This window comes from Caulobacter sp. KR2-114, assembly GCF_049446115.1.
GTDB lineage: Bacteria > Pseudomonadota > Alphaproteobacteria > Caulobacterales > Caulobacteraceae > Acaudatibacter.
The window spans coordinates 227,032-338,638 of the sequence record NZ_JBMSEC010000004.1 but is presented as its reverse complement, the minus strand read 5'-3'; the positions used below and the strand labels follow the sequence as shown (position 1 = coordinate 338,638).

The window sequence follows — 111,607 nt, the reverse complement described above, 5'->3', positions numbered from 1 at the left end:
TCAGCGCCGCGGCGGTCAGGGCCTGCTCGCCGCCGCTCATCAGGCTCATGATCGCCAGCCGCTTGCCGGGCGGGCAGGCGTAGATCTCCAGCCCGGCCTCCAGCGGGTCGTCGGATTCCACCAGCCGCAGCTCGGCCTGGCCGCCCTCGAACAGGGTGGTGAACAGGGTGCGGAAGTGGCCGTCGATCACCTCGAAGGCGGCCAGCAGGCGCTCGCGCCCCTCGGCGTTCAACTCGTCGATCCCCTGGCGCAGGCGGGCCAGGGCGCCGGTCAGGTCGCTGCGCTCGGTGCGCATGGTCTGCAGCCGGGCGCCCAGCTCGTTCGCCTCGTCCTCGGCGCGCAGATTCACCGGGCCGATCTGGTCGCGCTCGCGTTCAAGGCCCTGCAGGTGGGTCTCGATACCGCCGGCCTCGGCCGGGACGGCGATGGCCTCCTCGGCCAGCTTGCGGCCCAGCTCCTCGGGCAGCAGCTGCGTCGCCTCGGTCAGGGCGGCGGCGTATTCGGCCAGCCGCTCGCGGGCCGCCTCGAGCCTGGCCGCCAGGGTGGCGCGGGCCTCGCGGGTGTCGGCCGCGCGGGCGTCGGCGGCGCGGGAGGCGCGGTCCGCCTCGGCGCGGGCGGTCTCGGCCGCCGCCAGGGCGTCCGCGGACTTCGCCCGGCGGGCCTCGGCCACCGACAGCTCGTCCATCAGCTTGCCGCGGCGGGCCTCCACCGTGGCCGGGGCGTCGCGCGCGGCCAGCAGCGCCGCGTCGGCCTTGGTCCGGTCCTTTTCCAGGGCGGCCTGCCGGCGCTGCGCGGCCTCGGCGCGGCCGGCCCAGTCGACGCGGTCACGGCCCAGCACCTCGCGACGACGCGTGCGGGCGTCGGTCTCGCGCACTTCCAGGTCGACCGCGGCGCGGGCCTGCGCGGCCAGCTCGCGCGCCTCGCGCGAGGCCTCGCGCGCGCCGGCGAGCTGTCCAGCCAGGGTCTCGTCGCGCACCACCTGCGCCGCGGCGGCCTCCGCGGCGGTGACGGCTGCGTGGGCCTCGGCCTCCTCCTCGGCGAAGCGGGCGATGGTCTCGTCCAGCGACTGGGCGCGGGCGTCGCGGCGGGCGCCCTCGCGCTGCAGCCGGTCGACCGCCTCGCGCAGGCCGGTGACCTTGAATTCGGCGGCCTTGGGCCCGCCCCGCAGGGCCTTCACCTGGTCTTCCGCCGCGGTGAAGCGGGCCATGGCGGCGGCGTGGGCGTCCTTGGCTGCGGCGGCCTCGGGCTTCAGCCGCTCGATCTCGGCCTCGATCTCGGCCAGCCGGGTCTTCTGTTCCAGCCGCACCTGGGCGGGCTTGGGCGCCTCGGCGCGGGCGGTGAAGCCGTCCCAGCGCCACAGGTCGCCTTCCCGCGACACCAGGCGCGCGCCGGGCGGCAGCTGCGCCTGCAGGCGCTCGCCATCCTCGCGGCTTACCAGGGCGGTGAAGGCCAGCCGCGCCGCCAGCTCCGGCGGCGCCGCGACCAGCGGGGCCAGCGGTTCGGCCCCCTTTGGCCAGGCCGGCGCGGCCGCCTCGCCGCCGCCCCAGTAGGCCGGGGCGCGCCTGTCCAGCGCCGCGTCGACGTCGTCGCCCAGCGCCGCGGCCAGGGCCGCCTCGTAGCCGCGCTTCGGGGTGATCCCGTCCAGCGCCGGGCGATAGGGAGTCTTGCCCTTGGGCTGGGTCAGCTGCGCCAGGCCGCGCGCCTCGGTCAGCAGCCGGCCCAGGCGGTCCTCGGCGGCGCGCGAGGCCAGCCGCGCCTCGCCCTCCGCGGCGTGCACGGCGCTGCGCTCGGCCTCGGCGGTCTCCAGGGCCTCCCGGGCGGCGGCGAGCTCGGCCTCCGCGGCGCCCAGGTCGATGTTCGCCTGGGCCAGGCGCGGGTCGCCGGCCGGGCCCAGGGCCTCGCGTTCCGACTTCGCCTGGGCCAGGGCGCGGACCGTGCGCGCCAGGCGCAACTGCGCCTCCTCCAGCCGGCCCTGCGCGGCGCGGCCCTCGGCCTCGGCGGCGGCGGCCCTGGCGGCCAGGGCCTCGACCTCCGCCTCGGTCCGGGCGCGGGCCTGTTCGGCGGCCTGGGCGGCGGCCTGCAGTTCAGGCAGCCGCGAGGGGGCGGCGGCGATCTCGGTCTCGACCTCGGCGATCTCGACGTCCAGCCGGGCCAGGGCGCGGCCCGCGTCCTCGACGATCTGCGCCTCGCGCGCGGTGTCGGCGCCGATCCGCGCCAGGTCGGCGGTCAGCCGCTCCACCTCGGCGGAGGCGCTTTCCAGCTCGCGGTCCAGCCGATCCTTCTCGATCGCCAGGCGGTGCAGGATCGCCGCGGCGGTGGTCTCTTCCTCGCGCAGCGGCCGAATCGCGGCCTCGGCGGCCAGGGCGGCGGCCGTGGCGGCGGCGGCCTCGCGGGCCGCGGTCTCGGCCAGGCCTGCCGCGTCGGCGCCTTCGGCCTGAACCTTCTGCAGCGCGGCGCGCGCCTCGCTCCAGCGGGCGAACAGCATCGCGCTCTGCAGGGCGCGGATCTCGGCCGACAGGCGCTTGTACTTGTCGGCCTGGCGAGCCTCGCGGCGCAGCCGACCGAGGCTGGTCTCCAGCTCGCGGCCGATGTCGTCCAGGCGGGCCAGGTTGGTCTCCGCCGCCCGCACGCGCAGCTCGGCCTCATGCCGGCGGGTGTGCAGGCCCGAGACGCCGGCCGCCTCCTCCAGGATCCGCCGCCGGTTCTGCGGCTTGGCGGCGATCAGCTCGGAGATCTGCCCCTGGCGCACCAGGGCCGGGGAATTGGCCCCCGTCGAGGCGTCGGCGAACAGCAGCTGCACGTCGCGGGCGCGCACCTCGCGGCCGTTCACGCGATAGGTCGAGCCGGCGCCGCGGTCGATGCGGCGCACCACCTCCAGCACCGGATGATCGTTGAACTCCGCCGGCGCGCGGCGGTCGGCGTTGTCGATGGTCAGGGTGACCTCGGCATGGTTGCGCGAGGGGCGGTTGCCGGAGCCGGCGAAGATCACGTCGTCCATGCCGTCGGCGCGCATCGCCTTGGCGGAATTGGCGCCCATCACCCAGCGCAGGCTTTCCAGCAGGTTCGACTTGCCGCAGCCGTTCGGTCCCACGATACCCGTCAGGCCGGGCTCGATGCGGAAATCCGTGGGGTCGACGAAGGACTTGAACCCCGAAAGGCGCAGCTTCTGGAAGTGCACGGCTGGGTGTGGGGCCTCCTATTTGCGGCGTGACGCCTGGGCGATCGCCTGGCCGAGCGCGGCGAGCGTGGTCTCGCCCTCGATGTGCTTGCCGTTGACCACGAAGGTGGGCGTGGAGTTGACCCCGTCTTCCTCGGCCTGTTTCGCCCGCGCCTGCAGCGCCTTGATCTGGCCGTCGTCGTGCAGGCAGGCGTTGAACTGGTCCTCGGTGAGGCCGGCGTCCTTGGCGATCTTCACCAGCGGCGCGTAGGCGTCGCCGGACTGCATGATCTGCGCCTGGGCGCGGTAGACCCCGTCGACGACCTGGAAGTAGCGGCTCGGCCCCGCGCACCGCGCCAGCAGGAAGCCGGCCCCGGCCAGGGTCGGGTTGCCGGTGATCATCTCGCGATAGACGAACCGCACCTTGCCGGTGTCGACATAGGTCTTCTTGAACTGCGGCCAGACCTCGACGCCCCAGGCCGCGCAGTGCGGACAGCCGACGGAGGCGTATTCCACCACCGTGACCCTCGCCTTGGGATTGCCGAGGCTCATGTCGTCGCGCGCGGGCGCCGGCGACGGCGCCGCGATGGCTGCGCCGGGCAGGGGCGCGGCCAAGGTCGCGGTCAGCGCCGCGGCCGCCAGGGCCAGGGCGAAGGCGCGGCGGATCATTGCGCGGGGGCCGGGCTCGCCGCGCCGGCGGCGGACGAGGACGGACCGGCGGCGCCCGTGGGAATCGGCTTGCCCTGTTCGGCGGCGGTGACGGCGGCGTCCAGGTCGGCGATGCTCATCTCGCCGTCATGCAGCGTGCCGTTGATGATGAAGCTGGGGGTGCCGGTGATGTGGTCGCGCTGCATGTTGGCGTCGACCCGGGTCTGCATGGCGGTCAGCGCCTTCTCGTCGGTGACGCAGGTGTTGAACTGCTGCTCGGTGAGGCCGGCGGACTTGGCGATGGTCAGCAGGGTGTCGCGCGGCTGCTGCACCAGCTCGGGGTTGGGCATGGCGGCGAACGCGGCGTCGACCACCTGGAAGTATTTGTCCTTGCCGGCGCAGCGGGCCATCAGGAAGCCTGCCGCCGAGATGTTCGACGCCCCGGTCAGCGCCTCGCGCAGCACATAGTGCACCCGGCCGGTGTCGATGAACTTGGTCTTGAACTGCGGGAACACCTCGTTGTTCCACGTGGCGCAGTGCGGGCAGCCCAGCGAGGCGTACTCGATGATCGTCACCTTGGCGTTGGCCGGGCCCAGGCTCATGTCGTCGCTGGTGACCGCGCTGGTCGTGCTCTTCTGGCAGGCCGCCAGCGACAGGCTGAGCGCCAGGCCGGCGAGGAAGGTGGCGATGACGCGCATACGGAGGGTTCCCTTTCAGGGCTCGGAGACGAAGTAGAGCGCGATTCCCCGAAACCTCGAAAGTCCGGGCCGCGCGGGGTTCGGGGCTTAGTGACGCAACTGTGGCGGCGCTTTCAAGACCTGCGCGTTTCCCGCCGCAGCACCTCGCGCCCCAGCCGTGTAAGGGCCGCTTTCAGAGGGCCGTCCGGCAGCTCGGCCAGATCCCGATGCAGGTCGCGCTCCTTCGCCGCGTCCAGCGGCGGCAAGGCCTTGCGGCGCAAGGCAGCGGCGTTCGGCGCCTCGGCCCGAACGTGGCCGCGCAGGGGGCCCTGGATGATGCGCAGCTTGCCCACCGCGCCGGCGCCCAGGAACAGGTTCACCCGGGACATGATGTCCTGCGCCTGATGCTGGATCAGGGCGGCGCTGGGCCCCTCCACCCGCACCTCCAGCGTCGCCGGCCCGCCGGTGCGCGGCTTGACCAGCTTGCTGGGCTCCGTGCGGCGAGCCACCGCCTGGCCGACGATCTCGCTCCAGCGCGCCTTCAGCCCGTCGGCGCCCTGGCCGAACTTCTTGTCCAGCTCGCGGATCAGCGGCGCCAGGCTGCGGCCGGCCTGCGGCGGGGGGCGCGGCAGCGGCCGCGAGCGCTTGCGGCCCAGGATCTGGGCGGCTTCCTCGGTTGTGGGCAGCGGCCGGCGCATGAGGCCTATATAGAACCCCCGATGAGCGCCGTCGCCCCGCCAGATTCGTCCCTGCGCCAGCGCCTGCTGGCCTGGTACGACGCCCAGGCCCGCGACCTGCCCTGGCGGGTGCGCCCGGCCGAGCGGGCGGCCGGGCAGCGGGCCGACCCCTATCGGGTGTGGCTGTCCGAGGTGATGCTGCAGCAGACCACGGTGCCGCACGCCACGCCCTATTTCCTGGCCTTCACCCGGCGCTGGCCGACGGTGAGCGACCTCGCCGCCGAGGCCGACGGCGAGGTGATGGCCGCCTGGGCCGGGCTTGGCTACTACGCCCGCGCCCGCAACCTGCTGGCCTGCGCCCGGGCGGTGGCCGCCGATCATGGCGGCGTCTTTCCGGACACAGAGGACGGCCTGCGCGCCCTGCCCGGGGTCGGCGCCTATACCGCCGCGGCCGTGGCGGCGATCGCCTTCGACCGGCCGGCCAACGTGGTCGACGGCAACATCGAACGGGTGATGGCCCGCCTTTTCGCCGTCGAGACGCCACTGCCGGACGCCAAGCCCGAGCTGAAGGCGCTGGCGGAGCGCTTCGTCACCGGCGAGCGTCCCGGCGACTGGGCCCAGGCGCTGATGGACCTGGGCGCCACCGTCTGCCGGCCCAAGGCGCCGCTGTGCGAGCGCTGCCCGATCGCCGAGGGCTGCGCCGCCCGTCGCGTCGGCGATCCGCAGACCTATCCGCGCCGGGCGCGCAAGGCCGACCGCCCGCGCCGGCGCGGCCTCGCCTATGTGATCTGGCGTGGCGACCAGGTGGCGCTGGTGCGCCGCCCGCCGAAGGGTCTGCTGGGCGGCATGCTGGCCCTGCCCACCAGCGCGTGGGCGCCGACCGCCCCGGCCGCGGAACCGGGCGCCGAAATGGGAGAATGGCGCGACCTGGGCGAGGTCGAGCACGTGTTCACCCACTTCGCCCTGACCCTGGGGGTGCTGGAATCGCAGACCGCGCCGGCGCCCGACGGCGTGATCTGGCTGACAGGGGCAGAGGCCGAAGCGGCCATGCCCTCGGTGTTCGCCAAGGCGTTGCGCCTCAGCCTGAAGGGCCAGGCGCGGCTGCTGTGACCTCTTCCCTCCCCAAGAGGGGAGGGACAGATCGCGCAGCGATCAGGGTGGGGAGGTGAGGGGCCGCGCGCCCAAGCCCATGAGTCCGTTGACCTGGCAGGCGTTCCCCACCCTGGCGGCTGCGCCGCCTGTCCCTCCCCAAGAGGGGAGGGCGGAACTCAGGCCGCCTTTTCGGCTCGCACCCGGGCGCGCAGCACATCGATCGGGGCCAGCCCCTTGTCGGTGCGGATGTGCCAGTAGGTCCAGCCGTTGCACGCCGGTTGCGACTGCACCAGGGCGCCGACCTTGTGGATCGAGCCGGTCATGTCGCCGACCACCAGGCTGCCGTCGGCGCGCACCTTGGCCGACAGCTTGCCCTTGGGACAGTAGACCGTGTCGCCGGGGTTGAGCAGGCCGGCCTCGACGATCTGTCCGAACGGCACGCGCGGCTCGGACTTCTTCGAACCGGTGACCTCCAGGTCCGACAGGTTCACCGGCACGACCTTGGCGATGCGGGTCTCGGCCAGGGCGGCGTAGCGCGGCTCGCGCTCGATGCCGATGTACTTGCGGCCCAGCCGCTTGGCCACCGCCCCGGTGGTGCCCGAGCCGAAGAACGGATCCAGGATCAGGTCGCCCGGGCGGCTGCTGGCCAGCATCAGCCGGGTGAGCAGGGCCTCGGGCTTCTGGGTCGGATGGCCCTTGGCGCCGGTCTCGTCCTTGATCCGCTCCTCGCCGGTGGCCAGGGGGAAGGTCCAGTCCGAGCGCATCTGCACGTCGTCGTTGGCCATCTTCATGGCGTCGTAGTTGAAGGTATAGCGCCGCGCGCCGCGGCCCTTGGCCGCCCAGATCAGGGTCTCGTGCGCATTGGTGAAGCGCGTGCCCTTGAAGTTCGGCATCGGGTTCGACTTGCGCCAGACCACGTCGTTCAGGATCCAGAACCCCAGGTCCTGCACGGCGCAGCCCACGCGGAAGATGTTGTGGTAGCTGCCGATCACCCACAGCGCGCCGTCGTCCTTCAGCACCCGGCGGCATTCGCCCAGCCAGGCGCGGGTGAAGCGGTCGTACTCCTCGAACGAGGCGAAGCGGTCCCAGTCGTCGTCCACCGCGTCGACCTTGGAGTTGTCGGGCCGCAGCAGGTCGCCGCCGAGCTGCAGGTTGTACGGCGGATCGGCGAACACCAGATCCACGGAGCGGTCAGGCATCGCCTTGAGCGTCTCGATGCAATCGCCGACGATGATGCTGTTGGGCCGAAGGTCCATGTGCGCCTCTGGAAGATGACTCCGCAGAGTCGCCCCGGCGTGGTGAAGGCGGCGTTGCGAAACGTGGTGAACGGGGGGTTAAGCGCGGCCATGCGGCTCGAGGCGGATCTGGCGGCGGTGTTCGAGCCCTGGCTGGCGCTCTGGGGGCTGGAGCCCGACGGCGCGCCGATCGTCACCCCGTCGTCGAAGCTGCTGCCCGTGCGCCGCGGGCGCGAGGCGGCGATGCTGAAGGCGGCCATGCATGCCGAGGAAATCGCCGGCCACGCCCTGATGGGCTGGTGGGCCGGGCGCGGCGCGGCGCGCCTGCTGGCGGCGCAGGCGGACGCCGTGCTGCTGGAGCGGGTGGTCGGCGAGCGGTCGCTGGCGACGATGGCGCAGGCCGGCGAGGATCTCGCCGCGATGACGGTGCTGTGCGATGCCGCCGCCGCCCTGCACGCCCCCCGCGCGGCGGCGCTCCCGCCGACGCTGGTTCCGCTCGCCCGCTGGTTCCGGGCGCTGGCGCCCTCGGCGGACAAGCGCGGCGGCGTGCTGGGCAAGGCCTTCGCCATATCGCAAGGCCTGCTGGCGGATCAGCACGAGGTCGGTCCGCTGCACGGGGACATCCACCACGGCAACATTCTCGATGGCGGCGCGCGCGGCTGGCTGGCGATCGATCCCAAGGGGCTGCTCGGCGACCGCGGCTACGACTACGCCAACATGATCTGCAATCCGGGGCCGGAACCGTCGCAGGACCCGGCCCGGATCGCCGCGCGCGTCGACCTGGTCGCGGACCGCTCCGGCCTCGGCCGCGAACGCCTGCTGCGCTGGCTGCTGGCCTACTGCGGCCTCTCGGCGGCCTGGACCCTGGACGGCGACTGGCAGGGCGATGCCCGCCCGGCGTTGCGGATCGCGGAAATGGCGGCGGGGTGGCTGGGGGCGTGAGATGATCTGCTGCGGCCGGCTGCCCTCTCCACCACCGGGCTACGCCCGGCGGTCCCCCTCCCCCGTTTCACGGGGGCGGAGACGAGGCGTCGAGGCCGTCTCTCCTCCCCTGCGCAGCGAAGCGTAGCGGGGGAGGGGGACCGTCCGGCGGAGCCGGAGGGTGGAGGGGGCAAGGCCTGGCAGCGGGTCTGCGGGCCTATCCCAGCCACTCCACCCACGCCCCGTGCGGGTGCGCATGCCCCAACAGGCGGTCCTCGCCGCCGGGCCAGAGGGTGAGGCGCAGGTCCATCAGGGCGAGGTTGCCGGGCTGGGCTTCCATGCGTAGCCAGGCGAAGGGGGCGTCGGCGGTCGCCCGCTCGCCCAGGCGCTGAATGGCCGCTGTGAGGGCCGCCTGGTCCTCGGGCGGCATGTAGACCCAGAACACCGAGTGGAACAGCACGGTGGCCGCCCCCGCCTCGGGAGCGGCGCGGCGCTCGACCCAGGTCAGGGCGTTCGCGGCCTCGACGGCGAGATCCGCCGCCCGCACCGCCTCGATGGCCGCCTCGACGCGCGCCAGGCGCTCCAGCTGGTCGGGCCAGATGTAGGCCTGCAGCCGCCGGCGGGCGATCGGGTCGCGCACGTCCACCGGCGCGCGGTCGCAGGCGCCGCGCTCCACGACCCGCGCCCTGGTCGACAGCGGCGGGGCGGGGCCGCGCCAGTCGGTGTCCAGCCGCACGGCGGCGGACGCGTCGCCCCAGCGGCCGACCGCGCCGCCGAAGTCGTAGTGGTATTGGTCCCAGAGGCTGTTGAGCCCGGCGCTGGCGGCGATCTCGAAGCAACGCAGCGGCAGGCCGGTCTCCGCGGCGACAGTGAGGAATCCGGGCAGCAGGGCGGCCGAGCGCCGGGTCTCGTTGGTCTGCGGCTCGTGGCTCATGAAGGCGGCGAGGCGCGCCTGCTGGCCGGCCATCAGGGCCAGGGCCTCGCGCCAGGCCGCGCCCGCATCGCCGGCGGCGCCAGGCGTGGGATAGTGCGCCGCCAGGCCCGGCGCCGCGCCGCTCAGGGCCAGGTCGTGCAGCGCGCCCAGCAGCCGCAGCGGGACGGCGTCGGCCATCTGCGCGCGGGCGTCGCGTCCCGTCCAGGGCGCGAACAGGGGCGCGGTGGGGCCGCCGGCGGCCAGGTCCTCTGCGGCCAGGCGCAGGATCTCCGCGGAGAAGGCCGAGCCCAGCGCCTGGCAGGCGCCGGACTGGAAGCGCAGGGCGGTCACGGCGGGATCTTCAGGTGCGGTGTCGTCGCTCATGACGGCGACATCAGCGCGGGCAGGGCCGGCCGGCAATCTTGATTGCGACGGTCAAGTCGCGGCTATTCCGCCGCGATCACCTGCACGTCGGCGCCCGCCGCCATCAGCGCCCGCAGCGGCGCCCAGGTGGCGCGGTGGGCGGGGCAGGGGCCCAGCGCCTTCAGCGCCTGCTGGTGCGCCGGCACGCCATAACCCTTGTGCTCGGCGAAGCCATAGCCGGGGTGCGCCGCGTCCAGCTCGACCATCGCCCGGTCGCGCGCGGTCTTGGCCAGGATCGAGGCGGCGGCGATCGAGGCGCTGGTGGCGTCCCCGCCGATTACGGTGCGCACCGGGCAGGGCAGGTCGAAGGCATAGTTGCCGTCGACCAGGGCGAAGGCCGGCAGGGTGCTCAGCGCCTCGACCGCCCGGCGCATGGCCAAGCCGGTGGCCCGAAGGATGTTGAGCTCGGCGATCTCCTCGACGCTGGCGAAGGCCACCGCCCACGCCAGGGCGCGATGCTTGATCTCCGGTTCCAGGGCGTCGCGCTGGCGCGCGGTGAGCTTCTTGGAATCGTCCAGACCCGCGATCCGCGCCCGCGGCCTGAGGATCACCGCGGCGGCGCTGACCGGGCCGGCCCACGGGCCGCGGCCGGCTTCGTCGACTCCGCAGACCGGGGCGGGGCAATCCTTCTCCAGGCGCATGTGAGGCATCAGGCGCCCGCCCCGAGGCCATTGTGTGGTGGATGATCGTGGGCCAGGCCGGCGACCTCGGCGTGACGGAAACAGGTGGTCACGTGGTCGTTGACCATGCCGACCGCCTGCATGAAGGCGTAGACGATCACCGGGCCGCAGAACTTGAAGCCCCTGGCCTTCAGCGCCTTGGCCATGTCGACGGCGACGGGGGTCTGGGCCGGCACCTGGCCGACGTGGTCCCAGGCGTTCTGGATCGGCTTGCCGCCGGTGAAGTCCCACAGGAAGGCGGTGAAATCCTCGCCCCGCTCGCGCATGTCGAGAAAGATCCGCGCCCCGGCGATGGCCGCGTCGATCTTGGCGCCGGAGCGGATGATGCCGGCGTCGGCCAGCAGCCGGGCGCGGTCCGCCTCGCCGAACCGGGCCACCACCTCGGGGTCGAAGTCGGCGAAGGCGGCGCGGAACGCCTCGCGCTTCCTCAGGATGGTGATCCACGACAGGCCGGCCTGGAATCCGTCCAGCACCAGCTTTTCCCACAGCGCGCGCGGGTCGTACTCCGGCACGCCCCATTCCTCGTCGTGATAGGCGACGTACACCGGGTCCTTGGGATTGGCCCAGGAACAGCGGTGGCCCTCGGCCTCGTAGAATCGCACGCCCATGCCGACCTCCCGACACGGCAAGGCCTAAAGCCGAACGGCGGCCGGGTGAAGGGCGACGTGTCAGCAATCCACGGCAAATCGCGCGCGGCGCCGCGCTTCGAATTGCCGCATCCGCCGCGCGCGCCGCATTAACCGCCACACGTCAAGGTCGTGGTCCTGCAACGCGACCATGCCGGCCGCCACTCGACCCTCGGAAGCCATGGCCAGTTTCGCCTGCCTCAGAGTCCTGACCCCATCGGCGCTGAGCCACCGCGCCGACCTGCCGGGGCTGGTGAACAAGTTCGCCGCCGCCTTCCTGGAGCGCCGCTGGGCGTTTCCCAGGCGCTTCGAGCTGCTGGGTCCTTGCACCTTCCTGCTGATCGAGCCGCGCGGCGGGCCGCTCGACCACGACCAGCTGCGCGACATGGCCATCGACCTGCAGCTGCGGCTGTTCGGCGCCGAAGGCGACGGCGAGGTGACGCTGGTGGCCTTCGAGGGCGTGGCCGCCGAGGTCGCCCGCTTCGCCGCCCTGTCGGCCGAGGAGCTCGACGGCATCCTGGAGGGCGCCGCGTACCGGCCGCCGTTCGTGGGGCGGCTGTCGCGCATCACGGCGGACGAGGTGGTCGGCGTGCCGATGGTCGACGCCGAGGAGGACGCCTCGCCGCCGCCGCCGCGGCGGCGCGCGACGTCGGCGGTCGAGCCGACCTTCTTCGGAGTCTACTTCACGCCCCGCCGCCAGTTCGTGGGCAGCGCGGTGATGGCGCGGGACGACTGCTTCAACATCCAGGAAGGGGCGTGCCCCACCGACGACCAGTCGGCGCGGGACTTCGACGTGCGGGCTGTGACCGCGGTGCGCCGCGCCCTGGAGATGCTGCCTGGCCGGGCCGGCCTGCTGTTCACGCCGATCTGCTACGCGGCGCTGATTCACCGGGCGGAGCGGGGGCGCCGCGCCGAGATCCTCGACGCCCTGCCCGAGGACCGGCGTCAGCAGCTGGCGGCCGTGGTCTACGACACCCCGCGCCAGCCGTCCTACAGCGCCATGCCCGTGCTGCGCGACTTCCTGCGGCAGTACTTCAGCAACATCGACCTGCAGGTCTGCGACCCGGACTTTTCCGTCGAAAGCCTGCCGATGGGCGCGGTGAACAGCGTCACCTTCGTGCTGCCGGACACCGACACGGCGACGCGGGTCGCCGCGATCCGCCGCTTCAGCCGCCGGCGCGACGCCTTCAAGGCCCGGCGTGTCTGGCCGGCGATCACCAATGTGCGCACCCACGCCGAGCTGGAGTTCTGCTGCGCCTCCGGCGTGCCGTTCGTCACCGGGCGGGCGGTCAGCGCCCCCCTGGAGCGGCCGCCCAGCCTGCCGAACCTGGCGCTCGAGGCCCTCCCGCTACGAGCGGCCTGACGTTTCAGGTCGCTAGCGCCGGCGCCTGGGCGCCAGGTACAGCTGGTCGGCGGTGCGGATGGGGTCGATGTCGCCCAGGTCGCGCGCCAGGTCGGCCCGGTCCGCCGGATCGGCGCAGACGAAGGCGTATTCCGAGGCCCCGACGGTGCCGGGGATCACCTGGGCCACGGGACCGGGCAGGTCGAGGTTCGACTTCAGCTGGCCGTCGCCCCGGTACTGCACCGTCTTCAGCGCCTGGAAGCGGTCTTCCCCGCAATAGAAGGCGGCCCAGGTCAGCACGGTCTTGATCTTGTGCTTGCCCGTGCCCTTGCCCTCCAGCACCCGGGTGGTCCACGCCAGCCGGGCGCCGTCGTCGGCCTCGGCGATGCGCGAGACGTCGACGAAGTCGAAGGTCGACTGGCCCGCGCCCAGGAACCAGTAGTCGGCCCGGGCCAGGGCCGCGGTCGGCGCGAGCGCCAGGCCGGCCGCCAGGGCCGCGCCGCCAAGTGTCGCCAGTCGCCTCATCCGATCCCCGTCGCCGGCCCGCTGATTCGCTGGAGTCTCGCGCCGCGATCCTTGCCAAAGCGTGGCCAGGCGTCGTCGGCCGGCCCCGTCACAGCAGCTTGCGGTAGACCAGGAAGCCCGACAGGTCGGCCACCTGGTCGTACAGCCGGCGTGCGGTGGCGTTATTTTCGCGCGTCTGCCAGTAAACCCGCGGACTGCCCGCCGCCCTGGCCTCGGCGTAGACCGCCTCGATCAGCGCCCGCCCGACCCCGCCGCCGCGCGCCTCGGCGCTGGTGAACAGGTCGTGCAGGTAGCAGACCGGCGAGATCGAGGTGGTGGCGCGGTGGTAGAGGTAGTGGACCAGGCCGACCAGCCGCCCGTCCCGCTCGGCGACCAGGGCGTGCATCGGCTCATAGGCGTCGAAGAACCGGCTCCAGGTCGCCGCCGTCACCGCCGGATCCAGCGCCGTCGGACCGACCCGCTCGTAGAAGGCGTTGTAGCCGTCCCACAGCGGCAGCCACTGGGCGTGATCGTCGCGGCGAAGCGGGCGGACCAGGACCGGGCTCATCCCGGGTCGGCCGGGGCCAGCGCGGCCTGCAGCCAGCCGGGGAAATCCACCCGCGCGGGGCGGCCGTCGGCCAGGGTCAGGTCGCCCTGAAGCCGGTCAAGGCGCACCGAGGCCATGGCCCGGCCGTCGACCCCGGACAGCACCTCGCCGGCGCGCAGGGTCCCGTTCAGCAGTTCCGACCCCGGTTCGGGCGCGGGGCCTTCGAAGGTCACCGGCGCCATGCGGCTCTTGACCGTGCCCCGCCGCTTCATGCGCGAGGTGGTCTCCTGGCCGACGAAGCAGCCCTTGCGGAAATCGATGCCGCCCAGCAGGTCGAAGTTGGCTTCCACGGGATAGGTCTGCTCCACGCCCCAGTCCGCCGGACCCGGGGCGCCGCAGGCCAGCACGTGGGCGGCGTAGTCGGCCGCGTCGGCGGGCGCGGCGTCCACCGGCGGCTCCAGGCCGTAGCCGCGCCAGCCCAGCCCCGGCAGGCGAGGGTCCACGGCCCAGCCCTCCGGCGCGGCCGCCGCCCCCCACAGCGCGCGCACCGGCATCTCCGCGGCCTCGATCGTCACCTTGGCGCGCAGGCGGTACATCGTCAGCCGCCGGATCAGCGTCTCCCGCACCGCCGCGGCGCAGTCCACCAGGCAGTCGTCGCCGCAGCCGACCAGGAACAGGTCGTACAGCAGCCGGCCCTGTGGGGTCAGCAGGGCGCTGAAGCGGGCCTCGCCGTCCTTCAGCGTCTCCACGTCCTGGGTCACCAGGCCCTGCAGGAAGGAGCGCCAGTCCGGCCCGCCGAGGATGATCAGCGCGCGGTCGTCGAGGGTGGCGGCGGAAGCTTGTGTGGACATGCCGGCAATGTGGCCGTCAGCGCCCCTGGGCGCCAGGGGTCATCCGCCTATAGAATCAGCGGCCATGGCGCCTCGCCCCTTCCTGATTCTCTTCGTCACCGGCAGCCGCATCGGCGACGCCGTGCTGTCCTCGGGTCTGGTGAGGACGCTGGTCGACGAGATCCCCGGCGCGCGCTTCACCGTGGTCGGCAGCGCCCTGACCGTCCCGCTGTTCGCCGACACGCCCGGCCTCGACCGGCTGATCGTGATGGACAAGGAAAAGCGCTCCGGCCACTGGTTCGGCCTGTGGCGGCAGGTGCGCGGCAAGCGCTGGGGCCTGGTGGTCGACCTGCGGGGCTCGGCGATCGCCGCCGCCCTGCGGCCCAAGCGCCGGGCGGTGCACCGCAAGAGCGCCACGCCGGCGCACAAGGTGATCGAGGCGGCCCGGCTGCTGAAGCTGGAGGCCGATCCGCCGGCGCCCTTCCTGTTCACCAGTCCGGAGACCGAGGCGCGGGCGGCGGCGATCACCGCCGGCCCCGGGCCGATCCTGGCCATGGCCCCGGCGGCCAACTGGGTGGGCAAGACCTGGCCGGTGGAGCGCTTCGCCCAGGTGGCCCGTCGCCTGATCGGCCCGGGCGGGCCGATGGCCGGCGGCCGGCTGATGGTGGTGGGCGGCCCCGGCGACACCGCCGCGTGCGACCCGCTGCGCGCCTCCGTGGGCAAGGACCGCTGCATCGACCTGGTCGGCCGCGAGAGCCTGACGGTGGTCTACGCCGCGCTGAAGCGGGCGCGCCTGTTCATCGGCAACGACTCCGGCCTGATGCACATGGCCGCCGCAGCCGGAACGCCGACCCTCGGCCTGTTCGGCCCTTCCGACGAGGACCTCTACGCCCCCTGGGGCCCCAAGGCGCGGGCGCTGCGCGGCACCCGGACGTTCGAGGAGATCAAGGCCCTCGACCCGACGCTCAGCCAGGCGATCACCCACATGATGGACCTGTCGGCCGACAGCGTGTACGGCGCCGCCGTCGCCCTGCTGGACGACACCGAGCCTGAGATCGAGGTCGCGACCGCGATCGAGATCCAGAGCGACACGGAGGCCGACGAAAGCCTCCCCGAGTGAGAGAGGCTTCAAGGCAGTGCCCCAGACCTTCGACCTGATCGTGCGCGGCGGCGAGGTGGTCAACCACGCCGGCCGCGGGATGGCCGACATCGGCGTGATCGGCGGCAAGTTCGCCGCCATCGGCGACCTGTCGCAGGCCTCGTCCGGCGAGGTGTTCGACGCCACCGGCCTGACCATCATGCCGGGCGTGATCGACAGCCAGGTGCACTTCCGCGAGCCGGGTCTGGAGTGGAAGGAAGACCTGGAGACCGGCGCCCGCTGCGCCGTGCTGGGCGGGGTCACCGCCGTGTTCGAGATGCCGAACACCGAGCCCACCACCACCGACCCCGACGCCCTGGCCGACAAGCTGGCCCGGGCGCGCGGGCGGATGCATTGCGACCATGCCTTCTACGTCGGCGGCACGCACGACAACGCCCGCTTCCTGGGCGAGCTGGAGCGGCTGCCGGGCTGCTGCGGCATCAAGGTGTTCATGGGCGCCTCCACCGGCACCCTGCTGGTGCCCGACGACGAGGGCGTCGGCGAGATCCTCAAGCACATCAACCGCCGCGCCGCCTTCCACTCCGAGGACGAGTACCGCTTGGCCGAGCGCCGGCCGCTGGCGCGCACCGGCGACTGGACCAGCCACCCGGAGGTGCGCGACGCCACCTCGGCGATCATGTCCACCCGGCGGCTGGTGCGGCTGGCCAAGGGGCTGGGCAAGCGCATCCACGTGCTGCACGTGACCACGGCGGAAGAGATCGCCTACCTTGCCGACCACAAGGACGTGGCCAGCGTCGAGGTCACCCCGCAGCACCTGACCCTCACCGCGCCGGAGGCTTACGAGCGGCTGAAGGGCTACGCCCAGATGAACCCGCCGATCCGCGAGGCCTCGCACCAGGCGGCCCTGTGGCGGGGGATCGAGATGGGCGTCGCCGACGTGCTCGGCTCCGACCACGCGCCGCACACCAAGGAGGAAAAGGCCCGCCCCTATCCGGCCTCGCCGTCGGGCATGCCGGGGGTGCAGACCCTGCTGCCGATCATGCTGACCCACGTCGCCGCCGGCCGCCTGACCCTGGAACGCCTGGTGGACATGACCAGCCACGGCCCGCAGCGGATCTTCGGCCTGGCCGACAAGGGCCGCATCGCCGAAGGCAACGACGCCGACCTGACCATCGTCGATCTCAAGGCCCGCCGCACCCTGCGCCACGAGGACATGGCCACCCGCTCCGGCTGGACCCCGTTCGACGGCATGGACGTCACCGGCTGGCCCAAGGCCACCATCATCCGCGGCAAGGTGGTGATGCGCGACGACGAGATCGTCCTGCCCCACGCCGGCGAGCCCGTGCGGTTTCTGGAGACGCTGGGGAGCTAGGGGGCGCGCCAACCCTCCTCTGTCATCCCGGAATTCGCGCAGCGAATATCCGGGACCGCGGCAGGAGGCGGCGCCCGCTACGGCCGTACACCGGCAGCGCTTCCGGCGGTCCCGGATAAGCCGCTGGCGCGGCTTTCCGGGATGACAGTCAGAAAAGAGGGGGCGCTACAAAGAGGGGGCGCTACGCCCGCCCCCTCACTGGTACGGCGTCGCCACCCCGCGGCGCACCAGGTTGAACGTCGAATCCGCCAGGCCCTGCAGGATGAACTGCACCGCCATGGCGCAGAGGATCAGGCCCAGCACGCGGATCACGATCACCATGCCGATGCGGCCGAGCACCCGGGTGATCCAGCCGGTGGACCAGAAGGCCACCAGCACGCTGGCGGCGATGGCGGCGATGGCGACCAGGCCGAAGGCGATCCCCTCCCAGCCATAGGCCTTCGCCTCGCCGGCATAGATCACCGCGGTGGAGATCGCGCCCGGGCCGATCAGCAGCGGCATGGCGAAGGGCACGATCATGCCCTCGAAGCGCTTGCGGGCGTAGGCGCGGGTCGACAGCTGCTCCACCTCGTCGCCGGCCTCGGTCATGGTCTCGGCGGTGTCGCCGCGCGCCATGTCCAGCCCCATCAGCAGCAGCAGGATGCCGCCGGCGATGCGGAACGCCGGCAGGGAGATGCCGAAGAACTGCAGCAGCGCCAGGCCGGTCAGGTAGAAGAAGCTCATGAACACCAGGGCGAACAGGGCGATGTAGGCCGCCGTCAGCCGCCGGCCCGCCGGGGGCGCGCCATGGGTCGCCGCCGCGAACAGCGGCACGTTGCCGACCGGATCGATCAGGGCGAACAGGGCGACGAAGAAATTGACCGCGAATTCGGCTGGGTTCATTCTGTCGGCTTAACCGAAATCGCCAAGCTTCGCACTCGGGGAGCCACCATGTCCGCCGCCCTGCGCCCGACCCTGCCTGCCGAAGACACCGGATTGAGCGACGCGGGGGGCGTCGCCGATCCGCGCCTGATCATTCCGCTCGACCTGCCTACCCGCGCCGAGGCCGAGGAGATCGTCGAGGCGCTGGGCGACGCGGTCAGCTTCTACAAGATCGGCCTGCAGCTCTTCGCCACCGACGGCATGGCCATGGCCCGCGACCTGCGCGCCCGGGGCCGCAGCCTGTTCCTGGACTGGAAGCTGCACGACATCGGCACGACGGTGGAAAAGGCCGCGGCCGCCATCGTCGCCACCGGCGCCTGCGACCTGCTGACCGTGCACGCCCACCCCCAGGTGCTGAAGGCGGCGGTGAAGGGCCGCGGCGGTGACCGCCAGGCGAAGATCCTCGGCGTCACCGTGCTCACCAGCCTGACCGGCCAGGACCTGGCCGAGATGGGCTACGGCATGGGGGTGGAAGCCCTGGTCGAGCGCCGCATCCGCCAGGTGCAGGACGCCGGCGCCGACGGCGTGGTGGCCAGCCCGCACGAGGCGGCCCTGGCGCGGCGCATCGGCGGGCCGGACTTCCTGGTGGTGACCCCGGGCGTGCGCCCCGACTGGGCCGACAAGAACGATCAGGCGCGCGCCGCGACGCCGGCCGAGGCCCTGGCCGCCGGCGCCAGCCACATCGTCTGCGGCCGGCCGATCACCGCCGCCGCTGACCCGCGCGCCGCCGCCCTGCGCGTGGTGGCGGAGATGCGCGGCTAGCGACTGGTCGCGCGCCGGCGCTGCGACTATTCAGGGCTATGCGCCGCTTTCACCTGCCCGCCCTGCTGTCCGCCGCCCTCGTCGCCGCTGCGGCGCCCGCCCCCGCAGCGCCTTCGCGCGACAGCTTCGACATCGTGGTTCTCGGCGCGCGCGGCGGGATCGAGGACGGCAACCTCACCAGCTTTCTGATCCGGCCGCGGGGCGACGACGGGTTCCTGGCCTGCGACGCCGGGACCTTGACGGCGGGCATCGAGGCGGCCGACCGGCGCGGCGCCTTCGCCGATGTGAAGCCGCCGCCCGGCGCGGCCACCACCCGCGTCGGCTACATCTTGACCGAGCGGGTGAAGGGCTATCTGATCAGCCACGCCCACCTGGACCATGTCGCTGGCCTGATCGTCGCCTCGCCCGAGGACTCGAAGAAGCCGATCTACGCCCTGGCCTCGACCCACGCGAAGATCGCCGGCTCGTACTTCAACCATGACGCCTGGGCCAATTTCGCCGACACGGGCGCCGAGCCGCGCCTGGGCAAGTACCACTTCGTCGACCTGGTTCCGGGCGAGGCCACGCCGGCGACGGGCACGGCGATGAGCGTCACCGCCCTCCCGCTGGCCCACGGGCCGGTGGAATCGACCGCCTTCCTGCTGCGGTCGAAAGATGCGTCGATGCTGTGCTTCGGCGACACCGGCGCCGACCGGACGGAGCACGCCCAGCGGCTGCACGCGGTCTGGTCGGCGGTGGCCGACGACGTGCGCCATCACACGCTGAAGGCCATCGTCATCGAGGCCTCGTTCCCCAACAGTCAGCCGGAGACGGCGCTCTTCGGCCACATGACGCCGAAGCTGCTGCTGGAGGAACTGCACGACCTGGCCGACCAGGCCGGCGGGCCGCAGGCGCTGCGCGGCCTTCCGGTGGTGGTCAGCCACATCAAGTACAGCTTCAAGGCCGGGGAACGGCCTCAGGCGGTGATCCGCCGCGAGCTGGAGGCCGGCAACGACCTCGGCGTGCGCTTCATCATCCCCGAACAGGGCGACCGCTACCGGTTCTGAGGCGCGGGCTCAGTGCCCGCAGCCGCAGCCGCCCTTGTGGCCGCCGCCGCCGTGGTGACCGCCGCCGCCGTGGCCATGGAAGCCGCCGCGGAAGCGGATCGAGACGCTGGCGCTGGCGTGCGCCGAGGCATGGGCGAAGGCGTGGGCGCCGGCCGAGCCGCCGACGAACGCGTAGCCGCCCCCGCCGCCACCGCCGTCATAGTCGGGGAAGCCGCCAACGCCGCCGCCGTCACCCAGGAAGAAGCTGTTGTCGACCGCCACCTCCCCCACGCCGGGGCACAGCGGCGCAGGCCGCCAGCCGGCCGGGACGCGGTCGTCCAGCCGCCGGCACGGCGGCGGGGCGAACCGGGCGCCCTCCTCGCGGTAGGACCAGCCGCCGCCATGGACCTCGCTGTGGGCGTAGCCGTAGCTGTGCGCGCTGCGATAGGCGCGGGCGTTGCCCTCGTCGCGCGCGTCGCTGTAGCCGTAGTGACCGCCGGAGGCCCCGTAGCCGCCGGACCGCGTGTAGCCGGAGTGATCGAATCCTTCGGCCTCGTGCGCCCCCATGCCGTGGGCGCGGGCCCAGGCGCCGCTGAGGTCGTAGCTCTGCTCGCTGTAGCCGCCCGAGCGCTCGTAGCTGGAGCCGTAGCGGACGCTCGAGGACGACGAGCCATAGCCGCCGGACTGGCCGTAGGCCTGCTGCCCATAGCCCTGTTGCCCATAGCCCTGTTGGCCGTAGCCGCCCTGATAGCCGTCGTCGTCACGATACGAACGCTGATCGTCCTGACGGCCGTAGTCCTGGTCGCTGTACCCCTGGCCACGGTATCCCTGGTCGCCGTAGCGATCCTGATAGCCGCCGCCCTGGGAACTTCCCCCCTGATAGGCGGCGCCGTGCGCCGACCAGCCGCCCTGGGCGCCGTAGCGCGCGCCGACGCTGCAGTCGCAGGCGAGGGCGGTGGTGGAGGCGGCGAGGGCGACGCCGGCGATCAGCAGCTTGGCGAGAGACATCAGGGCGGACTCCGGTACGCTTTCGGCGCGACCCTAGTCCCGGCAAGCCTTCGCCGCGACCCGGCGCCCCTGTCGGGCGAACAGCGTTCCCGCGCCGGCGGGCATTTTAACCCTAGAAGTCGACCGCGACGCCCTTGCGCTCCCAGTCGCCGTAGCGCGTGGGCTCAGGCCCGGCGGGCCCGCCTTCCTCCTCGGGTCGCGGCGCCGCGCCCGCGGCCTCGGCCTCCGCCCGCCGTTGCGCGGCCTCTTCCAGCGCCCGGCGCGCGGCCGGGGACAGCGGCTTGCCGGGGGCGGCCCCGGGGGGCAGGGGATCATCGCTCATGCGCCTGAATTTAGGCGCGCCCGGCGGCGTGCGCCAGCCGGCGCCCTTGCCCTCGTCGTTGGAAGCGGGCAGGGGACAGCCGTGACCAGACCCCCCGCCAAGCCCCCCGGCTCCCGCCGGCCCGGCCGCCCCGCCGGCAGCCGCGTGCTGCCGACCACCGCCTTCCGCGCCGGCGCGCCCAACGCCGCCGTGTCCGGGCCCTCGAAGGCCCCTGCCAAGCGCCCCGCCGGCAAGACCTTCGACCCGGCCAAGCCTGGCCAGAAGGCGCCCGGTTCGAAGGCGTCCGGTCCGAGGACGGGGGGCGGCCCCAGAGCGGACGGTCCCAGAGCGGACGGTCCCAGGATGGACACACCGAAGACCGGGGGCGTGAAGACGGGAGGATTCAGCAAACCCGGCAGGCCCACGGGCAGCGCTCGCCCGGCCGGGGCGCACGGCTCCGGGCCCCGCAAGCCCGGCGCCAAGCCCGGTCCCGCCCGCCCGCCGCGACCCGCGCCCGCGCCCGAGGCGCCGCTCGACGCCGCCCTGGCCGCCCGCGCGGCGGCCGTGGACATCCTCGACGCCGCCCTGGCCCGCCGCGGCGGGCTCGACGAAGCGCTGAACGCCGGCCCCGCCGGCAAGCTCTCGACCCTCGACCGCGCCTTCGCCCGCGCCCTGGTGATGGCGACCCTGCGCCACCTGGGGCCGATCGACCGGGCGCTGGACAGCCGCCTGACCAAGGACCCCGCCGGCAAGGTGCGCAACCTGCTGCGCCTGGGCGCGGCGCAGGCCTTCTGGCTCGACACCCCGGACTTCGCGGCGGTGGACACCACCGTCTCCCTGGCGCCCGCGCCGATGCGGGGCCTGGTCAATGCCGTGCTGCGCGGCCTGCTGCGCGACGGACCGCCGGCCGAAGACGCCGACAGCCTGGTGGCGCCGTGGCTGCTGGCCCGCTGGCGCGCCGCCTTCGGCGAGGCCGGGGCCGCCGCCATCGCCGGCATGGTGACCCAGGAGCCGGCCACCGACCTGACCCCGCGCGGCGCGCCGGATCCGGCGCTGGTGGAGGCGCTGGAGGCCCGTCCGCTGCCCGGCGGCTCGCTGCGCACCGAAAAGCGCGGCGACCTGGCCCTTTGGCCGGGATTCACCGAAGGCGCCTGGTGGGTGCAGGACGCCGCCGCGGCGATCCCCGCGCGGCTGCTGCACGTGCGCGCCGGCCAGACCGCCGTCGACCTCTGCGCCGCGCCGGGCGGAAAGACCTTCCAGCTGGCCGCCGCCGGCGCCGCCGTCACCGCCCTGGACCGCTCGGACGGACGCCTGCGCCGGGTGCGCGACGGCCTCGCGCGCACCGGTCTGGAGGCCGAGGTGCTGCAGGCCGACGCCGCGGCCTGGAACGACCCGCGCACCTTCGACGCCGTGCTGCTGGATGCGCCCTGCTCGGCCACCGGCACCTTCCGCCGGCAGCCCGACGTGCTGTGGAACGCCCGGCCCACCGACATCGGCCGCCTCGCCGCTAGCCAGTCCAAGCTGCTGGACGCCGCCGCCGCCCATACCGCGGCCGGCGGGCGGCTGGTCTACAGCGTCTGCTCCCTGGAGCCGGAGGAGGGCGAGGCCCAGGTGGAGGCCTTCCTCGCGCGCCATGCGGACTTCGCCTTGGAGCCGATCGCCGCCGGCGAGGGCGGGGCGCCGGACGCCAGCGTCAGGCCCGACGGGACCCTGCGCATCCTGCCCCAGCACATGGACGGCGGCCTGGACGGCTTCTTCGTCGCCCGGTTCCGGCGGGCTTGATCACAGGCAGCCGCTTGCCCCCCTCACCCTCCCAAGCTCGCCGCTGACGCGCCGACCTCGGGCCCCTCCCTCTCCCTCTGGGAGAGGTGGTTTTTCCCTGTGTCCGCCGCACCTTAGCTCACCTCTCCCGGAGGGAGAGGGAGGGGCCCGCGTGGCTTGCGTGAGCAAGCCGCGTGGGAAGGTGAGGGGTTCAGGCCTCGCCGCGCCAGGTCCCCTTACCCCTCCGTCTTCATCCGCCCCGCCAGGTACAGCGCCAGCATGATCGCGGCGAACGGGATCAGCGCCAGGGCGTCCGACCACGGCCCGTTGAAGAACGGGTTGGAGGCGGTCATCACGTCGTTGATCCGCTGGTCCAGCTTTTCCATGCCGCCGGAGATGAAGGCGATGCCGATGCCGGCGATGGCGCCGCCGGCGATGTAGCCCGAGGCCATCAGCACGCCGGGGCTCTTGTCGGTTTCGGCGATCAGCTCTTCCTCGGAGAGGTTCAGGTGCGCGGTGCGGCCGGCGATGTGCCGGTCGACCGCCCAGCGCACCAGCCCGCCGACCAGCACCGGCATCGACGACGAGATCGGCAGGTAGACGCCCACGGCGAAGGCCAGCGATCCGATGCCCATCAGCTCCAGCACCAGGGCGATCATCGCGCCCAGGATCACCAGCGTCCACGGCAGCTGCTGATTGAGGATGCCCTTGATGATGTAGCTCATCAGGGTCGCCTTGGGGGCGCTGTACTTGGTGACCTTTGTGCCGTCCGGCCGGACCTTGTGCGTGCCGTTGATGCCCGGATCGACCAGCCACACCGGCGTCCCCTGGTCGTTGACCAGGTAGCGTCCGGGCGCGCCGCCGACATCGTCGGTCTTGTTGAACACGTGATAGACGCGGCCATCGCTCACCGCCTGGGGTCCGGTGATCTTTTCCGGCTTGAGGCCGGCGAGGGCGGTGGCGGGGACGGTCCAGGCGGCCGGCACGGTCTCGGACTGGCCGGGCGCGGCGGCCACGGCCTTGGGGCCGACCGGCACATAGACGGTGGCCGCGTCGTTGAGCTTCAGCAGGATCGGGCCCAGCAGCAGCGCCGCGGCGGCCGCGCCGGCGATGATGGCGATCTGCTGCGAGCGGGGCGTGGCCCCCAGCAGGAAGCCGGTCTTCAGGTCCTGCGAGGTGGTGCCGCCGTTGGAGGCGGCGATGCAGACGATGCCCCCCACCGACAGCGCGGTGACGTAGTAGCTCGGCCCGGTCCAGCCCAGCGCCAGGAAGATCAGGCAGGTCAGCAGCAGGGTGGCCACCGTCATGCCGCTGATGGGGTTTGACGACGAGCCGATCTGGCCGGTCAGGCGCGACGAGACGGTGACGAACAGGAAGCCGAACACCACGATCAGCAGGGCGCCGACCAGGTTCATGTGCAGGGTGTTGACCAGCATGATCGCCACCAGCAGCACGACCACCCCGCCGACCACGAAGCTGTTGGGCAGGTCGCGGTCGGTGCGGGCGACCGACGCGGCGGCGGCGGCCTCGCGGCGGCTGCGCAGGTCGGACATGCCGCCGACGATGCCGCGCCAGATCATCGGCAGCGAGCGCACCAGGCTGATGATGCCGCCCGTCGCCACCGCTCCGGCGCCGATATAGAGCACATAGGCGCCGCGGATCTCGTCGGGGCCCATCTGGGCGATCGGCGTGGTCCCGGGCGGGATGATCAGCCCGCCGGCCGAGCCGAAGAACTTGATCGCCGGGATCAGCACCATGTAGGCCAGCACCCCGCCGGCGGCCATGGTGCAGGCGATCTTCGGGCCGATGATGTAGCCGACGCCGAGCAGCTCCGGCGAGATCTCCGCCGACACCGACGAGGCGGCGAGGGGCGCGCCGAAGATCTTCTCCGGCGTGTCCTTCCACAGCCGCAGGGCGTCCATCGCCAGCTTGTAGACCACGCCGATGCCGAAGCCGGTGAAGATGGTGCTGGCGCCCGACGCGGCGGCCGAGCGGTCGGCGGCGTCCTCGGGCAGCTCAATGCCCATGGCGCGCTCTTCCGGCGTCGCCCCGGCCTTCAGCACCTCGGCGCAGGCCGTGCCTTCCGGATACTTCAGCACCCCGTGCTGCTGCACGATCAGCGCCCGGCGCAGCGGGATCATCATCAGGATGCCCAGCAGGCCGCCCAGCACGGCGACGACGATCACCCGGGTGATCTCCAGGTCGAAGCCCAGGATCATGATCGCCGGCATGGTCACGCCCAGGCCGAAGGCGATGGACTCGCCCGCCGATCCGGCCGTCTGCACGATGTTGTTTTCCAGCACCGTCGCGCCGCCGAGGCCAAGGCGCCCGAGGATGCGGAACAGGGTCAGCGAGATCACCGCCACCGGGATCGAGGCGCTGACCGTCAGGCCGACCTTCAGGACCAGATAGAGCGACGAGGCCCCGAACACGACGCCCAGCAGCACCCCGACGATCAGCGGGACGGGGGTCAGCTCGCGCAACGCCGCCGTCGCCGGGATCATCGGCCTGTGCGCCCGCGGGCCCGTCTCCACCGCCGTCCGTTCCACTACCGCCACCGCATGCCCCCAAGGGACGCCAGCTTGGGCTGGCTCAAGCCGCGCAAGGTGCTGGGGATTTCACGGCGGCGCAAGGATGTCTGACGCTGCCGGCGGCCTTGCGCGCTCGCCAACCCTTCCCACTGTCATCCCGGAATCCGCGCAGCGGATATCCGGGACCGCGGCAAGCGCCGATGCTCGCTACCGCTGTCCAACTATGGCGTTTCCGGCGGTCCCGGATCTTCGCTTCGCTCGTCCGGGATGACAGGTGATTGGGGTTCCTTCCCCAGCTAACCGAAGCTGTCTTCCAGCGTGGCCAGGCGGGCGGCCTGGTCCTCGGCGATCAGGGGCTCGATGACGTCGTCCAGCGCCTCGCCCTCGACCACCTTGGGCAGGTTGTAGAGGGTCAGGTTGATGCGGTGGTCGGTGACCCGGGCCTGGGGGTAGTTGTAGGTGCGGATGCGTTCCGAGCGGTCGCCGGAGCCGACCTGGCTCTTGCGGGCGTCGGCGCGGGCGCTGTCCAGCGCCTCGCGCTTCTGTTCGTACAGCTTGGCCTTCAGCACCTTCATCGCCCGGGCCCGGTTCTGGTGCTGGCTCTTCTCCGAGCTGGTCACCACGATGCCGGTGGGCAGGTGGGTGATGCGCACGGCGGAGTCAGTCTTGTTGACGTGCTGGCCGCCCGCGCCCGACGAGCGATAGGTGTCGATGCGGATGTCCTCGTCGCGCACCTCGATCTCGACGTCCTCGACCTCGGGCAGCACGGCCACCGTCGCGGCGGAGGTGTGGATGCGGCCCTGCGTCTCGGTGGCCGGCACCCGCTGCACCCGGTGCACGCCGCTCTCGAACTTCAGCCGGCCGAACACCCCCTCGCCGGTGATCGAGGCGATGATCTCCTTGAAGCCGCCGGCCTCGCCCTCGGAGACGCTCTCCACCTCGACCTTCCAGCCGCGGGTCTGCGCATAGCGACTGTACATGCGGAACAGGTCGCCGGCGAACAGGGCCGCCTCGTCGCCGCCGGTGCCGGCGCGCACTTCCAGGATCGCCGAGGCGTTCTCGTCGGCGTCGCGCGGGGCCAGCAGCAGGGCCACGGCGCGCTCCAGCTCCGGCAGCCTCTCGTCGAGGGCGGCGATCTCCTCGCGGGCCATGCCGGACATCTCCGGATCGTCGCCGGCGGCCATCTCCTCCAGGTCGGCGCGTTCGGCGCGCGCCTTTTCCAGCGCGGTGACCGCGTCCGCCACCGGGCGGATCTCGGCGTGCTCCTTTGAGAGGCGCACGATCTCGCCGCCATCGCTGGCGGCGGCCATCCGCGCCTCGACCTCACGGAAGCGGTCGAGCACCTGATCGAGCCGGGCCTGGGGCAGTCGCACGGAAACACGTCCTCGGGTGAAAGAGCGGCGTCTTTAGCGCCAAGCCGGCGCCACGTCACCTCAAGCGACGGATCGTCGCGGCACGGGGGTTGCTTCGGACTGCTGCGAACACCCGTGGCTGCTGGGGGCCGTCGGGTTCAAGGGAGTTACCTTACAGGTCATGCTGAAGGCGCAAACAGTTCATCCGAAAGAGCTTTCGGCGTCCGACGCCGACCGCTGGAGACAGATCGCGGGCGCCCATCCGGCGTTCGCCAACCCGCTGTTCAGTCCCGAATTCGCACAGGCGGTCGGCGCCGTGCGGGACGACGCGCGGGTGTCGATCTTCGAGCGGGACGGCCAGACGCTGGGATTCCTGGCGCACCACCGCCGTCCCGGCGCCCTGGCGCGGCCGATCGGCGCCCCGCTGGCCGACTACCACGGCCTGGTCTCGGTGGCCGACGCCGGCGTGCGCGCCCCCTGGCTGCTGGCGGCGGCAGGGCTGGCGGCCTACCGCTTCACCGGCCTGGTCGATCCGTTCGGCGTGTTCCAGGCCGACGTCGCCGCGCGCCACGAGTCGCATGTGGTCGCCCTGCCGGACGCCGACGCCGACCGCTACCTGGAGACGGTGCGCGCCGCCTCGGCCAAGAAGTTCAAGAACTGGCGGCGGCTGGACCACAAGCTCGGCCGCGACCTGGGCGAGCTGCGGCTGGAGGGGCCCGACACCTCCCGCGCGGCGTTCGACACCCTGGTGGCCTGGAAACGCGAGCAACTGCGCCGCAGCGGCATCCACGACTTCCTCAGCCCGCCCTGGGTCAGCCGGCTGTTCGACGGCTTCTTCGAGGCCCGCGAGGGCGCGTTCCAGGGCCTGATGCTGAACCTCTACGCGGGCGACCGGCTGGTGGCCGGCCAGTTCGGCGTGCGGCTGGGCGACGTCTACCATCCGTGGCTGGCGTCGGCCGACCCGGAGCTGAACGCCTATTCCCCCGGCCAGCTGTTCCTGTGGCGCGCCATCGCCGCCATGCCGGACCTCGGCCTCAGCCAGTTCGACCTGGGTCCGGGTCACGACCATTACAAGCGGCCCTACGCCCTGACCCAGCTGGAGCTGGGCGAGGGTCTGGCCGCCGCCGCCTCGTCGGCTGGGCGCGCGGCCCGCGGCCGGGAGCAGGCCTGGGCCGCCGCCGGCGCGCACGGCGCGGGCCTGGCGGGAAAACTGCGTCGCCGGCTCGACATCATCGCCACCGTTGAGCTCAGCATAACCGGTCGTGCGCTAGGCTTCGCCCAGGCCATCACCGACCAGACCCGCCGCCGGGGCCTGGCGACCCAGGAGTAGCCATGCTCAGCCTGATCGTCCCGACCCAGCGCCGGCCGCAGGGCCTGGCCGTCGCCGTACGCTCCCTGTTCGCGCAACAGGGCGTCGACTTCGGCGCGATGGAGCTCGTCGTGGTCGACAACGATCAGGTCGCCTCGGCCCAGGGCCTGGTGGCGGAGCTGGCCGCCCAGGCGCCCTTCCCGGTGACCTATGTGCACGAGCCGCGCCCCGGCGTGGCCAACGCGCGCAACGCCGCCATGGCCGCCGCCCGCGGCGACTTCATCGCCTTCCTCGACGATGACGAGGAGGCCCCGGCCGGCTGGCTCGCCGCCCTGCTGGCCGCCCAGGCGAAGTACGACGCCGACGCCGTGTTCGGCCCGGTCCGCGCCCGCGCGCCGGCTGACGTCACGCGCCACCGCGCCTATCTCGAAAGGTTCTTCTCCCGCGAGGGACCGGCCAACGAAGGCCTGATCGACCACTATTACGGCTGCGGCGACAGCCTGGTGCGCCGCGCGGCGATGCCGGACCCGGTCGCGCCGTTCTCGGCGATCCGCAACCATATCGGCGGTGAGGACGACCTGCTGTTCGGCCAGATGAAGGCCGCCGGCCGCCGCTTCGCCTGGGCGCCCGAGGCCTGGGTGTGGGAAGACCCGGTCCCGGCGCGGCTGACCCTGGGCTACGCCATTCCCCGCGCCTTTGCCTATGGCCAGGGCCCATCCAGCGCCGCGGCCATGGCCTCGCCGCCCGACCGGCTGGGCGTCGCCCGCTGGATGCTGATCGGCATCGGCCAGGCGGTGGTCTATGGCGCCGTCGCGGCGGTGAAGTGGGCGATCGGCGCGGACGACCGCGCCCAGGCGCTGGACCGCGCCGCCCGTGGCCTCGGCAAGACCCTGTGGTGGGGGCCGTTCAAGATCCACTTCTACGGCCGCACGGCGCCTGCGCCGGCCGCGAGCCCCGCGACGTCGAGCAAGGCGCTGATGGCATGAGCGTGATCACCGACTGGACGGCCGAAAAGGCCCGCGCCTTCACCCGCGAGAACCTGAGCTTCCAGCACGGCCTGCACGAGCGGCCGATGTTCACCGACGAGGGCCTCGCCGACGCGCTGGACCGCTATCCGCGCCACGCCCTGGGCGTGTTCACCATGGGCCAGGATCCGGTGGCCTGGGACACCTGGCGGCGCGGCATGGCCGGCGATCTCTCCGGCGCGCAGCTGCTGGAGGCGGCCAAGGCCGGCCGCATCTGGCTGAACCTGCGGGCCGCCAACCAGCATCTGCCGGACTATGCCGCCCTGTCGGACGAGGTGTTCGCCGACAAGGCGGCCCACGCCCCGCAGGTGAAGACCTTCAAGCGCGACCTGGGCCTGCTGATCTCGTCGGCCGACGCCCAGGTGTTCTACCATCTCGACGTGGCCCTGGTGTCGCTCTGGCAGATCCGCGGCCACAAGCGGGTGTGGGTGTATCCCGTGGCCGAGCCTTACGTCTCCGACGAGACCCTGGAGAAGATCGTGCTGCGCGAGACCGCCGAGCAGTTCGGCTATCGCCCCGAATGGGACGCCGGCGCCGAGGTGCACGACCTGACCCCCGGCCGCATGGTCACCTGGCGTCAGAACGCCCCCCACCGCATCGAGAACGGGCCGATGCTGAACGTCTCGCTGTCGATCGAATTCATGACCCCGGCGGCGCTGCTGCGCGCCAACGTGATCTACGCCAACGGCGTGCTGCGGCGGCGGCTCGGCGCGCGCCCGCGGGTGCACGCCGGCTTCACCCCGCCGGCCCTGGCCAAGCTGGCCGTCGCCCGCGCCGCCAAGGCGCTGAACCTGCAAAAGCCCAATCCCAAGGTGCTGCCGCCGACCTTCCGCCTGGACGCCGAACGGCCCGGGACGCTGCTGCCGGCGTAGGCGAGGCGGGGGGGTTCTGCTCGTCTGCGCCCTGCTCCGGCCTCCTCCATGCTCTCGACCGTCACCCTCGGGCGTAAGTCCCGAGGGTCTATGAACGCGTGAGAGCGAATGGCGCGCTTCGAAGGGCGCGCCACGATGGAACCTTGCCGCTGTGCGACGCTCCGCTGCCGCTCGCGTGGGCCCCTCACGTGTTCATGGATCCCCGGGACTTGCGCCCGGGGATGACGGTGGAGGGGAGTGAGCTTGGGGCCTGGCGCACCAGCCCGCCATCCCCGCCCCGCAACTTCCCCCGTTGGCTGACGCAACGTCGCCCCCGATATTCAGCGCGATGATCGCGGAGCGCGCTGTCGCGCGCCCGAACTCGGAGGATTTTCAATGGGCGAAGCCTATATCGTCGCCGCCACCCGCACGGCCGGCGGCCGCAAGGGCGGCAAGCTGTCCGGCTGGCATCCGGCGGATCTCGCCGGCCAGGTGCTGAACAACCTGCTGGACCGCTCGGGCGCGGACCCGGCCCTGGTGGAAGACGTCATCATGGGCTGCGTGATGCAGGTCGGCGAACAGGCGACCAATGTCGCCCGCGGCGCCATCCTGGCCTCGCGCATGCCGGAAAGCGTGCCCGGCACCAGCGTCGACCGCCAGTGCGGCTCCTCGCAGCAGGCCCTGCAGTTCGCCGCCCAGGCGGTGATGAGCGGCACCATGGACGTGGTGATCGCGGCCGGCGTGGAAAGCATGAGCCGCGTGCCGATGGGCCTGTCGGTGGCCCTGCCGGCGCAGAACGGCTTCGGCAACCCGATGAGCCCGGCGCAGCAGAAGCGCTACCCCAACATCCAGTTCTCCCAGTTCATGGGCGCCGAGATGATGGCCGAGAAGTACGGCCTGACCAAGGACCAGCTGGACGAGTTCGGCTACAACAGCCACCAGCGGGCCATCGCCGCCACCCAGGGCGGCGCGTTCAACGACGAGATCTGCGCGATCACCGTCAAGGACGCCGAGGGCAACGAAAGCCTGCACACGGTGGACGAGGGCATCCGCTTCGACGCCAAGCTGGACGCCATCAAGGGCGTGAAGCTGCTGCGTGAGAACGGTCGCCTCACCGCCGCCACGTCCAGCCAGATCTGCGATGGCGCCTCGGGCGTGATGGTGGTCTCGGCCAAGGGCCTGAAGGACCTGGGCGTCGAGCCGATCGCCCGCATCCACAACCTGACCCTGGTCGGCGGCGACCCGGTGATCATGCTGGAAGCCCCGATCCCCGGCACCAAGCGCGCCCTGGAACGGGCCGGCATGAAGATCGACGACATCGACCTGTACGAAGTCAACGAAGCCTTCGCCTCCGTGCCGGTGGCCTGGCTGCAGGAGATCGGCGCCGATCCGGAAAAGCTGAATGTCAACGGCGGCGCCATCGCGCTCGGCCACCCGCTGGGCGCCTCGGGCACCAAGCTGATGACCACCCTGCTGGGCGCCCTGAAGGCCAAGAACAAGCGCTACGGCCTGCAGACCATGTGCGAAGGCGGCGGCCTGGCCAACGTGACCATCGTCGAGCGCCTCTAGGCCTGTTCGACATCGTGACTACGCGAGGGGGCGTCCGGGAGACCGGGCGCTCCTTTTGCTTTGCAGGCCGGTTGCTTTGCGGGTCGGTGTGGCGCCGCTGCGCTTGTCGCCGGCGCGCACGTTTCACATACTGCCGGTATTCCAGACCCCGGAGGGCGAAATGAAAAGCTTCATGTCCGAGCCGCCCGTCGTTTCCACCCAGGACATGAAGCTGAATGTCTACGCCCTATCCGGAGGCGCCCGTCGATCGCGCGCCAGGACCGTCTGAAGCCAACCTTTCCCTCAAAGCCACATCTGAGGCCGCCGCCGCGCCCCGCCTGAGCGGGCCGCGCCTGGCGCGATTGCTCTCGTACTACCGGCCGCACCTGGCGTTGCTGGCGGCCGACCTTGCCTGCGCCATCCTGGTCTCGGCCACGGCCCTGGCGCTGCCGCTGTGCGCCAACGTCGTCGTGCGACGGCTTTCGGCGGGCCATGCGACGCCGGCGCTGATGGCCGACATCTATGGGGTCGGCGCGCTGATGCTGGGCCTGCTGGCGGTGCAGGCCCTGGCCAACATCTTCGTCGACTACCAGGGCCACATGATGGGGGCGAGGATGGAGGCCGCCCTTCGCCAGGACCTGTTCGAGCACTACCAGAAGCTCAGCTTCGGCTTCCACGACCAGCAGCGGGTCGGCCAGCTGATGAGCCGCCTGACCGGCGACCTGTTCAACATCTCCGAGCTCTATCACCACGGGCCGGAGGATCTGGCCATCGCGGTGCTGAAGTTCGCCGGCGCGGTGAGCCTGATGCTCTGGCTGGATGCGCCTCTGACCGTGCTGATCCTCGCTGCCGTGCCGTTCGCCGGCGCCTATGCCCTGTTCTTCTCCGGACGGATGCATGCGGCCCTGCGCCAGGCCAAGGCGCGGATCGGGGCGATCAACGAGCGGGTCGAGGACGCCCTTCTCGGCATCCGCGTGGTCAAGGCCTTCGCCAACGAGGCGCTGGAGAACCGCCGCTTCGCCGACGAGAACGGCCGCTTCCTCGACACCCGCCGGCACGGCTACCGCAGCGAGGCGTACTTCTCCGTGGGCCTCGCCACCTTCGCCCAGCTGATCACGGTGACGGTGGTGGTGATCGGCGCGGCGCACATCACCCATGCGGCGCTGAGCGTTGCGGACCTGGTCACCTACCTGCTGTGCGTCGCCATCCTGGTCGACCCGATCGGCCGGGTGGTGAACATCGCCCGCCTGTCGCAGGAAGGCCTGACCGGATTCCATCGCTTCATGGAGGTGATGGAGCTGACGCCGGACATCGGCGACCTGCCCGGCGCCCGGCCGCTGCGGGACGTGAAGGGGGCGATCGCGTTCCGCGACGTCTCGTTCGCCTACCAGCCGGGCGGCCGCCGCGTGCTGGACCGGTTCAGCCTGGAGGTGGCGGCCGGGGAGTTCGTCGCCCTGATCGGCTATTCCGGGGTCGGCAAGACCACCCTGTGCTCCCTGGTCCCGCGGTTCTACGAGGCGACCTCGGGCCAGGTGCTGATCGACGGCCAGGACGTGCGGGGCGTGACCCTGGCGTCGCTGCGCCAGGCCATCGGGCTGGTGCAGCAGGACGTCTACCTGTTCGCCGGCACGGTGGCCGAGAACCTGCGCTACGGCCGGCCGGACGCCAGCCTCGACGACATCGTGCGGGCGGCGAAACACGCCCACGCGCACGACTTCATCATGGGCCTGCCGGACGGCTACGACACCGACATCGGCCAGCGCGGGGTGAAGCTGTCGGGCGGCCAGAAGCAGCGGCTGACCATCGCCCGGGTGTTCCTCAAGGACCCGCCGATCCTGATCTTCGACGAGGCCACCAGCGCCCTCGACAACGACAGCGAGCGGGCGGTGCAGGCGGCGCTGCACACCCTCGCGCGGGGCCGCACCACCCTGGTGATCGCCCACCGCCTGTCCACCGTGCGCCACGCCGACCGCATCGTCGTGCTCACCGACCAGGGTGTGGCCGAGCAAGGGACCCACGAGGCGCTGCTGGCGGCGGGCGGGGCCTACGCCGCGCTCTACGCCAGCCGGGCGAGCTTCTAGCGACGGCCTTGCGCCCCCACCACCGTCGCGCTGGTAGCGCGCCGGTCCCCCTCCCCCGCTCGTTGGCGGGGGAGGAGTGAAGCGGCGCCGCCTCTTCTCCTCCCATGCGTAGCGTAGCGAAGCGGGGGAGGGGGACCATTCGGCTAGCAGCCGAATGGTGGAGGGGGCGCACGGCCACCTGCTCGAGCGCTGATGTTCACCGCGCCAGCCGCCCCACCGTCTTGTCCAGCCAGGCCAGCAGGTCGCGCACCACCTCCGCGCGGTTGGTCTCGTTCAGCATCTCGTGGCGGCCGCCGGGGTAGACCTTCAGGTCCACCTTCAGGCCGGCGGCGCGGTAGGCCTCGACCAGCGGCGTCAGGCCGGCGAGCTTCTGGTTGATCGGGTCCTCGTCGCCGACGAAGACGTAGATCGGCAGGCCGGGCTTGATCCTGGCCAGGGCCTTAGGGCCCATGTCGCGTTCGCGCAGGGCCATGAAGCTGGCCATGGACTCCGGCTTGAAGCGGATGCCGCAGAACGGGTCGGCGATATACTTGTCGACCTCGGCCTCGTCGCGCGACAGCCAGTCGTATTCGGTGCGCGGGTTGGCGTAGCCGCTGTTGGGGCCGCCGGCGGGACGCGGCCCCGGCCCGGTGGTGCCCGACAGCACCAGGGCGTCGATCAGGTTCGAATGGTCCAGGATGTAGGCCTGGGAGAACATCGCCCCCATCGAGTGGCCCATCAGGATCAGCGGCAGCTCCGGGTTCTCGGCCCGGGCCCTGCGGCTCAAGACCGCCATGTCGTCCACCGCCGCCGGCGCTCCGCCGGGGCCGAAATCGCCCAGGCTGGTCATCCCGGAGGTGAGGCCATGACCGCGATGGTCGGCGGTGTAGATCACATAGCCGGCGTCGACGATCGGCTGCAGCGGCTCCTTGTAGCGGCCGGCGTGCTCCCCGGCGCCGTGCGCCAGTTGCAGCACCGCCTTGGGTTGGGCCTCGCCCCGCCAGACGAACCCCGCCAGCCCCGCCCCATCGGCGCCTTCGTAGCGGAAACGGGTCTCGGTGATGGCCATGGGTGTTCCTCCTGCAATTTTCTGGTTTGGTACGGGTCTCTGGCGGCGACGTCGAGCGTGGGCGGCGCGGCGAGGTCGTGATTGATGCTGGCGCCGTGATATGGCACCATCTGCCGTATGAGCGAGCTCCGAAAGATCACCGCCTTCGTGCCGGCCGAACTGCTGGCGGCCGCCCAGGCGTACACGGGCGAGGGCGTTACCGAGACCTTGCGTCAGGCCCTGGAAAAACTGGCGCACCAGGGCTTCTACCGGCGCATGCTGGAGGCGCGGGGCAAGATCACATTCGACGACTTCGACCTGGAAGACCTTCGTCGGGACCGGGAATTCGACGAACACGGCAACGTCATTGATCGCGGCTGACACCAGCAGCATGGTCGCCTTTCTCTCTGGCGATGTCGGCGACGACGTCGTGCGTATTGATCGCGCCATATCGGACGGAGAATTGTGGTTGCCGCCTCCCGTCGTCAGCGAGCTGCTGTCGAAGCCGGATGCGTCACAGATCGAGCCGCTATTGGCCGGTGTGCCGCTCCTCGATATCAGCCCCGGCTTCTGGGAACGCGCCGGCCGATCTCGACGCGCCGTCCGGATCGAGGGATTGAAGGCGGCGTTGGCCGACAGCCTGATCGCCCAATGCTGCATCGATGCAGACGTCCCCCTGATCACCCGCGATCGCGACTATCGGCACTTCCAGCGCTGGTGTGGATTGAAACTGGCGCTATAGGCAGCCGCCATGCCCTTCACCGCCACCATCCTGACCATGTTCCCCGAGGCCTTTCCCGGGCCGCTGGGCGTCTCGCTGATCGGGACGGCCTGGCGGGAGAAGGACCTGTGGCGATTGGAAACACTGGACATTCGGGGGTTTTCCAAGGATAAGCGCGGCTTCCTCGACGACACCCCTGCCGGGGGTGGCCCGGGGCAGGTATTGCGGGCGGACGTGATCGCCTCTGCGCTGGACAGCGTGGACGTGGCGGGGCGGCCGCTTTTGTACATGAGCGCCCGGGGTCGCCCCCTGACCCAGGCGCGGGTCCGCGAGTGGTCCAAGGCCCCTGGTCTTGTGGTGCTGTGCGGCCGGTTCGAGGGGGTGGACCAGCGGGTGCTCGACGCCCGCGGGTTCGAGGAAATCTCCGTCGGGGACGCTGTCCTCGCCGGGGGCGAGGCGGCCGCCATGGTGGCCGTCGAGGCGTGCGTACGGCTTGTGCCCGGTGTGTTGGGCGAGGCCGGGAGCTTGAGTGAAGAGAGTTTCGAGGACGGTCTCCTCGAGCATCCGCAGTTCACAAGGCCGCGGACGTTCGAAGGCCGGGAAATCCCCGAGGTGCTGCTGTCGGGCCACCACGCTGAGGTGGCCAAATGGCGCAAGGCCCAGAGGGAGATCGCTACGCGGGAACGGCGTCCGGACCTCTGGGCGGCGCATCTCGCCAATCAACAGGCAAAGGGCGATTAAAGCCCAGTACGGAAAAGGAATTTTGAGATGGCTGCCAACATCATCGCCGAGCTCGAGAAGGAAGAGGCCCAGCGTCTCCTCGCCGGCAAGAAGATCCCGTCGTTCCAGCCGGGCGACACCGTCCGCGTGAACGTGCGCATCAAGGAAGGCGAACGCGAGCGCGTGCAGGCCTACGAAGGCGTCTGTATCGGCCGCTCCGGCGCGGGCCTGATGGAGAACTTCACCGTCCGCAAGATCAGCTTCGGCGAAGGCGTCGAGCGGGTGTTCCCGGTAATGAGCCCGATGATCGAGAGCATCGAAGTGCGCCGCCGCGGCGCCGTGCGCCGGGCCAAGCTGTACTACCTGCGCGACCGTCGCGGTAAGTCGGCCCGCATCGCCGAACGCGCCGCCGGCGCCGGCGATCGCATCGACGCCGAAACCGAAGAATAGTCCGCGGCCGGGCGCCTTTCCTTACGGGCCAGCGCGCCCGAGGGAGAGGCCCCATGAGCGACACCCCCGACTTCCAAGTCATCGACCTGGCCGGTCGCCGCGTTCTGCTGGCGGCCGGCCTTGACGTTAGCGCGCCGGGCGCGCCGGTCGCCAGCGAACGGGACGCGACCGATCTGGTGGGCGAGGCGCTGGGCGCCGGGGCCGACACGATCGCCGTCCCCGTCGGGCGGCTGTCCCCCGCCTTCTTCGACCTGAAGACCGGCCTCGCCGGCGCGATCCTGCAGAAGACCACCAACTATCGCCTGGGCTTCGCCGTGGTCGGCGAGATCCCCGCCGATGCGCTGCGCAGCGAGGCGCTGCGCGCCTTCATCGCCGAGTCCAATCGCCGCGGCGTGGTGCTGTTCGTCGCCGATCTGGCCGAGCTGGAAGCGCGGCTGGGCGCGGCTGGATAAACAGGCGCCGTTAACCTTTCATTAACCATAAGGGTTAGGAACTGCGTTCCCGGCCTGTTCCGGACAACCCCTTGTGGCGCAACGCATCGCGGCCGGTGCGGCGGAACGGCGCAGCGCGCAACGTTCACCTTTCTTGCCGAAATCCTAACCGATTCTCCGTCTCACGCCGGCGGCTGGCTGGTGGCGGCGTAGGCGGTCAGGCCCTCGACCAGATGGTCGAACATCAGCCGCATGCGCCGGCTGGCCTTCAGGTCCTCGTGCATCACCACCCACATCTCCATGGAAAAACGCGTGCCCTTCAGCACGTGGACGAGGTTGGGATCGCGCGCGGCCAGGCCGAACATGCAGCCGCCGATGCCGAACCCGGCCCGCACCGCCGACAGCTGCGCCAGGTCGCTGTCCGAGCGGAAGGCGAAGAACTGCCGGGCGGGGGGCAGGCCCAGCGAAGCCACCGACTTGGGGATCGACGCATCACGGTCGAAGCCGACGGCGACCTGGCCGGGATCGTCCATGGCCTGGGGCTCGCCGTGCCGCTGCAGGTAGCGGCGGTGGGCGAACAGCCCCACCCAAACCAGGCCGATGCGCCGGGCCAGCAGCGCCTCCTGGGTGGGCCGCGCCATGCGCACGGCGATGTCGGCCTCGCGCCGCAGCAGGTCCTCGTTGCGGTTGGACAGGGCGAGCTCGATCGAGACCTGCGGGTGCGCCTCGTGGAAGTCGGTGAGGATCGGCGGCAGCACCTCGGCGCCCATGATCTCGCTGGCCGTCACCCGCACCGTCCCCGCCGCCGCCTCGGCCGCGCCGGACGCTGTGCGCACCAGCGCCTCGGCGGCGGCGGCCATCGCCTGGGCGTGAGGGCGCAGGGCCAGCGCCGCCTCGGTGGGCATCAGGCCGCCGGGCGAGCGGGTGAACAGGGCGTCGCCGCCCAGCGCCAGCTCCAGAGCCTCGATGTGCCGGCCGACGGTGGGCTGGGCGATGCCCAGGGCGCGCGCGGCCGCCGACAGGCTGCCTTCCTCCATCACGGCCAGGAAGGTGCGGTACAGCGACCAGTCGGGCGCGGCGCCAGTCATGCAGAATTGTATATCGACGGCACGGCTTTCGACAATTCCGAATAGCGGGCGGGTGGCGCAGGGTCTGGCCATCCACTGGAGCTCTTCCGATGCCCGACACCCTCCCCACCCCCGCCGCCAGGACCGCCCTGATCATCGGCGCCACCGGCAACTTCGGCGGCCACGTCCTGGCCGCCCTGGTCAAGCGCGGCTGGACCGTCCGCGCCCTGGCGCGCGACCCGGTCGCCGCCGCCCGCAAGGCCGGCCAGCGCATGCCGGTCGACTGGATCGCCGGCGACGCCATGACCGGCGCCGACGTGCTGGCTGCGGCCAGGGGCTGCGACGTCATCGTCCACGCCGCCAACCCTCCCGGCTACAAGAACTGGCGCGGGCTGGCCGTGCCGATGCTGGCCAACACCATCGCCGCCGCCAAGGCGGTGGGCGCGCGCATCGTGTTCCCCGGCAACGTCTACAACTTCGCCCCCGACGCCGGCGAGGCGATCGCCGAGGACGCGCCGCAGCGGCCGGTCACGCGCAAGGGCGCGATCCGCGTGGAGATGGAGGCGTCCCTGCGCGCCGCCACCCAGGCGGGGGCCCGGGTGCTGATCGTCCGCGCCGGCGACTTCTTCGGCCCCGCCTCGCCCAACGGGATCCACAGCTGGCTGTTCAGCCGGCGCAAGGGCCGGGTGACGGCGGTGCAGGCCCCCGGGCCTGCGGACGTCGCCCACGCCTTCGCCTACCTGCCGGACCTGGCCGAGACGACCGCCCGGTTGCTGGAGCGCGAGGTCGACCTGGCGCCGTTCGAGGTGTTCCACGCCCGCGGCCATGTGCTGGGCGGCGCCCAGGGCCTGGCGGAGTCCGTGCGCCGGGTCACCGGCCAGCCGCGCCTGCCGATCACCGCCTTCCCCTACCCGTTGATCTATGCGCTGGCGCCATTCGTCGAGCTGTTCCGCGAGCTGATCGAGATGCGCTACCTGTGGCGCAAGCCCATCGCCCTCTCCAACGCCAAGCTGGTCGCCTTCCTGGGCGAGGAGCCGCACACCCCGCTCGACGCGGCCGTGCGCGCGACCCTGTCGGACATGGGCTGCCTGGACGAGGCGGCGCCCGTGGCGGGGGCCCGGCCAGTGATGGCCTGAGCGAGGGCGCTCCGCTGGAGCCCCCTTCCCCCGCTTCGCGGGTACTTCCCCCAAAGGGGGAAGAGAGTTGGGCCCGGCTTCCGTTCTCTTCCCCCTCTGGGGGAAGCACCGCCGGAGGCGGGGATGGGGGCTCCAGCTTGGCGCCGCTAGGGCGCCAGCCCCTCGAACTGCGGCAGGCCGTCGTCCAGTTTCAGCCATCCGAGCTTGTGCGTCACGAACATGTGGCAGTCGGGGCTCAAGGCGTTGGGATCGTCGAAGGCCCCCAGTCCCACCGAGATGCGGCCGGCGCTTGGGCGGTGGGCGAACAGGCGGGTTCCGCAGGCGGGGCAGAACACCCGCCAGAGGGCCTCGGACGAGGCGAAGCGCGCGGTCTCGCCGGTGACCGCCACGGCGTCCTCGACGTACAGCGCCCGGGCGAAGAACGGCTGGCCGGTGGCCCTCTGGCACAGGCGGCAGTGGCAGACGCGCACGTTGATGGGCGCGCCCCGCGCGCTGAAGCGCACCGCGCCGCACAGGCAGCCGCCCTCGCGAACCGCTTCGGAATCGGCCTGCGCCGTCGCCACGCCCATCGCGCACCCACCGATTTGTGCGCCGGAAAACTGGACGGCGCCGGATGGGTCCCTTACATCGCCGGCCATGTCCGGCAAGACCCTCTACGACAAGATCTGGGACGCCCACGTGGTCGACGTCGACCCGAACGGCGAGACCATCCTCTATATCGACCTGCACCTGATCCACGAGGTGACCACGCCGCAGGCCTTCGCGGGGCTTCGCGCTGCGCATCGTCCGGTGCGCCGGCCGGACCGCACCCTGGCCGTGGCCGACCACAACGTGCCGACCGAGGGCCAGGCCAAGGGCGTCGGCGCCGTGGCCGACGAGGAGGCGCGGCTGCAACTGCAGACCCTGGAGCGCAATGTCAGGGACAACGGCATCCAGTTCTTTCCGATGGGCGATCCGCGCAACGGCATCGTCCACGTGGTGGGCCCGGAACAGGGCCGCACGCAGCCGGGCATGACGGTGGTCTGCGGCGACAGCCACACCTCGACCCACGGCGCCTTCGGGGCCCTGGCCCAGGGCATCGGCACGTCCGAGGTCGAGCATGTGCTGGCCACCCAGACCCTGCGCCAGCTGAAGTCGAAGAACATGCGGGTGACCTTCACCGGCAAGCCGGTCCCCGGCGTCGGGGCCAAGGACTTCGCCCTGGCGATGATCGGCGAGATCGGCACCTCCGGCGGCACCGGCTACGTCATCGAATACGCCGGCGAGGCGATCGCGGCGCTGTCGATGGAAGAGCGCATGACGCTCTGCAACATGACCATCGAGGGCGGCGCCCGGGCCGGCCTGGTGGCGCCGGACGAGACCACCTTCGCCTATGTCATGGGCCGCCCCGCCGCGCCCAAGGGCGGCGCCTGGGAGATGGCCCTGGCCTCTTGGAAGAGCTTCTTCTCGGACCCGGACGCCAGGTTCGATCGTGAGATCGCCATCGACGTGTCGAAGATCGTTCCCACCGTCACCTGGGGCACCAGTCCGGAAGACGTGGTGGCGATCGACGGGCGCGTGCCCGATCCGGCGCAGTTCGAGGCCCACCGCGCCGCCCAGATCCAGCGGGCGCTGGACTATATGGGTCTGACGCCCGGCCAGCCGATCGCCGAGGCGCGGGTCGACCGGGTGTTCATCGGCTCGTGCACCAACAGCCGCATTGAGGACCTGCGCGCCGCCGCCGCCATCGCCCGCACCGCCCTCGAGCGGGGCCAGAAGGTGGCCGCGCACGTCAGCGCCATGGTGGTGCCGGGCTCCGGCCTGGTGAAGGAACAGGCCGAGGCCGAAGGGCTGGACGTCGTGTTCCGCGACGCCGGCTTCGACTGGCGCGAACCGGGCTGTTCGATGTGCCTGGGGATGAACCCTGACCGCCTGGCCCCGGGCGAGCGCTGCGCCTCCACCTCGAACCGCAACTTCGAGGGCCGCCAGGGTCGCGGCGGGCGCACCCATCTGATGAGCCCGGCCATGGCCGCCGCCGCCGCCTTCGCCGGCCATATCGCCGACGTGCGCGACTACCTCTAGGCGGCTGTTCGCCAGGACGGGGAGCCTGGCCGGCGAAACCGCTGGAGCGACGCGGCCTCAGTGGGTATGCCGGGTCTCCTGAGGGGAGATCCGTATGCGGTGGTTTCAGGCGCTGCTGCCACGCGAAGAGCGCTTCTTCGATCACTTCGTCGAGCACGCCCAGCTGCTGGTGAAGGGCGCGCAGGCGCTGCGCGACGTGCTGGCCGGCGGCGATGGGGTCGCCAAGGCCTGCGCCGAGGTGATGCGCTACGAGGACGCCGCGGACGACGTCACCCGCAAGGTGCTGCTGGCGATCCGGCGGACCCTGATCACCCCGTTCGACCGCAGCGACATCCGCGACCTGACCACGTCGCTCGACGACGCCATCGACCAGATGCAGAAGACCGCCAAGTCGATCATCCTGTTCGGCGTCACCGACTTCGCGCCGGAGATGCGCGAGCTGGGGGACCTGGCGATCCAGGCGGCGTACCTGACCGTGGAGGCCACCGAACTGCTGGGCGACCTCGGCCGCAACGCCACCCGGCTCAACGCCATCACCGAGGCGGTGACCCGGATCGAGACCCGTTCGGACGAGATCTACGACGCCGGCATGAAGGCGCTGTTCCGTCGCAGCCAGGAGCGGCCGATGGACTTCATCGTCGGCGCCGACCTGTTCGACCACCTGGAAAAGGTGATCGACCGCTTCGAGGACGTGGCGAACGTGATCAGCGGCATCCTCATCGAGCATCTCTGAGGCGTCGATGGGGGATTCCTTCGCCTCGACGACCCTGGTGCTGCTGGTCGGCGTCGCCCTGCTGTTCGACTTCCTGAACGGCCTGCACGACGCCGCCAACTCCATCGCCACCATCGTCTCAACCCGCGTGTTGCGGCCGCGCTATGCAGTGCTGTGGGCGGCGGGGTTCAACTTCATCGCCTTCCTGTTCTTTGGCCTGAACGTGGCGCACACCGTCGGCGCCGGCATCGTGCAGGTCTCGGCGGTCAGCGACCGGCTGATCTTCGGCGCCCTGATGGGGGCCATCGCCTGGAACGTGATCACCTGGCTGGCCGGCATTCCCTCGTCGTCGTCGCACGCCCTGGTTGGCGGCCTGATCGGCGCGGGACTGGCCAAGGCCGGGCCCTCGGTGATCGTGCTGGCCGGCGCGCTGAAGACCGCCGGCGGCATCGTCGTCTCCCCGGCCCTCGGCTTCTTCCTGGCCCTGATCATGGTGGCGGCCGTGTCGTGGCTGTTCGTGCGCATGCGGCCGGCGGCGGTGGACCGGGTGTTCCGGATCCTGCAGTTCATCTCCGCCGCGGCCTATTCCCTGGGCCACGGCGGCAACGACGCGCAGAAGACCATGGGGATCATCGCCGTGCTGCTCTACGCGCACGGTGGGCGACACGGGGCCTTCAATGTGCCACTCTGGGTCGTGCTGTCGTGCCAGGCGGCCATGGCGCTCGGCACCCTGTTCGGCGGCTGGCGCATCGTGCACACCATGGGTTCCAAGATCACCAGGCTCACGCCCATGCAGGGGTTCTGCGCCGAGACCGGCGGCGCCATCGCCCTCTATGCCTTCACCCATCTCGGCGTGCCGGTCTCCACCACCCACACCATCACCGGCGCCATCGTCGGCGTCGGCGCCGCGCGGCGGACCAGCGCCGTGCGCTGGGGCGTGGCGCGCAGCATCGTCGTCGCCTGGGTGGTGACCATGCCCGCGGCGGCCCTGATCGGCGCGGCCTGCTACTGGCTCGGCGGGTGGTGGCTGCCGTGAAGAAGGCCAAGGCCGTCGGCATCCAGTACGCGGCCCTGCCCTACCGCCTCGCCGACCGCCGGCTGGAGGTGCTGCTGATCACCTCGCGCGAGACGCGCCGCTGGGTGCTGCCCAAGGGCTGGCCGATGAAGGGCCTGCGCCCGCACGAGGCGGCCGCGCGCGAGGCCGGCGAGGAAGCCGGCATCATCGGCGAGATCGAACCCAGCCCCCTGGGATCGTATCGCTACGTGAAGGCGCTGAAGGGCGGCGCGAGCGTGCCGGTGCAGGTGATCGTGTTCCCCCTGCGGGTCTCCTACCAGGCGCAGTCCTGGAAGGAGCAGGGCGAGCGTCAGCTGCACTGGTTCGGCTACCAGCAGGCCACCGCCCTGGTGGCGGAGCCCGACCTGAAGAAGCTGATCCGCCAGTTCGGCCATGCCAACGCCACCGGCGTGCTGCCGGCCGTCGCCCGCATGGGCCGCTGGATGGACCAGGCGTTCTTCGGCCTGCGGCGCTGACGCCGAGGCTTCGTCGGCGGCCGATGTGGGCCCCGCCGCCCCGCCGCCTCAGAACGCGAACTGCGAGCGCACCGAGACGGTGTCGTAGCTCTGGCCGATCTGGGCGCCGGTGGGGGTCTGGTAGAGGGCGGCGTTCGGCGACAGGCGGCTGATGCGCACGTGCTGGTAGTCGAACATGAAGCGCACCAGCGGATTGGGCCACCAGTTCAGGCCGGCGGACAGGTTCTGCTCCTCGCCGCCGCGCACGGCGTCCGCCGCCGGCGCGGTCCCCGCCAGACCCTGGCGATAGTTCAGGTCCATGTCGGAATAGCGCACGCCCATCTCCCAGGCGCCCCAGGTCCCGTCCTTCAGGCTGAACGGCCGGGCGACCGGCGGGGCGTCGAAGGCGGCCGTCTGGGCGTTGTACTTGCGCGCCTCGCCGCTCAGCATCCACAGCCCCTCGACGTACCAGCCGTGGAAGTGCGGGCTGGCGACGCCGTCGGCGCGGGCGATGGCGAAGTGCTCGTACTCGCTCTGCAGCAGGAACGGCCCCTTCTGCGCGGCCAGCTCGAGGCCGGCGGTGGAGGCGTGGTCGGCGGTCAGGGCGCCGGTGTTGATCAGCTTGGTCCCGTCGACACGCAGCTCCTGGGTGTTGGAGAAGGCGACGGTATAGCTGCTGGCCGGGGTCAGGCCGTTGGTTCCGACGCCGCTGGCGTCGGCCGGATGATCCACATAGCTGCCGTGGGCGCCCAGGTGCACCAGCCAGTCCGAGCCATGCAGCGGGGTCGCCGCCACGCGGCCGACGAAGCCCAGCGGGTCGCCGAAGGTCTGGGCCGTGGGGGTGGCCGTGCCGGTGCTCAGCACACCGACGGTGCGGCCGGTGATCGCACCGGAGACCAGCCAGTGCGGGCCATTGGCGAACACCTCGGCGTTGATCCGGGTGTCGCCGGCGGCAAGGCCGCGGGCGATGTCCTCGGCCGCCGAACGCTCCAGGAAGGGCATTGAGTTGGTCGAGGCCTGGTCCTCAAGGCCGATCGACGGCGAGAAGGCGCCGACGCGCACCTTCACCGGCTTCAGACCCGAGTACTGGACCCAGCCCTCGTAGAGCTGGCCGGCATTCTCCACGCCCGAGCCGCCGAAGTCGAAGATCAGGCGATAGTCCCAGTCGCCGAAGGCCGTACCGTCGACGCCCAGGCGGGCGCGGCGAAAGTCGACCCCGTCCTTCAGGTCGCGGGCGTGGGCCAGGTCGACATTGCCGGCGCTGGCGCCGACGGCCGGACCGCTGCGGCGCAGGTCGGTGGCGATCGGCCCCGCCGCCGCCTGGCTGTAGAGCCCGGCGTCCATCTGCAGGATGGCGTGCACCGACGTGGTGAAGCGTCCGTCCGCCGTGCTCCAGATCGGCCGGCCGGCGGCGAGGGTGGTGACGACGGAGGACGGCGAGGGCTTGGCGGCCGCCGCGGCCCGGGCCTCGTCCTTGGCCTGGGCGACCTGCACGCTCTGCACGGATTGCGCCTGGGCCGCCTGGCCCTGTTTCAGCGCCTCGACCTCGGCGGCCAGCGCCTGGGCCTGGGCCATCAGCTGCTGGTCCTCGGCCGCCAGCTTCTGGTGGTCGGCCACCAGCTGCTGAACCTGGGCCTCCAGCGCTTCGATCTTCGCATCGCGCGCATCGGGGCGGCCGGCGGCCAGGGCGGGGGTGGAGGCGCCGGCCAGCAACAGGGCCAGGCCGGAGAGGCGCGCCAGGCGCCGGGAAAGGTTCGCAGACATCTTCAAGGGTCCCTCGTCGCCGGCGCCGCTCGCGCGCGCCGGCCAGGGGGCCACGCCTAGATTCCCGATCTTTCTCGCAGCTTAACCATGCGAAGATTGTGCGAAGGCGGACAATCTGTCGCGGCGGGCAACCGCTCCAGTCTCACAGACCGCCATCGCTGGGCCACCCCCGCATCAGGGGCCGGCCTCAGGCGGCGCGGACACGCGCCGCTACCGGGGGGCGGTCGCCGAGGGCGAAGTTGGCCACCTCCTGCGACAGCAGGCCGTACTGACCCTTCAGCGCATGCGCCGCGGCGGTGGTCTGCTCGACCATGGCGGCGTTCTGCTGGGTCACCCGATCCATGTCGTTCACCGCCGCATTGACCTCGGCCAGGGCGCGGGCCTGCTCCTGGGCCGACAGGCTGATCGAGGTGACGATCTGGGCCATCTCCTGCACGCGCTGCAGGATCCGCTTGAGGGCCTGCTCGGTCTCGCCGACCATGGCCACGCCGTGCGCGACCTTCTGCGACGAGGCGCCGATCAGGCCCTTGATCTCCTTGGCCGCCTCGGCGGAGCGCTGGGCCAGGGCGCGCACTTCCGAGGCCACCACCGCGAAACCGCGGCCCGCCTCGCCCGCCCGGGCGGCCTCGACCCCGGCGTTGAGGGCCAGCAGGTTGGTCTGGAAGGCGATCTCGTCGATCACCCCGACGATCTGGCCGATCTGGCTTGACGAGGCCTCGATCTCGCCCACCGCCTCCAGGGCCGAGCCGAGCACGGTCTCGGTCTGGGCGCCGTCGCCGTAGGTGGCGTCCACCACCTTGCGCGCCTGGCCGGCGCTGTCGGCGGTCTGGCGCACGGTGGCGGTGATCTGGTCGAGGGCGGCGGCGGTCTCCTCCAGGCTGGCGGCCTGGCGTTCGGTGCGGCGCGCCAGTTCGTCGGCGGCGGTGGCGATCTCCGCCGCGCCGCGGCCGACGGCCGAGGAGGCGTCGTCCACGCGCCAGAGCACCGACTGCAGGCGGGCCGAGGCGGCGTTGAAGTCGGTCTGCAGCACCCGGTAGTCGGCGGCGAGTTCCGCCTCGACGCGGAAGGCGACGTCGCCTTCGGCCAGCCGGTGCAGGCCCTGCGCCAGGGCGTCGACCACCTGGCGTCGCTCGGCGTCGCGCGCCTGGCGCTCGGCGTCACGCTCGGCCTGGGCGGCGAGGTCGGCCGCCTGTTCGCGTTCGCGGGCCAGGCGGGTGTCGCGGCGCTCGATGGCCGCCTCGCGGAACACGGCGATGGCGCGGGTCATGGCGCCCAGTTCGTCGCGGCCGCCGACCTGTGGGACCGCCTCGTCGTAGCGGCCGTCGGCCAGCACCGTCATGTAGTCCGACAGCCGGGCCAGGGGCCGGATCACCCGGCGGCGCAGCATCGCCGCCACCCACAGGGCCGCCCCCGCGGCCACCACGGCCGCGGCCACCGTCACCGCCAGGGAGATCGTCTCCTGCCGCGCCAGAGCGGCGTCGCGCGCCGCCTCGCGCTGCGCCGCCTGGGCGGCGGCGGCGTCCACCGCCGCCTCTGCGGCGCCGACCGCGGTGGTCATGGCCTCGGCCTCCTTGTCGAAGGTCGGCATGATGGCGTTGCCCGCCTCCGGGCCGCCGGTCACATAGGCGTGCGCCATGGTCTGGCCGGCCGTGTAATAGCCGTCGAAGCGGCCGGCGACGCCGTCCAGCGCGGCCGCCAGGGGCTGGGCGCCGAGGGCTGTGGCCAGGCGGCGAGCCTCGGCGCTGTCGCGCCGGAACGCGGCGGCATAGCGCTCGGCCTCGCCCCAGCCGTCGTCCAGGCCCGACTGGCCGCGGGTCGCCGACACGTCGGTCAGGAACTGCTGCACCTGGATCACGTCGATCTCGACCTGCTTCTGGCGGGCGATCAGGGCCCGCAAAGACGTCTGCTCGGCTGCGGCGGCGCGCCGCTGGGCCGCCCGCTGGGCGTCGATCCTGGCGGCGAGGGTCGCGTTCAGCGCCGCGCCCCCGGCCGACGCCAGCACCAGGCCGATCAGCGCCCCCGCCACCAGCCGCTCGATCGGGCCCGCCGCCCCCTTGCGTCCCCGTTCCATGCCTGCCCCCTCGTACAATGCGTGAGTACTTTGATTGTGCGCGACAGAACGCCGGAGTCTGGCTAAGGCGGCGTTAAGCCCGACGCGGACATCGGGTCGCATTACTCAAGAATGGCGCGTGGATACCCGGATCGGGTACTACGTCATAAGATCTGACCTGAGGGCTCGATGGGGCCATCTCGAAACCCGTTGTCGATGCCCGACGAATATTTGACCTAAACGAGGGACGCCGCCGCGACCCGCGCCTGGACGGCTACCACTCGGCGAGCATCTTTTTCAGAAACCCTCTTCCGCGTCTGACGGAAACACGATCTTATCAGCGTCAACATTGGAGGGACTGGGCATGAGCGGTCAGGGGACGGTGCTGGTCACCGGCGGGTCGGGCTATATCGGCGGCTGGTGCGTGATCGGCCTGCTGCAGCAGGGCTGGAACGTCCGCGCCACGGTGCGCAGCCTCAGCCGCGAGGGCGAGGTGCGCGCGGCGCTGGGCCGGGTGGTCGATCCTGGCAACCGGCTCAGCTTTCACGCCGCCGATCTGATGTCGGACGCCGGCTGGGACGCGGCGGCGGAAGGCTCCGAATACGTGCTGCACGTGGCCTCGCCGCTGGGCGTCGCCGAGCCCAAGGACCCGAACGAACTGATCACCCCGGCGCGCGAGGGCGCCAGGCGGGCGATCCGCGCCGCCATCCGCGCCGGCGCCAAGCGGGTGGTGATGACCTCGTCGGTGGCCGCCACCAGCAAGGGCCAGCAGCCGGGCGACAGCCTGGCCGACGAAACCGACTGGACCGACCCCACCGAAAAGGGCGTCAACGCCTATTCCCAGTCCAAGACCCTGGCCGAGCGGGCCGCGTGGGAGCTGATCGGGGCGGAGGGCGGGTCCACCACCCTGGCCACGGTCAACCCGGCCCTGGTGCTGGGCCCGGTGCTCAGCCGCGACTTCTCGGAGTCCGTGCAGGTGGTCGAGCGGCTGCTGAACGGCCGGGTGCCGGGCCTGCCGCGGCTGGGCTTCAACATCGTCGACGCCCGCGACGTGGCCGATCTGCACATCCGCGCCATGACCCATCCCGCGGCGGCCGGGCAGCGCTTCATCGCCGCCGCCAACTATGCCTGGATGGCCGATCTGGCGACGATCCTGCGCGCCGAGATGGGCGCCAAGGCGGCCAAGGTCCCGACCCGCAAGGTTCCCGACTTCGTGCTGCGCATCGCCGGCATCTTCGACAAGGAACTGGCCTCGGTCACGCCGAGCCTCGGCTACAAGCACGACTATTCCTCGCAGAAGGCGCAGAGCCTGCTGGGCTGGGCGCCGCGGCCGCTGAAGGACACCGTGCTCGACTGCGCCAACAGCCTGGTGGCCCAGGGAATCGTCTAGGCGACACGCCTGCGCGTACGCTGGAGCTTCCGCGCCCGTCCCGCGTTACACGGGCCTGGCCCGGCGTGCGGGCGCTCGGAGATCGCCGTGAAGACCCTCACCCTCTGCCTGGCCGCGGCCCTGGCCCTCACCGCCGGCGCCGCCTCCGCCAAGGGCTGCATCAAGGGCGCGATCGTCGGCGGCGTGGCCGGACACTATGCGCATCACCATGCCGTGCTGGGCGCGGCGGCGGGCTGCGCCATCGGCCACCACCTGGCGCACAAGCACGAGATGGAGCAGCGGCGGCTGGCCCACCAGCAGCATCCGCACGGCTGACGCGGCGGGCTGGAGGGCGGGGCAGGCTTGACGGGAGACCTGCGCCGGCTTCAAGCCTAGGCGCCTCTTCAGCTGCGAGTGACTGTCCGCCCATGATCATCGGCCTCGACCACGTCGCCGTCGCGGTGAAGGACCTGGACCTCGCCGCGCCCGCCTACGAGGCCCTGCTGGGCCGTGCGCCGGACTGGCGCGAGGAGGCGGCCGGCGCCCGGCATGCCTGGTTCCAGCTGTCGAACATGGCGCTCGACCTGGTGCAGCCGGACGGGATCGGCGAAAGCGGCGACCGGGTGCGCGCGAGGCTGGCGTCCGGCGGCGAGGGCCTGTGGGGCCTGGCCTTCCAGGTCCCCGACCTGGACGAGACCCGGCGGGTGCTGGCGCGGCGCGGCGCGCCCACGCGCAACCCGGCCGATCTCCTGTCGACCGACGCCTGGCGCCTGGCGTTCCTGGAGCCGGAAGCCTCGCACGGGGTGCCCATCGCCCTGGCCGAGCGCGCCAGCGCCCCGCGCATCCCGCCGGCCTTCGACGAGGACTGCGTGCACGCCCTGGACCACGTGGTGATCAACACCCCGAACGCGGACCGCGCCATCGCGCTCTACGGCGCCCGGCTGGGCCTGGACTTCCGCCTCGACCGCTCCAATCCCGACTGGGGCTCGCGGCTGCTGTTCTTCCGCTGTGGCGCGGCGGTGGTGGAGATCGGGGCCAGCCTGAAGGAGCCGCCCAGCGACGCGCCGGACCGGCTGTCGGGCCTGGCCTGGCGGGTGGCCAACCCGATGGCGGCGCGCGAGCGGCTGGCGTCGGCCGGGTTCGACGTCTCCGAGGTGCGCAAGGGCCGCAAGCCGGGCACCGCGGTGTTCACCGTGCGCAGCGGCGTCGCCGGGGCGCCGTCGCTGATCCTGGCCGCCGACCAGGACGCGGAGGACTGAACGCCGCCCTTCCCCTATCTGCTGTCATCCCGGAATGGGCGTCAGCCCATATCCGGGACCGCCAGAAGCGCTGATCCTTCCATCGGCGATTGCCGGTGTCTTGGCGGTCCCGGATCTTCGCTGCGCTCCGTCCGGGATGACAGCCAGGGTGGGGGGATCGGCGGATAATCGTTGCGCGCGGGCGCATCCAGGCGCTAGGCGATCACCCACCGCGCGCGGCCCTCCCGCGCCCCCGAATTTCGGACGTCACGCCATGCAGCCCTTCATCCGCCTCGACGCCAAGGCCGCGCCGCTCGACATCGACAACCTCGACACCGACCAGATCATCCCCAAGCAGTTCCTCAAGACCGTGGAGCGCGAGGGCCTGGGCAAGGGGCTGTTCTACGACCTGCGCTTCGACGAGGCCGGGGCGCCGAAACCGGACTTCGTGTTGAACGATCCGCGCTACGCCGGCGCCGGGGTGCTGATCGCCGGCGACAACTTCGGCTGCGGCTCGTCGCGCGAGCATGCGCCGTGGGCGCTGCTGGACTACGGCGTGCGCTGCGTCGTGGCCCCCAGCTTCGCGGACATCTTCTACAACAACTGCTTCCAGAACGGCCTGCTGCCGGTCGCCCTGCCGGCCGACCAGGTGCGCGCCCTGATGGGCGAGGCCAAGGGCGGCAACCACGTGTTCTCGGTGGATCTGGAGAGCCAGACCGTGACCGCCCCCTCGGGCGCGGCGTTCCGCTTCGAGATCGACCCGGGCCGCAAGGAGAAGCTGCTCAAGGGCCTGGACGCCATCGGCGAGACCCTGCAGGCGGCGCCCGCCATCGACACCTTCGAGCACCGCAAGGCGCTCAGCCAGCCGTGGCTGGAGCCCGCCGCGTGAGCGTGATCATCGCCGGCACGGTGCGCGTGCCGCCGCAGAACCTGGCCGCCGCGCGCCCGCATATGGACGCCATGCTGACCGCCAGCCGGGCCGAGCCGGGTTGCCTCGAGTACAGCTACGCCGAGGACATCGCCGAGCCGGGCCTGGTGCGGGTGTTCGAGGTCTGGCGCGACCAGGCGGCGATCGACGCCCACTTCGCCTCCGAGCACATGAAGGCCTGGCGCGCCGCCTGGCCCAGCTTCGGGGTTTCCGACCGGCGGCTTCTCGCCTACGAGGTCGCCTCCGAACGTTCCATCTAGCCAGGTTTCGCGCATGCCCAAGCTTCTCCTCCTGCCCGGCGACGGGATCGGTCCCGAGGTCACCGCCCAGGTTCGGCGCGTGGCCGAGAAGCTTGCCCCGCAGATCACGGTCGACGAGCGACCGTTCGGCGGGATCAGCGTCGACACCCTGGGCACGCCGCTGAGCGACGAGACGCTCGAGGCGGCCAAGGCTTCCGACGCGGTGCTGATGGGCGCCGTCGGCGGGCCGAAGTGGGATGGCGTGCCGCGGCCGATGCGCCCCGAGACCGGCCTGCTGCGCCTGCGCTCGGGCATGCAGGTGTTCGCCAACCTGCGTCCGGCCCTGTGCTTCCCGGCCCTGGCCGACGCCTCGACGCTGAAGCGCGAGGTGGTCGAGGGGCTGGACATCATGATCGTCCGCGAGCTGACCGGCGGGGTCTACTTCGGCCAGCCGCGCGGTATCGAGGTGCTGCCTGACGGGCAGAAGCGCGGCGTCGACACCCAGGTCTACACCACCAGCGAGATCGAACGGGTGTCGCGGGTGGCCTTCGACCTGGCGCGCAAGCGGCGCAACAAGGTGCACTCGGCCGAGAAGTCCAACGTCATGGAGACAGGGCTGCTGTGGCGCGAAGTGGTCACCGCCCTGCACGCCCGCGAGTATCCCGACGTCGAGCTGATCCACATCCTGGCCGACAACGCCGCCATGCAGATCGTCAAGAACCCGCGCCAGTTCGACGTGCTGGTCACCGACAACCTGTTCGGCGACGTGCTGTCGGACGAGGCGGCGCAGCTGACCGGCTCGCTGGGCATGCTGCCTTCGGCGGCGATCGGCGCGCCGGGCATGCCCGGCCTCTACGAACCGATCCACGGCTCGGCGCCGGACATCGCCGGCAAGGGCGTGGCCAATCCGCTGGCGGCGATCCTGTCGTTCGAGATGGCGCTGCGCTGGTCGTTCGGCCTGCACGACCTGGCCGGGCGGTTGTCGGCGGCGGTGACCGCCGCCCTCGATGGCGGCGCGCGCACCCCCGATCTCGGCGGCAAGCTGACCACCGCCCAGATGGGTGACGCCGTCCTGGCCGGGATCTGAGCCTTGGCCGACGGTGAACCGGGCGACCATCTGGTTCACGAGGCGGTCGGTCCCGCCCTCACCGGCGTGGAAGCCGGGGTCTGCATCGCCCTGGGCGTCAATTCCCTGCTGGTGCTGGGCGTGGTGCCCGTGCTGCTGGGCGACCTCGTCCGCGCCGGCCGGCTGACGGCCGCGGGCATCGGCCTGACGGCGATGACCGAGTTGCTGACCATGGGCGTCACCATCGCCCTGGCGGCCATGGCGCTGAAGCCGGTGCGGCTGAAGGCGATCGGCGTCGTGCTCTGCCTGGCGCTGGCCGCCGTCGACCTGGCGGGCGTGAGCGCCAGCGGCGTCGCCATCATGGTGCTGCGCGGCGTGGCCGGCGCCCTCGAGGGCCTGCTGCTGTGGATCACCGTGGGCATGATCGCCCGCACCGTGACGCCCGAGCGCTGGGCCGGGGTGTTCTTCACCGCCCAGGTGCTGGCCCAGCTGCTGCTGGCGCTGGCGTTCGCGGTGTGGATCCTGCCGCGCTTCGGCCCCAGCGGCGGCTTCGTCGCCATCGCCCTGGCCAGCCTGGCGACCGCCCCGGCCGCCCTCTTCGGCCCCAGCCGGCTGGCGGACCTGGCCACCGAGCCCGGGCAGGGCGGGGCGCCGCCGCTGCGCGGCTGGATCGCCCTCTTCGCCACCCTGATCTATGTGTCGGCCGGCGGCGCGGTCGGCGTCTACCTCGAACCGCTGGCCGACCAGGCGGGCCTTGCCGCCGACACGCCGCACACCGCGATCTGGGTGTCGCTGGTCGGCCAGGTGCTGGGGGGAGCCTCCGCCACCCTGGTCTCGGGGCGGGTGCGCTATTTCGCCGTCTTCCTGGTGGTCACTGCCGTGACCCTGGCCGGGTGGTGGACCTTCGGCCATACGGCCAGCGCGACGGTGTTCATCGCCGCCAACTTCATGCTGGGCCTGTCGTCGATCTTTCTGGCCCCATTCCTGGTGCCGATGACCATCGACGCGGATCCCTCGCGCCGGGCGGCGGTGCAGAGCGCCGGCGCCCAGCTGCTGGGCGGTGCGCTAGGCCCATGGCTGGCGTCCTTCGTGGTGGGCGACCGCGATGTGCGCGGCGCCCTGTGGCTGGGCGCAGGCCTGCTGCTGGCCGGCCTGGCGGTGGTCGCCTGGCTGCGCCTGACCCACCGCGAGCCGGTGATGGCGGCGGAGGCCCAATAGGTCTCTCCTCTGTCATCCCGGAGAGCGCGCCAGCGCTCATCCGGGACCGCCGGAAGCGCCGACGACGGCCGGCCGTAGCAAGCCTTTGCGCCTGCCGCGGTCCCGGATATCCGCTGCGCGGATTCCGGGATGACAGAGGGAGAGGGGGGGGCGCCCCGCCTAGCCCGAGACGGTCATCTGGGTCTGGATCACCAGGGCCAGCAGGCGGCCGTCCTCGCCCGTCACCCGGGTCTGCCAGACGCTGGAGCGGCGGCCGATGTGCAGCGGCGTCGCCTCGCCGGTGATCGTCTGCCCGACCTTGGCGCTGCCCAGGAAGTTGGTCTTGCTTTCCAGAGTGGTGGTCCATGACCCCGGCTGCAGGTTCAGCGCCCCGCCGATGGCCCCCAGGGCGTCGGCGAAGGCCATGTACGCCCCGCCGTGCAGGATCGAGCCGGCGGTGCACAGGTCTTCGCGCACCGTCAGCCGACCCACCACGCGGGCCTTGTCCCGCTCGACGATCTCGACCCCCATCAGGTTGGAGAACGGCATCCCCGTATCGGCCATGCTGGATTTCTTCCTGTTTTGTCTGGAGTCTCTGGCGCTTGCCTTGCCTAGGCGGGCGTCAGGGCCTAAGTCAGCCGCCTGCCATTCGAAGGAGTTGCGCGATGGGTTACCGGGTCGCCGTGGTCGGCGCCACGGGCAACGTGGGCCGCGAGATGCTGAACATCCTCGAGGAACTCGAATTCCCCGTGGACAAGATTCACGCCATCGCCTCGCGCAAGTCCATCGGCGTCGAGGTCGGCTGGAAGGACGGCGTGGTCAAGTGCGAGGACGTCGAGCAGTTCGACTTCTCCACGGTCGACGTGGTGCTGATGAGCGTCTCGGGGTCGTTCTCCAAGGAGTGGGCGCCGAAGATCGGCGCCGCCGGCCCCATCGTCATCGACAACTCCTCCGCCTGGCGCATGGACCCGGACGTGCCGCTGATCGTACCGGAGGTGAATCCGGACGATGTCAGCTACGCCCATCGCAAGAACATCATCGCCAATCCGAACTGCTCCACCGCCCAGCTGGTGGTGGCGCTGAAGCCGCTGCACGACGCGGCGAAGATCAAGCGGGTGGTGGTGGCGACCTACCAGTCGGTCTCCGGCGCCGGCAAGGAAGGCATGGATGAGCTGTGGGACCAGACCAAGGGCATCTTCGTCCTGGGCCCGTCCGAGCCGCAGAAGTTCCCCAAGCAGATCGCCTTCAACGTCATTCCGTACATCGGCACGTTCAACGACGATGGCTACACCGACGAGGAAGCCAAGATGTGGAACGAGACGCACAAGATGATCGACCCGGCGATCAAGCTGACGGTCACCTGCGTGCGCGTGCCGGTGATGGTCGGCCACTCCGAGGCGGTGAACATCGAGTTCCACTCGCCGCTGGACGAGGACGAGGCGCGCGACATCCTGCGCGAGTCCCCCGGCCTGATGGTGATCGATAAGCGCGATTCCACCGGCTACATCACGCCCAAGGAAGCCCAGGGCGAGTTTCCGGTGTTCGTCTCGCGCATCCGCAACGACCCCACGGTCGAGCACGGCCTGTCCCTCTGGGTGGTGGCCGACAACCTGCGAAAGGGCGCGGCGCTCAATGCGGTGCAGATCGCCGAGCTGCTGCACGAACGTGGCCTGATCGGGCGCAAGGTCCTGGCTTGACCGGGGCCGCCGCGGCGCCCGACGGGAACACCTCCCGCCAGGCATTAGCGGCGGGGATCGGGTGCTACATCTTCTGGGGGCTGCTGCCGGCCCTCTTCATGCTGATGAACCATGCGGGCGCGACGCCGTGGGAGATCCTCGGCGAACGCACCCTGTGGGCGGCGCCGTGGTCGGCGGGGCTGGTGATCCTCGCGCGCCATCAGGGCGAGGTGCGCCGGGTGCTGCGCGAGCCGCGCACCCTGGGGCTGCTGACAGTTTCGGCGCTGCTGATCGGCATCAACTGGTCGACCTACGTCTGGGCGGTCGGCAACGGCCGGACCCTGGACGCGGCGCTCGGCTACTACATCATCCCGCTGTTCAACATGGCCGTCGGCGCAATGATGTTCCGCGAGCGGATCGACCGCTTCGGCCTGGTGGCCATCGCCCTGGCGGCGGTCGGCGTGGCGGTACAGACCGTGGCCGTGGGCAAGCTGCCGCTGATCTCGCTGGTGCTGGCGATCAGCTTCGGCGGCTATGGCGTGATCCGCAAACAGGTGCGCGCCGAGGCCCAGACCGGGCTGTTCGTCGAGTGCGTGCTGATGTCGATCCCGGGGCTGATCTATGTCGTGTGGCTGCACCATGCGGGCGGCGGCATAGCCTGGCGCGGGGTCGGCCCGACCCTGCTGATGGCAGTCACCGGTCCGGCCACGGTCGTGCCCCTGGCGCTGTTCGCCTGGGCGGCGCGGCGCCTGCCGCTGTCGACCGTGGGCTTCCTGCAGTTCATCGGCCCGACCATGAGCTTCTTCGTCGGCCTCTACGCCGGCGAGCCGATGACGCCGCTGAGGGCGCTGTCGTTCGTGTTCATCTGGGCCGGCGCGGCGGCCTTCGCCCTGGGGGCATGGCGCGCCGGACGGCGGCTGGCGCGCGAGGCGGCCATCGCCTGAAACCCTTGATTGCGCCCATTTTGAGTGCGCAGACTTTGGCACGGCTTACGCAACATTAACACGCGGCAACCAAAGGTAACGGCGTTCACTGAGGGTTGGAGTCGATTGTGGACGCCCCGGCGGACGGGTTCGCCGGCGTCCGAAACTCCGTCCCGCCCTGGAGCCCGATGATGTCCGCCTCCCTCTATGGCCGCCGGTCCACCGACAACCCTCCGCCGTACGTGGAAAAGCGCGGCATCCGCCGCAACCGCGTGTTCCTGGCCGGCAAGCTCACCAACGGCCACGGGCTGGTGATGGACTGCACGATCCGCGACCTGTCCGAGGTCGGCGCGAAGGTTCACGTGCCCTCGGCCATCGGCCTGCCGGACGAGGTGGCCCTGCTGGTGATGCGTGAGGGGGTCGTGCGCCTGTCGCGCCGGATGTGGAGCCGCTCGCCGCTGTTCGGGCTGGAGTTCCTCGACGCCGAGGACATCCAGACCACCACCAAGGCCCAGTACATGGGCCTGCGCCGACACTGGCTGGAATGGGTGCAAAAGCCGTCCGCCGTCTGAGCGCCCCGGCGCTCGCGCTCTACAGCGCCGTATAGGCCGCCTCGATCAGCCGCCGCGCGCGGCTGTCGTCGATCAGCTCCGCCGACTGGCGGTTCATCACATAGGCGCCGGAGACGCCGGTCGCCGGGTCGGCGAAGGCGCACGAGCCGCCCCAGCCGGAATGGCCGAACGCCTCGCGGCCCGGACCATAGATGCCCAGCCCCTCGTTGCGGATGAAACCCGCGCCCCAGGCCATGTCGTAGGGCAGCACCAGGTCCTGCCCCCTGATGCGCATGCGCGCGGCCTTCTCCACCTCGTCGCCGGCCAGCACCTGCACCCCGTCCAGCCGGCCCTTGCCGGCCAGGGCGGCGAACAGCCGGGCCAGCGCCGGCGCCGTGGCGTGGCCGTTGGCCGAGGGGATCTCGGCGCGCCGCCAGGCCGCGTCGTTGCGGCCCCCCGGCTGCGACCACTTGCTGAAGAAGGCCAGCCGCTTGGGTTCGGTGATCTCGCCCAGGTCGGGCATGGCCGGCGGGCGGCGCACCTCGCTGACCCGCGCGTCCTCGCTCTCGGGCAGGCCGATCCAGAGGTCCAGGCCCAAGGGTCCGGCGATGTCCTCGCGCAGGGCCCGGCCGATGGTGCGCCCATCCACCCGCCGGAAGATCTCGCCGGCCAGGTAGCCGAAGGTCACCGGGTGATAACCGCTGGCGGTCCCCGGCTCCCATAGCGGCCGCATCGCCGCCAGCCGCGCGCAGATGGCGCGCCAGTCATACCATTCCACGGGATCCATCGGCCCGACGATGCCGCACAGGCCGGCCTGGTGCGACAGCACCTGTTCGACGGTCAGCCGGTCCTTGCCGGCCTGGGCGAACTCGGGCCACAGGTCGGCGACCCGGTCCGAATAGGCCAGGCGATCGCGCCCCACCAGCCGGGCGATCATCAGGGCGGCGACGCCCTTGGTGGTCGAGAACACCGGCGTCAGGGTGGTTTCGTCGAACGGCCGGGTCTGGGCGCGGTCGGCCCAGCCGCCCATCAGGTCGACGACGATTTCGCCGTCGATGGCCAGGGCGAAGCGGGCGCCCATTTCCCTTCCCTCGGCGAAGTTCGCCTCGAACGCCTGGCGGACCGCGGCGAACCGCGGCGGGCAGACGCCGCGCACCGTGTCGGCGCCGGGCTCAGCCACCGATCAGCTCCACGCGCACGGTCTGGCTCACGCCCAGCACGCTGGGGAACGCCTGCAGCGGCAGCTCGTCCAGCCCCCCGGCCGCCGCCACCGCCTCGGCCACGCCGGAGGCCGCGCACAGCAGCGCCGCATTGGGCTCCAGATCCAGCGCCAGGCCGGCGGTGAACAGGGCGGTCAGCAGGTCCCCGGTCCCGTTGGGGGCGCTGTCCGAGCGGGGGTGCAGCGCGGCCACCGCGCCGGCCGCGTCGGCGTAGACCACGCCCAGCTGTCCGCCGTCGACGACCGAGGACACCAGCGTCGGTTTGCGCACGATGCGCGCGGCGAAGGCCGCGCTCGCGGGGTCGGTGACCTTGCAGCCGGACAGGCGCTCCAGTTCCCAGGCGTTCGGGGCGATCAGGTCGGCGCGTGGCAGCAGCTGGGCCACCAGCGCGTCGGCCACGGCGGGGCTGACATAGAGTCCCTTGCCCTCGTCGCCCATCACCGGGTCGACCACCAGGCCGGCGTCGGGATTGGCCGCGCGCACCGCGTCCAGGGCGCGGGCGGCGACGGCCACCTGCTCGGGGGTGCTGAAGTGCCCGGTGATCACCGCGGCGAGCTCGCGGAAGCGTCCCTGGGCCTCGACGGCCTCAAGCATCGCCTGCATCACCGCCGCCTCCACCGGCGCGCCGCCGGGTGGTCCCCAGCCGGGATGGCGGCCAAAGAGCACCGTCGGGATCAGGATCGGCTCGACGCCCAGCCGCGCCAGCGCCAGGGCCTGGGCGCCGCCGCCGACGCGGCTGACGGCGACATAGCTCGACAGGATCAGCACGGCGGGCATGGATGCTCGGACGCTCCAGGGCGCAATTCCAGGGGGGCCGCGCCCGGGCGCCGCCAGAACGCCTGTTCTACTGGGATTGCCGGGTATTCGGAAGGCGCGCCTCAGAAGCGGTTGAGAGAGCGCCGCCAGCGCCGGCCGGTCCAAGCCTCGAGCAAGGCGGTCAGCCCAAGGCCCGGGCTCTTGCCGCCGGATGCTTCCCCGGTCGCCGCCGGTCCCGCCGCTACCCCAGCCGCGCCGCGATCTCCGCACGCGTCGGCATCGACGGCGCGGCGCCGGGCTTTTCCGTCGAGAGACCGGCGGCGGCATTGGCCCAGGCCATGGCCTCTTCCAGCGACGCGCCTTCCGAAAGCCGCGCGGCCAGCACGCCGCAGAAGCAGTCGCCGGCCCCGGTGGTGTCCACCACCTTGGCCGGCCGCCCCTCGACGCGGTGCAGGCCGGCCCGGCGCACGGCCACGGCCCCGGCCTTGCCCAGGGTGACGATCACCGTCTGGTCGTCGCGGCCGATCAGGGTGCGCGCGGCGACAGCAATGTCCTCCAGCGCCTCGGGCGGCGCGGCGAGGTCGGCGTAGCGGGCCAGCTCGGTCTCGTTGACGATCAAGATGTCGGTCAGCGGCAGCAGGGCGCGGCCCTCATCCAGGGCCGGTGCGGCGTTGAGGATGCGGATCGCCCCGCCGCCGCGCGCGAACGCGGCCTGGAGCGTGGCCACCGGCGTTTCCAGCTGGCCCAGAAGCACCTTGCGCCCTGCGAGGTCGGAAGCCTGGTCGGGGGTCAGCCGGTGGTTGGCGCCCCCGGCGACGACAATGCTGTTCTCCCCCGCGTCCGAGACCCAGATGAAGGCCTGCCCGGTGGGTTCGCCCGGCAGGGCCACCACGCGGCCGGTGTCTACCCCGGCGTCCTTCAGGCTGGCCAGCATGATCTCGCCGGCCTCGTCCTGGCCGATCGCGGCGACCATCGCCGTGGGCGCGCCACAGCGGGCGGCGGCGGCGGCCTGGTTGCCGCCCTTGCCGCCGGGCACGCGGCTCACCGACAGGCCGGCGACGGTCTCGCCGGGGGCCGGCAGCGCGTGCACGCGGCAGACGATGTCGAGGTTCAGGGATCCGATGACACAGACGCTCATGGCCGCCATAGGCCAGCCCGCCGCCTCGGCGCCAAGGAGAAATTTCACGGCCGGGAGGGCCTCGCGGGGGCCACCTTGCGAGCCGTTCGCAGCGCGCCCACCTAAGCGCCATGGCATTCGACACGGCCGAGCGCGCCGATGAAGCGCTCGATCCCTATTCCGCCCGCGTTTCCCACGCCTTCGAGACCGTCGGGCCGGCGGTGGTGCACATCTCGGCCACGCAAGGCAACGGCCGACAGGGGACCGGCTCCGGCGTGATCTTCGCCCCCGACGGCTATCTGCTGACCAACAGCCACGTCGTCTCCGGCGCAACCAGGCTCTCCGCCAGCCTCACCGACGGGCGGCGATTCGAGGCGCGGCTGATCGGCGACGATCCGGCCACCGACCTGGCGGTGCTGAGGCTGGAGGCGACCGGCCTGCCGCACGCCGCCTTCGGCCGCTCGTCGGGCCTGAAGGTCGGCCAGCTGGTGGTGGCGATCGGCAATCCGCTCGGCTTCCAGGCCACGGTCACCGCCGGCATCGTCAGCGCGCTCGGCCGCACCCTGCGCTCGCCCAGCGGCCGGCTGATCGAGAGCGTGATCCAGACCGACGCGCCCCTGAACCCCGGCAATTCCGGCGGGGCGCTGGTGGATGGCCTGGGCCGGGTGGTGGGCGTCAACACCGCCATGATCGGCCAGGCCCAGGGCCTGTGCTTCGCCATCGGCATCGACACCGCCGTGGACGTCACCGCCCGGCTGATGCGCGACGGCAAGGTGCGCCGCGCCCGCCTCGGCCTCGGCGGCCAGACCACGCCGCTGGACGCCCGCCTGGCCCGGCGGCTGCAGCGCGAGGGCGAGACCGCGGTGCTGGTCTCGGAGATCGCCCCCGGCGGCCCGGCCGAGCGCGGCGGCCTGAAGGCCGGCGACGTGGTGCTGAGCTTCGGCGAGGCCAGGGTGTTCACCGTCGACGACCTGCACCGGCTGCTCACCGCGGAGATCGCCGGCGAGGCGGTGGCGGTGACGGTGATCCGGGCGGCGAGCATCGAGACGCTGACCGTGCGGCCGGAGCTGGACGCCTAGCACCGCCTTCCCCCCTTCTGTCATCCCGGAATCCGCGCAGCGGATATCCGGGACCGCGGCAAGCGCCGGCGCCCGCTACGGCCGGCGAACGTCAGCGTTTCCGGCGGTCCCGGATATGGGCTGACGCCCATTCCGGGATGACAGTGTAAGGGGACGGCGTGGAGTGGAGATCCCTCACACCGGCGACGGATTGCGCTCCACGAACTGGCGCTGGTGCCAATACGGATAGACCGGGGTGACGGCGCTGGCCTTGTCGAGGGCGGCGACCTGTTCGGGCGTGAGGGCCCAGCCGACGGCGCCCAGGTTGTCGCGCAGCTGCGCCTCGCTGCGGGCGCCCATCACCACGGTGGCGACGGTGGGCCGCTGCAGCAGCCAGTTCAGCGCCACCTGCGGGACGGTCTTGCCGGTCTCCGCGGCGACGGCGTCCAGCGCGTCGACCACCTTGAACAGGTGCTCGTCCTCCACCGGCGGGCCGTACTGGGCGGTGTCGTGCAGGCGACTGACCTCGGGCAGGGGCTGGCCGCGGCGGATCTTGCCGGTCAGGCGGCCCCAGCCCAGCGGGCTCCAGACCACGGCGCCCACGCCCTCTTCGACGCCCAGCGGCATCAGCTCCCACTCGTACTCGCGGCCGACCAGCGAATAGTACGCCTGGTGCGCCACATAGCGCGGGAAGCCGTAGCGGTCGGCCACCGACAGCGCCTTCATCAGATGCCAGCCGGAGAAGTTGGAGACGCCGATGTAGCGGATCTTGCCGGCGCGGATCAGCTGGTCGAAGGCCGACAGCACCTCCTCGTGCGGCGTCTGGGCGTCGTAGCCGTGCAGCTGGAACAGGTCGATGTAGTCGGTGCCCAGCCGCTTCAGCGACTTTTCAACCGCCTCGATCAGGTGCCAGCGCGACGAGCCGACGTCGTTTGGCCCCTTGCCGGAGCGGAAGGTGGCCTTGGTGGAGATCAGCAGGTCCGAGCGCGGACGGCCCTTGATCGCCTCGCCCAGCACCTCCTCGGCCGCGCCGTTCGAATAGATGTCGGCGCTGTCGAACATGTTGGCCCCGGCCTCCAGGCAGATGTCCACCAGCTTGCGGGCCTCCGCCACGTCGGTGGAGCCCCAGCCCCGCAGCATGCCCGGCGTGCCGCCGAAGGTGCCGGTGCCGAAGCTGAGTGCGGGCACCTTGAAGCCCGAGTGGCCGAGGCGGCGGTATTCCATGGGGAAGCTCCTGGGTGGGGATCGTCTCGGCGCGGGCGCGCGCCGGGCCTTGCCGGATATAGGCTTGTGGTCGGCCCGGGGAAGCTCGGGCGTTGAACAAAATGGCCCTCGCGCAAGCGGCGGCTTTGGCCCGCACGCGGCTCGGCTTAAGACCGACGGACGATGCGGGCGGATCCTTCATGAGCGGCGCGGGCGATCGTGCGGCAAGGCTGGCCGCGGCCGGCCGGCTGCAGGCCGAGGGTCGCTTCGACGAGGCGATCGGCCTGCTGCGGCGTGTGGTGGAGCAGGCGCCGGGCGACCCGGCAGGCTGGGCGGCCCTGGTGCGGTGCTGTTTCGCCGCCCGCCGCGCGGCGCTGGCGTTGCAGGTGTTCGACCAGGCCCGCCGGCATGCGCCGATCACCGCCGACCTGCTCAGCGCCCAGGCGGCGGTGCTGCAGAGCCTCAGCCGTGTCGACGAGGCGCAAGCGGCGTTCCAGGCCGCGCTGGGCCTGGAGCCGGATCATGCGGACGCCCGCTTCGGCCTCGCCAGCCTGGCGGTCGAGCGCGGCGACTGGTCGGCCGCGGAGGCGTTAGCCGCGCCGTTGCTGGTGCGGCCGGACCGCGCGCCGGGGCTGGACTGGCTCGCCGCGCGCATCGCGGTCGGGCGGGGCGACCTGGCGTCGGCAAAGGTCACTCTGGAGGCCCTTCTGGCGGGGCCAGCCCTGGCGCCGGCCCCCCGCGCCGAGGCGTTGCTGCTGCTGGGCGAGGCGCTCGACGGCCTGGGCGACCCGGCCGGCGCGTTCGCCGCGGCGACCCACGGCAAGGGCCTGCTGCGGGGCCTCTATGCCGAGCGGGCGGCGGGACGCGAGGGCGAGGTGGCGCGGCTGCTCCGGCTGGACGCCTGGTTCGCGCAGGCCGATCCCGGTCCCTGGCGCGCGGCGCCGATCCGCGCGCCCGCGCCCGGCGAGGCCGCCGCGCACGTCTTCCTGGTGGGGTTCCCCCGATCGGGCACCACCCTGCTGGAACAGATGCTGGCCGCCCACGTCGGCGTCGTCGCCCTGGAGGAGGGGCCGACCCTGGCCGAACCGTTCGCGGCGTTCATGGGCGACGCCGAGGGGCTGCAGCGGCTGGCCGCCCTCCCGGAGCGCGAGGCCGCCGCCTGGCGCGCCCGCTACTGGGCGACGGTGAAGGCCGAAGGATGTGCCGTGGAAGGCCGCCTGTTCCTCGACAAGCAGCCGGCCGGGACCGCCTGGCTGCCCCTGGTGGCGCGGCTGTTCCCGGCGGCGAAGGTGCTGTTCGCGGTGCGCGATCCGCGCGACGTGGTGCTGAGCTGCCTGCGCCAGAACTTCCAGATGAACGCCATGACCTACGCGTTCACGGACCTGGCGGAGACGGCCGCTTGCTACGACGCCTGCATGGCCCTGGCGCGGCGGTACCGCGCGCTGCTGCCGTTGGCCTGGCGCGAGGCGCGGCACGAGGCGCTGATCGCCGACCCGCAGGGCGAGCTGGCGGCCCTGGCCGCTTGGCTGGGCCTTGCCCTGGAGCCGGCCATGCTCGACCTGGCCGGGGCCGCCGCCCGGCGCCTCGTGCGCACGCCCAGCGCCGCCCAGCTGCGCGAAGGCCTGACCACGCGCCACGCCGGCCGCTGGCGCGGCTACGCCGAACAGCTCGCGCCGGTGCTGCCGATGCTGGCGCCCTGGATCGAGGCGTTCGGCTACGGCGACGGCGCCTCGGGATAGGCGTCCAGCACCGGCCCCAGGGCCGCCTTCAATGGGGCCAGCTCGGCTTCGAAGGCGCGCCAGTGGTCGACGGCGTCGGCGAAGATCGGCTGGCGCACCTGTTCGGAACTGGGCGTCGCCACCGCCCGCGGGTTGTCGAAGAAGCGCAGGCAGGCGGCGTCGAACGGCAGGCCCAGGTGGTCCAGCAGGCGGCGGATCTCACCCTCAGGATCGGCCACCAGCCGCTCGTAGATCACCCGGCAGACGGCGCCCGGCGCGACGGCGTCGACGTGCGCCATCAGCGCCACGTAGTCGGCGTAGGCCCGGCCGATGTCGGCCAGGTCGTAGGAGAAGTCCCAGCCCTGGGCGAAGTGCTGGCGGTAGATCGACAGGCCGCAGGCCATCGGGTGGCGCCGCACGTCGACGATCCGGGCGTTGGGCAGCAGCAGCCGGATCAGGGCGACGTGCTGGAAGTTCCAGGGCGCCTTGTCGGTGAACAGCGGCCGCCCCTGCCGGCGGTAGGCGCTTGTCCAGTCCAGATAGTCGGCGCCGAGCTTGGCGGCGGTCTCGCGCGGAAGGTCCGCCAGCGCGTCGGGATAGCCGCCGCCCTGGCGAGCGGGCTGCAGGGCGATCCAGTCGGCCAGGGTCTGCAGGTCCTGCAACTCGCCCAGGCCCTCGATGGCCGGATGGCTGGCCAGGATCTGGTCCACCAGGGTCGAGCCCGACCGCGGCATGCCGACGATGAACACCGGATCGGGACGCGGGTCGCCCCAGCCGGCGCGGGACCGGAGGAAGGCGGGGGTGACGAGGGCCCGGGTGCGGGCGACGAGGGTGGTCAGGCGCTGCGGATCGTAGCCCCGCCGGTCATGTTCCAGGCGGTTGGCGCGCGCGTACCGGGCCATCGCCTCGGCCGCGTGGCCCTCGTCCTCGAGATGCTTGCCCAGGCTGAAGGCCAGGGTGGCCTGATCGGCCGGATCGAGATCGGTCCGGTCGGCGGCCGCTTCGAGCGCGGCCAGCTCCGCGGCGGTGAAGCGATAGGTCTTCAGGTTGGCCAGCGCCCAGTAGGCCTCGCCGCGGTCCGGCTCCAGCGCCAGGCAGCGGCGATAGGCGTCCACCGCCTCGTCGATGCGGCCCAGGGTGCGCAGGGTGTTGCCCAGCAGCAGCCAGGCGTTGGGCTGGTCCGGAAAGGCCTGCAGCAGGCCCTGCGTGAGTCCGGCCGCGCCGGCGAAGTCGCCGGTTTCCGCCAGGGCCGCCGCCAGCATCGCGCGGGCGCGGACGTTCTGCGGATCGGCCGCCAGCACCCGCTGCAGCTCGGCCGCCGCGGGGGCGGGCTTGCCGCTGGCCAGAAGCACCGAGGCCAGGCTGACGCGCGCGGCGACGAAGCCGGGCGCCTGGGCCAGGACCTGGGCCAGCAGGGCCTCGGCGTGGGGCAGCCGCCGGGTCCTGGCCAGCACCTCGGCCAGCAGCTGGGCGGCGCCCAGCAGGCCGGGATCGGCGTCCAGCAGCGCCTTCAAGGCTGACTCCGCCGCCGGCAGCCGGCCTTCGGCGAGGGCGTCGGCGGCCTGGGCGAGGGCTGGGCCCCGGATCTGCGCGCGCGGCAGGCGGTCGTAGGCCGCCTGGGCCCCGGCCACGTCGCCGGCGACCAGCAGCACGTCGCCCAGCAGCCGCCAGGCCGCGGTCAGGTCCGGGTTGAGCGCCACGGCGCGGCGCAGCGGCGCGACGGCGCCCCGGCTGTCGCCGAGGGCCAGCCGCACGCGCGCCAGCTCGAAGGCGGCGATCCAGCCGGCGTCGGGCGCCGCGCTCAATGGGGCGAGCACGGCGAGGGCCTCGGCCAGCGCGCCCCGCGCGCGCAGCGCTGCGCCCAGCACCGCCTGGGCCTCGAGGCTCTGCGGCGTGCGCGCCAGGATCTCACGCGCGCGGGCCTCGGCCGCGGCCGGGTCCTGGCCCAGCAGGGCGGTGGCGTGCTGCAGGCTGGCGGCGAGGTCTTCGGCCATCGGCTCTCCGGGCGGAGACCCGACTATGCGCGAGGCCCCCGCAAAAACAAAAACGCGGAGCAGGGGGCCTGCTCCGCGAAGTCGTTGGGGAAGATGACGCCGAACCCGGCGTGGATCGAAAGTCCGGCCGGATCCCGCAGGATCCGGCCGCAGACGCCTAGAACTTCACGTGCACGCCGGCGAACAGCTGGGTGCCGTTGTCGTACACCGCGCGCACCTGGGTCCGATTGGCGGCGTAGTAGATCAGCTTGCTGTTGGTCATGTTCAGCGCGTCGACCGACAGGGTGACGTTCGGGGTCACGTTGACGTTGACCGACATGTCCAGCTGGCCGACGCCCGCCTCGTTCTCCGGCGAGGCATGGTCCAGGCCGATGAAGTAGTGCGAACGGTAGGTGTAGGCCAGACGCGCGCTCAGCCACTTGTTCTCGTAGTAGCCGACGACGTTGGCCGTCCACTTGGAGGTGCCGACCAGCGGGCCGCCGCCGGACTCGTGGCCGTCGATGTAGGTGGCGTTGGCCTGGAAGCCGAAGCCCATGCCCAGCGGCTGCTGCACCTGCACCTCGACGCCCTTCAGCTCGCCCGAGGTGTTGATCGGCGAGGAGATGCTGTAGGTCGCGTACACCGGCGGGCCGTTGTTGCCGGTCAGCAGCTGGTCGACGTAGCTGCCCTTGGTGATGCCGTACGAGATGTACGAGGACAGGTCGTCGTAGAACACGCTGACCGCGGCGATCGCGCCGGGCCGGTAGTACCATTCCAGGGCGGCGTCGTAGACCGCGGCCTTGACCGGCTTGAGGTTGGCGTTGCCGCCGCTGCCGGTCAGGGTCAGGTCGGTCAGCGACACCGTGCCGCCCAGGGCGCTGTAGTCGGGCCGCGACATGGTCTCGGCCGCCGACATGCGCAGGAACAGGTTCGGCTTCAGGTCGAAGGTGAAGTTCACGCTCGGCAGCACGTCGAAGTAGTTATGTTCGATGTGGTTGATGAAGTAGTTGCCGAACGCCGAGGTGGTGACCGCGGTGGCGTTGGCGCTCAGCGCGGTGGGCGAGTTGACGTAGGAATTCTCCTGCGTCTCGACCAGGCGCACGCCGAAGTTGCCCCGCCATCCGTCGCCGCCGACCTTGGCCATCACGTAGCCGGCGTAGTCGTTCTCGTGCACCTTGAAGGTGGCCAGCCAGTAGTAGTTCTGCGGCGTGTGGATCACCGAGGCGGGGCCGTGCACGCCGTCGTTGATGCTGTTGATGACGTTGGCGATGTCGCCAGGATTGCCGGCGATCGGGATCAGCAGCCCCGGCACGCCCAGCGCCCCGGCGGTGTAGCCGCTCGGATAGGGCGTCGGGTTGACCGCCGAGTACGGCATGGTCGGCGAGCTCCAGCAATTGTTGTTGGCGCCCAGGGTGCAGCCGCGGTCCCAGCCGTCGACCTTGCGGGTGTGGCCGGCCGCGTGGAAGCCGAACAGCACGTCCTTGAAGACGCCGTTGTCGACTTCCCAGTCGCCGTCGACCTTGCCGTAGATCTCCTTGTCCACCGAGTTGAAGATCGCATTCCAGGCCCAGTCGTTGGACAGGCCCGCGGCGCTCTGGGTGTTCACCCCCACCGGGGTGATCGTCCAGCCGTTGCCGGCGCGGGTCGCCGAGATGCCCTGGGTCCCGCCGTCCACTTCGAACGAGGGTTGCTGCGGGGTGTTGCCGGCGCCCTGGGTGTAGCCGATCTGGCCCTTCAGGATGATGTGCTCGCTGACCCGGAACTTGCCGTCGAGGTTGATGTACGAGGTGTAGGAGTTCTCGTGCGGGCGGGTGATCGCGTCCACCACCAGGCCGTTCGGCCCGGCGGGCCAGACGACGCTGACCAGGGTGTTGTCCTTGATGCTGTATGAGGTCGGCGAGTTCTTCGCCAGCTCGTTGGTGCCCCAGTACATGTAGTTGTCGTTGACGTTGCCGGCGTCCAGCTTGGAGTAGAAGCCGCTCAGGTTCAGCTCGACGCTGTCGCTTGGGCGATATTCCACGGCGAAGCTGCCGCCCTCGCGGGTCTTTTCCTGCTTGAACAGGCTGGAGCCGATCAGGGTCGGCGCCTGCACGCCGATGGTGTCCGGGTGCGCCTGGCCGATCGGCATGGTGTTGTCGATCGTGGTGTAGCCCAGCGTCTCCTGGCCGTAACGCTCGACACTGCGCTGCTCGTAGAAGCCGGCCAGCGACACGCCGAAGCTGTTGTCGGCGTTCTTCCAGTTGATGAAGGCGTTGACCTGCGGCTTGCTCTCGCCGCTGATCGAGTTGTAGGCGGCCTCGGCCTGGCCCTGGAAGGTCCAGGTCTTGGTGAAGTCCAGCGGCTTGTGGGTGATGACGTCCACCACGCCGGCCACGCCGCCTTCCATCAGGTCCGCCGACTGGGTCTTGTAGACCAGGGTGGAGGAGACGATCTCGGAGGGCAGCAGGTTGAAGCTGACGCTGCGGCCCACCGTCTGGTACTGGTCGAGGATGAACCAGTCGCCGGTGGCGACCGAGTGTCCGTCGATCATCACTTCGGTCAGGCTCGGCGAGGTGCCGCGGATCGACACGCGGTCGTTCTCGTCGAAGCCGCCTTCGCCGCCGGCCGAGGATTCGGTGTTCACGCCTGGGATGCGCTGCAGCGCGTCGGCGACGTTCTTGTCGGGCAGCTTGCCGATGTCGGTGGAGGAGATGGCGTCGACCTGGTTGATGGTCGTGCGCTTGATCTCGATGGCGCGTTCCAGCGACTCGCGGAAGCCGGTGACGACGACTTCACCGACGGTGGTGTCGCTGCTCTTGTCGGCATCTGCGGCCAGGGCCGGCGCTGAGGCGCCCGCTATCGCGACAGCGCTTACCGAAGCGATTAGGATACGCCTACGAACGTCCATGGCTCTATTCTCCCCTGTACGGACCGGCAGGCTGTTGCGGTCCGCCCCATAAGTCCATTTCCATACCAATCTGGTCTGCTCTGTCGGAAATAGGCGACCAATTGGCTGCGACATTAAGAGGCTGTCACAAATCTTGAGACATTTGCAAGCCCAAATCAGCACCAATGCCAGACCAATCATTTATTGGTATGCAAATGGTCCTATGATGTGGCACAAACGTCACCGAAGCGGCCCTGAGGGTCGCGCCGCGAGGAAAGGAATCCCGACTTGGCGTCATTCTCCGATGTCATCGGCACGCTCGATGAACAGGGCCGCGCGCCGCTGTACCAGCAGCTGCAGCGCGCCTTGCGGGAGGCGATCGCCAACAATCGGCTGACGGCGGACGAAGCGCTGCCGCCGGAACGGGATCTTGCCGAAGAATTCAAGGTCTCGCGCATCACCGTGCGAAAGGCGCTCGACGCCCTGGTGGACGAGGGGCTGCTGACCCGCCGCCAGGGGGCCGGCACCTTCGTCGCCGCCCGGGTGGAGAAGAGCTTTTCCAAGCTCTCCAGCTTCTCGGAAGACATGATCTCGCGCGGGCGCAAGCCCGAGAGCGTCTGGCTGTCGCGCTCCACCGGCCAGGTGACGCCGGAGGAATCGCTGACCCTGGGTCTCAGCCCGGGCGCGGTGGTCTATCGCTTCAACCGCATCCGCTATGCCGACGGCTCGCCGATGGCGCTGGAATATTCCGCTATTCCCGGCTTCTGCCTGCCCGACGAGGCGGTGGTGGGCGAGTCGCTGTACGAGGCGCTGGACAAGCACGGCCACCGGCCGGCGCGCGCGCTGCAACGTTTGCGGGCGGTGCTGTTCACCAGCGAGCGGGCCCGCCTGCTGGGCGTGGCCGACGGGGCGCCGGGGCTGCTGATCGAGCGCCGCGGCTTCCTGAAGGACGGCCGTCCCGTAGAGTTCACCCAGTCGTACTATCGCGGCGACGCCTACGATTTCGTGGCCGAGCTGAACACCTCGGCCTCCTGACCCGCGTCCCCAGAGGAGTTGTGCTCTTGAGTGCCCGCCCGGCGTCCCGCCCGCCCGTTCCGCCGCAAGACGCGTCCGCCACCGGCATGTTCCGCGAGGCGGCTCAGGCGGCGCAGGTGGTCCGCGACCAATTGCGGACCAATGAAGCGCTCGTGGCGGACCTGGCGACGAGGCTGCGGCGCGACCCGCCGCGGCTGGTCACCACGCTCGGTCGCGGCAGCTCCGACCACGCCGCCACCTATGCCCGCTACCTGATCGAGACCCGCCTGGGGGTGGTCACCGCCTCGGCCCCGCCGTCGGTCAGCTCGGTCTACGACCAGTCGCCGGACCTGAAGGGCGCCCTGTGCATCGCCATCTCGCAGTCCGGCAAGAGCCCGGATCTGCTGGCCGCCGCCGAGGCTTCCGCCTCCGCCGGCGCCCTGCTGGTGGCGATGGTCAATGTCGCGGACTCGCCCCTGGCCGAGCTGGCCGACGTGGTGATCCCGCTGGCCGCCGGGCCGGAGCGCAGCGTGGCGGCGACCAAGTCCTACATCGCCGCCCTGGCCGCCGCCGCCCAGCTGACGGCCGCCTGGGCCGACGACGCGGCGCTGCAGGCGGCCATCGCCCGCCTGCCGGACGACCTCGACACCGCGTGGGCGCAGGACTGGAGCGCGGCGATGCCGGCGCTGCTGGGCGCCACCAACCTCTACACCCTCGGCCGTGGCCCGGGCTTCGGCGTGGCGCAGGAGGCGGCGCTGAAGTTCAAGGAGACCTGTGGCCTGCACGCCGAGGCGTTCAGCGCCGCGGAGGTGCGGCACGGGCCGATGGCGCTGGTGGGACCGGGCTTCCCGGTGATCGCCTTCGTGCAGGACGACGAGACCCGCGACGGCGTCGAGGCGGTGATCCGCGCCTGCGCCGACCAGGGGGCGGCGGCGATGAAGGCCGGCGGCCGACCGATCGCGGGCGTGCTCGACCTGCCGACCGTCGAAACCCACCCGGCGCTGCAGCCGATCGTCCAGGTGCAGACCTTCTACCGGCTGGCGGCGAACCTCGCCGTGGCCCGCGGCTTCGACCCGGACCGGCCGCCCCACCTGGCCAAGGTGACCGAGACCCGCTGATGGACCTGGTTCTGCTCAACGGCCGCGTGATGACCGACCGGGGCCTGGTCGAGGGCCTGGCCGTGCGCCTGAAGGGCGACCGCATCGCCGCCGTCGGCGCGGCCGAGACCCTGCTGGGCGGCGCGCGCACCCGCGACCTTGGCGGCGCCCTGCTGCTGCCTGGCTTCATCGACACCCAGGTGAACGGCGGGGGCGGGGTGCTGTTCAACGACCAGCCGAGCGTGGAGGGCATCGCCGCCATCGCCGCGGCCCATCGCCGGTTCGGTACGACCGGCCTGCTGCCGACGCTGATCAGCGACGACCTGTCGGTGGTGGCCGAGGCGGTGGAGGCGACCGACGCGGCCATCGCGGCCGGGATTCCCGGCGTGCTCGGCCTGCACATCGAGGGGCCGTTCCTCAACGCCAAGCGCAAGGGCATCCACGACGCCGGCAAGTTCCGCCGGCTGGACCAGGACGCCTTCGACCTGGTCACGGCCCTGAACAGCGGGCGCACCCTGGTGACCCTGGCGCCCGAAGCCACCACGCCGGACGTCATCGCCCGGCTGGTCCAGGCCGGCGTGGTCGTCGCCGCGGGCCACACCAACGCCCACTACGGCACTGTCCGCCATGCGCTTGAGGCCGGGATGACCGGCTTCACCCACCTGTTCAACGCCATGTCGCCCCTCACCAGCCGTGAGCCCGGCGTGGTCGGCGCGGCGCTGGAGGACCAGACGGCGTGGGCGGGGATCATCGTCGATGGCCGCCACGTCGATCCGGTGGTGCTGAAGCTGGCCCTGCGCTGCCGCCCGCTGGAACGGTTCATGCTGGTCACCGACGCCATGCCCTGCGTCGGCACGGCGCTGCAGAGCTTCGAGCTGCAGGGCAAGACCATCACCGTCAAGAACGGCGCCTGCGTCGACGAGCACGGCACCCTGGCCGGCTCGGCCCTGGACATGGCTGCGGCGGTGCGCAACGCCGTGCAGATGCTGGGCCTGTCGCTGCAGGAGGCCAGCCGGCTGGCCAGCCGCAACCCGGCGGAGTTCCTCGGCCTCGATCACGAGCGTGGCCGCATCGCCCCCGGCTATCTCGCCGACCTGGTCCTGGCCGACGACGACCTGGGCGTGCTCGACACCTGGATCGCCGGCGTCGACTCGGCCGCGGCGGACAGCGCCCTGCGGCCCGGCGCGCGACGGGGCGGTCGTGCTTAGCCCGCGCGGCTGGCTGCTCGGCGCGATCCTGATCGGCCTGACCCTGCTGGGGTCGGCCCTGGCCGGCGCCGCCTTCGCCGCCGTCGATATCGTCCCGGCGCCCCGTGCGGTGGAGACTCCGGCCGACGCCGCCCCCTTCCGGCTGACCGCGGCGACGGTGATCGTCGCGCCGGCCGGCGACGCCGACGCCCTGAGCAGCGCGCGCGAACTGCAGACCCTGGCGCTGAAGAGCCGCGGGCTCTCCCTGCCGATCCGCCCGGTCGCCCCGGCTGCCGCGCCCACCGTGATCGTGTTCGCCCGGGGCGGCGGCGATGAGCCGGAGAGCTACCGCCTCGATGTCGGCGGCCGCGAGGCGCGGATCACCGCCCGGTCCGCCGCCGGCCTGTTCTATGGCGTCGCCAGCCTCTGGCAGCTGATGACCCCGGACGAGGGCCGTGGGCCGGTGACGATCGCGGCGGTGCGCATCGATGACGCGCCGCGCTTTGCCTGGCGCGGCCTGCTGCTGGACTCCGCGCGGCACTACCAGTCGCCGGCCTTCATCGAGCAGTTCATCGACTGGATGGCGCTGCACAAGCTGAACGTGCTGCAGTGGCACCTGACCGACGACCAGGCCTGGCGGCTGGAGATCCCGAAGTATCCGAGGCTGACCGAGGTCGGCGGCTGGCGCGTGGGGTCCGGCGCCGACCGGCATGTGGACCCGGCGACCGGCCGTCCGGTCCGTTACGGCGGCATCTACACCGCCGCCGACGTGCGCCGGCTGGTGGCCTACGCCCAGGCGCGCGGGGTCACCATCGTGCCGGAGATCGAGATGCCCGGCCACGCCCTGTCGGCGATCCTGGCCTATCCGGAGCTCGGCTCGGCCGGTCCGGCGCCGCCATCGATCCAGGGAGACTGGGGCGTCTTCCCCACCATCTACAACTACGACGACCGCACCTTCGCCGTGCTCGAGGACGTGCTCACCGAGGTCATGGCCCTGTTCCCCAGCCGGTACATCAACATCGGCGGCGACGAGGCGGTCAGCGACCAGTGGAAGGCCTCGCCCCAGGTGCAGGCGCGGATGAAGGCCATGGGCGTGGCCAGCGAGACGGTGCTGCAGGGCGAGTTCCTCAAGCGCATCGACGCCTTCCTGTCGGCCCACGGGCGCAAGCTGGTCGGCTGGGACGAGATCGTCTCCGACGGCCTGCCGCCCAGCGCCACGGTGATGTCCTGGCACGGGGTCTACTGGGCGCTGGAGGCCGCGCGCGCCGGCCACGACGCCGTGCTCGCCCCCTCGCCGATCCTCTATTTCGACCATCGCCAGAGCGACCTGCCGGACGAGCCGCCCGGCCGCGGCGCGGTGATCACCCTGAAGGACGTCTACGGCTTCGACCCGGCCCCCGGCCGCCTGACTGATGCCGAGCGGCGGCACATCCTGGGCCTGCAGGCCAACATCTGGACCGAGCACATCCGCACCGAGGCGCGGGTGGCCGCGATGGCCTTTCCGCGCGCCGCTGCCGTGGCCGAGGTCGGCTGGTCGCCGGCGGGCGCGCGGGCCTGGCCCGGTTTCCTGCAGCGGCTGCCGGGCGAGCTGGCCCGCTACCGCGCCCTGGGGCTGAACGCCGATGAGAGCGCCCTGGCGCTGAAGGCGACCCCGCAGGCCGACCCGATCACCGGCCGGGACCAGGTCGTCCTGACCAGTCTCTCCGGGGTCGGCCAGATCCACTACACCCTGGACGGCTCGTCCCCGACGCCGGTCTCCCCCGCCTATGCCGCCCCGATCGCCGCCGGGGCCGAGCGCCTGCGCGCCCAGGCCTTCGCCGGCGCCGCGCCGGTCTCCCGGCCGCTGGACCTGCGGCTGGATGGCGCCTTCTGGCAGCGGCGGGTCAGCCAGACCCTGCGCGCCTGCACCGACAAGCTGACGCTCGACCTGGAGGGGCCCGCCCCCGCGGCCGGGCCGCGCGCGGTGATGCTGGTCGACCTGATGAACCCGTGCTGGATCTTCCCGCAGCGCGACCTCTCCGCCGGCGGCGTGCTGACCGTGGCGGTCGGCGCCCTGCCGTTCAACTTCCAGCTGGGCGCCGATCGCGCGCGCATCCCGCTGCGGCCCACCCGTACGCCGGAGGGCGAGCTGGAGGTGCGCGACGGCTGCGCCGGAGAGCTGGTGGCCAGCCTGCCGCTGGCGCGCGCCGCGCCGCGCGACGGCGTCACCACTCTGACCGCCAACCTGCCGCCCCGGTCCGGCCGCCACGACCTGTGTCTCCAGTTCACCGCCCGCGCCGTCGACCCGACCTGGGCCGTCGACTGGGTGCGCCTGGCCCCTTTCACCGACGCCCGACAGGACGCCGCCCGATGACCCAGACCCTCACCCTGTTCTCGCCGCTGGACGGCTGGGCCGCGCCGCTGGCCGAGACGCCCGACGCCGTGTTCGCCGAGCGCATGCTGGGCGACGGCGTGGCCATCGACCCGACCGGCGCCCTGCTGTGCGCGCCCTGCGACGGCGTGGTGCTGAGCGTGCATCACACCGGCCACGCGGTCAGCGTGCGCTCCGTCTCCGGCGTCGAGGTGCTGATGCACATCGGCCTGGAGACGGTCGGCCTTTCGGGCGAAGGCTTCGAGGTGCTGGCGGCCGCCGGGCAGCCGGTCCGGGTCGGCGACGCCCTGGTCCGGTTCGACATGGACATCATCGCCCGGCGGGCGAAGAGCCTGATCACGCCGGTGATCGTCACCAACGGCGACGCCTTCTTCGTCAGCACGCACGTCGAGGGCCGGGCCGTTCGGGTCGGCGATCCGCTGATGACGCTCACGCCGATGTCGGCCATGGCCGCCGCCGAAGCCGCCGCGGGCGGCGAGGCGCGCCGCCAGGTCGCCGTCACCCACGGCCACGGGCTGCACGCCCGTCCCGCCGCGGTGCTGGCCAACGCCGCCAAGGGATTGACCGCCGTCACCCACGTCGAGTTCGGCGAGCGGCGGGCCAGCGCCCGCAGTCCGGTGGCGGTGATGTCGCTGGGCGTGCGCGGCGGCGATGTGGTCACCCTGAGCGCGGTCGGCGAGGACGCGGTCGCCGCGGTCGAGGTCCTGGCGCGGGTGATCGAGGACCAGATCAACGCCATGCCGGCGGCTGTCGCGCCGGAGCCCGAGGTTCCTTCGCAGCCGACCGGCGCCCAGGTCGTGCCCCTCACCACGCTCAAGGGCGTGCGCGCCGCGCCAGGCCTGGCCATCGGCGCCGCCGTGCGTCTGGACGAGCCCGAGATCGAGGTGTCCCTGGTCGCCTCCGGTGTGACCGAGGAGACCGAGGCGCTGGAGGCGGCGATCGCGGCCGTGCGCGGCCAGATCGCCGAACGCGCGCGCGCGGGGTCCGCCGACCAGCGGGCGATCCTGGACGCCCATCTGGCCTTCCTGGAGGATCCGGAACTGGTTGAGGCCGCCCGCGAGGCGATCTGCCGGGGCGACAGCGCCGGGGTCGCCTGGCGCGGGGCCATGCAGGCGCACGTGGCCGTGCTGGAGGGGCTGGGCGATCAGCGCCTGGCCGAGCGCGCCGACGACCTGAAGGATCTGGAACGGCAGGTGCTGCTGGCGCTGAGCGGCGAAGCCGCCGCCGAGCGGGCGCTGCCGGACAACGCCATCCTGCTGGCCGAGGATCTGCTGCCCTCGCAGCTGATCGGCCTCGACGCCGCGCGCATCGCCGGGATCTGCCTGGCGCGGGGTGGGCCGACCTCGCACGTGGCGATCCTGGCCTCGACGCTCAACATCCCCGCGGTGGTGGCGGCCGGACCCCGGGTGATGGCGGTGCAGGACGGGGCCCTGCTGATCCTCGATGGCGACGCCGGCCTGCTGCAGGTGGCGCCCAGGCCGGCCGAGATCGAGGCGGCGCAGTCGCGCCTGGCTCAGGCGCGGGCGCGCAAGCGCACTGTCCAGGCCGCGGCGCACGAGGCCGCGCGCACGGCGGACGGCGTGCGCATCGAGGTGTTCGCCAACGTCGCCAGCGTGGCCGAGGCCCGCGCGGCGGCGGCGACGGGCGCCGAGGGCTGCGGCCTGCTGCGCACCGAGTTCCTGTTCCTGGATCGCCAGGCGGCGCCAAGCGAGGACGAGCAGGCGCGCGAGTACCAGGCGGTGGCCGAGGCCCTGGCCGGCCGGCCGGTGATCGTGCGCACGCTGGACGCCGGGGGCGACAAGCCGCTGGCCTATCTGCCGCTGCCGCCGGAAGACAACCCGGCGCTGGGCCTGCGCGGCGTGCGCGTCGGCCTCTGGCGCCCAGACCTGCTCAAGACCCAGCTGCGCGCCATCCTGCGCACGGCGCCCGAAGGCCAGTGCCGCATCATGCTGCCGATGGTGGCCAGCCTCTCGGAGCTGCGGGCGGCCCGCGCCCTGGCCGACGGGGCGGCCGCCGAACTGGGCTGCGCGTCCCGGCCGCAGGTCGGGATCATGGTCGAGACGCCGGCGGCGGCGGTCACCGCCGACCTGCTGGCGGCGGAGGCCGACTTCCTGTCCATCGGCACCAACGACCTGTCGCAATACGCCCTGGCGATGGACCGCACCAACGCCGAGCTGGCCGGCCAGATCGACGCCCTGCACCCGGCGGTGCTGCGCCTGATCGGCCACGCCGCCGCGGGCGGGGCGAAACACGGGCGCATGGTGGCGGTCTGCGGCGCCCTGGCCTCGGATCTCGCCGCCGTGCCGATCCTGATCGGCCTGGGCGTCACCGAACTTTCCGGCGCCGCCTCCGCCGTCCCGGAGATCAAGGCCCTGGTGCGCGGGCTGACCCTGCCGGCCTGCCACGACCTGGCGGACCGGGCGATCAACCAGGTCTCCGCCGAGGCGGTCCGCGCCCTGACCTTGGCCACAGACCTTCCCCTCCAGTCGGGAGCCCAGCCATGACCCTCGCCGCCGCGCCGTCCCGCGCGCCGCGCTTCAGCCTCTCGGCGCTGCAGCCCCTGGGCCGCGCGCTGATGCTGCCGATCGCCGTCCTGCCGGTGGCGGGTCTGCTGCTGCGGCTCGGCAACGACGACCTCTTGAACATGCCGTTCATGGCGGCGGCGGGGTCGGCGATCTTCGACAACCTGGGCCTGCTGTTCGCGATCGGCGTGGCCGTGGGCTTCGCCCGCGACGGCAACGGCGCGGCGGGCCTGGCCGGGGTGGTCTGCTTCCTGGTCTCGACCAAGGGCGCCGAAGCCCTGATCGTGGCCCCGCCGGAAGCGCTGGCCGGGTTCGCCGGCAAGGCCAGGGACCTGGCGACGGCCGCGTTCAAGGACGGCGCCCTCCACCGGCTGGGCGTGCCGCTGGGCATCGTCTCGGGGCTGGTCGGCGGGACGTTCTACAACCGCTTCGGCGCCATCAAGCTGCCGGAATACCTGGCCTTCTTCGGCGGGCGGCGGTTCGTGCCGATCGTCAGCGGCCTGGCCGGCCTGGTGCTGGCGCTGGTGGTCGGCCTCGGCTGGGCGTCGATCGAGGCCGGCGTCGACGACCTCAGCCACGCCATCGTCGCGGCGGGCCCGCTCGGCCTGTTCGCCTTCGGCGTGCTGAACCGGCTGCTGATCGTCACCGGGCTGCACCACATCCTGAACAACGTCGCCTGGTTCATCATCGGCGACTTCCACGGCGCCACCGGCGACCTGAACCGCTTCTTCAAGGGCGATCCCACGGCGGGCGCCTTCATGAGCGGCTTCTTCCCGGTGATGATGTTCGGCCTGCCGGCGGCGTGTCTGGCCATGTACCACACGGCCCTGCCGGAACGGCGCAAGGCGGTGGGCGGCATGCTGCTCTCGCTCGCCCTGACCGCCTTGCTGACCGGGGTCACCGAGCCGATCGAGTTCAGCTTCATGTTCCTGGCCCCGGCGCTCTACGCCATCCACGCGGTGCTGACCGGCGTGTCGATGGTGGTGATGGACCTGTTGGGGGTGAAGCTTGGCTTCGGCTTCTCCGCGGGCCTGTTCGACTATGTGCTGAACTTCGGCAAGGCTACCCGCCCGTTGCTGCTGATCCCGGTGGGTCTGGTCTATTTCGGCCTCTACTACGGCCTGTTCCGTTTCTTCATCCAGCGCTTCGACCTGAAGACGCCAGGACGCGAGGTCGAGGCGATCACCGCGCCCGCCGTTGCCGCGACCGGCGCGCCCGGCGGCCGCGCCCGCGGCTTCGTCGACGCCCTCGGCGGGGCGGGCAACCTGGTCTCCATCGACGCCTGCACCACGCGCCTGCGCCTGGTGGTCGCCGACCAGGGCGCGGTCGACGAGCCGGCGCTGAAGGCGCTGGGCGCCCGCGGCCTGATCCGGCCCTCGCCGCGCGACCTGCAGGTGGTGATCGGTCCCACGGCGGACAACCTGGCGCGGGAAATGCGGGAGGCGCTGGGCGCCCCCGCCGCCCTCGCCCCCACCCACGCGGCTTCGACGGCGTCCGCCGCCGCCGGCGCGCCGCCGGACACCGTGCTGGCCGGCGCCCTGCTCGCGGCGCTCGGCGGCGCGGAGAACCTGACAGAGGCGTTCGCCTCCTGCAGCCGGCTCAGCCTGCACGTCGCCGACGACGCCAAGGTCAACGAGCCGGCGCTGCGCGCCCTGGCCGCGCGCGGGCTCGCCCGCCCAAAGCCGGGAACCCTGCACGTGCTGCTGGGGCCGGACGCCGAGCCGGCGCTGGCGGGGTTGAAGACCCTGTCTGCGGCGGTGGCCTGAGATGCGCGCCGCGCGCCTCGCCGTCATCGTCCTGGCCCTGGTCGCAGGCGCGGGTCACGCCCTGGCCGAGTCGGGCCTGCCGGCGGGCGCGGTGATCGCCTTCGTCCCCGGCACGGTGTGCGAAAAGCTGCCCGGCGGATGGAAGCGCTTCGCCGACGCCGACGGACGGGTGATCGTCGGCGCCATGCCCGGCGTGCCGGCCTCGGGTCCGCAGGCCGCCCTGCCGATCGAACCGCCGCCGCCGCCCCCAGCGCCCGGCGCGCCTCCGCCGATCGTGCTGAAGCCGCCGCCGGCGCCGCCGATCAACCCGCCGGACTACTGGGCGGCCAACCCCAGCCTGGCGCCCGGGATGATCCCGCGCCAGACGCTGGCCGGCGCCGGCCAGATCGTGGTGACCGCGCCCGTGGTGAGCGTGACGGCGCCTGTGGCGGCGAAGGGCGGGACGACCTATCGGCTCTACGGCTACCAGACGGCCCCGGCCCGTGAGCCCGGGGCGGAATCCCTGGCGGTGGGCTACGGGGCGCCCGGGACCGTGGGCAAGGACCCGCCGGACCCGATCCAGGTGGCCCCGCCGTTCGTGGCCCTGCCGCTGTGCGTGAAACAATAGCGCCCGGCGGCGCCCCGGCTCACGCCCCCAGCGACAGGATCTCCACCTCGTCGCCGGCGACCATGGCCGTCTCGCCGACCGCCTTGCCCAGCAGCGCCTTGGCCAGCGGCGAGACGTAGGACACCGAGCCCTGGGTGGGATCGGCCTCGTCCTCGCCGACGATGCGGAAGGTCTGCTGGCGGCCGTCCTCGCGCTCGAAAGTGACCTGGCCGCCGAACACCACGCGATCGGGGTCGGGGGGCGTCTCGACCAGCTGCGCCGAGGCCCGGCGGGCGCCGAAATAGCGCAGGTCGCGGGTCGCCCGCGCCATGGCGGTGCGATCGTCCTGCACGTCGCCGGCCGCCTGGGCGGCGTGATAGGCGGCGCGCGCCTCCGCCAGGCCCGCCTCCAGGGCGGCAAGGCCGCTGGCGGTGACCAGGTTGGGGTGGGGCGAGATCGGACGGTCGGGCAGGTCGGCGGCGGTCGATTCCAGATCGCCTTCCTTGGTGAAGGCGACGCTCATCGGGCGCGTCCTTGGCTGTGCAATCCGTTGACGGACATGGGCTGGCTCATGGTCGTAGAAGCGGTGGCGCGGCGCTGGGGTTTCCCGCCGGGAGCGAAGATCATCCGGATAACGCGCAAAGTGATCACGGCGCGGGAAGGTCGGTGGCGCACAGCCAGCAATCCTCCCCGCCGATGGGCATGCCGGGCGGCGGCGAGACGTGCCGCGCCTTGTCGGCCTCGGCCAGCGCCTTGAGCCGCGCCGGGTCGGCGAGGATGGCCGCGAAGTCGCGGGCCTGGGCGCCGGCCGGCCCAGCCGCCCCCTTCAGGCGCCGGCCAAGCTCGTCCAGGCCGGCGCGGATGTCCGCTGCCGCCGCGGGCGACAGCGCGCCGTCCTGCAGGTCGCGCGCCAGCCAGACGATCAGCCGCGCCTGCACCCGATGCCGGATCAGCGCCTCGCGGCCCGTGGCCTTGCGCGCCGGGAAGGCGGCGTCCGTGGTCTTGCGGATCAGTTCGCCCAGCGCCAGCTGGCTGGTGTCGCGCGCCCCCAGGTCCTCGACCCGGTTCAGCCGCTGCACGTCGAACAGGTCGCCGAAGGTGATGTCCGCGGCCGCCTCCACCGCCGTCGACAGGTCGAACACCGGGGTTTCCGACTTGCCGAACACCTCGATGTCCCAGGCCTTGTCGCGATCGCTGTAGCCGCCGGCCGACAGCAGGGCGATCAGCGGGTCCGGCAGGTCCAGGGCCGCCGGCTCCAGGGTCGCCATCAGCGCGTCCGCGGCCTGGCGCTGGCGCACGCCCGCCACCGGCCGGGAGACCGGGCCGCTGTCGCCGGCGACCGGGTAGTCGAAGTCCACGCCGCCCACCAGCTTGGCCGCCGCATCCACCTCGTAGCGGTGGAACAGGTAGATCGGCACGACGATGCGCTTCAGGTCCGCCACCGGCGCGCCGGGCGGCAGGTTGCGTAGCCCGAAGCGGTCCAGGGCGATGCGGCGCACCGCCATCACATGCGCCAGCCCGGCGATCGCGTCGGGTCCATCGTCCCACAGGGCGCCCGCCGGATTGGCGGCGTGGGCCGGACGGGCGTCGTCGTCGGAGACGAACTTCAGCCCCTGGGCGTAGCCCTCGCGCACGATGCGGTCGAGGCGCGCCTGCTGGTCCTCGCCGGGCGGGGCCTGGTCGTACAGCCAGCGGATCGCGAAGCGGTCCCAGGCGCCGATGCCCACCTTGTAGGCGTCGGAGAAGTCCAGCCGGTCGCCGTCGATCTTCACCCGCGGCGGCGGGTAGTCCATCACCGACTCCCGGTCACCGAAGGCGCTGCCGGCGAAATTGTGCTCCAGGCCCAGGGCGTGGCCGCTCTCGTGCACCCCCAGCTGGCGGATCCGCATCAGCGCCACCCGCACCGGGTCGTCCTGCGCCCCGGTTCCGGTCCTGTCGGCGCCCACCAGCCCCTCGAAGATCAGCCGGTCCTGGCGCACCCGCAGCGAGCCCAGAAGCACCGCGCCCTTGATGATCTCGCCGGTGCGCGGGTCGAAGATGTTCTCGCCGTACGACCAGCCGCGGCTCTGCCGGTGCACCCAGTTGATCACGTTGTAGCGGGCGTCCAGCGGACTGACCCCCTCGGGTAGCACCTCCACGCGGAAGGCGTCGACGTAGCCGGCGGCCTCGAACGCCTGCGACCACCACGACGCCCCCTCGACCAGGGCCGAGCGGATCGGTTCGGGCGCGCTGCGGTCGACATAGAAGACGATCGGCTTCTTGACCCGTGAGCGCGGCGCCGAGGGGTCGAGCTTTTCCAGCCGGAAGCGGTGCGCCAGGCGGATCACCACGGGCTTGTCCAGCGGCGCGCTGTAGTCGTCGACGACGCTGGCGAAGGCGCCCGTGCGCGGGTCGGCCAGGCGCGGCGTGTAGCCGGGCTCGGGCAGCTTGATCAGCGAGTGGTGCTCCACCAGGGTCATCTGGTGCGCCGCCGGGGTGATGCCGGTGACCTCGTCGCCGGGCTCGTCGCTGACGAAGGTCTGGTGCGCCTCGAACTCCAGGTTCTCGGGGAAGGCCAGGGTCTCGCCGACGTCGGGATAGCTGAGGCTGGCGTCGACGTGGAACGCGCCCTGCCTGGCCGCCTTCAGCCGGTCCGCCACGCCGAACCCGTCGCGGATCAGGAAGCTGGAGGCGTCGACCAGCAGCGTGCCGTCCGCGCCTTCGGCGACGATGTCGCCGGACCAGATCGTCGAGCTGGCGAAGGAGTCGCGCACCGCCCGCACCTCGTCCGGTGAGCCGTGCGTCGCCTGGAAGCCGTAGTTCTCCAGGTTGGCGAACACCCGCTTGCCGGCGCGCTGGAAGGCCAGAACCTGGGTCTGCGCGCCGGCGTCGGACCGGTCCAGGCCGACGGGGGCCGAGCCGAGCCCTTCGCGCAGATAGGCCTGGTAGAGGAACCGGCCATAGGTCCCCTCGCCGCCGCCCGGCTTCAGCGCCAGCAGCACCCGCCCGCCCTTGCGGTCGAGATAGACGCTGAGCAGGCCGTCCTTGCGCTCCAGGCCGGCGGTCGCCGCGCCGAACGCGTCGGCGGTCGCGGGAGGCCTGGCCGGAACCTGCGCCGCGCCGGCCGTCGCCAGACCCAGCGCCGCCGTCATCGCCATCGTCGCCAGCGCGCGCCTCAGCATGTCCGCCCCCTGATGCAACCCCGAAGCCGCCGACCCTAGAGGAGGCCGCGGGCGGACGCCACGTCGCCCTTGCCTTCCCGCGTGAGGCGGACGAGGCTTGCGCGCAAAACGGGAGGGGAGCCGCCATGAGACTGGCGTTGCGCATCGTCGGCTGGGGCGCGCTGGCCGTCGTCGGCCTGCTGGTCGTCGGCTGGTTCGCCCTGCAGCGGCCGGACATTCCCTGGGCCCAGCTCGAGGCGCGCTACGCCAACGCCCAGTCGCGGTTCATGGACCTGCCGGGCGGCCTGCGCGTGCACTATCGCGATCAGGGCAGGCCGGACGGGCCGACCCTGGTGCTGGTGCATGGCTTCTCGGCCTCGCTGCATGCCTGGGAGCCCTGGGTGCAGCGGCTGGGCGGTCAGTACCGGATCATCACCCTCGACCTGCCGGGCCACGGCCTGACCCGCGCGCCGGCCGACTACCAGCCTTCGCCTGACGCCAACGCCGACCTGGTCGACGCCGTGGCCGAGCGGCTGCATGCCGGGACCTATGTCATCGGCGGCAATTCCATGGGCGGCGGGGTCGCCTGGGACCTGGCGCTGCGCCATCCCGACCATGTGCGCGCCCTGGTGCTGGTGGACGCCGCCGGCTTCCCTCTGCCGCGCACCGGGCGGGAGCGGCCGATCCCGATCTTCGCCATCCTGGCCAACCCGGTTGGACGGGCGCTGATCCGCAACATCGACACCCGCGGCCTGGCCGAGAACGGCCTGAAGGCGGCCTATGTCGATCCGAAGCTGGTCACGCCCGCGCTGGTCGACCGCTACGTGCTCCTGTCGCGCGCGCCCGGCCACCGTGACCTGCTGCTGCGCGGCCAGTCGCAGCCGCGCCGTCCCGTCACCGCGGCGACGTTCGCGGCGATCCACGTCCCGACCCTGGTGATGCATGGCGAGAAGGACGCGCTGATCCCCTTCGCCGCCGGCCAGGGCTTCGCGCGGGCCATCCCGGGCGCCCGCCTGATCGCCTATCCAGGCGTCGGCCACGTACCGATGGAGCAGATCCCCGACCGCTCCGCCGCCGACCTCGACGCCTTCCTGAAAGCCTTGCCGGCAAAGCCTTAGAGCCGCGCCGGAAAGCGCCGCGCCGGAACCGGCGACATGGCGCGTGAACTGTGCTCTTAGCGCAGCCAAAGCATCGGAGGACGGCATGGCGGAACGGGATCTTGCGGCCTTGCAGGCGGCGGCGCGGACCGCCTGGCTCTACGCCCTGCCGCTGGTCGAGATCGCCAACACCCGCCAGCGCGGCCTGTCGGTGGGCTCGCGGATGAACGTCTTCGGCCACATGCGCAACCTGGCCAACCACACCTCGCGCGCGGTGACCACGCCCAACAACGACACCTTCTATTCCACCGCCCAGGTGGACCTGTCGCAGGGCCCGGTCAGCTTCACCCTGCCACCGTCGGGCGAGCGCTACCTGTCGCTGGCGCTGATGGACGCCTATTCCAACAACTTCGCCATCCTCGGCACGCGCACCACCGGCGGCGAGGGCGGGACCTTCACCCTGGTCGGGCCGAACGACGCCGCCGAAGGGCCCAACGTGGTCCGCTCACCCACCCGCCAGGTCTGGGCCCTGGCCCGCATCCTGGTGGACGGTCCACACGACATCGACGCCGCCAAGTCGGTGCAGACCGGCGTCTCCATGCAGGGCCCCGCGGTGGAGCCGCCCGCCGCTCCGCCGCACCGTTCGGCGCCCTGGGGCGAGTACTTCGCCGGCGTCGCCCGGCTGATGGCCGACAATCCGCCGCCGGTCACCGACCGCGCGGTGCTGAAGGTCATGGCCCCGCTGGGCCTGGAGGCCTTCGACCCCGGCCGGTTCTCGCCGGCGGAGGCAGCGGCGATCGAGGCCGGCGTCGCCGAGGCGCGCGCCGACGCCCGCAAGGGCGGCCTGGGCGGCGGCCACTATGTCGAAGGCTGGTCGTACCCGGCCGCGCGACTCGGCGACTTCGGGCAGGACTACGTCTACCGCGCCGCCGTCGCTCTGTCGGGCCTGGCGGCCCTGCCGCCGGTGGAGGCGATGTACATGCGCGCCGAGGGGCCGCTGCCGCGCGACCTGTTCGATGGCGCCGAGGCCTGGCGGCTGCACTTCCCGGCGGACCGGCTGCTGCCGGTGAATTCGTTCTGGTCGCTCAGCCTGTACGAGGCGACGCCCGACGGCCAGTTCTTCTTCACCGACAACCCGCTGGACCGCTACGCCATCGGCGATCGCACCCCAGGCCTGCAGACCAATGCCGACGGCTCGCTGGACATCTGGATCGGCCACGCCGACCCCGGGGAGGACCGCCGCGGCAACTGGCTGCCGGCCCCCGCCGGCCCCTTCGCCCTGTTCATGCGGGCCTATCTGCCCAAGCCGGAGCTGCTGGACGGCCGCTACCGCCTGCCCCCCATCGAGAAGGTCTGACCATGGCCCGCCCGCCCGAAGGCTTCTCCCGGCCCGCCGGCTTCCGCTTCCCGCGCTGGGCGGTGGTCAGCGTGGTCGGCGCGGGGATCATCATCGTGCTGGGCCTGTCGCTGTACGACCGGTTTCTGAACGTGCGCGACGCCACCCAGGAGAGCCAGGCCAGCGCCATCGCCGGACCGCCCTGCCCGTCGATCAGCCACGACGCCGTGCTTCGCGACGGGCTGGAGGTCCGCTACGCCACCGACTTCAATGGCCTCAGTTTCGGCCGGCGCTTCGGCGAGGTGTCCTGCTCCGAGGTGGCGGCCAAGGGCGGCCTGGGGATGCGCTCGTACCCGGTCTGCCAGTTCAGCGGCCCCGACGTGGTCTCGGTGAAGACCGCCGCGGGCCAGCTCTATTTCCGGCCCGGCGTCGGGCGAAAGGCCAGCATCGTGGTGCAGAACGGCGCCCCGCGCTGCGTGATGGCGGCGCCCGACTGGTCCTGACGCCCCGTGGGCGACGCGACATGACGTAAGGGCGCCCGGCGTGCTACTGGCCCGCCTCCGACCCGGTTTCAGGAGCGTCCGTGGCCACCGTCAGCGTGTTCGACCTGTTCAAGCTGGGCGTCGGCCCGTCGAGCAGCCACACCATGGGTCCGATGACCGCCGCCGGACGCTTCGTCGACTGGCTGAGGACGAACGGACGGCTCGACCGGGTCCATCGCATCGAGGTCACCCTCTATGCCTCTCTGGCGCTCACTGGCCGGGGCCACGCCACCGACCGCGCGGTGATCCTGGGCCTGGCCGGGTTCGTGCCCGCCAGCCTGGACCCGGACGCCGGCGAGGCGGTGCTGGCGGCCATCGCCCGCGAGGGCCGGCTGGCGCTGGGCGGCGTGCGCGAGATCGCCTTCGACGCGGCCCGCGACCTGGTCTGGGCGGGTCGCGAGCGGCTGCCGCAACATCCCAACGCCCTGACCTTCGCCGCCTTCGACGCCGCGGGGGGCGAGCTCGGCCGCCGGGCCTATTTCTCCATCGGCGGCGGCTTCGTGCGCGACGAGGACGAGATCGGCCGCAACGACCCGGACGAGGCGACGGACCCGTCGCCGTACGCCTTCGAGTCGGCCGAGAGCCTGCTGGCCCAGGCGGATGCGGCCGGGCTGACGATCGCCGGCCTGATGCTGGCCAACGAGTGCGCCCTGCGCCCGGAGGCCGAGGTCAGGGCCGGACTGGACGCGGTGTTCGAGGCGATGGAGGCCTGCATTGAACGCGGCCTGCGCCAGGACGGCCGCCTACCGGGCGGGCTGGAGGTCAAGCGGCGGGCGCGGCAGCTGCATTCGTCGATCATGGCCAAGGTCGAGCGGCAGATCGCCGATCCCCTGGCGGCGATGGACTGGGTCAACCTCTGGGCGCTGGCAGTGAACGAGGAGAACGCCGCGGGCGGCCGGGTGGTCACGGCGCCGACCAATGGCGCGGCCGGCATCGTGCCGGCGGTGCTGCGCTTCTACGACCGCTTCCACAACGGCTCGCGCGAGGCGCGGCACGCCTTCCTGCTGACCGCGGCGGCGATCGGCGCCCTGTACAAGCGCAACGCCTCGATCTCCGGCGCCGAGGTCGGCTGCCAGGGCGAGGTCGGCGTCGCCTGTTCGATGGCGGCCGCGGGCCTGGCCGCCGCCATGGGCGCCACCAACGCCCAGATCGAGAACGCCGCCGAGATCGGCATGGAGCACAACCTCGGCCTGACCTGCGACCCGATCGGCGGCCTGGTGCAGATCCCGTGCATCGAGCGCAACGCCATGGGCGCGATCAAGGCGATCGACGCCGCCCGCCTGGCGCTGCTGGGCGACGGCCAGCACTCGGTGAGCCTGGACAAGGTCATCGCCACCATGAAGCGCACCGGCGCCGACATGAACGAGATCTACAAGGAGACCTCGCTGGGCGGGCTGGCGGTGGACGCCGACCTGGCCGTCAATCGCGTGGAGTGCTGAGACAGCCGCCCCCGCCCGCCCTGGCGATCAGCGCCGCCCGTCCGATCCGCAGATCGCGGCCGTCGCGGCGAGTCGGGTAGGGCGTCTCCCCCTTCAGCCCGCGCCAGAGCGCCAGGTTGTAGGCGGCGGTGTCCAGGTGGTCCTCGCGGGTGAAGTCCTGGCCGGCCATGGCCGCGGCCCAATAGGCCCCGGAGCGCGCCGGGCAGGCCTGCGCCGCGCCGGCCGGGGCGGGGGGCAGGGGCAGGCGGGTGGCGCGCAGCACCGCCGGAACCTGGGCGTCGAAGCGCCAGTCCGGCCGGCGGATGTCGAACAGGTCGCTCATCGGCTCGGCCAGGGCGTCGTTCAGCCCCATCGGCGACAGCCCCAGCACCGCCTCGATGGTGCGCACGAGGCTGACAGTGTCGTGGCGCGCGGAGATCACCGCGCCATGCTTCACGTAGGGACCGGCGACGAAGGCGATGGAGCGGTGGGCGTCGACGTGGTCGGGCCCGTCCTGGGCGTCGTCCTCGACGATGAAGATCAGGGTGTCCGCGGCGAACCGGCTCTGCGCCACCTTCTGCACCAGCAGCCCGACCGCGTAGTCGTTGTCGGCCAGCTCGGTCTCCACCGAGTTGATCCCGTCGATGCCTTCGGCGAAGCTGCCGGTGTGGTCGTGCGGCAGGCGCACCAGCATCAACCCCGGCGCCTGGCCAGAGGCCGCGAAGCCGTCGAACTCCCGCGACCATTCCTGGAACCGCCAGTAGTCGGGAAACGCCTGGTCGAAGCCGCGGAAATAGGGATCGGTGATCGCCATCAGCGCCGTCTTGGCGGGGGTGAACACCTTCAGCCCGCTCTTCCACGGCTCGCGCTCGAGCGGGATGCGCACCGCCGGGTCGGCGGCCTCGTAGCGCCGCAGGTCGCCGTAGAAGCCCCAGTTGCGGACGCTGACGCCCGCCTTCAGGGCGGCGTCCCAGATGTAGCCCCGGCCCTCGGCGCCGTCCGGCCCGTCGGGGGCGGCCACGTCCCGCGCCCCGGGCAGGACGTCAGGGTCCTCCGGTCCCATCGGGTTGGCGGCATGGCGCTCGGCGCTGCTCGTCAGCCCCATGTTGAGGTTCCGGTTGTTGCCTTCCTCGTCGTACTGCAGGCCCCGCTCGGCGTAGTTCACCGGCGCCTCGCGCTCGACGAAGTCGGTGGTGCGGGCCGCGGTGGTCCAGTTCCAGCCGGTGTTGCTGCTCTCGCCGCTGTCGAAGAAGGCGTCGAGGTCGACGAACTGCCGCGCCAGGGCGTGCTGGTTGGGCGTCAGCGCCCGGCCGAACACGGCCAGCCGGGGGTCGCCGTTCCCCACCTCCAGGTCGCCCAGCACCTGGTCGTAGGTGCGGTTCTCCTTCACTACATAGATCACGTGATGGATGTGCTGGCGCAGGAAGGCCATCACCGCATCGTCCGCGGGCGCCTGCAGCCGGGGCAGGTGATCGTTCTGCGCCACCTGCCGGGTCAGGGCGCCGAGCTGGGCCGGGGTGGGGGTGGGCAGGGCCAGGAAGCCGGCCTTCTCCCTTTGCCAGACGTACTCGTTCATCGACCGGCAAGGCGCGCGATCCGCCGCCTGGATCGACAGGTTGTTGCGGCAGTTGTCCGGCACGGGGCCCGGGACGCTCTTGCCGTTGACCACGAAAATCCGCCGACCGTCCGGCCGCATCGCCACCGCCGTCGGATACCAGCCCGTCGGGATCAGCCCGACCACCGCCGACCCGCCGGCGCGGGCGTCGTCCCCATCCCGATCCCCATCGTCATCCCCGTCGCCGTCCGGGTCCTCGCGCCTCGCCGGCGCGGCTCCGGAGGCGCGGGCGTCCAGGGCGATCACCGCCACGGCGTTCTCGCCGCCGTTGCTGACCAGCAGGGTCCGGCCGTCGGGGGACAGGGCGAGCGCGTTGGAGCCGGCGCCGCCGAGCGCCGTGCGGCCCAGCATCGCGGCCGGCGCGGCCGTGGCGATGTGCTCGATCACCCGTCCGGCCGTCGTGTCGATCACCGCGACGCCGTCGGTATTGTCCTGGGCGACGAACAGACGACCGTTGCGACCCGCCAGCAGCGCCACGGGCTGGCCCCGCATCCTCAGCCGCCGCCCGACCCGAATGGCGCCCGCGCCGACGTCGAGGGCGATCACCTCGCGGTCGCGCTCGCTGGTGACATAGGCGCGGCTGTCCGAGACCCAGGCGACCGCCCGAGGGAAGCTTCCGCCCGGCTTGCCGGCGCGCGCCGGATCGATCCGGCCGGGCCGCAGATCCTGCTCGACGACCGCGCCGGAGGCCAGGTCCACCAGGCTGACGGAGGCGTTCTGCAGATTGGCCACCAGCAGCCGCCGGCCATCCGGACTGACCGCCAGGCCCGCGGCCTCCGGCTTGACGTCCAGGCCGAGGCCGGCCGCATGACCCAGGTCGAAGGTCCGGCTCGCCCGCATGTCGCCCACCGGCCCGCGGAATTCCTGCACCCGGTCGTCCACCCCACCCGAGGCGTAGAGGGCGCCCCCGTCCCTCGCCCAGGCCAGGCCCAGGAAGCTGTTCGGCAGGGTCAGGGCCTGGCGCTGAACCGGCGCGGGACCGGCGACGTCGAACAGGAACACGTACTCGTTCGACTGGCTGGCGATGGTCTTGCCGTCGGCGCCGAACCTGCGGTTGTAGCCGCTGGTCAGGATCGCCAGGGTGCGGCCGTCCGGCGACAGGGCCATGGCCGACGCCTGGCCGGCGGTGAAGTCAGGGGCGTCGGGCAGGTGCGGGTTCAGCGCCTGGAACACCGCGCCGGGCGCGGCCAGCGGCGTGATCGCCTGGCCGGTGGCGACGATCTGCGGCGCGGCCGCCGCCGCTGGCGGGCGCCTGTGCCCGGCAGCCATCCCCGGACCGCTCGCCGTCACTGCCAGCGCCGCCGCCAGCACCATGCTTCGCCCGGCGATCCGCATGCCACACCTCCGCTCGTCCGATGACGGAGGCTATGGCGCCTCTATGTCACACGCCGGTGACGGCCGGCGCCGTGGCCATCCCGCGCAGCAGCCCGCCCAGGATCGCCAGGCCGCGTTCGGCGTCGGCCGGGTCGGCGGCGCTGAAGTTCAGGCGGATGGCCGGGCTTTCGCCTTCCTCGGCCAGGAAGTGCTCGCCGGGGGTGAACAGCACGCCGCGCGGCAGGGCCAGGTCCAGCAGCGCCTGCGGCTTGACCCCATTCCTCAGGGTGACCCAGAAGAACAGGCCGCCCGGCGGGACCTGCCAGTCGGCGAGGCCGCCGAGATGCTTTTCCAGCGCCGCGGCGAACAGGTCCCGCTTACGTTTGTACCCGGCGACGATCCGCGCCACCCGCGCCGGACGGCCGGGGTCCTTGAGGTACTGCAGCACCGTCCACTGGCTGAGGCGGTTGGAGTGCAGGTCCGAGGCCTGTTTCAGGCGGGTCAGAGGGGTGAACAGGTCCTCCGAGGCGGCCAGGAAGCCCAGCCGCAGGCCCGGCGCCACGGTCTTGGAGAACGAGCTCTGGTAGATCCACGACGCGCGCCTGACCTGGGCGCAGGCCGGCTGGCGGTCGCAAGGCTCGTAGGCCAGGTCGCGGTAGGGATCATCCTCGAACAGGATCACGTCGTGGGCGTCGCAGGCCGCCGCGAGGCGGGCGCGCTCGGCGGCCGTCCAGCACTCGCCGGTGGGGTTCTGGAAGGTGGGCGTGACATAGGCGATGGCGGGCGGGTCCTGCGACCACCCCTTCGCCGGATCGTCGCGGCGCATCAGCCGGAAGTCGGCGCCGAAGAAGCGGAACACCTGCAGGGCGGCCAGGTAGGACGGCGATTCCACCGCCACGCCCGTGCCGCGATCCACCACCAGCTTGGCGGCCAGGTCGATGCCCTGTTGCGAGCCTGACAGCAGCAGGATCCGCTCGGGCGGGCAGGGCAGGCCGATGGCGGCCAGCTCACCGGCGATCGCCTCGCGCAGGTCGCGCTCGCCTTCGGTGGGGCCGTACTGCAGCAGCTCGCGCGGCGGCGGCGGCAGGGCCAGGTCGGCGAAGCTCTCGAAGTCCGGCAGGCCGCCGGCGAAGGAGATCACCTCGGGCCGCTGCGAGGCCTCCAGCATGGCGCGCACCGGCGAGGCGCGCAGGTCTGCGGTTCGCTCGGACAGGCGCGGCATGGCTTCCTCCCACCAGATCGGCTTGGCTATCGTGTCAATCGTATTGACCTATCGACAGGCTAGGAGCGCGCCCCTATCGTGTCAACATGGTTGACCTAAAGCGCCAGGGCGATCTGCACGACGCCATCGAGCTGATGTACTTCGCCTATCGCGGCTTCACCGACCGGCCGGACCGGATCCTGGAGCGCCGGGGCCTGGGGCGCACGCACCACAGGATCCTGTATTTCATCGGCCGCCGGCCGGACATTTCCGTGCGCGGGCTGCTGGAGCTGCTGGCGGTCAGCAAGCAGGCCCTGAACGCCCCGCTGCGCCAGCTGATGGAGATGCATCTGGTGGCCGCGGTCGCGGGGGCCCAGGATCGCCGCGTGAAGAACCTGCGCCTGACGGCCGAGGGCGAGCGGCTGGAGGCCGAACTCAGCGGCGCCCAGACCCGCCACCTGCAGGCCGCGTTCGAGGCGGCCGGCGGCGAGGCGGAAGCGGGGTGGCGACGGGTGATGCAGGCGCTGGCCGGCGCCTGAACGGCCCCCTCAGGGCGTCAGCCAGACGAACACCGCCCCCAGGACCGCGAGGCTGGCCGCGGTCAGGGCCAGGCTGGTGCGCAGGCGAAAGCGCAGGCTGAAGAACAGCACGTAGCCGATCAGCGACATGGCGCAAACCAGGACGGCGGTGACGTCGATCACCGCGCGCCAGGCCAGGGAGGCGTTCTTGCCCCGGTGCAGGTCGCCGATCACGCTGAGCGGCGTCGCCCGCTCGACGGTGACGTCGGCGTGGCCCGTGGTCAGGTCGACGACGGCGGTGGACGAGCCCTTCACCCCCTCGAACCTCAGGTTGGCCTGGCCGTCGTCGACCTCGCCGCTGCGATAGGCGCCGACCAGCGTCGTGCGGCCGGCGATATAGGCCGCCAGGTCGGCGTTCGGGTCTCGCTGGGCGCGGGACCGCGCCAGCACGGCGGCGGGTATGGTCAGCGTCGTCTCCCGCTCCTGGCCGCGTCCGGCCAGCCAGTCGGGGTGGTCCAGCAGCAGGCCGGTGACGGAAAAGAACATCAGCGCCAGGAAGGCGAAGGCCGACAGATAGGCGTGCAGCATCCGGCTCAGGCGATAGAAGGCGCCGCGGTCGAAGCGCGCCGGCTTCGCCTTCGTTCGCGCGCTCACGCGCCGCTGGTCCGTGCGCTCGGCGACGCTCATGCCGGGCCGAACCGCAGGTCCACGGGACCCATCTCGTCCTTCGCCGGCAGGGATTTCGCGCCCCGGGCGCCGAAGTCCAGGTCGATGGTCTGGTAGGTGTGGCCGCCCTTCTCGCGGGCGCTCTCGATGTGCAGGATATACTTGCCCGCCGCAGCGGGCCGGCCGGCCTCGTCCTTGCCGTCCCAGTGCACGGTGTAGCGGCCGGGCAGACGGGTCGGACGGCCGACGGTGTCGAGCACCTGCGGCGCCAGCCGGCCATAGCGGCGCCACCAGACGTAATTCTCGGGCGCCCACTTGGGCTTGGCGCCCAGCACCAGCAGGGTGCGCACCAGCTGGCGGTTGGCGTCGGTGATCCACATCACGACGTAAGGGGCGTGATACGGCTCGGCGTCCAGCCGGGGCACCGTGTAGCCGATATCCAGGCTCAGCCCCTTCGCCGCCACGGCGGGCGCAGCGGCCGAAGCCGAGGCCGCGAAGCTGGCGCGGACGAGCCGGGGCTGTTCCAGCTGCGACCATCCGCTGGAGCGGTGTTCGGTTCCGTCGTCGGCGACGATCAGGGCGTCGACGCCGGGGGTGCGGTCGGCCAGGGCCAGCGCCTGGCGCGGAGCCATCACCATGAAGGCGGTGGCCAGGGCGTCGGCGCAGGTGGCGGTCGGCGCCGTCACCGCGGCGCTGCGCACCGCCGTCACCGGCCGGCGCGTCGCCGGGTCCAGCGTCTCGGCCAGGCGCCGTCCGTCGACGGACAGGTCCCGCTGCCCGCGGCCGCTCACCGCCAGGGCGCGGTCGGCGAGGCGCAGCTGCCGGGCGGGAACCAGGTTGTCGGCCTCGCCGCAGGCGGCCACGCCCACCCGCCAGCCCTCCGCCGACGGTGCGCGGCCCCAGCAGCGCAGGTCGCCGCCGATGTCCACCAGCAGGCCCTGCACATGCGGACCGGAGCGCCGCGCGGCCTCCAGCGCCCGGTCGATCACATAGCCCTTGGCGAGCCCGTCGACGGTCAGCGCCTGGCCCTCGCCGCGCGCGATCACGCCATCTGTCCCGAAGGCGATCGGCTGCCGCGTGGCCGGCCATGCCGCCGCCGCGGAGTCACCCCCGCGCAGCCGCGCCAGGGGTTCGCCCAGCCGGCAGTCGAAGGCGCCGTTGGTGGCCGCGCGCCAGGCCTCGCACTGGTCCAGAACGGCCCGAAGGTCGGCTGAGGCGCACACCGACCCGGCGCGGTTCAGCCGCGACAGCTCGCTGTCGGGGCGCCAGGCGGACAGGATCGGCTCCAACCGGTCGATCTCCCGGCGCGCGGCCGTGAAGGCCATCAGGGCGGTCGCCTCGTCGGGGGCGATCACGGCCAGATCAAGGGAGGTTCCCAGCACATGGTCGACGTGGAAGCGGAAGGTCCCGGCCTCGGCCGCCGCAGGCTCGGCGAGGGCGGCGGCGGAGACGGCGGCGCTGGCCAGAAGCCAGGGGAGGGGCGAACGCGACATGGGCACTCTTATCGGGTGACTTCGAAGGTGAGGCTGTAGGTGTAGGACCGCGCCGCCGGCGGCTCGCCGGGCGCCGGCCGGACCGCCGGATACTGGGTGGTCAGGAGGTAGACGCCGGGCAGGCTGAAGCCCACCTGGCCCTTGCCCTCTGCGTCGGTCTTCAGCTGCACGGCGATGCGGCGCTCGTCATAGACGTTGCCCGACCGGTAGACGCTGATCGCCGCGTTCGGCACGGGCCGGCCGTCGACCAGCAGCTGGAAGGCGAAGCCCTGGTCGACGTAGATGGCGTTCGGATGGGTGATCGGCTTCAGCTCGAAACCCTGGCCGGTGGTCTTCAGCGCCGCCTCGGTCGGGGCGCCCCTGGAGACGTAGGTCTCGACCAGCATCACCTGTTCGGCCGTGCGGGTCTCGGCGCCGGCGGGCACGTCGGCCGCGGCGATGGAACCGGGCGGGCCCTGCGGCGCCGCGCCGGCGGGATGGCCGGCCTCGCCGCTCCGTTCTCCCTCGCCGCCGCGTGCGGCGCGGACCATCAGCCACCGGCCGCCGACGTTGGCGTAGGTCGATCTGCGCACAGCATAGGGGCCCGTGGAGAAGCGGTAGGTGCCGGGCTGGTCCAGCGCCGCCTCGATCAGGGTCACGTCCTTCAGCGCCGCGCTCGGCTTCAGCGCGGCGATCTCGCCGGAGGGCAAGGTCTCCACGAGCGCGGAGGTGTTCAGGGCGACGTCGGGGTTGAAGTAGTCGTCCTCGGTCAGGGCCCCCTGCAGGGTCACCCGCGGCCGCTCGGCGTCGAAGGCGTTGGGCAGCAGATAGGGCGTGTGCGCAGCCGCGGGCGCCGCGCCGCCGACCGCCGCGAGCAGGACCAGGATGTGAAGGCGCATCGGATTCCTCAGGCTGCATTCGAGGGCTTTCCTATTGCAAGCCATTCGCAATCGCAAGTACTGCCGACGGGTCGGGCGCGCCATGTCCCAGGATCCGAGCCAAGGCCGCATGCCCGGGCGCCGCCTTCGGCGCCTGTCACTCGCGCGGCAATTGTTCTATCCAGGCGGGAGGCGCGCCGAGGGGCGCCGCGGCGCGGTCCCCGGCTCCCGGCGGGCGCGTCGCCATGGTCTGGGGGGCGTATGCGTCTGCTGTTCTGTTGCCTGCTGGCCGCCGCCCTGGCGGGTTGCGAGAGCCTGCCGCACGACGGTCCGACGCCGCGCGTTGTCGAGCGGGCGGCGGCGGGGCCTTCGCAAGGGCGTTTCGGCCTTGTCGACCTGGACTACCGGGCCGCGGACATCGTCGCCAACACGCCCTTGCCGGCGCCGTCCGGGCTCAGCGCCGCGGGCAGCGACGCGCCCAACGATCGCATCGCCGCCGGCGACGTGCTGTCCGTGTCGATCTTCGAGCCGGGCGGCATGGGGGTGTTCGCCGAGCGGAACGGCGCCGCCGCCGCTCCGGGCGCGCTGCCGCACGTGACGGTCGACGCCGATGGCCGCATCGCCGTGCCCTATGCCGGGGCCGTGACGGTGGCGGGCCTGACGCCGCCGCAGGGCGCTGCGGCGATCCGGCAGGCGCTGCGGGGACGCGCCTACGACCCTCAGGTTCTGCTCAGCGTCGTCAGCAGCCTGGCCAACTCCGTGTCGGTGATCGGCGAAGTGCGCCAGGCCGGTCGTTTCCCCATCTCGGCCAACAACGATCGGCTGCTCGACGCCCTGGCCAGCGCGGGCGGTCCGACGCGTCCGCCGGCTGACGTCCAGGTCGTGCTGGCCCGCGGCTCGGCAAGCGCCAGCGTCTCCCTGGCCGTGCTGATGCGCCAGCCGGCGCAGAACGTTCGCCTGGCGCCCGGCGACCAGGTGAGGCTGCTCTACGCCCCGCGCAAGTTCAGCACCTTCGGCGCGCTGGGCCGCAGCGAGCAGGTCACCGTCGAGGACGAGACCCTCTCCCTGGCGGGGGCGCTCAGCCGCGCCGGCGGGCTGGACACCAACTCCGCCAACGCCTCGGCCGTGATGGTCTTCCGCTTCGAACGGCCCGACGTCGCCCAGCGCCTCGGCGTGTCCCTGCCGCCGACCGCCAAGGGGGTGCCGATCGTCTATCGGCTCAACCTGCGGCAGGCGGACGGTTACCTGATCGCCTCTACGTTTCCCATCCAGGCGGACGACATGGTCTACGTGCCGCGGTCCGATGCATCAGAAGCCAAAAAGTTTCTCGACCTCGTGAATATTGTTTCCGAGGTGACATACAACGCGAGGGTGACAAGCGTTATTCACTAAATCGGCGTGCCGGACCTTGCGGTCGACGCCTCCTGCCGCCGCCTAGTCCTGAGGTCCGCGTGTCTTCGGTGTCGTCGTGAAGCTGTCCAGGGCGGAACTGGCGGCGTCTGATTCGGGTGCGAGATTCAGCCCGTTGGCCCCGCAGGGTCAGCATCCATGCCGCCATTTTCTGTTTGTCACGGCGCCCTTCGGCCCGTTCTCGCGGCTGCTGGCCAGCGACCTGCGCCGCGCCGGCGCCCGCTGCACGCGCGTGCTGCTGAACGGCGGCGACCTGGCGGACTGGGGACTGCGGCATGCGGCCCTGTACCGCGAGCGCCCGGAACGCTGGCCCGCCTGGATAGCGGATCTTCTGGCGCGCGAGGCGGTCACCGATCTGCTGGTTTTCGGCGACACGCACCCCTATTGCGTCGCGGCGATCCGCGAGGCCCAGCGCCAGGGGCTGGCGGTCCACGTGCTGGAGGAAGGCTACTTCCGGCCGCACTGGATCACGCTCGAGCGGGACGGGGTCAACGGCAACTCCCGCCTGCCGCGCGACCCGCAGGCCTACGGCCATCCGGCGCTGGACGACAGTGGCGCGCCGGCGGCGCCGATGAAGGCGGGCGCGGCGTCGCTGGCCGCGCGGATGTCCTGGTACTTTGTCGCGCTCTATCTGTGCTGGCCGCTGTTCCCGCATTTTCGCGCGCCCTACGCCTATTCTCCGCCAAGGCAGGCGGCGGCCCATGTGGCGAGGTTCCTGAGCCGGGTCGCCGGCCGTCGGCGGCCGGCGCGCGACGGCGGCCTGGCGCCCGGCTATTTCCTGGCGCTGCTGCAGCGCCCCGGCGACAGCCAGATCGTCCGGCACTCGCCGTTCAAGTCCGTGCGCCAGATGATCGAACGGTCGATGGCGAGCTTCGCCGACCATGCGCCCCCGGATGCGCGCCTGGTGTTCAAGGCCCATCCGCTGGACCACGGCATCGAGCCTCACCACAGCGTGATCGCCGCGGCCGCCCGGCGGCACGGCGTCGAGGACCGGGTGGCGTTCGTCGAGCATGGCGACCTGGAGGCGATGCTCGACGAGGCGGTCGGAGTGGTGGCGGTCAACTCCACGGCCGGGATCGCGGCCCTCAGCCGCGGCCGCGCGACGGTGGTCCTCGGGTCGGCGATCTACAACCTGCCGGGCCTGACGCACCAGTCCGGGCTCGACGCCTTCTGGTCGCGGCCCGAGGCGCCCGACATGGCGCTGTTCGAGCGGTTCCGGCGGGGGGTGATCGACCGCACCCAGGTCAACGGCGCCTACGCCAGCCGCGCAGGCGCCCGGCTGGCCGCTCGCGGCGTCTCCGTCCGGCTCCTCTCGCAGAACGCCTGACCCCGCCGCCGCCGCTCCACCCGGTCAAGGTCTCCGGGGCCGAGGCTCAGACAGTCGGGACGTTCAGACCCATCGCCCGGCCGACGAGGGCGAAGTGATCGTCCCAGCGCGGCGGCGCGAAGGGTCCCGGGGGCGCGGGCCGATCGATCGCCGCCTCGATCGCCTCCAGCCAGGCCGGGCCGTCGGTCGGGTCGACCAGGCGGGCGCCGATGGCCAGCTCGCGATGAGCCGGGATGTCGGAGGCCAGCACCGGCGTTCCCAGCGAGAGGGCCTCCAGCGTGGTGAAGTCGAACCCCTCGATCAGCGACGGGGCCAGCAAGGCCGTGGCCCCGCGCACCAGCGCGGCAAGTTCGTCGTCGTGCAGGTCGCTGACCTCGTGCACCCACCGCAGCACCGGCGGCGAGCGCTCGAGGTGGTCGACGACCGCCTCGTATTCCCAGCCGCGGCGGCCCACCAGCACGAGGCGCGGCGTGGCTTCGCCGCGGCGTTCGGCGAGGCGTCGCCAGAGGGTCAGCAGGAAGGCCAGGTTCTTGCGCGGCTCGATGGTGCCGACACAGACAAAATAGGGTCGCTCGGCGGTCGGCGCGCCGACGTCCGGCCGGAAGGCGTCTTCCACGCCCAGAGGCGCGACCTGGATGGGCGGCGCCGCGCGGCCTGTCTCGGCGGCGTAGTCGCGGATGTCCGAGGCGGTCGCCTCGGAATTGGCGATGATCAGGGCCGCATGCTCCAGGGCGGCATCCATCCGCACGACGTGGCGCGCGGCGGCGCCCGGGCCACAGAATTCGGGCCGGCGGATGGGGATCAGATCATGGATCATCACCACGCTGCGCACCCGGCGCGCGGCCAGCCGGCGCAGGAAGTCCGGCTGCTCGAGCCCGAAGTGGCAGACGTTGAGGTACGTCGAGCCCGCGGACGCCGCTCGCAGGCCGCCGGCAAGCATCGGGGCGCGCAGCAGCGCGCCGGCGTACCAGCCGGCCGACCGCAGGTTGGCGCCCCGGCGCCAGGCGTCGCGTCGCAGCGGGCGACCGCTGTCCGGCGCGGCCGCCAGGGCGGCTTTCAGCGCCCGCCACGCGGCGCTCTCCCCGCGCGGCGCGCCGACGCCCGGCATCGCCTCGTCGATCAGCCGGGCGAAGCGCGTGCGCCCCATCGGCGCGAGCGCGCCGCCGAGGCCCCAGACCGGCGCCAGGTCCACGTCGTTGCGACTCAGCAGCCACCGGCCGTAGGCCAGAGCCACGCGGTCGATGCCGGTGGGCGTCGCCCGGTTGGCCCGCAGCAGCAGGCGGCTGGCGTCGAACAGGAGTCTCGTCACGGCGCGCTCAGGCCACCGCCTCGTAGACCGCAGCCAGCCGTCGCTGGTGGTTCTCGGGGCTGAACACCAGCGCCCGCTCGCGCCCCCTGCGGGCAAGCTCGGTCCTCAGGTCGGCGTCGGCGTCCAGTGTCCGCAGGCCCTGGGTGATCGCATCGACGTCGTAGGGATCCACCAGCAGCGCGGCGTCGCCGGCAATCTCGGGCAAGGCCCCGCCCGTGGAGGCCAGCACCGGCGTGCCCAGCTGCATGGACTCCAGCACCGGCAGGCCGAACCCCTCGTACAGCGATGGGAACAGGGTCGCCCGCGCGCCCCGCACCAGGCTGACCAGCAGGCCCGGGGGCAGGTAGTCGTAGCGGCGGATGCGGTCCTGGCGGCGGATGGCGCCGTCGCGGATCGTGCGTACGACCACCAGGTCGTCGTAGAGCAGGCGGGTCTCGTCGCCGTCCAGCCACGCCTGGCCGCCGACGATCACCAGCGGGGTCGAGACGCCGCTGCTCAGGTGGGCCTCGATCAGCCGGGCCAGGTTCTTCTTCGGTTCAATGCCGCCGAAGAACAGGAAATACCCCTTCCAAGGCAGGCCGAAGACACCGGCCACCTGGCGTTCGACCTCCTCGTCGGGGCCTTGGCTGGCGGCGCCGTGCGGACGAACCGACTGGTAGGTGGTGGTGATGCGGTCTTCAGCGATCTTGAATGTCGAGAGGATGTCCCTCCGCGTGGTCTCCGACACCGTCACCACATGGTCGGCCCGCGCCAGGATCTCGCGGCACAGGTCGTGGAAGGCCGCCTTGCGGTCCAGCGTGGCGAACGGCAGGCGCAGGGGCACCAGGTCATGCACGGTGTAGACGTTGGCCGCATCCGCCGCGCGCAGCGGCAGGGGGCAGGTCCAGTGCGCGACGGCCGGGCCGCCCGAGCCGAAACGCAAGGGCGTCATGCGCCGCCACGTGACATGCGAGCGGTTGGCCCTGTGGAACACGTCCTGGCAGGCCCAGACCACCTCCGCCGGCGGCGCCTGGCCGGCGATGTGGTCGGTGATCACCAGGCCGTGGCGATCGACGCGGCGGGCCCGCCGTCCGGCGGGCGGACGCACCCAGTCCAGGGCCTTGAGCCAGCTCAGCGGGCCTTCGGTCGTCGCCGGGGCGTCGAACAGGGCGACCTCCGCCGGCAAATGCCCGCCGGTTCCCCCTTCCGGCCCGTAGAGCAGCTGGGTTTCGCCGCCTATCGCGGCTATTTCGGAAAGGAGATTCCGAGCATAGGTTGCAATGCCCGATCCCTTCTTCATTTGTATATTGAAGGCGTCGACGCAAATACCGATGCGTCTCAAGCAAGTCTCCTGAAATTGCGTTGACAGACTTGCTGCATCAGACGAGTTAGAAAAACGAGCGGTATTGCTAGTGGAAAACGTGACAATCGTAAAGCGAATGAATGGTCTGGTCTGCGTCGCCGCCGCGCGCGTGGCGGCCGGGGGACGCTGATGAGCGACAACGAAGGCGCCGCCGCGCTCGTGGCGAAGCTGACCGCGCGGCTCGACCGGCTCGACGAACGCTTCGACGCCCTGGAGCGGATGATCGGCGAGGTGCGCCAACTGGTCGGTCCGTTCGCCGTTCCGCTGGCGCCCGACCGCCTGCTGGTGCAGACGCTGCATGGCCTCAAGTTCATGGTCGATCCCACGGACCTGATCATGACGCCGCAGCTGGTCGTCTACCGGCAGTGGGAGCCCGACCTCTCGGCCTACCTCAACCGGACGCTGGGCGAGGCCAGCGTGTTCGTCGATGTCGGCGCGAACTTCGGCTACTTCACCTGCCTGGCCGGGGCCCGGATCGGCGCTCATGGCGCCGGCCGGGTGATCGCCGTCGAACCGAACCCGGCGATGCTGGCTCTGCTGGACGCGAACCTGGCCATCAACTGGTCCATGTGTCCGATCGACGTGGCGCGCTGCGCCGCCGGGCCGCGGGCCGGGGAAGCGACTCTGTGGGCGCCGGCTTCGCGGGCCGCCAACGCCTCGTTGTCCGGCCCAGACGCCACCGGAGAGCCGGGGGCCGCCGTCAGCGTGGCGTTGCGCCCCCTGGACGAGATCGTCCCCGCCGGCCTGCCGGTGGACGTGATGAAGGTCGACGTCGAGGGGCACGAGTTCGGCGTCCTTCGCGGCGCGACGCGCGTGATCGGCGAGTCGCCGGACCTGCGCCTGATCCTGGAGTGGTCGCAGAGCCAGATGCAGGAGGCGGGCTACGATCCCGCGGCGCTCTTGACCCTGCTGCGCGATCACGGCCTGGTTCCGCACGCCTTGGAGCAGACCGGGCATCTCGGCGAGCGCCTGACCGACGACGTCCTGATGTCGACCGCCTACGCCAACCTGATCTTCCGTCGGGACTGAACCGCCCAGCCGTCAGGGACGCCGGATGCGCAGGTGGGCGTCGAAGCCGCCGCCCGGACCCCATTCCGCCACGGCGCGCCAGGCGTCGGCGGCCTGGGCTGCGGGCTCGCCCTGGGCCGCGGCGCCCTCGATGATGGCGCGCAAGGCCCCGCGCAGGGCTTCCTGCGCCTGCTCGCGCCGGCGGCTGTCCGTGCCGTCGGCGGGCCGCGCCGTGCGGTTGGGGGCCGGCGCCCTCGCCGCCGCCTCGGCGATCGCCGCCGAGACCTGCGGACAGCCGGCGAAGCCGCTGCGCCGCAGCAGCACATAGGCCAGTCCCTCCTCCACCACGCCCAGGCCGCGGCTGAGGTCGTCCAGAGCCTCGATGTCCGGCTGGTCGCCGGTGGCCAGCAGCAGGGCCTGCCGCAGGCGGTGGGCGTCAAGGCTCATGGCCGGTCTCCTCCAGCGCCCAGAGCCGCGGCCCGGCGGGCGCCCGCATAGGCCGCCTCCAGGCCCGCCGCCATGGCTTCCACGGTGAAGCGCTGCTCGTAGGCGGCGCGGGCGCCGCGCCCCAGGGTCAGGAGCGCCGGACGATCGCGGTCCAGGCGCAGAATTTCGTCGGCGATCCGGCGCGGCGCGTCGTCGTCGGGCGGCCACAACCGCCCGCTCACCCCGTCCTCCACCACCTCCGCCAGTCCGCCGGCCGCCAGGGTCAGCACCGGCCGGCGGGCGGCCATGGCCTCCACCGCCACCAGGCCGAAGGACTCGAACCGGCTGGGCGCCAGCACCGCGTCACAGTCGGCGAATGCCGTCTCCAGCGCCGGGCGCGGCAGCACGCCCAGGAACCGCACGCCGGGATGATCCTCCAGCCCGAGGGAGGCCATCAGCGCCCGGTGCTCCTCGCGCAGGGCGTCGCCAGCGAACCAGAACGTCACCGGCGCCCCGGCCGCCAGCACCGTGGCGGCCACGCGCAGGCTGACGTCGAAGCCCTTTCGGGCCTCGAACCGGCCCAGGCAGAGGATCCGCAGCGGCGCCCCGGCGGCGGCGTCCCGTTCGCGCGCCAGCGTGCGCTCGGCGTTGCGCGCCAGGGGGTCGTCCACCCCGTGCGGGACGATGTCGGCGCGAGGGCGCAGGTCCAGGCCATAGTCCGCCTGCACGGCGTCCAGGATCGCGGCGCTGTTGGCCAGCACCCGCGGCGCGGCGTTCAGGTGGGCCCGCTCGGCGGCGATCACCCGGTCGACATGCCAGTATTCCAGCAGGGGCCGCAGGGACCATTCCGGCTTGAACGGCTTGGCCATGGCGTAGGTGGTGTGCAGGCTGACGACGCTCGCCACGCCCGGCTCGCCCGGCAGCAGCAGGCCCTCCAGGTCCCAGATCGGCGCCGAGACCACGTCCAGGCCCCAGGATTTCAGGCTGTGCACCTCGCGCGCGACGCGGGCCGACCACGCGGCGATGGCGTCCGGCACGTCGAACGCCTCCGCCACCGCCGGCGCGGCCTCCGGCAGCGGGTTCATCCGGTGCACCCAGAGGTTTCCCTCGAAGACGGTGGTCTCCGGCTCGCTCGTGCGGGTGAGCACGTGGACATGGTGGCCGCGCGCCGCCAGGCCCTCGGCCGCCAGGCGCGTCCACCGTCCGATGCCGGCTTCCTCGGCGGCGCCGTATCCCTGGCTGACCAGGGCGATGCGCATCGCCGCGGGGGGCCTGGCCAGGGGCAGGAAGTCCGCGACCGGCCCGGCGGCGGGCGCGGCGGGGCGACGGCGGCCAGCCAGGGCCGACCCTTCGCGGATGCCCGCCATCACGTCCTCGTCCAGGCTGTGACGGTGGGCGCCGTCGATCACCTGATGCTCGGCGAACCAGGCGTTCGAGCGCAGCAGATCCTCGCGATAGCGCTCCAGTTCGCCGGCCGCCTCCTGCACCGACTGCGCGGCGCCATGGCTCATCACGAAATAGGCCTTGCTCACCGCCGAGGCGTAGTGGCTGCGCGCCACCCGGTCGGGCGTGCGCATGCCGCTGGGCGCGAACTGGTGAAACACCATCGCCTCCGGCTCATAGACCACGCGCCAGCCGGCATCGACCAGCCGCAGGCAGACGTCGGTCTCGTCGAGGTAGTAGGCGAACACCTCGTCGAAGCCGCCGATGGCGCGCAGGGCGTCGGCGCGGAAGGCGCAGTTGGCGCCCAGCAGGCTTGGATAATAGGGCGCCCCAGGCCGGCACAGGCTGCGCTCGTCGAAGTGCGGCGCGACGTTGAAGGCGTTGCCGAAGCGGTCGCAGACGGTCTTGCCCACCTGCCAGCGCACGCCGGTGTTGTCGACGGTGAAGCCGCCGACGGCGCCGACCCGCGGGTCGGCGAAGCCCGCGACCAGTCTGTCGACCCAATAGGGATGCGGCGCGGCGTCGTCGTCGAGGAAGGCGATGATGTCGCCGCTGGCCTGGGCGATGCCGACATTGCGCGACTGCGAGAGGTTCGCCTGGTCGCATTGCGCCGCCTTGAGGCGGCCGGCCCAGCGTTCCAGCACCGCGGCCGTGTCATCCCGCGAGGGACCGTTGACCACCACGACCTCGAGGGCCGGGTAGGTCTGGCCCATCAGCCCGGCGAGCGCCTCTTCCAGGCGGCGCGCGCGATCCAGGGTGTTGATGACGACGGAGACTCGCGGCGCGTCGGACAGGCTCATGACTGCGCCCTCATCATGCGCAGCAGGGCGCCGTTGCGGCGCATGAACCGCGGATCGCGCGCCAGCCGCACAGCGGCCGCCTCGCAGGTGGGGGCGTGGCGCAGGATGTCGAGCATGTCGCCTTCGCCCAGGCCTACGTCGTGCCAGAACAGGTAGGCCAGGGCGTCGACGTCGAACGCCGCCGGCGCCTCGTCGATGGGGCGAGCGGCGCCCCGCAGGCGCGCGGGCTCGCCCATGGCGACGTCCTGCCGCTCACAGACGAACGCCAGATGCCGCAGCACGTCCGCGGGCGGCGCGCCCAGGGCCAGCGCCGAGCGGTAGGCGATCTCGGCGCCGGCCAGGCGGCCGGTGTCCTTCTGCATGTGGCCATGCTGCACCTGGCAGCCGTGGTGCAGCGGATAGAGGGCCAGCGCCCGGGCGAAGAGGCCCTCGGCGGCGGTGAAGTCGCCCCGGTCGCGCGCGGCGTCGGCGTCGGCGGCGATGGCCGCAAACTCGGCGTCCTGCGCGCTGGCGGCATAGGTCAGCGCGATCTGCGCCTGGCGCGCGCCGGCGAGCCGCCAGCCTTCGCGCAGCAGGGCCTGCGCCTCCGCATCGCGGCTTGCGGCCTTGAGGATGCGCGCGCGGGCCATCACGCAGTCCGGCGTGGCGAGCGCGCGCAGGCGCTGGGCCTGGGCGTCGGTGAGGGCGAGGCTCGCCTGTCCCTCCAGCCGCTGGGCGAGGGCGATGCAGGCGGCGCTGGACAGGTCGGCAAGGTCCACGGCGTCGGCGCCCGCCGGCGGCGGCGCGGGCGGGCCCTTTCCGCTCAGATCGGCGCGCAGTTTGCTCAACATTCGGGTCTCCTACCCACGGCCCCCCAGGCGCTGCAAGTCGCCGCGCTCACGGCTGGCCCAGGAACAGCAGCCAGTCGTCGATCCTGGCTTCGTCCAGCACCTCGGCCGCATGGACGCGCGGCGCCTCGCCGTCGAGGTCGACGCAGCGCAGCGCGCCGTAGAGATCCTGCAGGCGCGCCAGCAGACCCTCGGGGTCGCGGCACCGGTGGCGGTTGAACTCCAGCACCATGCGGGGGTGGTCGCGCTCCAGGATCGGCCACAACCCGTCGATCGCCGCCTCTTCGGCCCCTTCCACGTCGACTTTCACGAAGTCCAGGCGCGGCCAGTCGGCCAGCAGGGTGGCCAGCCGCGCCGCCGGCGCCTCGGCGACCTCTCCGTGCCCGGCGGGATCGGCGACGACGTGGGCGTTCTTGGGCTCTCCCGGCGGGGTGCTCAGCCAGACGGTCCCGCCGTCGCGGTCCCCGGCCGCCGCCTCGAACACCTGGGCGCGGCCGGCGAAGCCGTTGAGCTCCAGCGTGCGCCGCAGCAGCGGGGTGATCCGCGGATTGGGCTCCACGGCGGCCACACGGCCGCCCGGCCCGGCCAGGTCGGCCATCAGCAGGCTGTAGTAGCCATGATTGGCGCCGACGTCGGCGGCCATCATGCCGGGCTTGATCCGCCGGGCGATGAACACGGTGAGCCAGCTCTCCCAGAAGCCGTCCAGCAGCATGTGCGCGCCGAAGCCGACGTCGCCGGTGTCCACGAACATCTTGTAGCGCCCCAGGCACCGACACAGCGCCGTCGACCCGCCCAGAAACACCGGCTGCGCCAGGGCGCGCGCGCGGCGCTCCAGCGCCCAGCGATCGATGACCGCCAGCTCGTTCAGGCCCACCAGCTCCAGTCCCGCAGCGGTCCCGGCGGCCATCCGATCGGCGGGGGTCATGGCGCCTCCAGGCGGTGCGGCGCCGGTCCGAGAAAGGTGATCCGCGCGCCGGCGAACCGCAGCGTACCGTGAAACGCCGCGCGCTCCAGCCACAGGCGCAGCTCGACGGGCGCGGCGTCGTGCAGCTCGACGTCGGCCGCCAGGGTCCGCGGGCCGGGGCGCCCGGGCGCGACCACGGCGCGGGCGATCGTCGCGCCGGCGGAGACCTCCAGGCGATAGGGCCGCCGGGCGGCGTCGGGGCAGACCTCGACGACGACGCCCGCGCGCCAGCGACCGGCCGGCAGGCGCAGGTAGGGACCGTAGGCGAGGATGCGGCCACGGCCGGTGACGTCGATCGCCGCCGGGCAGGACGCGCCCGGCGAGTCGCCGGCCATGAACAGGGCCAGCGGCCAGTCCGCCTCCGTCCCCGGCGCGAGCGGTCCGGCCAGCAGCTCCAGGGCCGCGAGCCAGGGGTCATCCGCCACCGCAGCGGCCGGCAGCGCGCCGGCGAGGTCCTGCGCGAGGGACGCCAGGGGCCGGGCGGGCGCGGGCGAACCCACCGCCTGCGCCATGGCCGTCAGGACGCCGGCAGGGTCGCGGCGCAGCGCGCGTTCGGCGAACACCTGCCGCCCGTCGCGCAGGGCGTCGGTGAGCGCTGTGGCCATGCTTTCCGACAGGGCCCAGACCGCCTCGCGCCGCGAGACGCCGGTCTTGGCCAGCGCTACGGCCGCGCGCACCGGATCGCCGAGGAAGAGCGCGCCCGGTCCTTCGGCGGACGGCTCGCCGAGCCTGCCGACGGCGGCGGCCACGGCGGCGCAGGCGGCGTCCTCATGCGGGGCGGGCGCCGTCGCCAGCGATGGCGGCGCCGCGCGGGGTGTGCGGGCGGCGGCCAAGCGGCTCATGCGGCCAGTCCGCCGGCCCGCCGCGCCTCGGCGTCGGCGCAGATCTCGCCGTAGATCTCCAGGGCGACGTCGATGTCGTCGAACAGCTTGGCCCGGCCGCTCTCGATGATGATCGCCCGGCCGCAGGTCCGCTGGATCAGGGCCAGGTCGTGCGAGGCGATCACGAAGCCGCGGTCCGCGCGCGCCTCGAACAGCTCCCGCTCGCAACGGCGGTGGAACAGGGCGTCGCCTACCGCGATCACCTCGTCGATCAGGTAGCAGTCGAACTCGATCGCCAGCGACAGGCCGAACGCCAGGCGCGCGCGCATGCCCGACGAGTAATACTTCACCGGCATGCCCAGGGCGTCGCCGAGCTCGGCGAACCCCTCGACCCGATCGACGATGGCCGCGAACGGCCGATCATAGATCCGCGCGAGGAAACGGATGTTGTCGAGGCCGGTCAGGGCGCCCTGGAACCCGCCGGCAAAGCCCAGCGGCCAAGAGGATCGCATCGACCAGACCGCCCGGCCGGTCGTCGCGGGGATCACGCCGCCCAGGATCTTGATCAGGCTCGACTTGCCCTGCCCGTTGCGGCCCAGGATCGCCAGGCGCCCGCCGGCCGGCATGTCGAAGGCCAGATTGCGGAACAGCCAGCGCGCGCCGTGGGGTCCCCCGTAGCACTTGCCGAGACCTTCGACCCGGAGCACGCCGTCCTCCCTCAGACGCCCTGGCGGTGTTCGCGCAGCCCCGCCAGCGTCAGCGCGATGATGGCGTAGGCGACCAGGGCGGTGACGAAGACCAGGGCGATGGAGCGCAGACGATAGGGCTGCTCGGCCTTGTCCGCCACGTTGGGATAGACGATCCGCTCCAGGTACAGCTGCTTGCGGCGGGCGTCGATCTGGGCCGCCTCCAGGGCCAGGTCGGCAGAGGCCAGGGCCTTGTCGGCGAAGTCACGCTCCAGCATCAGGCGCTCGTATTCGCCGATCTTCGGCGCCAGGGAGTCGGTCTGGCCGGCGATCCGCGCCCGTTCGGCGACGATCTGGGCCTCGAAGCCGGCGATCTGCTTGTCCATCACCGCCAGCTGGGCGCTCTGCGGCGCCAGGGCGGCCTGGCTGGCGCGCTGCGCCCGCAAGGTCGCCAGCTGCGTCTCCAGCTGGCCGATCAGGTCCAGGCCGGCCATGGAGGTGCGCGCCGGGTCGATCAGTCGCTCGCGGTTGCGGAAGCCGGTCAGCGCCTGCTGCGCCGCCAGGCTGCGGCCTTCGGCCTCGACCACCTCGCGATGGGCCTCCGAGATGGCGTCCTGGGCGGCGCGCGCGTTCAGCCGGTTGACCACCGCCTCGCCGCCGTCCAGCAGGGTGTTGGCGATCTGGGCGGCGTCCTGCGCGCGGAAGGCCTGGACCCTGAGCGTGCTGACCCCGGAGTTGGGATCGTAGCCCACCGTCACGAAGCGTTTGTAGTTCTTGAAGAGCTGCTCGAAGCTGTTGCTCTCGAAGGGGCGGGGGAAGCGCGCCAGGAAGTCCGCCTCCGGCCGCGCCAGCAGGCTGCGCAACTGGCGTCGCCGCTCGAGGTCGGCCACCGCGTCGCGGGATGTCATGTACTCGTGCACCTCGAACGCATCGGTCTGTCCGGCGGAGACCTGGACGCCCACGCTCTGCAGCACCATGCCCAGGGCGGCCGGACCGGCCGGCTGCGCGCGGGCGCGCACCACGAAGCGGCTCTCCGAGACGTACAGCGGCGCGGCCAGCAGCAGGTAGTAGACCGCGGCCAGGAGTGTCGGTAGGGCCACCACCACCAGGAAAAGGCGCGGCGGCGAACGTCGCCACCCGGCCATCATACTCGTCGACATTGCCACTCGCCCCCGGTGCGCATGCGCCTCTATTCGATCTCTACGCGATCGCGAACGCCGCGGGCCAGAGCCAGGCCGACGACGGTGAAGCCCGCCGCCCACGCGCAGGCGTAGGTCGGATCGAAATAGGTCGGCGTGAACTCCCCGAAGAAGCCGCCCCTGATCATTTCCACGCTGTGCAGGAACGGCAGGTACAACGCCATGCGCCTAAAGCCCGGCGGCAGCCAGGCGGCCATGTAGAAGGTCCCCGACAGGGGCACGAGGATGTAGGTGATCACCGAGACGAACCGCTCCACATAGTCGAACATCTCCGCCAGGGCGCCGAAGATCAGGGCCAGGCCGAACGAGGTCCAGGCGAGGATCACCCAGCCGGCGTAGACCAGGTAGAGCCGCGCCGGCGGGTCCATCTGCCCGGCCGCGTTCAGCAGGACGAAGATCACCACGAACGCCAGGCTGACCCCGACGAACTCGAGGGCCAGGCGCGCGAAGAACAGGTGCAGGACGGCGATCTGCCGGTGGTACAGCAGCTCGCGGTTCGCCCGCACGCAGTTCATGCCGTGCGAGATCATGTGGCGCACCAGGATGATCGGCATGTAGCCAGTGATCACGAAGGGCAGCACCCGCAGACCGTGTTCGTAGGGCGGGCGCGCCACGCCCCACAGGGCCAGGACCCCCGCGGCGAACAGCAGCGGCTCCGCCACCACCCAGAGGAAGCCGATGTTGTCGCGACCATAACGGGTGCTGAGTTCGCGCAGCATCAGGGCCCAGATGATCCGCAGATGGACTCGCCAGCCGTCCGCCCGGCCATCCCCGGCGCGTCCGCCGCTCGCCGGATCCTCCCACGCCTCGGTCATGCGCGCCGCCCCATCGCCCTTCCATCCCCCGGATCGGGGGCTCTGTCACGCGTCCAGACGGCGTCCGTCGGCGCGGCGTGTTGTCGTCCCTGCCAGTGGACCATGCGCTGTTGCGTTTCAACTTTCCGGAGAAGATAAGTCGTCGCGAGACCGGCCTCTTCGCGACGCCGGGTTCATAGGGGTGGGCGCTCGGCCTTGTCAGGGCGCCGCGGGTGAGGCGTATCAGTATGGCTTCCCAAGCGAACGATCGGCGCGATCCGGGCGCCGCGCCGATCCGTGGCATGCTGCGCGTGTGTGGCGAGCATCTGGCGTTTGCGATCGGCTTCAGCGCCCTGGTCAACATCGCCTACCTGGCGCCCACGCTCTACATGCTCCAGGTCTATGACCGCGCCATCCCCTCCGGCAGCCGGCCGACCCTGGCCTTCCTCACCCTGGCCCTGGCGCTCACCCTCGTGTTCCTGACCTATATGGACCGCGTTCGGGCGCGACTGCTGGCCAGCGCGAGCGCCCATCTCGACCGCACCTACGCCGCCCGCCTCTACCGCCAGGCGATGGCGGCGCCCGCCGCCGGCCAGCCGCGGCTGAACCAGGTGGTGCGCGACTTCGACACCATCCGCGCCGCGCTGACCGGGCCGGCGGCCGTGGCCCTGTTCGACACCCCGTGGATACCGATCTACCTCGTGGTCTGCTTCATCGTTCACCCGCTGATCGGCTGGCTGGCGGCGATCGGCGCCGTGGTGCTGCTGACGCTGGCGGTGCTCAATGAACAGGCGACGCGCGACCTCTCGCGCCGCGCCGGCGAAGTGAGTTCGGCCGCCTTCGCCGCCCAGGAAGCGGCCGGGGCGTCGTCGGACGTCGTCCGCGCCCTGGGCATGACCGAGGCCTTCGTCGCCCAGTTCGAAAGCGCCCGCCTTGAGGCCGCCCGAGCCCAGCTGCAGGGCGCGCGGGCCACCGCGCGGATCGGCGGGGCCATGCGCTTCCTGCGCCTGTTCCTGCAGTCGGCCGCCCTGGGGGCGGGCGCCTGGCTGGCCATCGAAAAGCAGATCTCCGCCGGGGCGGTGTTCGCCTGCTCGATGCTCGCCTCGCGGGCGCTGGGGCCGCTGGATCAGATCGTCTCGAACTGGCGCGGCCTGTCCGCCGCCATCACGGCCTACGATTCCCTGAAGATGGCGCTGGCCGCCCCGGAGCAGCCTCAGCCGCCCACCGCCCTGCCGGATCCCGCGCCGCGCCTGGCGGTGATTCAGGCCGGCGTGCGGGCGCCCGGGCGCGACCGGATGCTGCTCGCCGGCGTCGGGTTCGAGGTGTCCGGCGGCGCGCTGGTGGGCGTGGTCGGCGCCAGCGGCGCCGGCAAGTCCACCCTGCTGCAGGCCCTGGCCAACGTGCGGCCCCTCGATCAGGGCGAGATCCGTCTCGACGGCGCCCGCTACCCGGACTGGGAGCCCGGGCGCCTCGGGCGGCTGATCGGCTACCTGCCCCAGGACTTCGCCCTGTTCCCGGGGAGCATCAAGGACAACATCTCGCGGTTCGATCGCTGGATCGGCGTCGATCCGGCGACGGTCGACGGCAAGGCCATCGAGGCCGCCAGGGCGGCCGGCGTGCACGACCTGATCCTCACCCTGCCGCAAGGCTATGACACCCAGATCGGACTGCGCGGACGTGGCCTCTCCGCCGGCCAGCAACAGCGGATCGCCCTGGCCCGCGCCCTCTACGGCGACCCGGTGGTCTATGTCCTGGACGAGCCCAACTCGGCCGCCGACGCCGAGGCCGAGGCCGCCCTGCTCGCCGTGCTCCAGCGGTTGAAATCGGCCGGCCGGCTGGCTGTCCTGGCGGTGCACAAGCTGTCGATGCTGGCGGCGGTCGACATCCTGGTGGTGCTCAAGGACGGTCGCGTGGAGAAGGCCGGACCGCGGGACGAGGTGCTTGCAGCGCTGCGGGCGGCCGAGCCGCCGCGGGCCGCGACCCTGGCGGCGAGCCCCTCATGACGGCGAATCTTTCGGGGCAGGGCGGCGGGCTGGGCGGCGGGCTGGGTGACTGGAGCCGGCGGATGTGGGCGCGCGCGGTGCGGGCGGTCCGCGGCGAGGACGCGGCGGCCGACGAACTTGCCGCCTCGCCGCGCCGCCAGATCGCCGCCGGCCTGGTCGCCGTGGCGGTGTTCCTGCTGATCCTGCTGGGCTGGGGCGCCTTGGCGCGGCTGGACGCGGGCGTCTACGCACAGGGCGTCGTCGCGGTGTCCGGCAGCCGCCAGTCGGTGCAGCACAAGGACGGCGGCGTGGTCGCCGAACTCGACGTGCGCGAGGGCGACGAGGTCAAGGCCGGCCAGGTGCTGCTGAAGCTTTCGGCCACGGAGCTGCACGCCAGCGAGCGCGCCACCGCCGATCAGATCTTCCAGCTCGAGGCGCTGCAGGCGCGCCTGCTGGCCGAGATCAACGGCGCGCCGGCCATCGCCTGGCCGGCCGACTTCGCCGAACAGACCGGGCCAGACCGCGACTCCGCGCAGAACGCGATGCGCATCCAGCAGCGGGAATTCGATGCGCGCCGGGCCGAACTCTCCACCCAGCAGGCGGTGCTGCGCCAGCGCGAGCGCCAGCTGGACGACGAGATCGACGGCTATCGCCGGCAGGTGGAGGCCAATAAGCTCGAGCAGGGGCTGATCCAGGACGAAATCAGCTCGCTGGACAGCCTGCTGAAGAAGGGCCTGGTGCCGATGTCGCGGATGCGAGCGCTGCAGCGGTCGGCCGCGGAGCTCACCGGCAGCTACGGCGAGTACAACGCCAGCATCGCCAAGACGCAGCAGCAGATCGGCGAGACCCGGCTGCAGAGCAGCGATCTGGAGCGCCAGCGCGTGGCCGACGTCAGCCGCGAGTACCGCGACGCCCAGATGCCGCTGTCGGAGGCGCGGCCGAAGCTGGCGGCGATCCGCGAGCAGATCGAGCGCGCCACGATCCGCGCCCCGGCGACCGGCCGTGTCATGGGCCTTTCCATCTTCACGGTCGGCGGGGTGGTGGCCCCGGGGCAGAAGCTGCTGGACATCGTCCCCGACGCCGCCCCGCTGGTGATCGACGCCCGCATCAAGCCCAACGACGCCAGCGACCTGCGTCCGGGTCAGGTGACGGAGATCCGCATTCCGGCCTTCCACGACCGCCGCATGCCGCTGCTGAACGGGGTGATCAGCAAGATCTCGGCCGACAGCTTCGTCGACGAGAAGGCGGGCACGGCGTACTTCAGGGCCGAGGTCACCGTTCCGGCGTCGGAACTGCGCCTGATCCGCGACGAGCGCGGCGAGCTGGGCGGCCTGCGCCCCGGCCTGCCGGTGGAGGTCGTGGTGCCCCAGCGCCCGCGCACCGCCCTCGACTACCTGGTGGAGCCGCTGAAACGGATGTTGTGGAAGTCGTTCCGCGATGGGTGAGCGGCCGGTCTGGCGTGCTCCGATATCCCGGGGTTTCGGACCCGAGCATGTTGATGTTATGCCAATCTCGGTTGAGCATTGGGGGTGTCATGGCGTTCAGTATCATTCCGTCGCCGGGAA

At 72.2% G+C, this 111,607-nt stretch carries 98 protein-coding genes (2 of these 98 running past the window's edge); 53 read left to right on the top strand and 45 right to left on the bottom strand.

The window, feature by feature from the left end; translation table 11 throughout:
• The 4 genes from smc to ACO2Q3_RS16810 all read right to left on the bottom strand — a co-directional run.
• Positions 1-3,178: the 5' portion of a chromosome segregation protein SMC gene (smc, locus tag ACO2Q3_RS16825; RefSeq protein ID WP_423308579.1), read on the bottom strand. The gene continues 266 nt to the left of window position 1, outside the view; only the first 3,178 of its 3,444 coding nucleotides appear in the window; it begins with the start codon at positions 3,176-3,178; its stop codon lies off the left edge, out of view.
• Between the two features lie 18 nt (positions 3,179-3,196).
• Positions 3,197-3,826, bottom strand: a complete 630-nt coding sequence (locus tag ACO2Q3_RS16820) for a DsbA family protein (RefSeq protein WP_423308577.1) — start codon at positions 3,824-3,826, stop codon at positions 3,197-3,199.
• The gene (locus ACO2Q3_RS16815; RefSeq protein WP_423308575.1) at positions 3,823-4,503 is read right to left on the bottom strand and encodes a thioredoxin domain-containing protein; all 681 of its coding nucleotides are present in this window, start codon (positions 4,501-4,503) and stop codon (positions 3,823-3,825) included. Before ACO2Q3_RS16815 ends, ACO2Q3_RS16820 begins: the two co-directional genes overlap by 4 nt.
• 113 nt (positions 4,504-4,616) lie before the next feature.
• Entirely contained in the window at positions 4,617-5,180 is a 564-nt protein-coding gene (locus tag ACO2Q3_RS16810; RefSeq protein ID WP_423308573.1) for a DUF721 domain-containing protein, read from the bottom strand.
• A 21-nt stretch (positions 5,181-5,201) separates the two neighbouring features.
• Between ACO2Q3_RS16810 and mutY the strand changes: the two genes are divergently transcribed.
• Positions 5,202-6,269: an A/G-specific adenine glycosylase gene (gene mutY, locus ACO2Q3_RS16805; RefSeq protein ID WP_423308571.1), complete on the top strand. Its 1,068-nt coding sequence runs from the start codon at positions 5,202-5,204 to the stop codon at positions 6,267-6,269.
• 158 nt (positions 6,270-6,427) lie between these two features.
• Here mutY and ACO2Q3_RS16800 read toward each other — a convergent pair whose 3' ends face one another.
• Positions 6,428-7,507, bottom strand: coding sequence for a site-specific DNA-methyltransferase (locus ACO2Q3_RS16800; protein ID WP_423308569.1), 1,080 nt, complete (start codon positions 7,505-7,507; stop codon positions 6,428-6,430).
• Positions 7,508-7,597: 90 nt separating this feature from the next.
• On the opposite strand from ACO2Q3_RS16800, the gene ACO2Q3_RS16795 reads away from it, so the two are divergent.
• Positions 7,598-8,428: an aminoglycoside phosphotransferase family protein gene (locus ACO2Q3_RS16795; protein ID WP_423308567.1), complete on the top strand. Its 831-nt coding sequence runs from the start codon at positions 7,598-7,600 to the stop codon at positions 8,426-8,428.
• Between the two features lie 196 nt (positions 8,429-8,624).
• Here the strand turns inward: ACO2Q3_RS16795 and ACO2Q3_RS16790 are convergent, their stop codons facing one another.
• The 3 genes from ACO2Q3_RS16790 to ACO2Q3_RS16780 form a co-directional block, all read right to left on the bottom strand.
• Positions 8,625-9,704, bottom strand: a complete 1,080-nt coding sequence (locus ACO2Q3_RS16790; RefSeq protein ID WP_423308565.1) for a DUF2332 domain-containing protein — start codon at positions 9,702-9,704, stop codon at positions 8,625-8,627.
• A 62-nt stretch (positions 9,705-9,766) separates the two neighbouring features.
• Positions 9,767-10,384: a ribonuclease HII gene (locus ACO2Q3_RS16785; RefSeq protein WP_423308908.1), complete on the bottom strand. Its 618-nt coding sequence runs from the start codon at positions 10,382-10,384 to the stop codon at positions 9,767-9,769.
• A gap of 8 nt (positions 10,385-10,392) precedes the next feature.
• The gene (locus tag ACO2Q3_RS16780) at positions 10,393-11,031 is read right to left on the bottom strand and encodes a DNA-3-methyladenine glycosylase I (protein ID WP_423308563.1); all 639 of its coding nucleotides are present in this window, start codon (positions 11,029-11,031) and stop codon (positions 10,393-10,395) included.
• Positions 11,032-11,230: 199 nt separating this feature from the next.
• Between ACO2Q3_RS16780 and ACO2Q3_RS16775 the strand changes: the two genes are divergently transcribed.
• Positions 11,231-12,412 carry a hypothetical protein gene (locus ACO2Q3_RS16775; protein ID WP_423308561.1) on the top strand — a complete coding sequence of 394 codons (1,182 nt, stop codon included), beginning with the start codon at positions 11,231-11,233 and terminating at the stop codon, positions 12,410-12,412.
• 12 nt (positions 12,413-12,424) lie between these two features.
• On the opposite strand, the gene ACO2Q3_RS16770 is transcribed toward ACO2Q3_RS16775, so the two are convergent.
• The 3 genes from ACO2Q3_RS16770 to ACO2Q3_RS16760 all read right to left on the bottom strand — a co-directional run bounded on the left by ACO2Q3_RS16770 (position 12,425) and on the right by ACO2Q3_RS16760 (position 14,293).
• Positions 12,425-12,916: a hypothetical protein gene (locus tag ACO2Q3_RS16770; RefSeq protein WP_423308559.1), complete on the bottom strand. Its 492-nt coding sequence runs from the start codon at positions 12,914-12,916 to the stop codon at positions 12,425-12,427.
• A gap of 88 nt (positions 12,917-13,004) precedes the next feature.
• Positions 13,005-13,463, bottom strand: coding sequence for a GNAT family N-acetyltransferase (locus ACO2Q3_RS16765; protein WP_423308557.1), 459 nt, complete (start codon positions 13,461-13,463; stop codon positions 13,005-13,007).
• The gene (locus ACO2Q3_RS16760; RefSeq protein WP_423308555.1) at positions 13,460-14,293 is read right to left on the bottom strand and encodes a YgfZ/GcvT domain-containing protein; all 834 of its coding nucleotides are present in this window, start codon (positions 14,291-14,293) and stop codon (positions 13,460-13,462) included. Before ACO2Q3_RS16760 ends, ACO2Q3_RS16765 begins: the two co-directional genes overlap by 4 nt.
• Positions 14,294-14,357: 64 nt before the next feature.
• On the opposite strand from ACO2Q3_RS16760, the gene ACO2Q3_RS16755 reads away from it, so the two are divergent.
• Positions 14,358-15,392 (top strand): glycosyltransferase family 9 protein, encoded by a 1,035-nt coding sequence (locus ACO2Q3_RS16755; protein ID WP_423308553.1) that lies wholly within the window; start codon positions 14,358-14,360, stop codon positions 15,390-15,392.
• A gap of 16 nt (positions 15,393-15,408) precedes the next feature.
• On the top strand, positions 15,409-16,743 hold the full coding sequence (locus tag ACO2Q3_RS16750) for a dihydroorotase (protein ID WP_423308551.1): 1,335 nt from the start codon (positions 15,409-15,411) through the stop codon (positions 16,741-16,743).
• Positions 16,744-16,938: 195 nt separating this feature from the next.
• On the opposite strand, the gene ACO2Q3_RS16745 is transcribed toward ACO2Q3_RS16750, so the two are convergent.
• Positions 16,939-17,625 (bottom strand): MarC family protein, encoded by a 687-nt coding sequence (locus tag ACO2Q3_RS16745; protein WP_423308549.1) that lies wholly within the window; start codon positions 17,623-17,625, stop codon positions 16,939-16,941.
• 48 nt (positions 17,626-17,673) lie between these two features.
• Here ACO2Q3_RS16745 and pyrF point away from each other — a divergent pair, with 48 nt between their 5' ends.
• On the top strand, positions 17,674-18,426 hold the full coding sequence (gene pyrF, locus ACO2Q3_RS16740; protein ID WP_423308547.1) for an orotidine-5'-phosphate decarboxylase: 753 nt from the start codon (positions 17,674-17,676) through the stop codon (positions 18,424-18,426).
• A gap of 38 nt (positions 18,427-18,464) precedes the next feature.
• On the top strand, positions 18,465-19,472 hold the full coding sequence (locus ACO2Q3_RS16735; protein WP_423308545.1) for an MBL fold metallo-hydrolase: 1,008 nt from the start codon (positions 18,465-18,467) through the stop codon (positions 19,470-19,472).
• 9 nt (positions 19,473-19,481) lie between these two features.
• Here the strand turns inward: ACO2Q3_RS16735 and ACO2Q3_RS16730 are convergent, their stop codons facing one another.
• Together ACO2Q3_RS16730 and ACO2Q3_RS16725 are read right to left on the bottom strand one after the other, a co-directional pair.
• Positions 19,482-20,459 (bottom strand): hypothetical protein, encoded by a 978-nt coding sequence (locus ACO2Q3_RS16730; protein ID WP_423308543.1) that lies wholly within the window; start codon positions 20,457-20,459, stop codon positions 19,482-19,484.
• Positions 20,460-20,571: 112 nt separating this feature from the next.
• Positions 20,572-20,781: a DUF1674 domain-containing protein gene (locus ACO2Q3_RS16725; protein WP_423308541.1), complete on the bottom strand. Its 210-nt coding sequence runs from the start codon at positions 20,779-20,781 to the stop codon at positions 20,572-20,574.
• An 81-nt stretch (positions 20,782-20,862) separates the two neighbouring features.
• On the opposite strand from ACO2Q3_RS16725, the gene ACO2Q3_RS16720 reads away from it, so the two are divergent.
• Positions 20,863-22,542, top strand: coding sequence for a transcription antitermination factor NusB (locus tag ACO2Q3_RS16720; RefSeq protein WP_423308539.1), 1,680 nt, complete (start codon positions 20,863-20,865; stop codon positions 22,540-22,542).
• A gap of 215 nt (positions 22,543-22,757) precedes the next feature.
• On the opposite strand, the gene ACO2Q3_RS16715 is transcribed toward ACO2Q3_RS16720, so the two are convergent.
• Together ACO2Q3_RS16715 and prfA are read right to left on the bottom strand one after the other, a co-directional pair.
• Complete coding sequence (locus tag ACO2Q3_RS16715) at positions 22,758-25,079, bottom strand: OPT family oligopeptide transporter (RefSeq protein ID WP_423308537.1); 2,322 nt, start codon at positions 25,077-25,079, stop codon at positions 22,758-22,760.
• A 269-nt stretch (positions 25,080-25,348) separates the two neighbouring features.
• Positions 25,349-26,425 carry a peptide chain release factor 1 gene (gene prfA, locus ACO2Q3_RS16710; protein ID WP_423308535.1) on the bottom strand — a complete coding sequence of 359 codons (1,077 nt, stop codon included), beginning with the start codon at positions 26,423-26,425 and terminating at the stop codon, positions 25,349-25,351.
• A gap of 160 nt (positions 26,426-26,585) precedes the next feature.
• On the opposite strand from prfA, the gene ACO2Q3_RS16705 reads away from it, so the two are divergent.
• The 5 genes from ACO2Q3_RS16705 to ACO2Q3_RS16685 all read left to right on the top strand — a co-directional run bounded on the left by ACO2Q3_RS16705 (position 26,586) and on the right by ACO2Q3_RS16685 (position 33,218).
• Complete coding sequence (locus tag ACO2Q3_RS16705) at positions 26,586-27,734, top strand: GNAT family N-acetyltransferase (RefSeq protein ID WP_423308533.1); 1,149 nt, start codon at positions 26,586-26,588, stop codon at positions 27,732-27,734.
• Between the two features lie 2 nt (positions 27,735-27,736).
• Positions 27,737-28,699: a glycosyltransferase family 2 protein gene (locus ACO2Q3_RS16700; RefSeq protein ID WP_423308531.1), complete on the top strand. Its 963-nt coding sequence runs from the start codon at positions 27,737-27,739 to the stop codon at positions 28,697-28,699.
• On the top strand, positions 28,696-29,610 hold the full coding sequence (locus tag ACO2Q3_RS16695) for a hypothetical protein (RefSeq protein ID WP_423308529.1): 915 nt from the start codon (positions 28,696-28,698) through the stop codon (positions 29,608-29,610). Before ACO2Q3_RS16700 ends, ACO2Q3_RS16695 begins: the two co-directional genes overlap by 4 nt.
• 375 nt (positions 29,611-29,985) lie before the next feature.
• The gene (locus ACO2Q3_RS16690; RefSeq protein WP_423308527.1) at positions 29,986-31,158 is read left to right on the top strand and encodes an acetyl-CoA C-acetyltransferase; all 1,173 of its coding nucleotides are present in this window, start codon (positions 29,986-29,988) and stop codon (positions 31,156-31,158) included.
• Between the two features lie 215 nt (positions 31,159-31,373).
• A complete protein-coding gene (locus ACO2Q3_RS16685) occupies positions 31,374-33,218 on the top strand; it encodes an ABC transporter ATP-binding protein (RefSeq protein WP_423308525.1) in 1,845 nt (614 codons plus the stop codon).
• A gap of 196 nt (positions 33,219-33,414) precedes the next feature.
• Here the strand turns inward: ACO2Q3_RS16685 and ACO2Q3_RS16680 are convergent, their stop codons facing one another.
• Entirely contained in the window at positions 33,415-34,266 is an 852-nt protein-coding gene (locus ACO2Q3_RS16680; protein WP_423308523.1) for an alpha/beta hydrolase, read from the bottom strand.
• Between the two features lie 117 nt (positions 34,267-34,383).
• On the opposite strand from ACO2Q3_RS16680, the gene ACO2Q3_RS16675 reads away from it, so the two are divergent.
• The 5 genes from ACO2Q3_RS16675 to ACO2Q3_RS16655 are packed head-to-tail and all read left to right on the top strand — an operon-like array spanning position 34,384 to position 36,588.
• Positions 34,384-34,626 (top strand): hypothetical protein, encoded by a 243-nt coding sequence (locus ACO2Q3_RS16675; protein WP_423308521.1) that lies wholly within the window; start codon positions 34,384-34,386, stop codon positions 34,624-34,626.
• A gap of 10 nt (positions 34,627-34,636) precedes the next feature.
• Positions 34,637-34,987: a PIN domain-containing protein gene (locus tag ACO2Q3_RS16670; protein WP_423308519.1), complete on the top strand. Its 351-nt coding sequence runs from the start codon at positions 34,637-34,639 to the stop codon at positions 34,985-34,987.
• Between the two features lie 9 nt (positions 34,988-34,996).
• Positions 34,997-35,707 carry a tRNA (guanosine(37)-N1)-methyltransferase TrmD gene (trmD, locus tag ACO2Q3_RS16665; RefSeq protein ID WP_423308517.1) on the top strand — a complete coding sequence of 237 codons (711 nt, stop codon included), beginning with the start codon at positions 34,997-34,999 and terminating at the stop codon, positions 35,705-35,707.
• A gap of 27 nt (positions 35,708-35,734) precedes the next feature.
• A complete protein-coding gene (rplS, locus tag ACO2Q3_RS16660; RefSeq protein WP_423308515.1) occupies positions 35,735-36,136 on the top strand; it encodes a 50S ribosomal protein L19 in 402 nt (133 codons plus the stop codon).
• A 53-nt stretch (positions 36,137-36,189) separates the two neighbouring features.
• Entirely contained in the window at positions 36,190-36,588 is a 399-nt protein-coding gene (locus tag ACO2Q3_RS16655; protein WP_423308513.1) for a DUF4180 domain-containing protein, read from the top strand.
• Between the two features lie 161 nt (positions 36,589-36,749).
• On the opposite strand, the gene ACO2Q3_RS16650 is transcribed toward ACO2Q3_RS16655, so the two are convergent.
• Positions 36,750-37,655, bottom strand: coding sequence for a LysR family transcriptional regulator (locus tag ACO2Q3_RS16650; protein ID WP_423308511.1), 906 nt, complete (start codon positions 37,653-37,655; stop codon positions 36,750-36,752).
• A gap of 89 nt (positions 37,656-37,744) precedes the next feature.
• On the opposite strand from ACO2Q3_RS16650, the gene ACO2Q3_RS16645 reads away from it, so the two are divergent.
• Entirely contained in the window at positions 37,745-38,770 is a 1,026-nt protein-coding gene (locus tag ACO2Q3_RS16645; RefSeq protein ID WP_423308509.1) for an NAD-dependent epimerase/dehydratase family protein, read from the top strand.
• 146 nt (positions 38,771-38,916) lie between these two features.
• Here ACO2Q3_RS16645 and ACO2Q3_RS16640 read toward each other — a convergent pair whose 3' ends face one another.
• Complete coding sequence (locus ACO2Q3_RS16640; protein WP_423308507.1) at positions 38,917-39,333, bottom strand: GFA family protein; 417 nt, start codon at positions 39,331-39,333, stop codon at positions 38,917-38,919.
• A 73-nt stretch (positions 39,334-39,406) separates the two neighbouring features.
• Between ACO2Q3_RS16640 and leuC the strand changes: the two genes are divergently transcribed.
• The 4 genes from leuC (at position 39,407) to ACO2Q3_RS16620 (ending at position 43,073) form a co-directional block, all read left to right on the top strand.
• Complete coding sequence (leuC, locus tag ACO2Q3_RS16635; RefSeq protein ID WP_423308505.1) at positions 39,407-40,831, top strand: 3-isopropylmalate dehydratase large subunit; 1,425 nt, start codon at positions 39,407-39,409, stop codon at positions 40,829-40,831.
• 94 nt (positions 40,832-40,925) lie between these two features.
• Positions 40,926-41,564, top strand: a complete 639-nt coding sequence (locus ACO2Q3_RS16630; RefSeq protein WP_423308503.1) for a DUF47 domain-containing protein — start codon at positions 40,926-40,928, stop codon at positions 41,562-41,564.
• Between the two features lie 7 nt (positions 41,565-41,571).
• Positions 41,572-42,579, top strand: coding sequence for an inorganic phosphate transporter (locus tag ACO2Q3_RS16625; protein WP_423308501.1), 1,008 nt, complete (start codon positions 41,572-41,574; stop codon positions 42,577-42,579).
• Positions 42,567-43,073, top strand: a complete 507-nt coding sequence (locus ACO2Q3_RS16620; RefSeq protein ID WP_423308499.1) for an NUDIX hydrolase — start codon at positions 42,567-42,569, stop codon at positions 43,071-43,073. The genes ACO2Q3_RS16625 and ACO2Q3_RS16620 overlap by 13 nt, the downstream gene beginning before the upstream one ends.
• Before the next feature lie 48 nt (positions 43,074-43,121).
• On the opposite strand, the gene ACO2Q3_RS16615 is transcribed toward ACO2Q3_RS16620, so the two are convergent.
• Together ACO2Q3_RS16615 and ACO2Q3_RS16610 are read right to left on the bottom strand one after the other, a co-directional pair.
• The gene (locus tag ACO2Q3_RS16615) at positions 43,122-44,816 is read right to left on the bottom strand and encodes an OprO/OprP family phosphate-selective porin (protein ID WP_423308497.1); all 1,695 of its coding nucleotides are present in this window, start codon (positions 44,814-44,816) and stop codon (positions 43,122-43,124) included.
• A gap of 187 nt (positions 44,817-45,003) precedes the next feature.
• On the bottom strand, positions 45,004-46,887 hold the full coding sequence (locus ACO2Q3_RS16610) for a methyl-accepting chemotaxis protein (RefSeq protein WP_423308495.1): 1,884 nt from the start codon (positions 46,885-46,887) through the stop codon (positions 45,004-45,006).
• Positions 46,888-47,230: 343 nt separating this feature from the next.
• On the opposite strand from ACO2Q3_RS16610, the gene ACO2Q3_RS16605 reads away from it, so the two are divergent.
• From ACO2Q3_RS16605 to ACO2Q3_RS16575, 7 genes are all read left to right on the top strand, one after another.
• Complete coding sequence (locus ACO2Q3_RS16605) at positions 47,231-48,256, top strand: NAD-dependent epimerase/dehydratase family protein (protein WP_423308493.1); 1,026 nt, start codon at positions 47,231-47,233, stop codon at positions 48,254-48,256.
• Between the two features lie 87 nt (positions 48,257-48,343).
• The gene (locus ACO2Q3_RS16600) at positions 48,344-48,571 is read left to right on the top strand and encodes a hypothetical protein (RefSeq protein WP_423308491.1); all 228 of its coding nucleotides are present in this window, start codon (positions 48,344-48,346) and stop codon (positions 48,569-48,571) included.
• Positions 48,572-48,663: 92 nt separating this feature from the next.
• On the top strand, positions 48,664-49,494 hold the full coding sequence (locus tag ACO2Q3_RS16595; RefSeq protein ID WP_423308489.1) for a VOC family protein: 831 nt from the start codon (positions 48,664-48,666) through the stop codon (positions 49,492-49,494).
• Between the two features lie 253 nt (positions 49,495-49,747).
• Positions 49,748-50,362 (top strand): 3-isopropylmalate dehydratase small subunit, encoded by a 615-nt coding sequence (gene leuD, locus ACO2Q3_RS16590; protein ID WP_423308487.1) that lies wholly within the window; start codon positions 49,748-49,750, stop codon positions 50,360-50,362.
• Positions 50,359-50,661, top strand: coding sequence for a putative quinol monooxygenase (locus ACO2Q3_RS16585; RefSeq protein ID WP_423308485.1), 303 nt, complete (start codon positions 50,359-50,361; stop codon positions 50,659-50,661). Before leuD ends, ACO2Q3_RS16585 begins: the two co-directional genes overlap by 4 nt.
• A gap of 13 nt (positions 50,662-50,674) precedes the next feature.
• Positions 50,675-51,727 carry a 3-isopropylmalate dehydrogenase gene (leuB, locus tag ACO2Q3_RS16580; RefSeq protein WP_423308483.1) on the top strand — a complete coding sequence of 351 codons (1,053 nt, stop codon included), beginning with the start codon at positions 50,675-50,677 and terminating at the stop codon, positions 51,725-51,727.
• Positions 51,728-51,730: 3 nt separating this feature from the next.
• Positions 51,731-52,924 carry an MFS transporter gene (locus ACO2Q3_RS16575; protein ID WP_423308481.1) on the top strand — a complete coding sequence of 398 codons (1,194 nt, stop codon included), beginning with the start codon at positions 51,731-51,733 and terminating at the stop codon, positions 52,922-52,924.
• A gap of 159 nt (positions 52,925-53,083) precedes the next feature.
• Here the strand turns inward: ACO2Q3_RS16575 and ACO2Q3_RS16570 are convergent, their stop codons facing one another.
• The gene (locus ACO2Q3_RS16570; RefSeq protein WP_423308479.1) at positions 53,084-53,467 is read right to left on the bottom strand and encodes a PaaI family thioesterase; all 384 of its coding nucleotides are present in this window, start codon (positions 53,465-53,467) and stop codon (positions 53,084-53,086) included.
• Positions 53,468-53,568: 101 nt separating this feature from the next.
• Between ACO2Q3_RS16570 and ACO2Q3_RS16565 the strand changes: the two genes are divergently transcribed.
• The 3 genes from ACO2Q3_RS16565 to ACO2Q3_RS16555 all read left to right on the top strand — a co-directional run bounded on the left by ACO2Q3_RS16565 (position 53,569) and on the right by ACO2Q3_RS16555 (position 56,074).
• Positions 53,569-54,600: an aspartate-semialdehyde dehydrogenase gene (locus tag ACO2Q3_RS16565; protein ID WP_423308477.1), complete on the top strand. Its 1,032-nt coding sequence runs from the start codon at positions 53,569-53,571 to the stop codon at positions 54,598-54,600.
• Positions 54,597-55,523, top strand: a complete 927-nt coding sequence (gene rarD, locus ACO2Q3_RS16560) for an EamA family transporter RarD (protein ID WP_423308475.1) — start codon at positions 54,597-54,599, stop codon at positions 55,521-55,523. Before ACO2Q3_RS16565 ends, rarD begins: the two co-directional genes overlap by 4 nt.
• 170 nt (positions 55,524-55,693) lie before the next feature.
• Complete coding sequence (locus ACO2Q3_RS16555) at positions 55,694-56,074, top strand: PilZ domain-containing protein (RefSeq protein WP_423308473.1); 381 nt, start codon at positions 55,694-55,696, stop codon at positions 56,072-56,074.
• A gap of 19 nt (positions 56,075-56,093) precedes the next feature.
• Here the strand turns inward: ACO2Q3_RS16555 and ACO2Q3_RS16550 are convergent, their stop codons facing one another.
• The 3 genes from ACO2Q3_RS16550 to ACO2Q3_RS16540 form a co-directional block, all read right to left on the bottom strand.
• The gene (locus ACO2Q3_RS16550) at positions 56,094-57,233 is read right to left on the bottom strand and encodes a serine hydrolase domain-containing protein (protein WP_423308471.1); all 1,140 of its coding nucleotides are present in this window, start codon (positions 57,231-57,233) and stop codon (positions 56,094-56,096) included.
• On the bottom strand, positions 57,226-58,050 hold the full coding sequence (locus tag ACO2Q3_RS16545) for a PfkB family carbohydrate kinase (protein WP_423308469.1): 825 nt from the start codon (positions 58,048-58,050) through the stop codon (positions 57,226-57,228). Before ACO2Q3_RS16545 ends, ACO2Q3_RS16550 begins: the two co-directional genes overlap by 8 nt.
• Positions 58,051-58,270: 220 nt before the next feature.
• Positions 58,271-59,167: a ribokinase gene (locus ACO2Q3_RS16540; protein ID WP_423308467.1), complete on the bottom strand. Its 897-nt coding sequence runs from the start codon at positions 59,165-59,167 to the stop codon at positions 58,271-58,273.
• Positions 59,168-59,277: 110 nt separating this feature from the next.
• Between ACO2Q3_RS16540 and ACO2Q3_RS16535 the strand changes: the two genes are divergently transcribed.
• The gene (locus ACO2Q3_RS16535; RefSeq protein ID WP_423308465.1) at positions 59,278-60,225 is read left to right on the top strand and encodes a S1C family serine protease; all 948 of its coding nucleotides are present in this window, start codon (positions 59,278-59,280) and stop codon (positions 60,223-60,225) included.
• Positions 60,226-60,399: 174 nt separating this feature from the next.
• Here ACO2Q3_RS16535 and ACO2Q3_RS16530 read toward each other — a convergent pair whose 3' ends face one another.
• Positions 60,400-61,428, bottom strand: a complete 1,029-nt coding sequence (locus ACO2Q3_RS16530; protein ID WP_423308463.1) for an aldo/keto reductase — start codon at positions 61,426-61,428, stop codon at positions 60,400-60,402.
• 179 nt (positions 61,429-61,607) lie between these two features.
• Here ACO2Q3_RS16530 and ACO2Q3_RS16525 point away from each other — a divergent pair, with 179 nt between their 5' ends.
• Positions 61,608-63,146, top strand: a complete 1,539-nt coding sequence (locus ACO2Q3_RS16525; RefSeq protein ID WP_423308461.1) for a sulfotransferase — start codon at positions 61,608-61,610, stop codon at positions 63,144-63,146.
• Here the strand turns inward: ACO2Q3_RS16525 and ACO2Q3_RS16520 are convergent.
• Both ACO2Q3_RS16520 and ACO2Q3_RS16515 read right to left on the bottom strand, forming a co-directional pair.
• Positions 63,122-65,119 (bottom strand): tetratricopeptide repeat-containing sulfotransferase family protein, encoded by a 1,998-nt coding sequence (locus ACO2Q3_RS16520; protein WP_423308459.1) that lies wholly within the window; start codon positions 65,117-65,119, stop codon positions 63,122-63,124. The genes ACO2Q3_RS16525 and ACO2Q3_RS16520 overlap by 25 nt on opposite strands.
• Before the next feature lie 157 nt (positions 65,120-65,276).
• Positions 65,277-67,985 (bottom strand): TonB-dependent receptor, encoded by a 2,709-nt coding sequence (locus ACO2Q3_RS16515; protein ID WP_423308458.1) that lies wholly within the window; start codon positions 67,983-67,985, stop codon positions 65,277-65,279.
• Positions 67,986-68,252: 267 nt separating this feature from the next.
• Here ACO2Q3_RS16515 and ACO2Q3_RS16510 point away from each other — a divergent pair, with 267 nt between their 5' ends.
• Genes ACO2Q3_RS16510 through ACO2Q3_RS16480 form a run of 7 tightly spaced genes read left to right on the top strand, consistent with a single transcriptional unit; the run spans position 68,253 to position 78,528 of the window.
• Positions 68,253-68,999, top strand: coding sequence for a GntR family transcriptional regulator (locus tag ACO2Q3_RS16510; RefSeq protein WP_423308456.1), 747 nt, complete (start codon positions 68,253-68,255; stop codon positions 68,997-68,999).
• 26 nt (positions 69,000-69,025) lie between these two features.
• On the top strand, positions 69,026-70,096 hold the full coding sequence (locus tag ACO2Q3_RS16505; RefSeq protein ID WP_423308454.1) for an SIS domain-containing protein: 1,071 nt from the start codon (positions 69,026-69,028) through the stop codon (positions 70,094-70,096).
• Positions 70,096-71,283 (top strand): N-acetylglucosamine-6-phosphate deacetylase, encoded by a 1,188-nt coding sequence (nagA, locus tag ACO2Q3_RS16500; protein WP_423308452.1) that lies wholly within the window; start codon positions 70,096-70,098, stop codon positions 71,281-71,283. Before ACO2Q3_RS16505 ends, nagA begins: the two co-directional genes overlap by 1 nt.
• Complete coding sequence (locus ACO2Q3_RS16495; protein ID WP_423308450.1) at positions 71,276-73,615, top strand: family 20 glycosylhydrolase; 2,340 nt, start codon at positions 71,276-71,278, stop codon at positions 73,613-73,615. The genes nagA and ACO2Q3_RS16495 overlap by 8 nt, the downstream gene beginning before the upstream one ends.
• Positions 73,612-76,137 carry a phosphoenolpyruvate--protein phosphotransferase gene (ptsP, locus tag ACO2Q3_RS16490; protein WP_423308448.1) on the top strand — a complete coding sequence of 842 codons (2,526 nt, stop codon included), beginning with the start codon at positions 73,612-73,614 and terminating at the stop codon, positions 76,135-76,137. The genes ACO2Q3_RS16495 and ptsP overlap by 4 nt, the downstream gene beginning before the upstream one ends.
• Entirely contained in the window at positions 76,134-77,921 is a 1,788-nt protein-coding gene (gene nagE / locus ACO2Q3_RS16485) for an N-acetylglucosamine-specific PTS transporter subunit IIBC (RefSeq protein WP_423308446.1), read from the top strand. The genes ptsP and nagE overlap by 4 nt, the downstream gene beginning before the upstream one ends.
• A 1-nt stretch (position 77,922) precedes the next feature.
• Positions 77,923-78,528 carry a hypothetical protein gene (locus ACO2Q3_RS16480; RefSeq protein ID WP_423308444.1) on the top strand — a complete coding sequence of 202 codons (606 nt, stop codon included), beginning with the start codon at positions 77,923-77,925 and terminating at the stop codon, positions 78,526-78,528.
• A gap of 19 nt (positions 78,529-78,547) precedes the next feature.
• Here the strand turns inward: ACO2Q3_RS16480 and greA are convergent, their stop codons facing one another.
• Together greA and ACO2Q3_RS16470 are read right to left on the bottom strand one after the other, a co-directional pair.
• Positions 78,548-79,030 carry a transcription elongation factor GreA gene (gene greA / locus ACO2Q3_RS16475; protein WP_423308442.1) on the bottom strand — a complete coding sequence of 161 codons (483 nt, stop codon included), beginning with the start codon at positions 79,028-79,030 and terminating at the stop codon, positions 78,548-78,550.
• 124 nt (positions 79,031-79,154) lie between these two features.
• A complete protein-coding gene (locus ACO2Q3_RS16470; protein WP_423308440.1) occupies positions 79,155-81,668 on the bottom strand; it encodes a zinc-dependent metalloprotease in 2,514 nt (837 codons plus the stop codon).
• 125 nt (positions 81,669-81,793) lie between these two features.
• On the opposite strand from ACO2Q3_RS16470, the gene ACO2Q3_RS16465 reads away from it, so the two are divergent.
• The 4 genes from ACO2Q3_RS16465 (at position 81,794) to ACO2Q3_RS16450 (ending at position 86,061) form a co-directional block, all read left to right on the top strand.
• The gene (locus ACO2Q3_RS16465) at positions 81,794-82,765 is read left to right on the top strand and encodes an alpha/beta fold hydrolase (RefSeq protein WP_423308438.1); all 972 of its coding nucleotides are present in this window, start codon (positions 81,794-81,796) and stop codon (positions 82,763-82,765) included.
• A gap of 85 nt (positions 82,766-82,850) precedes the next feature.
• Positions 82,851-84,101, top strand: coding sequence for a DUF1254 domain-containing protein (locus ACO2Q3_RS16460; RefSeq protein ID WP_423308436.1), 1,251 nt, complete (start codon positions 82,851-82,853; stop codon positions 84,099-84,101).
• 2 nt (positions 84,102-84,103) lie between these two features.
• Positions 84,104-84,583, top strand: coding sequence for a hypothetical protein (locus tag ACO2Q3_RS16455; RefSeq protein ID WP_423308435.1), 480 nt, complete (start codon positions 84,104-84,106; stop codon positions 84,581-84,583).
• 80 nt (positions 84,584-84,663) lie between these two features.
• Positions 84,664-86,061, top strand: coding sequence for an L-serine ammonia-lyase (locus ACO2Q3_RS16450; protein ID WP_423308433.1), 1,398 nt, complete (start codon positions 84,664-84,666; stop codon positions 86,059-86,061).
• On the opposite strand, the gene ACO2Q3_RS16445 is transcribed toward ACO2Q3_RS16450, so the two are convergent.
• Both ACO2Q3_RS16445 and ACO2Q3_RS16440 read right to left on the bottom strand, forming a co-directional pair.
• A complete protein-coding gene (locus tag ACO2Q3_RS16445) occupies positions 86,042-88,990 on the bottom strand; it encodes a hypothetical protein (RefSeq protein WP_423308431.1) in 2,949 nt (982 codons plus the stop codon). The two genes, ACO2Q3_RS16450 and ACO2Q3_RS16445, sit on opposite strands and share 20 nt — an antisense overlap.
• Before the next feature lie 46 nt (positions 88,991-89,036).
• Positions 89,037-90,191 (bottom strand): PLP-dependent aminotransferase family protein, encoded by a 1,155-nt coding sequence (locus ACO2Q3_RS16440; RefSeq protein ID WP_423308429.1) that lies wholly within the window; start codon positions 90,189-90,191, stop codon positions 89,037-89,039.
• Between the two features lie 86 nt (positions 90,192-90,277).
• Between ACO2Q3_RS16440 and ACO2Q3_RS16435 the strand changes: the two genes are divergently transcribed.
• Positions 90,278-90,709: a MarR family winged helix-turn-helix transcriptional regulator gene (locus tag ACO2Q3_RS16435; protein WP_423308427.1), complete on the top strand. Its 432-nt coding sequence runs from the start codon at positions 90,278-90,280 to the stop codon at positions 90,707-90,709.
• A 9-nt stretch (positions 90,710-90,718) separates the two neighbouring features.
• Here the strand turns inward: ACO2Q3_RS16435 and ACO2Q3_RS16430 are convergent, their stop codons facing one another.
• Genes ACO2Q3_RS16430 through ACO2Q3_RS16420 form a run of 3 tightly spaced genes read right to left on the bottom strand, consistent with a single transcriptional unit; the run spans position 90,719 to position 93,725 of the window.
• Positions 90,719-91,342, bottom strand: coding sequence for a PepSY-associated TM helix domain-containing protein (locus tag ACO2Q3_RS16430; protein WP_423308425.1), 624 nt, complete (start codon positions 91,340-91,342; stop codon positions 90,719-90,721).
• Between the two features lie 29 nt (positions 91,343-91,371).
• Positions 91,372-92,847, bottom strand: a complete 1,476-nt coding sequence (locus ACO2Q3_RS16425) for a DUF2271 domain-containing protein (RefSeq protein WP_423308423.1) — start codon at positions 92,845-92,847, stop codon at positions 91,372-91,374.
• 8 nt (positions 92,848-92,855) lie between these two features.
• Positions 92,856-93,725, bottom strand: coding sequence for a DUF4198 domain-containing protein (locus ACO2Q3_RS16420; protein WP_423308421.1), 870 nt, complete (start codon positions 93,723-93,725; stop codon positions 92,856-92,858).
• A gap of 240 nt (positions 93,726-93,965) precedes the next feature.
• On the opposite strand from ACO2Q3_RS16420, the gene ACO2Q3_RS16415 reads away from it, so the two are divergent.
• Both ACO2Q3_RS16415 and ACO2Q3_RS16410 read left to right on the top strand, forming a co-directional pair.
• Complete coding sequence (locus tag ACO2Q3_RS16415; protein WP_423308419.1) at positions 93,966-95,096, top strand: polysaccharide biosynthesis/export family protein; 1,131 nt, start codon at positions 93,966-93,968, stop codon at positions 95,094-95,096.
• 133 nt (positions 95,097-95,229) lie between these two features.
• On the top strand, positions 95,230-96,441 hold the full coding sequence (locus ACO2Q3_RS16410; protein ID WP_423308417.1) for a capsule biosynthesis protein: 1,212 nt from the start codon (positions 95,230-95,232) through the stop codon (positions 96,439-96,441).
• Positions 96,442-96,487: 46 nt separating this feature from the next.
• On the opposite strand, the gene ACO2Q3_RS16405 is transcribed toward ACO2Q3_RS16410, so the two are convergent.
• Positions 96,488-97,750, bottom strand: a complete 1,263-nt coding sequence (locus ACO2Q3_RS16405; protein WP_423308415.1) for a glycosyltransferase family 4 protein — start codon at positions 97,748-97,750, stop codon at positions 96,488-96,490.
• Positions 97,751-97,757: 7 nt separating this feature from the next.
• Complete coding sequence (locus ACO2Q3_RS16400) at positions 97,758-98,915, bottom strand: glycosyltransferase family 4 protein (RefSeq protein WP_423308413.1); 1,158 nt, start codon at positions 98,913-98,915, stop codon at positions 97,758-97,760.
• A gap of 306 nt (positions 98,916-99,221) precedes the next feature.
• Here ACO2Q3_RS16400 and ACO2Q3_RS16395 point away from each other — a divergent pair, with 306 nt between their 5' ends.
• Positions 99,222-100,121 (top strand): FkbM family methyltransferase, encoded by a 900-nt coding sequence (locus ACO2Q3_RS16395; RefSeq protein WP_423308411.1) that lies wholly within the window; start codon positions 99,222-99,224, stop codon positions 100,119-100,121.
• A gap of 12 nt (positions 100,122-100,133) precedes the next feature.
• On the opposite strand, the gene ACO2Q3_RS16390 is transcribed toward ACO2Q3_RS16395, so the two are convergent.
• From ACO2Q3_RS16390 to ACO2Q3_RS16355, 8 genes are read right to left on the bottom strand one after another with little or no spacing between them, the layout of a single operon-like run.
• Positions 100,134-100,547, bottom strand: coding sequence for a hypothetical protein (locus tag ACO2Q3_RS16390; RefSeq protein ID WP_423308409.1), 414 nt, complete (start codon positions 100,545-100,547; stop codon positions 100,134-100,136).
• Positions 100,544-102,769 carry a glycosyltransferase gene (locus ACO2Q3_RS16385; protein WP_423308407.1) on the bottom strand — a complete coding sequence of 742 codons (2,226 nt, stop codon included), beginning with the start codon at positions 102,767-102,769 and terminating at the stop codon, positions 100,544-100,546. Before ACO2Q3_RS16385 ends, ACO2Q3_RS16390 begins: the two co-directional genes overlap by 4 nt.
• Complete coding sequence (locus tag ACO2Q3_RS16380; protein ID WP_423308405.1) at positions 102,766-103,599, bottom strand: hypothetical protein; 834 nt, start codon at positions 103,597-103,599, stop codon at positions 102,766-102,768. Before ACO2Q3_RS16380 ends, ACO2Q3_RS16385 begins: the two co-directional genes overlap by 4 nt.
• A gap of 46 nt (positions 103,600-103,645) precedes the next feature.
• Entirely contained in the window at positions 103,646-104,521 is an 876-nt protein-coding gene (locus tag ACO2Q3_RS16375; RefSeq protein ID WP_423308403.1) for an FkbM family methyltransferase, read from the bottom strand.
• On the bottom strand, positions 104,518-105,402 hold the full coding sequence (locus ACO2Q3_RS16370; RefSeq protein WP_423308401.1) for a hypothetical protein: 885 nt from the start codon (positions 105,400-105,402) through the stop codon (positions 104,518-104,520). The genes ACO2Q3_RS16375 and ACO2Q3_RS16370 overlap by 4 nt, the downstream gene beginning before the upstream one ends.
• Positions 105,399-106,088, bottom strand: a complete 690-nt coding sequence (locus ACO2Q3_RS16365) for an ABC transporter ATP-binding protein (protein WP_423308399.1) — start codon at positions 106,086-106,088, stop codon at positions 105,399-105,401. The genes ACO2Q3_RS16370 and ACO2Q3_RS16365 overlap by 4 nt, the downstream gene beginning before the upstream one ends.
• An 11-nt stretch (positions 106,089-106,099) precedes the next feature.
• The gene (locus ACO2Q3_RS16360; protein WP_423308397.1) at positions 106,100-107,227 is read right to left on the bottom strand and encodes a chain-length determining protein; all 1,128 of its coding nucleotides are present in this window, start codon (positions 107,225-107,227) and stop codon (positions 106,100-106,102) included.
• A 29-nt stretch (positions 107,228-107,256) separates the two neighbouring features.
• A complete protein-coding gene (locus ACO2Q3_RS16355) occupies positions 107,257-108,081 on the bottom strand; it encodes an ABC transporter permease (protein ID WP_423308395.1) in 825 nt (274 codons plus the stop codon).
• Between the two features lie 227 nt (positions 108,082-108,308).
• Between ACO2Q3_RS16355 and ACO2Q3_RS16350 the strand changes: the two genes are divergently transcribed.
• From ACO2Q3_RS16350 to ACO2Q3_RS16340, 3 genes are all read left to right on the top strand, one after another.
• The gene (locus ACO2Q3_RS16350) at positions 108,309-110,063 is read left to right on the top strand and encodes a type I secretion system permease/ATPase (protein ID WP_423308393.1); all 1,755 of its coding nucleotides are present in this window, start codon (positions 108,309-108,311) and stop codon (positions 110,061-110,063) included.
• Positions 110,060-111,487 (top strand): HlyD family type I secretion periplasmic adaptor subunit, encoded by a 1,428-nt coding sequence (locus tag ACO2Q3_RS16345; RefSeq protein ID WP_423308391.1) that lies wholly within the window; start codon positions 110,060-110,062, stop codon positions 111,485-111,487. Before ACO2Q3_RS16350 ends, ACO2Q3_RS16345 begins: the two co-directional genes overlap by 4 nt.
• Before the next feature lie 89 nt (positions 111,488-111,576).
• Positions 111,577-111,607, top strand: the beginning of a protein-coding gene (locus tag ACO2Q3_RS16340) for an FG-GAP-like repeat-containing protein (RefSeq protein WP_423308389.1). It continues 5,720 nt past the right edge of the window; 31 of the gene's 5,751 nt are visible here — the first part of the coding sequence; it begins with the start codon at positions 111,577-111,579; its stop codon lies off the right edge, out of view.

Excerpts from the sequence above, each read along its gene's own strand:
- ACO2Q3_RS16530 (WP_423308463.1), bottom strand. The coding sequence starts at position 61,428 with ATGGAATACCGCCGCCTCGGCCACTCGGGCTTCAAGGTGCCCGCACTC.
- ACO2Q3_RS16465 (WP_423308438.1), top strand. The coding sequence starts at position 81,794 with ATGAGACTGGCGTTGCGCATCGTCGGCTGGGGCGCGCTGGCCGTCGTC.
- ACO2Q3_RS16775 (WP_423308561.1), top strand. The coding sequence starts at position 11,231 with ATGGCCAGTTTCGCCTGCCTCAGAGTCCTGACCCCATCGGCGCTGAGC.
- ACO2Q3_RS16675 (WP_423308521.1), top strand. The coding sequence starts at position 34,384 with ATGAGCGAGCTCCGAAAGATCACCGCCTTCGTGCCGGCCGAACTGCTG.
- ACO2Q3_RS16570 (WP_423308479.1), bottom strand. The coding sequence starts at position 53,467 with ATGGCCGATACGGGGATGCCGTTCTCCAACCTGATGGGGGTCGAGATC.
- ACO2Q3_RS16690 (WP_423308527.1), top strand. The coding sequence starts at position 29,986 with ATGGGCGAAGCCTATATCGTCGCCGCCACCCGCACGGCCGGCGGCCGC.
- ACO2Q3_RS16595 (WP_423308489.1), top strand. The coding sequence starts at position 48,664 with ATGATCATCGGCCTCGACCACGTCGCCGTCGCGGTGAAGGACCTGGAC.
- ACO2Q3_RS16680 (WP_423308523.1), bottom strand. The coding sequence starts at position 34,266 with ATGGCCATCACCGAGACCCGTTTCCGCTACGAAGGCGCCGATGGGGCG.
- ACO2Q3_RS16755 (WP_423308553.1), top strand. The coding sequence starts at position 14,358 with ATGGCGCCTCGCCCCTTCCTGATTCTCTTCGTCACCGGCAGCCGCATC.
- ACO2Q3_RS16460 (WP_423308436.1), top strand. The coding sequence starts at position 82,851 with ATGGCGGAACGGGATCTTGCGGCCTTGCAGGCGGCGGCGCGGACCGCC.
- ACO2Q3_RS16420 (WP_423308421.1), bottom strand. The coding sequence starts at position 93,725 with ATGCGCCTTCACATCCTGGTCCTGCTCGCGGCGGTCGGCGGCGCGGCG.
- ACO2Q3_RS16700 (WP_423308531.1), top strand. The coding sequence starts at position 27,737 with ATGCTCAGCCTGATCGTCCCGACCCAGCGCCGGCCGCAGGGCCTGGCC.
- ACO2Q3_RS16470 (WP_423308440.1), bottom strand. The coding sequence starts at position 81,668 with ATGCTGAGGCGCGCGCTGGCGACGATGGCGATGACGGCGGCGCTGGGT.
- rplS (WP_423308515.1), top strand. The coding sequence starts at position 35,735 with ATGGCTGCCAACATCATCGCCGAGCTCGAGAAGGAAGAGGCCCAGCGT.
- ACO2Q3_RS16610 (WP_423308495.1), bottom strand. The coding sequence starts at position 46,887 with ATGGAACGGGGACGCAAGGGGGCGGCGGGCCCGATCGAGCGGCTGGTG.
- ACO2Q3_RS16540 (WP_423308467.1), bottom strand. The coding sequence starts at position 59,167 with ATGAGCGTCTGTGTCATCGGATCCCTGAACCTCGACATCGTCTGCCGC.
- ACO2Q3_RS16535 (WP_423308465.1), top strand. The coding sequence starts at position 59,278 with ATGGCATTCGACACGGCCGAGCGCGCCGATGAAGCGCTCGATCCCTAT.
- ACO2Q3_RS16670 (WP_423308519.1), top strand. The coding sequence starts at position 34,637 with ATGGTCGCCTTTCTCTCTGGCGATGTCGGCGACGACGTCGTGCGTATT.
- trmD (WP_423308517.1), top strand. The coding sequence starts at position 34,997 with ATGCCCTTCACCGCCACCATCCTGACCATGTTCCCCGAGGCCTTTCCC.
- ACO2Q3_RS16520 (WP_423308459.1), bottom strand. The coding sequence starts at position 65,119 with ATGGCCGAAGACCTCGCCGCCAGCCTGCAGCACGCCACCGCCCTGCTG.
- ACO2Q3_RS16695 (WP_423308529.1), top strand. The coding sequence starts at position 28,696 with ATGAGCGTGATCACCGACTGGACGGCCGAAAAGGCCCGCGCCTTCACC.
- ACO2Q3_RS16790 (WP_423308565.1), bottom strand. The coding sequence starts at position 9,704 with ATGAGCGACGACACCGCACCTGAAGATCCCGCCGTGACCGCCCTGCGC.
- ACO2Q3_RS16780 (WP_423308563.1), bottom strand. The coding sequence starts at position 11,031 with ATGGGCGTGCGATTCTACGAGGCCGAGGGCCACCGCTGTTCCTGGGCC.
- ACO2Q3_RS16480 (WP_423308444.1), top strand. The coding sequence starts at position 77,923 with ATGCGCGCCGCGCGCCTCGCCGTCATCGTCCTGGCCCTGGTCGCAGGC.
- ACO2Q3_RS16395 (WP_423308411.1), top strand. The coding sequence starts at position 99,222 with ATGAGCGACAACGAAGGCGCCGCCGCGCTCGTGGCGAAGCTGACCGCG.
- ACO2Q3_RS16735 (WP_423308545.1), top strand. The coding sequence starts at position 18,465 with ATGCGCCGCTTTCACCTGCCCGCCCTGCTGTCCGCCGCCCTCGTCGCC.
- ACO2Q3_RS16355 (WP_423308395.1), bottom strand. The coding sequence starts at position 108,081 with ATGACCGAGGCGTGGGAGGATCCGGCGAGCGGCGGACGCGCCGGGGAT.
- ACO2Q3_RS16350 (WP_423308393.1), top strand. The coding sequence starts at position 108,309 with ATGGCTTCCCAAGCGAACGATCGGCGCGATCCGGGCGCCGCGCCGATC.
- ACO2Q3_RS16630 (WP_423308503.1), top strand. The coding sequence starts at position 40,926 with ATGCGGTGGTTTCAGGCGCTGCTGCCACGCGAAGAGCGCTTCTTCGAT.
- ACO2Q3_RS16565 (WP_423308477.1), top strand. The coding sequence starts at position 53,569 with ATGGGTTACCGGGTCGCCGTGGTCGGCGCCACGGGCAACGTGGGCCGC.
- pyrF (WP_423308547.1), top strand. The coding sequence starts at position 17,674 with ATGTCCGCCGCCCTGCGCCCGACCCTGCCTGCCGAAGACACCGGATTG.
- ACO2Q3_RS16555 (WP_423308473.1), top strand. The coding sequence starts at position 55,694 with ATGTCCGCCTCCCTCTATGGCCGCCGGTCCACCGACAACCCTCCGCCG.
- ACO2Q3_RS16770 (WP_423308559.1), bottom strand. The coding sequence starts at position 12,916 with ATGAGGCGACTGGCGACACTTGGCGGCGCGGCCCTGGCGGCCGGCCTG.
- ACO2Q3_RS16685 (WP_423308525.1), top strand. The coding sequence starts at position 31,374 with ATGTCTACGCCCTATCCGGAGGCGCCCGTCGATCGCGCGCCAGGACCG.
- ACO2Q3_RS16380 (WP_423308405.1), bottom strand. The coding sequence starts at position 103,599 with ATGTTGAGCAAACTGCGCGCCGATCTGAGCGGAAAGGGCCCGCCCGCG.
- ACO2Q3_RS16760 (WP_423308555.1), bottom strand. The coding sequence starts at position 14,293 with ATGTCCACACAAGCTTCCGCCGCCACCCTCGACGACCGCGCGCTGATC.
- ACO2Q3_RS16515 (WP_423308458.1), bottom strand. The coding sequence starts at position 67,985 with ATGGACGTTCGTAGGCGTATCCTAATCGCTTCGGTAAGCGCTGTCGCG.
- ACO2Q3_RS16820 (WP_423308577.1), bottom strand. The coding sequence starts at position 3,826 with ATGATCCGCCGCGCCTTCGCCCTGGCCCTGGCGGCCGCGGCGCTGACC.
- ACO2Q3_RS16425 (WP_423308423.1), bottom strand. The coding sequence starts at position 92,847 with ATGTCGCGTTCGCCCCTCCCCTGGCTTCTGGCCAGCGCCGCCGTCTCC.
- ACO2Q3_RS16810 (WP_423308573.1), bottom strand. The coding sequence starts at position 5,180 with ATGCGCCGGCCGCTGCCCACAACCGAGGAAGCCGCCCAGATCCTGGGC.
- ptsP (WP_423308448.1), top strand. The coding sequence starts at position 73,612 with ATGACCCAGACCCTCACCCTGTTCTCGCCGCTGGACGGCTGGGCCGCG.
- ACO2Q3_RS16815 (WP_423308575.1), bottom strand. The coding sequence starts at position 4,503 with ATGCGCGTCATCGCCACCTTCCTCGCCGGCCTGGCGCTCAGCCTGTCG.
- ACO2Q3_RS16625 (WP_423308501.1), top strand. The coding sequence starts at position 41,572 with ATGGGGGATTCCTTCGCCTCGACGACCCTGGTGCTGCTGGTCGGCGTC.
- ACO2Q3_RS16650 (WP_423308511.1), bottom strand. The coding sequence starts at position 37,655 with ATGACTGGCGCCGCGCCCGACTGGTCGCTGTACCGCACCTTCCTGGCC.
- ACO2Q3_RS16525 (WP_423308461.1), top strand. The coding sequence starts at position 61,608 with ATGAGCGGCGCGGGCGATCGTGCGGCAAGGCTGGCCGCGGCCGGCCGG.
- ACO2Q3_RS16440 (WP_423308429.1), bottom strand. The coding sequence starts at position 90,191 with ATGCCGCGCCTGTCCGAGCGAACCGCAGACCTGCGCGCCTCGCCGGTG.
- leuD (WP_423308487.1), top strand. The coding sequence starts at position 49,748 with ATGCAGCCCTTCATCCGCCTCGACGCCAAGGCCGCGCCGCTCGACATC.
- ACO2Q3_RS16795 (WP_423308567.1), top strand. The coding sequence starts at position 7,598 with ATGCGGCTCGAGGCGGATCTGGCGGCGGTGTTCGAGCCCTGGCTGGCG.
- ACO2Q3_RS16605 (WP_423308493.1), top strand. The coding sequence starts at position 47,231 with ATGAGCGGTCAGGGGACGGTGCTGGTCACCGGCGGGTCGGGCTATATC.
- ACO2Q3_RS16415 (WP_423308419.1), top strand. The coding sequence starts at position 93,966 with ATGCGTCTGCTGTTCTGTTGCCTGCTGGCCGCCGCCCTGGCGGGTTGC.
- ACO2Q3_RS16435 (WP_423308427.1), top strand. The coding sequence starts at position 90,278 with ATGGTTGACCTAAAGCGCCAGGGCGATCTGCACGACGCCATCGAGCTG.
- ACO2Q3_RS16345 (WP_423308391.1), top strand. The coding sequence starts at position 110,060 with ATGACGGCGAATCTTTCGGGGCAGGGCGGCGGGCTGGGCGGCGGGCTG.
- ACO2Q3_RS16545 (WP_423308469.1), bottom strand. The coding sequence starts at position 58,050 with ATGCCCGCCGTGCTGATCCTGTCGAGCTATGTCGCCGTCAGCCGCGTC.
- ACO2Q3_RS16645 (WP_423308509.1), top strand. The coding sequence starts at position 37,745 with ATGCCCGACACCCTCCCCACCCCCGCCGCCAGGACCGCCCTGATCATC.
- ACO2Q3_RS16765 (WP_423308557.1), bottom strand. The coding sequence starts at position 13,463 with ATGAGCCCGGTCCTGGTCCGCCCGCTTCGCCGCGACGATCACGCCCAG.
- ACO2Q3_RS16390 (WP_423308409.1), bottom strand. The coding sequence starts at position 100,547 with ATGAGCCTTGACGCCCACCGCCTGCGGCAGGCCCTGCTGCTGGCCACC.
- ACO2Q3_RS16705 (WP_423308533.1), top strand. The coding sequence starts at position 26,586 with ATGCTGAAGGCGCAAACAGTTCATCCGAAAGAGCTTTCGGCGTCCGAC.
- ACO2Q3_RS16445 (WP_423308431.1), bottom strand. The coding sequence starts at position 88,990 with ATGCGGATCGCCGGGCGAAGCATGGTGCTGGCGGCGGCGCTGGCAGTG.
- ACO2Q3_RS16655 (WP_423308513.1), top strand. The coding sequence starts at position 36,190 with ATGAGCGACACCCCCGACTTCCAAGTCATCGACCTGGCCGGTCGCCGC.
- leuC (WP_423308505.1), top strand. The coding sequence starts at position 39,407 with ATGTCCGGCAAGACCCTCTACGACAAGATCTGGGACGCCCACGTGGTC.
- ACO2Q3_RS16800 (WP_423308569.1), bottom strand. The coding sequence starts at position 7,507 with ATGGACCTTCGGCCCAACAGCATCATCGTCGGCGATTGCATCGAGACG.
- ACO2Q3_RS16785 (WP_423308908.1), bottom strand. The coding sequence starts at position 10,384 with ATGCGCCTGGAGAAGGATTGCCCCGCCCCGGTCTGCGGAGTCGACGAA.
- leuB (WP_423308483.1), top strand. The coding sequence starts at position 50,675 with ATGCCCAAGCTTCTCCTCCTGCCCGGCGACGGGATCGGTCCCGAGGTC.
- nagA (WP_423308452.1), top strand. The coding sequence starts at position 70,096 with ATGGACCTGGTTCTGCTCAACGGCCGCGTGATGACCGACCGGGGCCTG.
- ACO2Q3_RS16360 (WP_423308397.1), bottom strand. The coding sequence starts at position 107,227 with ATGTCGACGAGTATGATGGCCGGGTGGCGACGTTCGCCGCCGCGCCTT.
- ACO2Q3_RS16725 (WP_423308541.1), bottom strand. The coding sequence starts at position 20,781 with ATGAGCGATGATCCCCTGCCCCCCGGGGCCGCCCCCGGCAAGCCGCTG.
- mutY (WP_423308571.1), top strand. The coding sequence starts at position 5,202 with ATGAGCGCCGTCGCCCCGCCAGATTCGTCCCTGCGCCAGCGCCTGCTG.
- ACO2Q3_RS16745 (WP_423308549.1), bottom strand. The coding sequence starts at position 17,625 with ATGAACCCAGCCGAATTCGCGGTCAATTTCTTCGTCGCCCTGTTCGCC.
- ACO2Q3_RS16370 (WP_423308401.1), bottom strand. The coding sequence starts at position 105,402 with ATGAGCCGCTTGGCCGCCGCCCGCACACCCCGCGCGGCGCCGCCATCG.
- ACO2Q3_RS16385 (WP_423308407.1), bottom strand. The coding sequence starts at position 102,769 with ATGAGCCTGTCCGACGCGCCGCGAGTCTCCGTCGTCATCAACACCCTG.
- ACO2Q3_RS16730 (WP_423308543.1), bottom strand. The coding sequence starts at position 20,459 with ATGTCTCTCGCCAAGCTGCTGATCGCCGGCGTCGCCCTCGCCGCCTCC.
- ACO2Q3_RS16455 (WP_423308435.1), top strand. The coding sequence starts at position 84,104 with ATGGCCCGCCCGCCCGAAGGCTTCTCCCGGCCCGCCGGCTTCCGCTTC.
- ACO2Q3_RS16375 (WP_423308403.1), bottom strand. The coding sequence starts at position 104,521 with ATGACCCCCGCCGATCGGATGGCCGCCGGGACCGCTGCGGGACTGGAG.
- nagE (WP_423308446.1), top strand. The coding sequence starts at position 76,134 with ATGACCCTCGCCGCCGCGCCGTCCCGCGCGCCGCGCTTCAGCCTCTCG.
- ACO2Q3_RS16615 (WP_423308497.1), bottom strand. The coding sequence starts at position 44,816 with ATGTCTGCGAACCTTTCCCGGCGCCTGGCGCGCCTCTCCGGCCTGGCC.
- greA (WP_423308442.1), bottom strand. The coding sequence starts at position 79,030 with ATGAGCGTCGCCTTCACCAAGGAAGGCGATCTGGAATCGACCGCCGCC.